95 protein-coding genes, 1 tRNA gene and 3 pseudogenes (1 of these 99 only partly in view) are annotated in these 108,323 nt (G+C 59.4%); 30 read left to right on the plus strand and 69 right to left on the minus strand.

All coding sequences use genetic code 11. The features are described from left to right. Positions 1-833 carry the 3' portion of a zinc-binding metallopeptidase family protein gene (locus tag F451_RS0112340; protein WP_020681681.1) on the plus strand. 268 nt of this gene lie to the left of the window's left edge, so the window shows 833 of its 1,101 coding nt (coding positions 269-1,101); its start codon lies off the left edge, out of view; its stop codon occupies positions 831-833. Between the two features lie 191 nt (positions 834-1,024). On the opposite strand, the gene F451_RS0112345 is transcribed toward F451_RS0112340, so the two are convergent. The 6 genes from F451_RS0112345 to rpe all read right to left on the minus strand — a co-directional run bounded on the left by F451_RS0112345 (position 1,025) and on the right by rpe (position 6,938). Beyond that, positions 1,025-1,429, minus strand: coding sequence for a DCC1-like thiol-disulfide oxidoreductase family protein (locus F451_RS0112345; RefSeq protein ID WP_020681682.1), 405 nt, complete (start codon positions 1,427-1,429; stop codon positions 1,025-1,027). Positions 1,430-1,550: 121 nt separating this feature from the next. Beyond that, complete coding sequence (locus F451_RS0112350) at positions 1,551-3,221, minus strand: electron transfer flavoprotein-ubiquinone oxidoreductase (protein WP_020681683.1); 1,671 nt, start codon at positions 3,219-3,221, stop codon at positions 1,551-1,553. 298 nt (positions 3,222-3,519) lie between these two features. Then, entirely contained in the window at positions 3,520-4,455 is a 936-nt protein-coding gene (locus tag F451_RS0112355; RefSeq protein ID WP_020681684.1) for an electron transfer flavoprotein subunit alpha/FixB family protein, read from the minus strand. Further along, entirely contained in the window at positions 4,455-5,204 is a 750-nt protein-coding gene (locus F451_RS0112360; RefSeq protein ID WP_020681685.1) for an electron transfer flavoprotein subunit beta/FixA family protein, read from the minus strand. Before F451_RS0112360 ends, F451_RS0112355 begins: the two co-directional genes overlap by 1 nt. Positions 5,205-5,586: 382 nt before the next feature. Next, a complete protein-coding gene (locus tag F451_RS0112365) occupies positions 5,587-6,267 on the minus strand; it encodes a phosphoglycolate phosphatase (RefSeq protein WP_020681686.1) in 681 nt (226 codons plus the stop codon). Then, positions 6,267-6,938 (minus strand): ribulose-phosphate 3-epimerase, encoded by a 672-nt coding sequence (gene rpe, locus F451_RS0112370; RefSeq protein ID WP_020681687.1) that lies wholly within the window; start codon positions 6,936-6,938, stop codon positions 6,267-6,269. The genes F451_RS0112365 and rpe overlap by 1 nt, the downstream gene beginning before the upstream one ends. A 92-nt stretch (positions 6,939-7,030) precedes the next feature. On the opposite strand from rpe, the gene F451_RS0112375 reads away from it, so the two are divergent. After that, on the plus strand, positions 7,031-8,044 hold the full coding sequence (locus F451_RS0112375) for a DUF3530 family protein (RefSeq protein ID WP_020681688.1): 1,014 nt from the start codon (positions 7,031-7,033) through the stop codon (positions 8,042-8,044). A 12-nt stretch (positions 8,045-8,056) separates the two neighbouring features. On the opposite strand, the gene djlA is transcribed toward F451_RS0112375, so the two are convergent. From djlA to F451_RS0112390, 3 genes are read right to left on the minus strand one after another with little or no spacing between them, the layout of a single operon-like run. Next, entirely contained in the window at positions 8,057-8,896 is an 840-nt protein-coding gene (djlA, locus tag F451_RS0112380; RefSeq protein WP_020681689.1) for a co-chaperone DjlA, read from the minus strand. After that, on the minus strand, positions 8,886-9,569 hold the full coding sequence (gene murU / locus F451_RS0112385; protein ID WP_026291730.1) for an N-acetylmuramate alpha-1-phosphate uridylyltransferase MurU: 684 nt from the start codon (positions 9,567-9,569) through the stop codon (positions 8,886-8,888). Before murU ends, djlA begins: the two co-directional genes overlap by 11 nt. Beyond that, positions 9,566-10,624, minus strand: coding sequence for an aminoglycoside phosphotransferase family protein (locus tag F451_RS0112390; protein ID WP_020681691.1), 1,059 nt, complete (start codon positions 10,622-10,624; stop codon positions 9,566-9,568). Before F451_RS0112390 ends, murU begins: the two co-directional genes overlap by 4 nt. A 160-nt stretch (positions 10,625-10,784) precedes the next feature. Here F451_RS0112390 and F451_RS25470 point away from each other — a divergent pair, with 160 nt between their 5' ends. Genes F451_RS25470 through F451_RS0112435 form a run of 8 tightly spaced genes read left to right on the plus strand, consistent with a single transcriptional unit; the run spans position 10,785 to position 19,257 of the window. After that, positions 10,785-13,430: an LPS-assembly protein LptD gene (locus tag F451_RS25470; RefSeq protein WP_083928420.1), complete on the plus strand. Its 2,646-nt coding sequence runs from the start codon at positions 10,785-10,787 to the stop codon at positions 13,428-13,430. After that, a complete protein-coding gene (locus F451_RS0112405) occupies positions 13,417-14,715 on the plus strand; it encodes a peptidylprolyl isomerase (protein ID WP_020681694.1) in 1,299 nt (432 codons plus the stop codon). The genes F451_RS25470 and F451_RS0112405 overlap by 14 nt, the downstream gene beginning before the upstream one ends. Before the next feature lie 10 nt (positions 14,716-14,725). Continuing rightward, positions 14,726-15,745, plus strand: coding sequence for a 4-hydroxythreonine-4-phosphate dehydrogenase PdxA (gene pdxA / locus F451_RS0112410; protein ID WP_020681695.1), 1,020 nt, complete (start codon positions 14,726-14,728; stop codon positions 15,743-15,745). Further along, positions 15,742-16,566: a 16S rRNA (adenine(1518)-N(6)/adenine(1519)-N(6))-dimethyltransferase RsmA gene (gene rsmA, locus F451_RS0112415; protein WP_020681696.1), complete on the plus strand. Its 825-nt coding sequence runs from the start codon at positions 15,742-15,744 to the stop codon at positions 16,564-16,566. Before pdxA ends, rsmA begins: the two co-directional genes overlap by 4 nt. Then, complete coding sequence (gene apaG, locus F451_RS0112420; RefSeq protein WP_026291731.1) at positions 16,553-16,939, plus strand: Co2+/Mg2+ efflux protein ApaG; 387 nt, start codon at positions 16,553-16,555, stop codon at positions 16,937-16,939. The genes rsmA and apaG overlap by 14 nt, the downstream gene beginning before the upstream one ends. A gap of 11 nt (positions 16,940-16,950) precedes the next feature. After that, on the plus strand, positions 16,951-17,808 hold the full coding sequence (locus F451_RS0112425; protein ID WP_020681698.1) for a symmetrical bis(5'-nucleosyl)-tetraphosphatase: 858 nt from the start codon (positions 16,951-16,953) through the stop codon (positions 17,806-17,808). Then, positions 17,801-18,118, plus strand: coding sequence for a thiosulfate sulfurtransferase GlpE (glpE, locus tag F451_RS0112430; protein WP_020681699.1), 318 nt, complete (start codon positions 17,801-17,803; stop codon positions 18,116-18,118). The genes F451_RS0112425 and glpE overlap by 8 nt, the downstream gene beginning before the upstream one ends. After that, positions 18,118-19,257: a tRNA nucleotidyltransferase/poly(A) polymerase-related protein gene (locus F451_RS0112435; protein ID WP_026291732.1), complete on the plus strand. Its 1,140-nt coding sequence runs from the start codon at positions 18,118-18,120 to the stop codon at positions 19,255-19,257. Before glpE ends, F451_RS0112435 begins: the two co-directional genes overlap by 1 nt. A gap of 51 nt (positions 19,258-19,308) precedes the next feature. On the opposite strand, the gene folK is transcribed toward F451_RS0112435, so the two are convergent. Next, positions 19,309-19,827 carry a 2-amino-4-hydroxy-6-hydroxymethyldihydropteridine diphosphokinase gene (folK, locus tag F451_RS0112440; protein WP_020681701.1) on the minus strand — a complete coding sequence of 173 codons (519 nt, stop codon included), beginning with the start codon at positions 19,825-19,827 and terminating at the stop codon, positions 19,309-19,311. Beyond that, positions 19,827-20,183: a dihydroneopterin aldolase gene (folB, locus tag F451_RS0112445; protein WP_020681702.1), complete on the minus strand. Its 357-nt coding sequence runs from the start codon at positions 20,181-20,183 to the stop codon at positions 19,827-19,829. Before folB ends, folK begins: the two co-directional genes overlap by 1 nt. Before the next feature lie 462 nt (positions 20,184-20,645). Between folB and plsY the strand changes: the two genes are divergently transcribed. After that, positions 20,646-21,236 (plus strand): glycerol-3-phosphate 1-O-acyltransferase PlsY, encoded by a 591-nt coding sequence (gene plsY, locus F451_RS0112450; protein WP_020681703.1) that lies wholly within the window; start codon positions 20,646-20,648, stop codon positions 21,234-21,236. A gap of 22 nt (positions 21,237-21,258) precedes the next feature. On the opposite strand, the gene tsaD is transcribed toward plsY, so the two are convergent. Further along, a complete protein-coding gene (gene tsaD, locus F451_RS0112455) occupies positions 21,259-22,287 on the minus strand; it encodes a tRNA (adenosine(37)-N6)-threonylcarbamoyltransferase complex transferase subunit TsaD (RefSeq protein ID WP_020681704.1) in 1,029 nt (342 codons plus the stop codon). Between the two features lie 252 nt (positions 22,288-22,539). Here tsaD and rpsU point away from each other — a divergent pair, with 252 nt between their 5' ends. From rpsU to F451_RS0112490, 7 genes are all read left to right on the plus strand, one after another. Then, positions 22,540-22,755, plus strand: a complete 216-nt coding sequence (rpsU, locus tag F451_RS27240) for a 30S ribosomal protein S21 (protein ID WP_083928421.1) — start codon at positions 22,540-22,542, stop codon at positions 22,753-22,755. A gap of 69 nt (positions 22,756-22,824) precedes the next feature. Beyond that, positions 22,825-23,274, plus strand: a complete 450-nt coding sequence (locus F451_RS0112465) for a GatB/YqeY domain-containing protein (protein ID WP_020681706.1) — start codon at positions 22,825-22,827, stop codon at positions 23,272-23,274. A 32-nt stretch (positions 23,275-23,306) separates the two neighbouring features. After that, positions 23,307-25,172 carry a DNA primase gene (gene dnaG / locus F451_RS0112470; RefSeq protein WP_020681707.1) on the plus strand — a complete coding sequence of 622 codons (1,866 nt, stop codon included), beginning with the start codon at positions 23,307-23,309 and terminating at the stop codon, positions 25,170-25,172. A 158-nt stretch (positions 25,173-25,330) separates the two neighbouring features. Further along, positions 25,331-27,172 (plus strand): RNA polymerase sigma factor RpoD, encoded by a 1,842-nt coding sequence (gene rpoD / locus F451_RS0112475; protein ID WP_020681708.1) that lies wholly within the window; start codon positions 25,331-25,333, stop codon positions 27,170-27,172. A gap of 202 nt (positions 27,173-27,374) precedes the next feature. Then, positions 27,375-27,451, plus strand: a tRNA-Ile gene (locus F451_RS0112480). Between the two features lie 527 nt (positions 27,452-27,978). Next, the gene (locus tag F451_RS0112485; protein WP_020681709.1) at positions 27,979-30,192 is read left to right on the plus strand and encodes an MFS transporter; all 2,214 of its coding nucleotides are present in this window, start codon (positions 27,979-27,981) and stop codon (positions 30,190-30,192) included. Between the two features lie 203 nt (positions 30,193-30,395). After that, positions 30,396-31,247, plus strand: coding sequence for a DNA ligase (locus F451_RS0112490; RefSeq protein ID WP_020681710.1), 852 nt, complete (start codon positions 30,396-30,398; stop codon positions 31,245-31,247). A 161-nt stretch (positions 31,248-31,408) separates the two neighbouring features. Here the strand turns inward: F451_RS0112490 and F451_RS0112495 are convergent, their stop codons facing one another. The 12 genes and pseudogenes from F451_RS0112495 to tviB all read right to left on the minus strand — a co-directional run bounded on the left by F451_RS0112495 (position 31,409) and on the right by tviB (position 45,753). Further along, the gene (locus F451_RS0112495; RefSeq protein WP_020681711.1) at positions 31,409-33,319 is read right to left on the minus strand and encodes a polysaccharide biosynthesis protein; all 1,911 of its coding nucleotides are present in this window, start codon (positions 33,317-33,319) and stop codon (positions 31,409-31,411) included. 37 nt (positions 33,320-33,356) lie between these two features. Then, on the minus strand, positions 33,357-35,258 hold the full coding sequence (locus F451_RS0112500) for an SEC-C domain-containing protein (RefSeq protein ID WP_020681712.1): 1,902 nt from the start codon (positions 35,256-35,258) through the stop codon (positions 33,357-33,359). A gap of 134 nt (positions 35,259-35,392) precedes the next feature. Next, positions 35,393-36,568, minus strand: coding sequence for a DegT/DnrJ/EryC1/StrS family aminotransferase (locus F451_RS0112505; protein ID WP_020681713.1), 1,176 nt, complete (start codon positions 36,566-36,568; stop codon positions 35,393-35,395). A 33-nt stretch (positions 36,569-36,601) separates the two neighbouring features. Beyond that, positions 36,602-37,219, minus strand: coding sequence for an acetyltransferase (locus F451_RS0112510; protein WP_020681714.1), 618 nt, complete (start codon positions 37,217-37,219; stop codon positions 36,602-36,604). Continuing rightward, positions 37,216-37,812 (minus strand): sugar transferase, encoded by a 597-nt coding sequence (locus F451_RS0112515; RefSeq protein ID WP_020681715.1) that lies wholly within the window; start codon positions 37,810-37,812, stop codon positions 37,216-37,218. Before F451_RS0112515 ends, F451_RS0112510 begins: the two co-directional genes overlap by 4 nt. Next, positions 37,805-38,992 (minus strand): glycosyltransferase family 4 protein, encoded by a 1,188-nt coding sequence (locus F451_RS0112520; protein ID WP_083928422.1) that lies wholly within the window; start codon positions 38,990-38,992, stop codon positions 37,805-37,807. Before F451_RS0112520 ends, F451_RS0112515 begins: the two co-directional genes overlap by 8 nt. Positions 38,993-39,085: 93 nt before the next feature. Further along, a complete protein-coding gene (locus F451_RS27245; protein WP_083928423.1) occupies positions 39,086-40,222 on the minus strand; it encodes a glycosyltransferase in 1,137 nt (378 codons plus the stop codon). A gap of 49 nt (positions 40,223-40,271) precedes the next feature. Continuing rightward, on the minus strand, positions 40,272-41,234 hold the full coding sequence (locus tag F451_RS27780) for a hypothetical protein (RefSeq protein WP_156826468.1): 963 nt from the start codon (positions 41,232-41,234) through the stop codon (positions 40,272-40,274). A 73-nt stretch (positions 41,235-41,307) separates the two neighbouring features. Continuing rightward, positions 41,308-43,107 carry an ABC transporter ATP-binding protein gene (locus tag F451_RS0112535; protein ID WP_020681719.1) on the minus strand — a complete coding sequence of 600 codons (1,800 nt, stop codon included), beginning with the start codon at positions 43,105-43,107 and terminating at the stop codon, positions 41,308-41,310. Positions 43,108-43,345: 238 nt separating this feature from the next. After that, positions 43,346-43,687: pseudogene (locus F451_RS27250) on the minus strand (dTDP-4-dehydrorhamnose 3,5-epimerase family protein). Positions 43,688-43,851: 164 nt separating this feature from the next. Then, positions 43,852-44,355, minus strand: coding sequence for a transcription/translation regulatory transformer protein RfaH (gene rfaH / locus F451_RS0112540; RefSeq protein ID WP_020681720.1), 504 nt, complete (start codon positions 44,353-44,355; stop codon positions 43,852-43,854). Between the two features lie 114 nt (positions 44,356-44,469). Further along, positions 44,470-45,753, minus strand: coding sequence for a Vi polysaccharide biosynthesis UDP-N-acetylglucosamine C-6 dehydrogenase TviB (gene tviB / locus F451_RS0112545; RefSeq protein ID WP_026291733.1), 1,284 nt, complete (start codon positions 45,751-45,753; stop codon positions 44,470-44,472). Between the two features lie 145 nt (positions 45,754-45,898). Here tviB and mnmC point away from each other — a divergent pair, with 145 nt between their 5' ends. Together mnmC and F451_RS0112555 are read left to right on the plus strand one after the other, a co-directional pair. Continuing rightward, a complete protein-coding gene (gene mnmC, locus F451_RS0112550; RefSeq protein ID WP_020681722.1) occupies positions 45,899-47,884 on the plus strand; it encodes a bifunctional tRNA (5-methylaminomethyl-2-thiouridine)(34)-methyltransferase MnmC2/FAD-dependent 5-carboxymethylaminomethyl-2-thiouridine(34) oxidoreductase MnmC1 in 1,986 nt (661 codons plus the stop codon). A gap of 618 nt (positions 47,885-48,502) precedes the next feature. Continuing rightward, positions 48,503-49,147: a CBS domain-containing protein gene (locus F451_RS0112555; RefSeq protein WP_020681723.1), complete on the plus strand. Its 645-nt coding sequence runs from the start codon at positions 48,503-48,505 to the stop codon at positions 49,145-49,147. A 333-nt stretch (positions 49,148-49,480) separates the two neighbouring features. On the opposite strand, the gene F451_RS0112560 is transcribed toward F451_RS0112555, so the two are convergent. From F451_RS0112560 to ccmA, 14 genes are all read right to left on the minus strand, one after another. Beyond that, complete coding sequence (locus tag F451_RS0112560) at positions 49,481-50,149, minus strand: DUF4126 domain-containing protein (RefSeq protein ID WP_020681724.1); 669 nt, start codon at positions 50,147-50,149, stop codon at positions 49,481-49,483. 90 nt (positions 50,150-50,239) lie between these two features. Further along, positions 50,240-50,482, minus strand: a complete 243-nt coding sequence (locus F451_RS0112565) for a YheU family protein (protein ID WP_020681725.1) — start codon at positions 50,480-50,482, stop codon at positions 50,240-50,242. After that, positions 50,455-51,084 (minus strand): transglycosylase SLT domain-containing protein, encoded by a 630-nt coding sequence (locus F451_RS0112570; RefSeq protein WP_156826469.1) that lies wholly within the window; start codon positions 51,082-51,084, stop codon positions 50,455-50,457. The genes F451_RS0112565 and F451_RS0112570 overlap by 28 nt, the downstream gene beginning before the upstream one ends. After that, positions 51,050-53,425 carry an NAD-dependent DNA ligase LigA gene (gene ligA, locus F451_RS0112575; protein ID WP_020681727.1) on the minus strand — a complete coding sequence of 792 codons (2,376 nt, stop codon included), beginning with the start codon at positions 53,423-53,425 and terminating at the stop codon, positions 51,050-51,052. The genes F451_RS0112570 and ligA overlap by 35 nt, the downstream gene beginning before the upstream one ends. A gap of 266 nt (positions 53,426-53,691) precedes the next feature. Continuing rightward, complete coding sequence (gene zipA / locus F451_RS0112580) at positions 53,692-55,317, minus strand: cell division protein ZipA (RefSeq protein WP_020681728.1); 1,626 nt, start codon at positions 55,315-55,317, stop codon at positions 53,692-53,694. A 124-nt stretch (positions 55,318-55,441) separates the two neighbouring features. Beyond that, positions 55,442-56,695: a c-type cytochrome biogenesis protein CcmI gene (gene ccmI, locus F451_RS0112585; RefSeq protein WP_020681729.1), complete on the minus strand. Its 1,254-nt coding sequence runs from the start codon at positions 56,693-56,695 to the stop codon at positions 55,442-55,444. Beyond that, on the minus strand, positions 56,695-57,195 hold the full coding sequence (locus F451_RS0112590) for a cytochrome c-type biogenesis protein (RefSeq protein WP_020681730.1): 501 nt from the start codon (positions 57,193-57,195) through the stop codon (positions 56,695-56,697). Before F451_RS0112590 ends, ccmI begins: the two co-directional genes overlap by 1 nt. Continuing rightward, positions 57,192-57,731, minus strand: coding sequence for a DsbE family thiol:disulfide interchange protein (locus F451_RS0112595; protein ID WP_020681731.1), 540 nt, complete (start codon positions 57,729-57,731; stop codon positions 57,192-57,194). The genes F451_RS0112590 and F451_RS0112595 overlap by 4 nt, the downstream gene beginning before the upstream one ends. Before the next feature lie 17 nt (positions 57,732-57,748). Continuing rightward, a complete protein-coding gene (locus F451_RS0112600; RefSeq protein ID WP_020681732.1) occupies positions 57,749-59,707 on the minus strand; it encodes a heme lyase CcmF/NrfE family subunit in 1,959 nt (652 codons plus the stop codon). After that, on the minus strand, positions 59,704-60,165 hold the full coding sequence (ccmE, locus tag F451_RS0112605; RefSeq protein WP_020681733.1) for a cytochrome c maturation protein CcmE: 462 nt from the start codon (positions 60,163-60,165) through the stop codon (positions 59,704-59,706). Before ccmE ends, F451_RS0112600 begins: the two co-directional genes overlap by 4 nt. Next, positions 60,162-60,326: a heme exporter protein CcmD gene (gene ccmD, locus F451_RS0112610; protein ID WP_205624011.1), complete on the minus strand. Its 165-nt coding sequence runs from the start codon at positions 60,324-60,326 to the stop codon at positions 60,162-60,164. The genes ccmE and ccmD overlap by 4 nt, the downstream gene beginning before the upstream one ends. A 92-nt stretch (positions 60,327-60,418) precedes the next feature. Further along, entirely contained in the window at positions 60,419-61,186 is a 768-nt protein-coding gene (locus F451_RS0112615) for a heme ABC transporter permease (protein ID WP_020681735.1), read from the minus strand. 10 nt (positions 61,187-61,196) lie between these two features. After that, positions 61,197-61,916, minus strand: a complete 720-nt coding sequence (gene ccmB, locus F451_RS0112620) for a heme exporter protein CcmB (protein ID WP_051103936.1) — start codon at positions 61,914-61,916, stop codon at positions 61,197-61,199. After that, positions 61,913-62,548 (minus strand): cytochrome c biogenesis heme-transporting ATPase CcmA, encoded by a 636-nt coding sequence (ccmA, locus tag F451_RS0112625; protein ID WP_020681737.1) that lies wholly within the window; start codon positions 62,546-62,548, stop codon positions 61,913-61,915. The genes ccmB and ccmA overlap by 4 nt, the downstream gene beginning before the upstream one ends. Positions 62,549-62,821: 273 nt before the next feature. Here ccmA and fliK point away from each other — a divergent pair, with 273 nt between their 5' ends. Both fliK and F451_RS0112635 read left to right on the plus strand, forming a co-directional pair. Next, positions 62,822-63,970, plus strand: a complete 1,149-nt coding sequence (fliK, locus tag F451_RS0112630; RefSeq protein ID WP_156826470.1) for a flagellar hook-length control protein FliK — start codon at positions 62,822-62,824, stop codon at positions 63,968-63,970. Positions 63,971-63,982: 12 nt separating this feature from the next. Next, positions 63,983-64,255 (plus strand): EscU/YscU/HrcU family type III secretion system export apparatus switch protein, encoded by a 273-nt coding sequence (locus F451_RS0112635; RefSeq protein ID WP_020681739.1) that lies wholly within the window; start codon positions 63,983-63,985, stop codon positions 64,253-64,255. 206 nt (positions 64,256-64,461) lie between these two features. Here F451_RS0112635 and F451_RS0112640 read toward each other — a convergent pair whose 3' ends face one another. From F451_RS0112640 to F451_RS0112765, 26 genes are all read right to left on the minus strand, one after another. Beyond that, positions 64,462-64,881 carry a DUF2802 domain-containing protein gene (locus tag F451_RS0112640; protein WP_020681740.1) on the minus strand — a complete coding sequence of 140 codons (420 nt, stop codon included), beginning with the start codon at positions 64,879-64,881 and terminating at the stop codon, positions 64,462-64,464. A 247-nt stretch (positions 64,882-65,128) separates the two neighbouring features. Next, positions 65,129-66,040 carry a flagellar motor protein MotB gene (locus F451_RS0112645; protein WP_020681741.1) on the minus strand — a complete coding sequence of 304 codons (912 nt, stop codon included), beginning with the start codon at positions 66,038-66,040 and terminating at the stop codon, positions 65,129-65,131. Between the two features lie 8 nt (positions 66,041-66,048). Further along, positions 66,049-66,789: a flagellar motor protein gene (locus tag F451_RS0112650; protein ID WP_020681742.1), complete on the minus strand. Its 741-nt coding sequence runs from the start codon at positions 66,787-66,789 to the stop codon at positions 66,049-66,051. A gap of 118 nt (positions 66,790-66,907) precedes the next feature. Continuing rightward, a complete protein-coding gene (locus tag F451_RS0112655; RefSeq protein WP_020681743.1) occupies positions 66,908-67,618 on the minus strand; it encodes an RNA polymerase sigma factor FliA in 711 nt (236 codons plus the stop codon). A 16-nt stretch (positions 67,619-67,634) separates the two neighbouring features. Then, the gene (locus F451_RS0112660; protein WP_020681744.1) at positions 67,635-68,441 is read right to left on the minus strand and encodes a MinD/ParA family protein; all 807 of its coding nucleotides are present in this window, start codon (positions 68,439-68,441) and stop codon (positions 67,635-67,637) included. 19 nt (positions 68,442-68,460) lie between these two features. Further along, a complete protein-coding gene (gene flhF / locus F451_RS0112665) occupies positions 68,461-70,074 on the minus strand; it encodes a flagellar biosynthesis GTPase FlhF (protein WP_020681745.1) in 1,614 nt (537 codons plus the stop codon). 100 nt (positions 70,075-70,174) lie between these two features. Beyond that, on the minus strand, positions 70,175-72,259 hold the full coding sequence (gene flhA, locus F451_RS0112670; RefSeq protein ID WP_020681746.1) for a flagellar biosynthesis protein FlhA: 2,085 nt from the start codon (positions 72,257-72,259) through the stop codon (positions 70,175-70,177). A gap of 273 nt (positions 72,260-72,532) precedes the next feature. After that, positions 72,533-73,672: a flagellar biosynthesis protein FlhB gene (flhB, locus tag F451_RS0112675; RefSeq protein ID WP_020681747.1), complete on the minus strand. Its 1,140-nt coding sequence runs from the start codon at positions 73,670-73,672 to the stop codon at positions 72,533-72,535. Between the two features lie 2 nt (positions 73,673-73,674). Beyond that, positions 73,675-74,457: a flagellar biosynthetic protein FliR gene (fliR, locus tag F451_RS0112680; RefSeq protein WP_020681748.1), complete on the minus strand. Its 783-nt coding sequence runs from the start codon at positions 74,455-74,457 to the stop codon at positions 73,675-73,677. Positions 74,458-74,479: 22 nt separating this feature from the next. Next, complete coding sequence (fliQ, locus tag F451_RS0112685) at positions 74,480-74,755, minus strand: flagellar biosynthesis protein FliQ (protein WP_020681749.1); 276 nt, start codon at positions 74,753-74,755, stop codon at positions 74,480-74,482. 53 nt (positions 74,756-74,808) lie between these two features. After that, complete coding sequence (gene fliP / locus F451_RS0112690) at positions 74,809-75,588, minus strand: flagellar type III secretion system pore protein FliP (RefSeq protein WP_020681750.1); 780 nt, start codon at positions 75,586-75,588, stop codon at positions 74,809-74,811. After that, a complete protein-coding gene (gene fliO / locus F451_RS25485) occupies positions 75,585-76,061 on the minus strand; it encodes a flagellar biosynthetic protein FliO (protein WP_020681751.1) in 477 nt (158 codons plus the stop codon). The genes fliP and fliO overlap by 4 nt, the downstream gene beginning before the upstream one ends. A 3-nt stretch (positions 76,062-76,064) precedes the next feature. Then, the gene (gene fliN / locus F451_RS0112700; protein WP_020681752.1) at positions 76,065-76,466 is read right to left on the minus strand and encodes a flagellar motor switch protein FliN; all 402 of its coding nucleotides are present in this window, start codon (positions 76,464-76,466) and stop codon (positions 76,065-76,067) included. 92 nt (positions 76,467-76,558) lie between these two features. Beyond that, a complete protein-coding gene (gene fliM / locus F451_RS0112705) occupies positions 76,559-77,539 on the minus strand; it encodes a flagellar motor switch protein FliM (RefSeq protein ID WP_020681753.1) in 981 nt (326 codons plus the stop codon). 17 nt (positions 77,540-77,556) lie between these two features. Further along, positions 77,557-78,090 carry a flagellar basal body-associated FliL family protein gene (locus F451_RS0112710; protein WP_020681754.1) on the minus strand — a complete coding sequence of 178 codons (534 nt, stop codon included), beginning with the start codon at positions 78,088-78,090 and terminating at the stop codon, positions 77,557-77,559. Positions 78,091-78,170: 80 nt separating this feature from the next. After that, positions 78,171-79,946 (minus strand): flagellar hook-length control protein FliK, encoded by a 1,776-nt coding sequence (locus tag F451_RS0112715; protein ID WP_156826471.1) that lies wholly within the window; start codon positions 79,944-79,946, stop codon positions 78,171-78,173. A gap of 145 nt (positions 79,947-80,091) precedes the next feature. Beyond that, positions 80,092-80,535, minus strand: coding sequence for a flagellar export protein FliJ (fliJ, locus tag F451_RS0112720; RefSeq protein ID WP_020681756.1), 444 nt, complete (start codon positions 80,533-80,535; stop codon positions 80,092-80,094). After that, on the minus strand, positions 80,532-81,917 hold the full coding sequence (gene fliI, locus F451_RS0112725) for a flagellar protein export ATPase FliI (protein ID WP_020681757.1): 1,386 nt from the start codon (positions 81,915-81,917) through the stop codon (positions 80,532-80,534). The genes fliJ and fliI overlap by 4 nt, the downstream gene beginning before the upstream one ends. Positions 81,918-81,932: 15 nt before the next feature. Continuing rightward, complete coding sequence (locus tag F451_RS0112730) at positions 81,933-82,685, minus strand: flagellar assembly protein FliH (RefSeq protein ID WP_020681758.1); 753 nt, start codon at positions 82,683-82,685, stop codon at positions 81,933-81,935. Positions 82,686-82,692: 7 nt separating this feature from the next. Further along, the gene (gene fliG, locus F451_RS0112735; RefSeq protein ID WP_020681759.1) at positions 82,693-83,712 is read right to left on the minus strand and encodes a flagellar motor switch protein FliG; all 1,020 of its coding nucleotides are present in this window, start codon (positions 83,710-83,712) and stop codon (positions 82,693-82,695) included. After that, positions 83,705-85,381 carry a flagellar basal-body MS-ring/collar protein FliF gene (gene fliF / locus F451_RS0112740; RefSeq protein WP_020681760.1) on the minus strand — a complete coding sequence of 559 codons (1,677 nt, stop codon included), beginning with the start codon at positions 85,379-85,381 and terminating at the stop codon, positions 83,705-83,707. The genes fliG and fliF overlap by 8 nt, the downstream gene beginning before the upstream one ends. 37 nt (positions 85,382-85,418) lie before the next feature. Next, positions 85,419-85,766: a flagellar hook-basal body complex protein FliE gene (gene fliE / locus F451_RS0112745; RefSeq protein WP_020681761.1), complete on the minus strand. Its 348-nt coding sequence runs from the start codon at positions 85,764-85,766 to the stop codon at positions 85,419-85,421. 232 nt (positions 85,767-85,998) lie between these two features. Next, positions 85,999-86,628, minus strand: coding sequence for a 3'-5' exonuclease (locus F451_RS0112750; protein ID WP_020681762.1), 630 nt, complete (start codon positions 86,626-86,628; stop codon positions 85,999-86,001). Next, a complete protein-coding gene (locus tag F451_RS0112755) occupies positions 86,628-88,460 on the minus strand; it encodes a DUF294 nucleotidyltransferase-like domain-containing protein (protein ID WP_020681763.1) in 1,833 nt (610 codons plus the stop codon). The genes F451_RS0112750 and F451_RS0112755 overlap by 1 nt, the downstream gene beginning before the upstream one ends. Positions 88,461-88,576: 116 nt before the next feature. Beyond that, positions 88,577-90,376, minus strand: coding sequence for a sodium:solute symporter family protein (locus tag F451_RS0112760; protein WP_026291737.1), 1,800 nt, complete (start codon positions 90,374-90,376; stop codon positions 88,577-88,579). Between the two features lie 36 nt (positions 90,377-90,412). Further along, the gene (locus tag F451_RS0112765; protein WP_020681765.1) at positions 90,413-90,673 is read right to left on the minus strand and encodes a DUF4212 domain-containing protein; all 261 of its coding nucleotides are present in this window, start codon (positions 90,671-90,673) and stop codon (positions 90,413-90,415) included. Between the two features lie 280 nt (positions 90,674-90,953). On the opposite strand from F451_RS0112765, the gene F451_RS0112770 reads away from it, so the two are divergent. Continuing rightward, positions 90,954-94,901, plus strand: coding sequence for a hybrid sensor histidine kinase/response regulator (locus F451_RS0112770; RefSeq protein WP_020681766.1), 3,948 nt, complete (start codon positions 90,954-90,956; stop codon positions 94,899-94,901). A 95-nt stretch (positions 94,902-94,996) separates the two neighbouring features. Here F451_RS0112770 and F451_RS0112775 read toward each other — a convergent pair whose 3' ends face one another. The 5 genes from F451_RS0112775 to F451_RS0112800 form a co-directional block, all read right to left on the minus strand. Then, a complete protein-coding gene (locus F451_RS0112775; RefSeq protein WP_020681767.1) occupies positions 94,997-95,662 on the minus strand; it encodes a response regulator transcription factor in 666 nt (221 codons plus the stop codon). 505 nt (positions 95,663-96,167) lie between these two features. Continuing rightward, entirely contained in the window at positions 96,168-98,123 is a 1,956-nt protein-coding gene (gene acs, locus F451_RS0112780) for an acetate--CoA ligase (protein WP_020681768.1), read from the minus strand. 466 nt (positions 98,124-98,589) lie between these two features. Continuing rightward, positions 98,590-99,978, minus strand: coding sequence for a sigma-54-dependent transcriptional regulator (locus F451_RS0112785; RefSeq protein WP_026291738.1), 1,389 nt, complete (start codon positions 99,976-99,978; stop codon positions 98,590-98,592). A 56-nt stretch (positions 99,979-100,034) separates the two neighbouring features. Continuing rightward, positions 100,035-101,126 carry a sensor histidine kinase gene (locus F451_RS0112790; protein WP_020681770.1) on the minus strand — a complete coding sequence of 364 codons (1,092 nt, stop codon included), beginning with the start codon at positions 101,124-101,126 and terminating at the stop codon, positions 100,035-100,037. A gap of 148 nt (positions 101,127-101,274) precedes the next feature. Next, entirely contained in the window at positions 101,275-102,729 is a 1,455-nt protein-coding gene (locus F451_RS0112800) for a sigma 54-interacting transcriptional regulator (RefSeq protein WP_020681772.1), read from the minus strand. 347 nt (positions 102,730-103,076) lie between these two features. On the opposite strand from F451_RS0112800, the pseudogene F451_RS28615 reads away from it, so the two are divergent. The 7 genes and pseudogenes from F451_RS28615 to F451_RS25495 form a co-directional block, all read left to right on the plus strand. Further along, a pseudogene (locus tag F451_RS28615) lies at positions 103,077-104,108 on the plus strand (flagellin N-terminal helical domain-containing protein); the annotation flags it as partial. A 180-nt stretch (positions 104,109-104,288) separates the two neighbouring features. Then, a pseudogene (locus tag F451_RS28835) lies at positions 104,289-104,543 on the plus strand (flagellin); the annotation flags it as partial. Positions 104,544-104,617: 74 nt separating this feature from the next. After that, the gene (locus tag F451_RS26740; protein ID WP_020681774.1) at positions 104,618-104,995 is read left to right on the plus strand and encodes a flagellar protein FlaG; all 378 of its coding nucleotides are present in this window, start codon (positions 104,618-104,620) and stop codon (positions 104,993-104,995) included. Positions 104,996-105,024: 29 nt separating this feature from the next. Beyond that, the gene (gene fliD / locus F451_RS0112815; protein WP_020681775.1) at positions 105,025-106,434 is read left to right on the plus strand and encodes a flagellar filament capping protein FliD; all 1,410 of its coding nucleotides are present in this window, start codon (positions 105,025-105,027) and stop codon (positions 106,432-106,434) included. Positions 106,435-106,460: 26 nt separating this feature from the next. Then, positions 106,461-106,868: a flagellar export chaperone FliS gene (gene fliS, locus F451_RS0112820; protein ID WP_020681776.1), complete on the plus strand. Its 408-nt coding sequence runs from the start codon at positions 106,461-106,463 to the stop codon at positions 106,866-106,868. Then, positions 106,868-107,194, plus strand: a complete 327-nt coding sequence (locus tag F451_RS0112825) for a hypothetical protein (RefSeq protein WP_020681777.1) — start codon at positions 106,868-106,870, stop codon at positions 107,192-107,194. Before fliS ends, F451_RS0112825 begins: the two co-directional genes overlap by 1 nt. Before the next feature lie 121 nt (positions 107,195-107,315). After that, positions 107,316-107,849: an REP-associated tyrosine transposase gene (locus F451_RS25495; RefSeq protein ID WP_020681778.1), complete on the plus strand. Its 534-nt coding sequence runs from the start codon at positions 107,316-107,318 to the stop codon at positions 107,847-107,849. The last annotated feature ends 474 nt before the right edge of the window (positions 107,850-108,323 follow it).

Consider the following 108,323-nt stretch of genomic DNA (forward strand, 5'->3'; position numbering starts at 1 on the left):
AGACCATTCCTGATCTGGGCGTCGAGGGCAACACGGCTCTCTGGCGCCGACTGGAAGCCGAAAAGCGCCGCCTGGTATTCAGTCTCATGCGCCTGGATCTGCCGCTGGAGCCAAAAACCAAAACCAATACAGAAGGCCTGGCGTTTGCGTTTCTGTCCGATGATCCCGGCAGTGCGTTTCGCGAAGATGCCGAACAGGTACTGACCGGCCATGCCGCCGGTCTGATCACCCTGAATATCGCCGAGGCGGACGATGCCACACGCGAGGACATGCGCCAGCAGATGGGTGAGCCCTACCGCACCCTGCTGGGACACTTTCGCCACGAATCAGGCCACTACTACTGGGACAGGCTCGTACAGGGCACCGACTGGCTCGAACCGTTTCGAGCCCTCTTCGGTGATGAAACCCAGGATTACCAGGCGTCCCTGCAAACACACTATGAGCAGGGCGCACCGGCCGACTGGCAAAACCACTTCGTCAGTACCTATGCCAGCAGTCACCCCTGGGAAGACTGGGCCGAAACCTGGGCCCACTACCTGCATATTGCAGACACCCTGGAAACCGCCCGCGCCTTTGGCCTGAGGGTTAAACCCCGGGTAGACGACGCCGACGACCTGAGCACCGGTGTACCCTTCGACCCCTATCGCAGCAGGAACTTCGAGCCGCTGATTGAACAATGGTTACCGGTAACCTATGCGCTCAACAGCCTGAACCAGAGCATGGGCCAGCCGGACCTCTACCCCTTCATACTGGCGCCTAAAGCCATAGAGAAGCTGTCCTTCGTGCACCGGATCATTCTCGATCACCGGGAACACCGAGCGCCACCGTTATAGCCTGGGCATTCGCTCCGGCAATGCCCGGCACCTTGACCGTACACACCCCTAGGAGGGGATTCTGCAGCTTGGTGCTCGATGTTCATGGTAAGCAACCCGACAGGCCTGACGGAGGTTTGACTCAGAGGCCGTTAGATTCACGGGCTGTTTGATAGGCGGGTGATGTGTCTCACTGCCTAACAAGAGGCGGCTTAAAGGAAACGGTCGTTGTCCGCCAGGTGCAGATTGTTGATCCGGGACTTGCCCATCAGCCTCAGCGTAAGATTGCGGCATGCCCGCAGCAGCGGATAGAGCAGACTCGACAGGACTTTGGAGCGAAAGATCCAGTAATTGAGGCGATTAAACGCGCCCGAGCGACTGCTGAGCAGCGCCAGCACCCGCATCGCCTCGGCGCCGTAATACAGCCGGCCGCCCATTTTCAGCACCATGCCCTGGTCAATATCCAGCCCCGCCGCAGTCACTTCAGCCATTAGCTCAGATGATTCGCGGGCATTGACCAGCCGCAACGTACCCACTGCGGCCCGAATCCGCACCAGGCGGCAGTACCGGTCGCAGAACGGGCACTCTTTATCATAGATAAGCAGGAGCTCAGGCATAACCTAATATGACGTACCAGCTCTTAAGGAGTTCCGCCATCAGGCCGCCACGCTCGTCTTTATCGGCCATCCGTAAAAAGCCCCGCATCAGCGGGGTAAAGGGCATTACCAGAGTGAAAACTTACATATTCGGATACGTCGGACCACCACCGCCTTCGGGGGTCACCCAGGTTATATTCTGGGACGGATCCTTGATGTCACAGGTTTTGCAGTGGACGCAGTTCTGGGCGTTGATCTGGAAGCGTTTGCCCTGCGCGTCCTCGACCACCTCGTAGACCCCGGCCGGGCAGTAACGCTGTGCCGGTTCCGCCCATTTCGGCAGGTTGATCGACAGAGGAATGCTCGCATCCTTGAGCTTCAGGTGGCAGGGCTGGTCTTCTTCATGGTTGGTGTTGGAGAGGAACACCGACGACAGCTTGTCGAAACTCAGCTTGCCATCCGGCTTCGGATACTCGATCTGCTTGCACTCGGAGGCCGGCTTGAGCTCGGCGTAATCCCTGCGCGTGTCGTGCAGCGTGAACGGAATCTTGCCACCGAAGATATTCTGGTCGACGAAGTTGAAGGCGCCACCCAGCAGGGTGCCGAACTTGTGCATCGCCGGGCCGAAGTTGCGGCTGCGGAACAAGTCGTCGTAGAGCCACGAAGACTTGAACTTGTCAGTGAATGCCGTCAGATCCTTGCTGCCCTCATCGCCTGCGGCGAGCGCCTCGAACACCGCCTCGGCCCCGAGCATGCCGGACTTCATCGCCGTGTGGGTGCCCTTGATCTTGGAGAAATTCAGGGTGCCGGCATCGCAGCCGAGCAGCAGCGCACCGGGCATGGTCATTTTTGGCAGCGAATTGAAGCCGCCCTTGGTGATGGCCCGGGCGCCATAGGACACCCGCTTGCCGCCCTCAAGGTACTGCCTGAACAGCGGATGGTGCTTCATGCGCTGGAATTCATCGAACGGGCTCAGCCAGGGGTTGCTGTAATTGAGGTCGATGATCAGCCCGACCACCACCTGGTTGTCCTCGGCGTGATAGAGAAAGAAGCCACCGTTGGTGTCACCTTCCAACGGCCAGCCGGCGCCGTGCAGCACCAGCCCCGGCTGATGCTTCGAAGGATCGATGTCCCACAGCTCCTTGATACCGATGCCGTAGTGCTGCGGGTCGGCATCCTGATCCAGTGCGAACTTTTCAATCAGCTGCTTGCCAAGGTGGCCGCGGCAGCCTTCGGTAAACAGGGTGTACTTTGCGTGCAGTTCCATGCCCGGCATGTAATTCGGGCCTTGCTCCCCGCTGGCGGTCACCCCCATGTCGCCGGTGGCAATCCCCTTGACACTTCCTTTGAGAGGGCCATCGTCGTGGTAGAGCACCTCCGCGGCAGCGAAGCCCGGGAAGATCTCTACGCCCAGCTCTTCGGCGCGCTCGCCCAGCCAGCGGCACAGGTTGCCCAGGCTGGCGACGTAGTTGCCGTCGTTGTGCATCGTTTTCGGTGCCAGCGCATTGGGAATGCGGCGGGCGCTGTCGGCGTCCTTGAGCAGGTAGATCTGATCTTCGGTGACCGCGGTTTTCAGCGGTGCCCCCAGATCGCGCCAGTCCGGGAAGAGCTCGTTCAGCGCCCGCGGCTCGATGACGGCGCCGGAGAGAATATGGGCGCCAACCTCGGAGCCTTTCTCGACGACGCAGACCGTCAGTTCCTGTTCTGCGGCCTGAGCCTGCTGCATCAGGCGAATGGCGGCGGACAGGCCCGCGGGACCCGCGCCAACAATCACCACATCGAATTCCATCGACTCGCGTTCGGCTTCGCTCATGGGGACTACACCTCGTTATTCTTCTGTTGCCGCCGGCAGCCCCCGAAGAGAGCTGCCGGCCGACCGGAATTCTGCTTGTGACACGCAGGATGGGGGGAGCCGCAATGGCATTGTGCTGTCGGTACGCCGCGGATTTGTCGCGGCGTAACCCATCGGTGGATCAGGGTTGCGCGATGTACCGCCCCCCACGATGGGTTATACGGCGCTCAGGCCGCGTCAGCACCGCACAGTCCACCCATCCTGCGAACGGTGGGCCTCCCGGCCGGTGTACCGGCCGGGAAGCAGGAGCGGTATGCTTTTACAGCGTGCCTTCCAGCTCCGGGACTGCATCAAAGAGGTCGGCGACAAGACCATAATCCGCCACCTGGAAGATCGGCGCCTCTTCGTCCTTGTTGATCGCCACGATCACCTTGGAGTCTTTCATGCCCGCCAGGTGCTGGATGGCACCGGAGATGCCGACAGCAATGTACAGGTCCGGCGCCACAATCTTGCCGGTCTGGCCAACCTGCATGTCGTTGGGCACAAAGCCCGCATCCACGGCCGCACGGGACGCACCCACCGCAGCACCCAGCTTGTCGGCCACCTTTTCCAGCAGGGCGAAGTTCTCGCCGTTGCCCATGCCACGACCACCGGAAATAATGACCCGGGCCGCCGTCAGTTCAGGGCGATCCGACTTGGCCACCTCTTCGCTGACGAAACGGGACAGCGCTGCATCGTGCACCGCCGTTACCGCTTCAACGCTGGCGGAACCACCTTCGGCGGCGACCGGATCAAAGGCCGTACCACGCACGGTGATCACCTTGATGGCATCCAGCGATTTCACGGTGGCAATGGCATTGCCGGCATAGATTGGGCGCTTGAAGGTGTCGGCCGATTCCACCGCCACGATATCGGACAGCTGACCCACGTCCAGCAGGGCCGCCACGCGGGGCAGCAAATTCTTGCCGGTGGTGGTAGCCGGCGCCAGCACATAGTCAAAGCCGGCGGTTTTGGCCAGCTCTGCAACCAGCGGCGCGATGTTCTCGGCCAGCTGATGCCCGTAGGCGGCGTTGTCGGCCAGCAGGACCTTGCTGACACCGGCCACCTGCGCCGCCTGATCCGCCACGGCCTGGCAGCTTTCACCCGCCACCAGCACGGCCACATCGCCACCAATGGCCGCCGCAGCAGCAACGGTGTTCAGGGTGGCCGGCTTCAGGGTGCTGTTATCGTGTTCCGCAATAATCAGGGTCGCCATCAGATCACCTTCGCTTCGTTTTTCAGTTTTTCCACCAGCTCGGCCACCGAGCCCACCTTGATACCGCCCTTGCGCTCGGCCGGCGGCTCAACACTCAGCAGTTCGGTATGGGCGCGCAGCTCCACACCCAGGTCCGCCGGCGTTTTCACATCCAGCGGCTTCTTCTTGGCTTTCATGATGTTGGGCAGGGATGCATAGCGCGGCTCGTTCAGGCGCAGATCGGTGGTCACGATGGCCGGCAGTTTCAGACCCACAGTCTGCAGGCCGCCGTCGACTTCACGGGTCACCAGCACCTCGTCACCCTCAACCTTCACTTCAGAAGCAAAGGTACCCTGGGCCAGGCCCGTCAGTGCCGCCAGCATCTGGCCGGTCTGGTTGTTGTCCGAATCAATCGCCTGCTTGCCCAGAATCACCAGACCCGGCTGCTCTTCTTCGACCACCTTGGCCAGCAGTTTGGCGACGGACAGGGACTCCGGCATCGTGTCGGTTTCGATCTGAATACCGCGATCGGCGCCCAGCGCCAGGGCGGTACGAATCTGCTCCTGCACGGCTTTGGGGCCGATAGAGACCACCACCACCTCGGTAGCCACGCCGGCTTCCTTCAGCCGAATAGCCTCTTCCACCGCAATCTCGCAGAAGGGGTTCAGAGCCATCTTCACGTTGGCCAGGTCCACATCGCTGCGGTCCGCCTTGACGCGCACCTTGACGTTGTAGTCGAGCACCCGCTTGACCGTTACCAGTACTTTCATGCTGTTCTACCTTTTCGCATTACTGTCCAGGCCCACACTCACCGGGGGCGAGCCACATAGATAACCAGAATAGGCGTTCGCCTTGACATAAAGAACGAACTAAAAAGGACACCGACTTACCCAAAGGGCACGACGGCCATCCAGAAGAACGCTATAAGCGCCGCCATCCGGCCTTTCAATGTCATGCAGTGTCTCGCACCGCCTCTCGCTGGACAATAACAAATGAAGCCTATTAATTGACATTTGAGGCCATGCACTTAAGAAACAGGGGACACAGGAGGCGACGGCAGACGAAGGATAGTCAAAAAAAACCGCAGCACAGGGCTCCGGTCTTCGGTTCGGGAGGGCTTTTAGACACTTAAGAAGTCAGGCGCAACCGGCCTCAGAGCAGCGCGTCAAGCCGTGCCACGATCAGGTCAGGTGCGCTGGCCTCGATGGGTTCGCCGTGATTGTAACCATAGGGCACTGCTGCCACCTTGCAGCCCGCCGCGCGACCGGCTTTGATATCGTTGCTCGAGTCCCCCACCATCAGCGTGGTGCCAGGCGAGGCGCCGCATTGCTCGATGGCATGAAACAGCATGGCCGGATCCGGCTTGCAGGTGGGCAGGCTGTCGCCACCGATCACCACCTGAAAATAGTCAGCGATACCCAGCCCCCGCAGCATCTCGTCGGTAAAACGCATGGGCTTGTTGGTGGCGACGCCCAGCTGGACACCGCGCGCCTGCAGCCCGTTCAGGCAGTCAATGACACCGGGATAGAGCGTACTCTGCGCTGTGGTGGATTCGCCATAGAACTGCAGAAACAGCGCATACGCCTGCTCAAAGCAATCCGCCGGGAAAACTGCCCCGGAGATATCCAGGTCACCATGCAGCGCACGCCGGACCAGTGTCGGCGCGCCGTTGCCCACCCAGTCCCGCACCCGCCCGACGTCGGCAGGCGCACGCCCCAGCGCCTCCAGCATCCGGTCAACGGCAACGGACAGGTCCGGCACGCTATCCACCAGGGTGCCATCCAGATCAAACAGCACCAGCGCGGGGTCCTGCCCTGCGAACAAGTGGCGCATCAGGACACTTTCGCCAGCTCGGCACGCATGGCCTGGATCGTGGCGCGGTAATCATCGGTGTTAAAGATGGCGGATCCCGCCACAAAAGTATCGGCGCCCGCCGCGGCGATCTCGGCGATATTGCCGATGCCGACACCACCGTCGACCTCCAGCCGTATATTCTTGCCGCTGGCATTGATGCGCTCGCGTACCAGTCGCAGCTTGTCGAGCGTGGAAGGAATAAACTTCTGGCCACCAAAGCCCGGGTTAACGGACATCAGCAGGATCATGTCCAGCCGGTCCATCACGTGATCAAGGTAATGCAGCGGCGTAGCCGGGTTCAGAACCAGACCGGCCTGGCAACCACCGTCGCGAATCATCTGCAGTGAGCGATCGATGTGATCCGAGGCTTCGGGATGGAAGGTGATATAGGTGGCACCCGCCTCGATGAACTCGCCAATCATGCGATCCACCGGGCTCACCATCAGGTGCACATCAATGGGGGCCTTGATACCGTGATTGCGCAGCGCCTTGCACACCATGGGGCCGATAGTCAGGTTCGGTACATAGTGATTGTCCATGACATCGAAATGTACGATATCGGCACCCGCCGCAAGTACATTTTCAACCTCTTCTCCCAGGCGGGCAAAATCGGCGGACAGAATGGACGGGGCTAGCTTGTAATCGGCCATGGTCAGACTCTTCGTGAAGGAAAATGTGAATCGGCGCTATTGTAACCAAGCAAGGCCTTGCCTGCGACCGGGCAGTTCTGAATAATCCGAGCATGAAGCCAACACTCTGCATCCTTACACTGAGCCTCCTGCTGCCCGCCTGCCTGAGCCAGGCGGCGGAGTCCGCCGCCCAGAGCAGCATCGACACCAGCTCCTCTGCCGCCCTGCGCCCACGGGTGGAACCGGCACCGCAGCAACAGGGCATGCTCGATCTGGCCCGCGCGCTGTCGCTCGCCCCGGAGACCGAAGCCAACTGGCTTGAAACCAACAGTGATCGTTCCCTCACGCTCTACCAGCCCGCCAATCAGGCGGAACCTGCCGGGGCCGTCGTTCTGCTGCCCGATGAACACAGTCATCCGGACTGGCCGCAGGATCTGCATCCACTGCGCACCGGTCTTGCACGTCATGGCTGGGATACGTTATCGATTGCGCTGCCACCGGCCACGCCGATGCCCGTGCCGCCACGCAGCCGGCCTGATGCTGCCGATCCCGGCGCTGTCGAAGCTGGCACGGCGGAGGCGGACGGGGCCGATGCCGCGTTACAGCAGACGGCAGAGACTCGAACGCAAGAGTCCGCCATACCGCCGATGGAGCTGTACGCACAGCGTGTGATTAAAATTTGCGAAGCCGCGATCCGGCACCTTGAGTCCCGCCAGCGCGACTACCTGATCTTTCTGGGCAGCGGCACCGGCGCTACCTGGGCTGCACTTTGCGCCCGGGAATTTCAGCCGAGCCACCCGCTGGGGCTGACCCTGCTTAATGCCCGCCACCCTGCCACTCCCGGCGCACCACAAATAACCCAGCTGCTGGCAGAACTGGACATTCCGGTGCTGGACATCTACCAGGCCAATGCCTCCGCAATCGAATCAGCGCGCCTGCGTACCAACAGCGCCCGCCGGGCGGCGCTGCAGAGCTACCACGCCAGCCAGTTGCCCGGTCAGTTGCCGGACGACGCTGGCGCCCTGCTTCTGCGTGAAGTGCGCGGACGCATCCAGCGCTACCTGATGCCCAGGCCACTCACCAGGCCGGCTGCGGCACAGGTTGACGAGCAGCAGCCCGGCCGCTGACAAGCGCCCAGATCAGGCCACTTTACGCGCGCTCTTGACACGGTCGTAGGCGGCCTGGATCTCCTGGGTTTTTTCCTTGGCCAGCTGCATCATTTCCTCCGGCAAGCCCTTGGCCACCAGCTTGTCAGGGTGATGCTGGCTCATCAGCCGACGGTAGGCCTTCTTCACTTCGGAGTCCGAGGCTGACTCACCCACACCCAGCACGCCATAAGCATCTTTCAGCAGCTGCGGCTCGGAAAAGCCCTGCCGGTGGCCGCTGAAGCTGTGCTCACCGTAGGCATATTGCGCCTGCATGCGAGCGATCAGCGCCGCGACTTCGCGCTCGGTCATCATCAGCAGCTGACACACTTCGCGCACCACTGCGAGCTCCGCCGGGCTGATGCTGCCATCGGACATGGCGGCCTGCAGCTGAATCTCGACGAACATCAGTTTCAGCGGCACGTTGTAGCGAATCAGCGCGGCCAGTGGCCGCAGCACCTCGCCAATGTCGAAGTTCTCGTGCTTGCCCTCGTTGAACAGGCCAATCGCCTCTTCCCGCCGCCTCTGGTCCAGATTCATGCGCGCCATGACATCCCGCGCATACTGGATTTCGTTTTCCGTCACGCGGCCGTCAGCCTTGGCAATCTTGCCCATCACCGCAAAGGTCGCACGAAAAAAGGTTTCGCGCGGATTGAAACGTCGCAGGCTGCCTTTCAGCCAGCGGTCGAGCATAAAGCCGATGCCGGCGCCAAATACCAGCCCGAACAGCCCACCGCTGAACAGACCAATCAGGCCACCAATGACCAGGCCTGTACGATGCTGCCGAATGCTGTCGCCAAGCCCTGCGCCGAATTGCTCCGGATTAATTGCCATCTAACTGCTTCTCCCTCAGATCCTTGTCTAGCTGTTGCAGTCGTTCAACGGTTCCCACATCCACCCAGCAACCGTCATGATATTCACCACTCACCCGCCCCTGTCCCATTGCCCGGCGCAACAGCGGCGCCAGCGCAAAGGCACCGGCCATGCAGCCGGCATAGAGTGCCGCCGACTGCACACTGACCCCGCAAAAGGTATAGCGTTCCGTACCCTCGGCTTCGATACGCCCGTGCGCCAGTGCAAAATCACCCTGCGGATGATGCTGCGGGTTAGCCACTAGAACCAGGTGTGCGTCGCCCTCAAGGGCGCGGGGCAACTGCGAAAACGGATAGTCCGTGAAAACATCGCCGTTTACCACCACAAAGGGCGCGCCTGCCGGAGAAAGCCACTCCAGCACGCGAAAGATGCCGCCGCCGGTTTCCAGTGGCTCGCCTTCTGCGGAATAACACAGGCGGGCACCGTAACGGGCACCATCCCCCAGGTAGGCCTCGATCTGTTCACCGAGCCAGGCATGATTGACGATGATTTCGTCAAAGCCCGCCGCCACCAGCCGTTCGATATGGTATTCAATCAGGGCCTTGCCGCCGACGCGCAACAGCGGCTTGGGCGTGATCAGGGTGAGCGGACGCATTCGCGTACCCAGTCCGGCCGCCAGAATCATGGCTCTCATCGTGTCAGCCACCGCTTGATAGCATCGGCATCGAACTGGCCTGAAGCGGCCATCGCCGGAATCACCCGCTGGCGCAGCCATTGCGCCTGGGCATCAAATTCGGGGTAGGCGTCGGCCACCTGCTGTATATAGCCCAGGGTACGCGGGATATCGACCAGGTAATTCGGCTTGCCGTCCCGCAGTTTCAGGCGTGCAAAAATACCCACGGCCTTGAGATGACGCTGCATGCCCATCAGGTCGAACCAGCTGCGAAACAGCTGATCGTCGTACGCATCCAGCAAACCGTCACGCACCAGTACCTGGCCAAAGTGCGCCATCCACTCATACACCTTGCCCTGGGGCCAGTCGATGTAACAGTCACGCAGCAGAGAAACCAGATCGTAGGTCACCGGGCCGATCACAGCCCCCTGAAAATCGATCACGCCAGGCGTCGCTTCCCGGCTCACCATGAGATTGCGCGAATGAAAATCCCGGTGCACGCAAACCTGGGGTTGCGCCAGGGCCGAGTCCACCAGGGACACAAACAGTTCGTCCAGCAAGCCCGCTTCGCGGGCGTCCAGCTCCAGTCCGAGCAGCTGCTCGACAAACCACTCCCGGAACAGCCCCATCTCGAAAGTCAGCATTTTGCCATCATAGTGCGGCAGTTCAACACCGCGCCCAAGCGTAACGCACTGCTGTATATGGGTCAGCGACACCAGTGCCTTTGAATAAAGTGCGTCGGCGTTGTGCGCATCAAGCACATCCAGATACAGCGTGTCGCCCAGGTCCGACTGCAGCATGAAGCCGTGGGTCAGATCACAGGCATGGATGCGTGGCACATGAATGTCCAGGGGCGCCCAAGCCCGCGCGATGGCTACAAACTGGTGCGAATCTTCGGTCTCTGGCGGTGCATCGACCGCGATCCAGGTCAGGTTATGGCTGTGCACTCGAAAATAGCGTCGAAAACTGGCGTCTCCACTTACGACAGTAAGGCGCCAGTCGGGTGCAAGGTCCACCCCCAGTTGCTCAAATGCCCGCTCCACCCACGCTGTCAAATCGACCTGACGCTGATCCATACTTGGAATCCTCTAGCACTGTCTCTTACGAATGATTTATCATTCCATGTTTGGATTTAGGCTGGCACTCATTTGAGGGTGCCAAAGAGCCTCCTATGGTACCGGTGTTTGGCAATAAACAGGAACCCGTGCTCACAGGCTTGCAACTGGATGTGACTGAATGCCTTTCTTAAGACGCTCTGCTTATAAACTCTCGCTGGCGATTTCATCCGCCTTGTTTGCACAGATTGCTGCTGCACAGACATCGGACACTCTGGGCTGGGATTGCACCCAGACCTCTCAGGGACAGTGGGAATGCGGTGCAGGTTCTGTCGACGCCGCCACCCCCGCGCCGACCGCAACGGCGCCCACCACAGCGCCGTCTGTGCAGGCCACAGGCAGCGCCCGGCCCGCCACAGCTGCCCCCCCTGCGGCAACGACGGGCGAAATGCCGCCCCAGCCGGTGGTTCCCAAGGCCCCAGCTTTCGAGCCCTCAGCCGACGAAAGTGCTGCGCCGGCGATCGCACCTGCTGCGACAGCCGCAACACAGACAGCCGCCCCACAAACAGCAGATGCGGCCATCATCACGACGGCACCGCTGCTAACCGACAATCCCTACGCGCACCTTGACTGGTATCCCTATGCTCCGGGCGAGCAAACCGGCCTGTGCCGGGGCCGCTACATAGAACCGGCCATGGAAGTGGCTGATGGCGACACGCCCTTCAACCTTCAACGCGTGCTCATTGCCGCAGCCAGCTCCCAGAGCGAGCTTGGCGGCCTGACCCAGCTCGAAGGCGGTGTCCAGGTAACCCAGGGCGGCCGGCAGCTGAGCAGCGCCTACGCCGAATATGACCAGCTTACCCAGCTGGTGCGCCTCGAAGGCGACGTCAGCTACCGAGAGCGCGGCCTGTTACTGGTCAGCGATGCGGCGCAGACCAACCTGAACAACCTGGAAACCATTTTCTCCCAGTCGGAATATGTTCTGCACCCGCAGCATGTGCGCGGCGACGCCGAACGAATCTTGCGCCTGGAAGACGGTCGTATACGCATAGAAGACGGCTCCTACACCCAGTGCGAACCGGGCAACACCAGTTGGCAACTGGCCGCCGACAGCATCGTGCTGAACCCGAACACCGGATTTGGCGAAGCCCGCGGCGCGGTGCTGGAAGTCCTCGACGTACCGGTGCTGTACATGCCGTACTTCTACTTCCCGATTGATGACCGCCGCGTCTCCGGCTTCCTCTACCCCTCGATCAACTATTCAAGCAGCGAAGGCATCGACATTGCCGCGCCCTACTATTTCAACCTGGCGCCCAACTACGATGACACCTTTACGCCACGCATTCTTAGCGAACGCGGCCTGATCCTGGAAAACGAATTCCGCTACATGAACCGCTGGTCCCAGACTGCGCTGAGCAACGGAATTCTAGTGGACGACGACAAGACCGGCGAAGACCGCTGGCTGCTCGGCGTTGATCACGAGGGCACGCCCTGGGCCGGCTGGCAGAGTTATATCGATTACACCGCGGTCAGCGATGTTGACTATTTCGATGACCTGGACCCGACCAATCTGGATGTCAGCTACGCCAGCCACCTCAACAAGCTGGGCGAATTGCGCTACAACACTCAGAACTGGAGCTTTATCGCCCGGACACACGGGTATCAGTCACTGACTACCAGCGAGAAGTCACCCTACCGTCGCTTGCCGCAGTTCCTGTTCGACGGCCGGGTACCGGATCTGGGAGGGGGCCTCGAAGCCGATTACCAGGCCGAATACGTGCGCTTTGACCGCGACAGCAGCGATCCGCTGCTGAGCCTGGAAGACAAGGTGCAAGGCGATCGCGTGCACCTGAGTCCGGGCGTCAGCCTGCCCATGGAGCACAGCTGGGGCTACCTGACGCCGGCATTGAAACTGTGGACCACCCAGTATCAGCTTGACGACCAAGTGGCGGGACGGGATGAGAACCCCAGCGTCAACACGCTGATCGCCAGCGTGGATTCGGGTCTGACCTTTGAGCGCCGGGCCAACTTCAAGGACCGCAGCTACACCCAGACACTGGAACCGCGCCTGTTTTACCTCTATGTACCCGAGGAAGACCAGGACGACATTCCGGCGTTTGATACCGCAGAGCTTGATTTCCGCTACGACAGCCTGTTTCGTACCAACCGCTTCAGCGGCCGTGACCGCATCGGCGACGCCAATCAGCTGAGCCTGGGGCTGGCGAGCAAGTTCTACGATGATACCGGGCGCGAGCGCTTCGGCGTCGCTCTGGGCCAGGCATACTACTTCGAAGACCGCACCGTACAGCTTGAAACCGGCAACCCGCCGGACACAGAAAGCACCTCCAACTTCGCCGCCAAGGTTGACTGGAGTCTCACGCCGGATCTGCGCATCAGCCACGACAGCGAACTCGACAAGAACGACTTAGGCGCCGTGGCCCAGAACTACCGCCTGACGTACTCGCCCAAAGGCGACCGCCTGGTATATGCCAGCTACCGCGACCACGAAGCCGAGCGTCAGCAAGCCGACATCGGTCTGCGCTGGCCCATTAACCCGCAGTGGAACATACTGGCACGCTGGCGCGAAGACCTGATGGCAAGTGAAACCCTTGATGCACTGCTGGGGGTGGAGTACAAGGACTGCTGCTGGAAAGTGCGCCTGGGTGTGCGTGAGTGGACCCGTGACGATGATGGTGTTCGCACCACCGATCAGGCCGTTATGCTGCAGTTTGTACTTCGTGGTCTGGGGTCCGTCGGCGACGACAATACCACCAAGTTTTTACGAGACATCACCGGATTTGACGAGGATAAGGATGAAGAGTTTTAAGCAATCCCTGCGCCGCTGCGTGCTGCCGCTGCTGACTGCGACGCTGCTCAGCGCCAGCGTCCAGGCTGAGGTGGTAACGCTCGACCGCATCGTTGCCATCGTCAATGACGACATCATCATGCAGAGCGAACTGGAAAGCCGCACCGAGGTTATTCGAGCCCAGCTGAGCGCGAATCAGACCCGCCTGCCTTCAGAGGAAATCCTCAACCGGCAGGTACTCGACCGTCTGATCATCGACAGCATTCAACTGCAGATCGCCGAGCAGCAAGGCCTGAAAATATCCGACACCCAGCTCAACGAAACCCTTGAACAGGTGGCCAGCCGTAACGGCATGACCCTGGCGCAGTTCCGTGAAGCCCTGATCGCCGAAGGCCAGGATTACAACTCGGCACGCGAGCAGATTCGTGACGAACTGCTGCTGACCCAGGTGCAACAGAGCAGCGTCAACCGCCGCATTCGCGTGTCCGAACAGGAAGTACAAAACTTCCTCGCCTCCGAACAGGGCAAGAACGCCATCAGCCCCGACTACCTGCTCAGCAACATCCTGATTGCCATTCCCGACCAGGCGACTCCCAAGATGCTGGCAAGCGCCGAACGCAAGGCCCTGGATATCTTCCAGCAGCTGCGCGACGGTGCCGACTTCGCCGAAACTGCCGTCGCCAATTCCAATGCCCAGAATGCCCTTAACGGGGGAGACCTCGGCTGGCGCAAGGCATCGGAACTGCCCGAAGTGATCGCCACGATCGCCAGCACTCTGGCGCCGGGCGAGTTCAGCAAGCCGGTCAAGACCTCATCGGGCTATATCATTGTCCAGCTGCGCGACAAGCGCGGTGGTCAGTCCGCCCTGGTTGAACAGACGCTGGTCAGCCATATCCTGCTCAAGCCCACCGAGATCCGCAACGAAGCGCAGACCCGCAGCCGCATTGAAGAACTGTCGACACGCCTGCGCAACGGTGAGTCCTTTGAACAACTGGCGCGCCAGTACAGCGATGATACCGTCAGCGGTTCACTCGGAGGCGACCTGAGCTGGACCCAGGAGGGCCAGATGGTGCCCGAATTTGAACAGGTGATGAAAAACACCCCCAACGGACAGGTCAGCGCGCCCTTCGAGTCCCGCTTTGGCTGGCACATCCTCTGGGTGCGGGACCGCCGCACCCAGGACATGGGGGATGAAATGCGCGAAAGCCGCGCCCGTTTCAGCATTCGCCAGCGCAAGTTCAACGAAGAGCTGACGACCTGGCTGCGGGAAATCCGCGCTCAGGCTTACGTTGAGCTAAAACTCTGAGGACACCGCAGTGAAACCTCTGACACAGCCCGTACGGCGCCTGGCGATTACGCCGGGCGAACCTGCCGGGATAGGACCAGATCTCTGCATCCAGATCGCACAGCAGGGCCATCCCCATGAGCTGGTTGCCGTGTGTGACCCGGACCTTCTGCGCCAGCGCGCCGAACAGCTGCACCTGCCGCTGAGTATCGAACTGTTCGACCCCACCGCCGCGCCCGGGCCAAGCCTGGCACGCACGCTTAAGGTACTGCCTGTTCCGCTGGCCGCGACGGCCAAACCCGGCCAGCTCGACACCCGCAATGCCGCTTACGTACTGCAGACGCTGGAGACCGCCACCCGCGGATGCCAGCAAGGCCTGTTTGATGCGCTTGTGACGGCACCGGTGCACAAGGGCGTGATCAACGATGCCGGCGTGCCCTTCAGCGGGCATACCGAACTCCTTGAGCAACTCACCGGCAGTGACAAGGTCGTCATGATGCTGGCCACCGAAGGGCTGCGTGTAGCCCTGGCCACGACCCACCTGCCACTGCGCGACGTCGCAGATGCCATTACAGGTCCGTTGCTGGAACAGGTCATTGGCGTGCTGCACAGTGAGCTGATCCACTCCTTCGGCATTGCTGATCCCCGCATCCTCGTTGCCGGCCTGAATCCCCACGCCGGTGAAGGCGGGCACCTGGGACACGAGGAACTCGACACCATCGAGCCCGCACTGGAGCGCTTGCGCGGCCGCGGCATGCGCCTGAGCGGCCCGCTGCCCGCCGATACACTTTTTAACGAGAAATACCTGAGCCAGGCCGATGCCGTGCTGGCGATGTATCACGACCAGGGGTTGCCCGTACTCAAATACAAGGGATTTGGCAACGCCGTCAACATCACGCTGGGGATGCCCATCATCCGTACCTCGGTTGATCACGGCACCGCCCTGGACCTGGCAGGCACCGGCAACGCCGACAGCGGCAGCCTGAAGGCCGCCATCGACTGCGCCGCACTCATGGCCAGCCACCGTCATCTTACACCCGAGGATTCATGAGCAAAAAACCCGCAGGCCACAAGGCCCGTAAACGATTTGGCCAGAACTTCCTGCACGATCAGGGCATCATCCGTCAGATTATCCGCTCGATCTCGCCACGCGAAGGCCAGCACCTAGTGGAAATAGGCCCGGGCCTCGGCGCACTGACCGAAGAGCTGCTGGCCGAAGCCAATGCGCTGGACGCCATCGAGCTGGACCGCGACCTGATCCCGATTTTGCGCACCAAGTTTTTCAACTATGAAGAGCGCTTTCGCATCTTTGAAACCGATGCGCTCAAATTCGACTTTGCCGAACTGCGCACCGACGGCCGCCCGTTGCGGATCGTGGGCAATCTGCCCTACAACATCTCCACGCCACTGATCTTTCACCTGCTCAGCCACGCCGGCCTGATCCAGGACATGCACTTCATGCTGCAAAAGGAAGTGGTTGATCGCCTGGCCTCAGGCCCCGGCACCAGCGACTACGGCCGTTTGGGCATCATGACCCAGTATTACTGCAAGGTTGAGCCGCTGTTCCTGGTGCCGCCTGGCGCCTTCAACCCGGCGCCCAAGGTGGACTCGGCCATCGTGCGTCTCACGCCTTATGCACAACTGCCCCACCCGGCCAAAAGTGAGCGCATGCTGCAGGATGTACTGCGTACCGCCTTCAGCCAGCGCCGCAAGACACTGCGCAACAACCTGCGCACCCTGCTGGATGCCGACGCCCTGACCGCCCTGGGAATAGACCCGGGCCTGCGACCCGAACGGCTTACACTGGAAGAATTTGTTAGAATCAGCGATTACCTCAGCAGTCAAGAATTGGAACACCATGGAGTCGAGTAAATTGGGCGAGAACGTTCAGATCGACGTCAAGACAAACTACCTCAGCGAGCAGTCGGATCCCGACAGCAAGCGTTTTGTCTTTTCCTATCACATCACCATCACCAACCACGGCGCACAAAGCGTTCAGCTGCTCAGCCGCCGCTGGCTGATTACCGATGGCAACGAACATGTACAAGAAGTGGCTGGTGAGGGCGTCGTCGGCGAGCAGCCGCTGATTGAGCCCGGTGCCAGCTACAGCTACACCAGCGGCACCGTCCTCGCGACCCATGTCGGCAGCATGCAGGGGCACTACCACATGCGTAGCGACGACGGACACGAATTCGACGCCCCCATCGTCCCCTTCACGCTCGCCCAGCCCAACGCACTGCACTGAGCCGCGCTGCCATGGCCACTTACGCAATCGGCGATATCCAGGGCTGCTTCGATCAGCTGATGCGCTTGCTGGAGCGCATCGGCTTTGGCGACAGCGACCAGCTCTGGCTGGCAGGAGACCTGGTCAACCGCGGCCCCCGCTCGCTGGAAACGCTGCGCTTCGTGCGCAGCCTGGGCAGCCGTGCCCGCGTGGTGCTGGGCAATCATGACCTGCACCTGCTGGCCATTCATTATGGCGTGACCCAGCCCCGGCGCAGCGACACCCTGGGGCCGATCCTCGAGGCCGACGATCGCGACGAACTCATGCACTGGCTGTTGCAGCAGCCCCTGCTGGTGCACGATGCCGAGCTGGACTACGTCATGGTGCACGCGGGCATTCCCCCCGACTGGTCGCTCAAGCAGGCCAGCCAGCGCGCCCGCGAAGTGGAAACCGTGCTACAGGGTCCCGAGGCAGAATCCTTTTTTCAGCACATGTACGGCAATAAGCCCGATTGCTGGAGCAAGGATTTGAAGGGCTGGGACCGCCTGCGCGTTATTACCAACTACCTGACACGCATGCGTTTTTGCGACAGCAAGGGCCGGCTCGACTTCGCCGCCAAGGGCGGTCTCGATACACAGCCCGCCGGTTTTATGCCCTGGTACAGCCACCCGCGCAAGGCCGCCGAACAGCGCATTATTTTTGGACACTGGGCGGCACTGGAAGGTGGCCTGCGAAACCCCCAGCTGTTTTCACTGGATACCGGCTGCGTGTGGGGCAACAGCCTCACCGCCATGCGCCTCGAAGACCAGCGCTATTATTCCTGCGATTGCAGCGCGCTGCGCAATGCCGCCTCCGACACCGCCAAGACAAAGGTACTCTCCGATGGATGAATTCAAGTGCATCTCCGGCCAGGAAGCCCTGGCCCTGATCGAACAAGGCGCAACCATCGCCGATATTCGCGACCCCGACAGCTTCGCCCAGAACCACATCACCAATGCCGTGCACCTGAACAACGAAACGCTGCAGGACTTTATCCGCGACAGCGACATGGATCAGCCGCTGATTGTCTGCTGCTACCATGGTTTCAGCAGCCAGAACGCGGCGGCCCAGCTGGCTCACATGGGTTTTGATGCGGTCTACAGCCTCAATGGCGGCTTCGAAGCCTGGCAGGCAGAACATCCGGACAAGTGCAGCCGCTGATGCAGACCTATCTGGTGGGCGGCGCGGTGCGGGACCGACTGCTCGGCTACCCCATCTACGACCGCGACTGGGTTGTCGTCGGCGCCAGCGCAGAAGAAATGATCGACCGGGGATACAAGCCCGTCGGCGCCGACTTTCCGGTGTTTATCCACCCCGACAGCGGCGAGGAATATGCCCTGGCCCGCACCGAGCGCAAAACCGGCCACGGTTATGGCGGCTTCGTCTATTACGCCAGCCCGGATGTCACGCTGGAACAGGACCTGCTGCGCCGCGATCTCACCATCAATGCCATGGCAGAAGCGCCCGACGGCAGCCTGACCGATCCCTACGGCGGCCAGCAAGACCTGCAAAAGCGCATTCTGCGCCACGTATCGCCCGCCTTTGCCGAGGACCCGCTACGGGTGCTGCGGGTGGCACGCTTTGCGGCCCGTTACGCGGCGCTGGGCTTTCGCGTCGCCGATGAAACCCTGGCCCTGATGCGAAAGTTATCCACAGCCGGCGAACTGAGCTACCTGAGTGCCGAGCGGGTCTGGCAGGAGTTTGAACGAGCCTTGGGCGAGCCGTCCCCCGGCGTGTTTATCGACGTATTGCAACGCTGTGGCGCGCTGGAGATTCTTTTTAGCGAATTCGCAGCGCTGCAACGCAACCCGGCCTGGCCCGCCCTGGCAACCGGACTTGCGGAACTGCCAAAAACACAGGAGCGCTTTGCGGTACTGACCTGTGCTGCCCTGCTGATCGAAAACATCGCGGCGGATGACATACGCCCGCGCATCGAGGCACTCTGCCTGCGCCTCAAAGCGCCCCGCAGCTACCGCGATCAGGCTTTGCTGGTGAGCAGTCAGCAGGCGGGCATGCTGCAGTTGCCCCAGGCCGATGGAGAGGCACGCCTGGCCGTCGCCAATGGGCTGGACCTGTTACGCCGCCCCGAACGCATGCCCAGCCTCGCCCGCTGCTTCGACAACCTGGCCGCCTGGCTCAATGTCGATGGCCCGCCCGCGCTTGAGCGCCTGCAGGCACTGCACCGTGCCCTGACTGAAACAACACCTGCGCAACTGATGCAGCAGGGCTTCAAGGGCAAGGCACTGGGGGATGAACTCAAGCGACGCCAGCAGGCAGCCTGCGCCCGGCTCACGTTTTAGCCGGCGCCGCCTGGATGCTCTGCGAATAGTTGGCGCGGCTTAGCCAGACTGTCAGGCGTGCGCCTGCGAAAACAGGCGCCCGCGCCAGGTGAAATCCACCACCCAGAGTCGCTGTTTCTGCTTGTCATACTGCTGCCAGAGTGATGCGTAGGATTCACCTGTCACCGGATGCAGGCCCTGGGGGGCGATTTCGGCCAGGGGTTGCAGCACGAAAGCGTTGAACAGAATTTCCGCGCGCGGCAGCTCGACACCGTCGATCAGTCCACAGACGTCGTCATAGGTCAGGATGTCGATATCCAGTGTACGGCCGCTGAACTTGGGCCCCTGCCGGCAACGCCCATTGCGATCTTCAATGCCCTTGAGTTGCCGCGACAGGTCGCCCACCGCCAGCGTTGTTTCGAACCCTGCAACCAGGTTATAGAAATGATCACCGGCAAAGCCGACCGCCTCGCTCTCGAACACCGAGGACAGCGTCAGCTCGCCAAACGCCTGGGCAAGGCCGTCCAGCCCGGCCGCAATATTACGTTCGCGCTCAATATTGCTGCCGATACTGACATAGACCCTAGTCATTAGAACCTTTCCCCCCGCTCTATCTGCACGCCGACATCCCGTGCCCCGCGAATAGCACCGGGCTTGCCCAGACGCAAACGCAACCAGCGTACACCAAATTCCTGCATCACCAGCTGTGCAATCTCTTCGGCCATGGTTTCCACCAGCAGAAACTCGCTACCCTCGATGAAGGTAATCAGCCGCTTGGAAACCGACTTGTAGTTCAGGGTGTTCTCGATATCCTCGGTGGCGGCAGCCTCGCGAATATCAGTGCCCATCTCCAGGTCCAGACTGACCGCCTGGCGCACTTCGCGCTCCCAGTCGTAAATGCCGATGACGGTCTGCACCTGCAGCTCGCGTATATAGACTATATCCACGTTCAACCCAATAAATTACTGATTTAAATATGTTTTTTAGAACCCGTCACAGAGGGTCTCTAAGACTTTTTTCACCCAGGCCCAGTAGCTGTCGGTGACAGTCGCCGGCCCTTAAACCACAAGGCACTGGTGCGGACTCTCGCGACAACAGTAAGGCAGTACATACTGACACCAACCAGGCCGCCTTTTCAGCCGACTATGTTACCACCGACCGACATCAATTGGCGTGTGGCCGAGCGACATTCGATACGCAGAGCAGGCCACCAGCGGATCACTGGATGCAAGAAACATTAATGTGATAGATGCCTGCTACAGGGTGGATTAACGCACGCGGGGCCTGTTCTGCAGCCCCGACAGAGCCCAACAAACCCTTGATTTAAAAGGTTAACCGGGTCGTTTGTATCTTGATCAAATTGAGATTAGGGTATAGGTCTCGCCGTCGAACAACCCGCGGACAGACGCATGCCGGGATCGGACACTCTCTTGCCCACGCTGATTGCAGCGTTTGCCTATCTGCTTGGCTCTGTGCCAACGGCGGTACTGGTGTGTCATGCCATGGGGCTCGAGGACCCGCGCCAGCTGGGCTCAGGCAATCCTGGCACGACCAACGTACTGCGCCAGGGCAATCGCACGGCCGCCATCCTGACACTGCTGGGCGATGTCGCCAAGGGCGTGATTGCGGTCAGCCTGGCGCGGCACGCCGAACTCGGCACCGCCCAAACCGGCCTTTGCGCACTGGCCGTGTTGCTGGGGCACATATTCCCGCTGTTCGGCTATATGCGTGGCGGCAAGGGCGTCGCCACCACCTTTGGCCTGTGCCTTGCCCTCAGCCCGCCACTGGGGCTGCTGGCCCTGGGCATCTGGCTGGTGCTGGCGGCCATTGGCAAAACCGCGTCGCTGGCCTCCGTGGGCACTGCGCTAGTAACGCCATTGGCGACCTACATACTGCTGCCGGAGCACCTCGGCGCCATCGCCCTGATTTGCCTGCTGCTGATCGTGCGCCACCGCGACAATATCAGGCGCCTGCTCAAGGGTACTGAACACCGCTTGTAACGCTTGCCAATACAATGGCGGCTCAAATTGCCGGCAGCGTATCCATGGACCAGCGCGGAAAAACACTGATACTCAGATCATTCGACTGGCCGGCCAGCAGCCGCTGGCAGCCTGCATAGGCAATCATGGCGCCATTATCGGTGCAAAAACGGGGGCGGGCATAAAACAGCGACGCGTGCTGCCGGCGCACCACCTCATCAAGCTTTTCGCGCAGACGGGCATTGGCGCTCACTCCGCCAGCAATCACCAGCTGGCGCAGGCCGGTCTGCTGCAGGGCGCGCTTGCACTTGATCGCCAGGGTATCCACCACCGCCTCTTCAAAGGCGACAGCAATATCGGCCTTGCTCTGTGCATCCAGCTGGCCGTCGGCATCGCGCAACTGGTTGGCGGTGTTCAGCGTGAATGTCTTGAGACCCGAGAAACTGAAATCAAGCCCCGGCCTGTCGGTCATCGGCCGGGGGAAGCGGAACCGGCTGGCATCGCCATGACGGGCCAGTTTGGCGATTTCCGGCCCGCCCGGATAGTCCAGCCCCAGCATCTTGCCGGCCTTGTCAAAGGCTTCGCCGGCCGCATCGTCCAGGGACTCGCCCAGCAGTTCGTAGCGACCAATACCGTCGACGCGCACCAGCTGGGTATGCCCGCCGGATACGAGCAGCGCGACAAAGGGAAATTCAGGCGGCGAATCCTCCAGCATCGGTGCCAGCAGGTGCCCCTCCATGTGATGCACACCCACCGCAGGAATACCGAGCCCAAGGGCCATGGCCCGGGCAGTCGAGGCCCCCACGATCAACGCACCGATCAGGCCGGGACCTGCAGTGTAGGCAATGGCATCCAGCTCGGACTTGTCCAGCCGCGCCTGGGCCAGGGTTTCGCGCACCAGCGGCAGCAACTTGCGCACATGATCGCGGGACGCCAGCTCCGGCACCACGCCACCGTATTCGGCATGCATGGCAATCTGGCTGTAGAGAGCATCGCCCAGCAAGCCGTGCTCGCTGTCGTAAATCGCGACGCCGGTTTCGTCGCAGGATGTTTCGATTCCCAGTACTCGCATCAGTATCGTCGCCAACCGCTGTAAATGATTCGCCAGGCAGACCTGTCACCCAGGCCACAAAGGGCGCATTATCGCGCAAAAATGGTTCAATATCACCGCCTGCACTTTACAGCCAGACCCCTGCGATATAAAATTTTGCGCCTTCATCGAAGTAGTAAGAGCTGCGACCTCCTCTTGAGGGAGGTTTACGGTCTGGATGAAGACATTGATAAAGCCTCATGTAATTGACACTAACAGCAAGGTCCAAGATAGATGCCTAGCGTAAAAGTTAAAGAAAACGAGCCGTTTGACGTAGCCCTGCGTCGTTTCAAGCGTTCCTGCGAAAAAGCCGGTGTTCTGGCTGAAGTACGTCGTCGCGAGTTCTACGAAAAGCCAACATCTGTTCGCAAGCGCAAAGCTGCTGCAGCCGTTAAACGTCACATGAAAAAGGTTTCCCGCGAGCAGTCTCGCCGCGTACGCCTTTACTGATCGACTCGAGTTGAACGTATGTTCAGTCGATTCCATCAACTAGCAACCACTTTCTAAAAGGGTGTTTTGATGTCTGAACTCAAGCAGCAAATCAGTACCGAGATGAAAGCAGCCATGCGCGCCAAAGACAAGGCACGTTTGGGGGCTATCCGTCTGATCATGTCTGAGATCAAGCGCATCGAAGTTGATGAACGCATCGAACTGGATGATACCCGCGTGCTGGCCGTGCTCGACAAGATGCAAAAGCAGCGCCGCGATTCAATCTCGCAGTTTGACACAGCGGGTCGCCAGGATTTGGCTGACCTAGAGCGCCAGGAGCTGGAGGTGATTAAAACTTTCCTGCCGCAACCGCTGACAGAACAGGAGCTGGCCGACCTGATTGCCCAGGCCATTAGTACTACCGCGGCCCAGTCCATGCAGGACATGGGCAAGGTCATGGCGATTATCAAGCCACAAATTCAGGGACGCGCCGATGCAGGTGCAGTATCCAAGCTCGTAAAAGACCAGCTGGCCGGTTAAACTCCCGCTGAATCTTTCTCAGCAGGTCCGCAATGGCAGGTCGTATCCCGCAATATTTTATCGACGACCTTCTGGCCCGCGTCAATATCATTGACGTCGTCGACGGCCGCGTCGAGCGACTCAAGCGCACCGGCAAGAACTACTCCGGGCTCTGCCCGTTCCACAAGGAAAAATCCCCGTCCTTCAGCGTCAGCCCCGAAAAGCAGTTCTACTACTGTTTTGGCTGTGGCGCCGGCGGCAATGCCATCGGCTTCCTGATGGAATACGATCGCCTCGATTTTCCCGTCGCAGTGGAAGAACTCGCCCGCCTCGTCGGCATGGAAGTGCCACGCGAAAACAACAGCCCGCAGCAGGCCCAGCGCGAAAAGCAGCTCAAGGATCTGTATGGCATTCTGGATGAAGCCGCGCGCTTCTATCAGCAGCAACTGACACAGCACCCCCAGCGCGACACCGCCATAAACTACCTCAAGGGGCGCGGTCTCAGCGGCCAGGCTGCGAAGGCCTTTGGCATCGGCTATGCGCCGCCCGGCTGGGACAACCTGCTGCAGGCACTGGGTGCAGACAAGCAGCGCACCGACGCGCTGGAACAGGCGGGCATGCTGATCCACAACGAAGAGCGCAACAGCCATTACGACCGATTTCGCGAGCGCATCATGTTCCCGATCCGGGACATGCGCGGGCGTGTCATCGCCTTCGGCGGCCGGGTACTGGGGGATGAAAAGCCCAAATACCTTAACTCCCCCGAGACTGAGACCTTCCACAAGGGCCGCGAACTCTATGGCCTGTACGAAGCACGCCAGACCAACGCCCAGCTGAAGCGCCTGCTGATTGTGGAAGGCTATATGGATGTCGTTGGCCTGGCCCAGCACGGCATTCATTATGCTGTTGCAACGCTCGGCACCGCCACCAGCGCCCAGCACCTGGAGCGTCTGTTCAAGGTGGTACCGGAAGTCGTGTTCTGTTTCGATGGCGACGAGGCGGGCCGCAAGGCCGCCGGCCGGGCACTGGAAACCACCCTGCCGGTCATTCGTGACGGCCAGGAAGCCCGCTTCCTGTTCCTGCCCGAAGGCGAAGACCCCGACAGCCTGGTACGCACCGAAGGACGCGATGCCTTCCAGATCCGCATCGACCAGTCCCTGCCGCTGTCGGAGTACTTTTTCCGCTCCCAGACCGAACAGGCCGACCTCGAGAGCATGGACGGCCGCGCCCGCTTCAGCACCCGCGCCCTGCCGCTGATCCGCGCCATGCAGCCGAGCCTGTTGCAGCAAATGATGCTCGAGCGCATCTGCGAGATCACCGGCCTGTCACTGGAGCAGATAAACAGTGTGATCAACCTGCACCAGGCCACCACGGATGCCGCAGTACCGGAACAGCCACTGCCGCCGGTACAGCAGGCTCCCCAGGGCACCCGCTCGGCCGGGCCGCACTCGGGCCGAGATGCCGAGCTACCGGCCCGCAGACCGCGACCGCGCAGCCAGACGGGCAACCTCGACCTGTGCGACAAGGCCATTTCATGCCTGCTGCACTTCCCCCAGCTGGCCGCCAGCATTGCACCCGCCAGCGAGCTGCAGGGCATGGCCGAACGCAACGCCGACATGCTGATTGCCCTGGTGGATTACCTGCAAACCACACCCAATGCATCCCTCGGCACCCTGGTGATCGACTGGCAGGAAGATCCGCAGCGCTCAGCCTGGCTGATGATGCTGAACGAAATCGCCCACAACACCCCACTGACGGACGGTGCCGAACGCGAACTGCAGGATGCTATTAAACGCCTGCTGCGCGAACGCCGCCCGGAAATGGAACTGGATGCACTGCTGAAAAAGAACCGCCAATCCCCCCTGACGCAGGACGAAAAACAGCGCCTCACACAGCTCCTGGCCAGCCGGCAAAATTAATCTTCGCCGCCATGCAACTACTCCGGCGGGAATCTGGTCTATTTTTAATGGGTGCGGGGCCGGGAAAACCGGCGCCAACTGGATTTAAGCCATCTTCGAATGTATAATATCGCGCTCACTTTTACGTCACCTATCTTTCATCTTCTCGTAGGGCCTCTATGACAGATACCTCTCAGCAGCAATCTCGTCTCAAGGAACTGATCGCCCGAGGCAAGGAACAGGGTTACCTGACCTATTCCGAGGTAAACGATCATCTGCCAGAAGATATCGCGGATCCGGATCAGGTCGAAGATATCATCCGCATGATCAACGAACTGGGCATCTCGGTCACCGAGGAAGCGCCGGATGCGGAAACCCTTCTCATGACCGAAGGCGACTCGGCCGAAGAAGCTGACGAGGATGCGGTTGCCGCACTTGCAGCGGTCGACTCCGACGCCGGACGCACCACCGACCCGGTGCGCATGTACATGCGCGAAATGGGTACAGTCGAACTGCTGACCCGCGAAGGCGAGATTCTCATCGCCAAGCGCATCGAAGAAGGCATTCGTGAAGTCATGTCGGCACTGGCCTGCTTCCCGGGTTCTGTCGAAACTCTGCTGGGTGCCTATGAGGTTACCCTGCAGGAAGAAGGTCGCCTGAGCGATATCTTCAGCGGCTACATCGATCCGGACGAAAGCAACTTCGTACTCGAAGTGCCGGAGACCGAAGAGATCGACGAAGACGACGACACCGACGATGACGACGATGACGATGACGACAGCGATGACGACACCGAGGAAAAGGACCGCGGTCCCGATCCCGAAGAGGCCCGTCAGCGCTTCGCCAACCTGCTGGACAAGCTTGAAGCCGTAAACCTCGCCCTGGTCGACGGCGACCGCAACGCGCCCGCCGCACAGGAAGCTCTGGCAACCCTGGGTGAAGCCTTCTCGCCGATCAAGCTGTCACCGCGCTATTACGAGCTGCTGGTCACCCGTGTACGTGCCTGTGTTGCCCGTATTCGCGAGCAGGAAAGATCCATCATGCGCATCTGCACCCAGCGTGCACAGATGCCGCGCCGCGACTTTATCAAGGCATTCCCGGGCAACGAATCCAACACCCAGTGGTTTGAAGAAATCATTGCCAAGGGCCCGGCCTACGCCGGCGCCATGCAGCGCAACCTGGTGGATTTGAAACGGGCCCAGAAAAAGCTGATCCAGATCCAGGAAGAGGCCCGGATTGACCTCGCCGAAATCAAGGAAATCAATCGTCGCATGTCGATTGGTGAAGCCCGCGCTCGCCGTGCCAAGAAGGAAATGGTCGAGGCCAACCTGCGTCTGGTTATTTCCATCGCCAAGAAATACACCAACCGGGGTCTGCAGTTCCTGGATCTTATCCAGGAAGGCAATATCGGCCTGATGAAGGCGGTGGACAAGTTCGAATACCGTCGGGGTTACAAGTTCTCGACATACGCGACCTGGTGGATTCGCCAGGCGATTACGCGCTCCATTGCCGACCAGGCTCGCACCATCCGTATTCCGGTGCACATGATTGAGACCATTAACAAGCTCAATCGCATTTCCCGCCAGATGCTGCAGGAAATGGGCCGTGAAGCAACGCCGGAAGAACTGGCCGAGCGCATGGACATGCCGGAAGACAAGATCCGCAAGGTGCTGAAGATCGCCAAAGAGCCGATCTCCATGGAAACGCCGATCGGCGACGATGAAGACTCCAGCCTTGGCGACTTTATCGAAGACATCACACTGTCTTCCCCGGTGGATTCCGCTACCGGCGAAGGTCTGCGTGAAGCGACCCGCGAAGTTCTGGCCGGCCTGACCGCCCGCGAAGCCAAGGTGCTGCGCATGCGTTTCGGTATCGACATGAACACCGACCACACGCTGGAAGAAGTCGGCAAGCAGTTCGATGTCACCCGCGAGCGTATTCGCCAGATCGAAGCCAAGGCGTTGCGCAAACTGCGCCACCCGAGCCGCTCCGATCACCTGCGCAGCTTCCTCGACGAGTAACGCTGTGCCGGCGTTACCGCTCTGCAGAAACCGCAGCCCACGGGCTGCGGTTTTTTATTGCCGGCCAGTACTTATCTTCGCGCCCAGTGCCTAAACGCGCAAAAACTGCTTTCTTAGGCTCCCTCAACCCATAAAAACCAGAGGAATTTCAAACGGCTATTGGCTCCGTCTACAGCAGCCGTTATAATTCGCCCTCGTTGACGGGCCCATAGCTCAGTTGGTTAGAGCAATCGACTCATAATCGATTGGTCGCAGGTTCAAGTCCTGCTGGGCCCACCACTCCTTCCAGTCGCGCCAGTCCTCATTGGACTATTCAATCCTCAAATCATAGATTTGAGTCGCACAAAACGACCAAAGCAATGCTTTGGATACTGCTCGTCTTGTTGCTCTGCTGGGCCCACCACTCCTTTCAGTCGCGCCAGTCCTCATTGGACTATTCAATCCTCAAATCACAGATTTGAGTCGCACAAAACGACCAAAGCAATGCTTTGGATGCTGCTCGTCTTGTTGCTCTGCTGGGCCCACCACGTCATTGCATATTTCCGTCGGAACGACGCATGGCCGCGAACAGCTGCAAAGCTTCGTCGCGGGGCGCGCCTCCTACGGGGTCTCAGTTCGACTGTTCGCCGAGTCCCGCTCATCGCATCGCTTCATCCTGCTTCAACAGTTCGGCCCGCAGGCTATTATCCCGCCCGGCGTATGCTTTACAGATTTATTTGCTGATTGACCTTTCCCTGTTTGACATCGCCTGCCTGCAAAACTAGATTGCGGCTTTCCGTGTTCTCCTATTCGTTTGGAATCCTTTCGTGATCGTCACCCTGCTCCCCCTGTTTTCGCTGTTGCTGAGCTGCTTCATCATGATGCTCGGCTTCGGATTGATCGGCCTGCTATTGCCCGTGCGCATGGGTATCGAGGGCATGAGTACGGATACCATCGGTATGGTGCTGTCGATGTATGCCGTCGGCATGCTGTTCGGCGGGCTCTACAGCCGAGTGCTGATTATTCGCGCCGGCCATATCCGCATGTTCGCGGCGGTCGCCGCCCTCGCCGCCATCAGTATCCTGGCCTGTGGCCTCTCGACCAACCCCTGGCTGTGGGGCGCCATGCGCATGCTCATGGGGTTTTGTATCGCCTGCGCTTTTGCCGCCATCGACAGCTGGCTGAGCGAAAGCGCTACGGCTAAAACTCGAGGCCGCATTCTGGCTGCCAACCAGATTGTTATCATGGGCGCCTTTTTCATCGGCCAGTTTCTGCTGAACCTGGACAGCCCCAGCGCTCAAACCCTGTTCATCGTGGCCGGCATGCTACTGTCGCTTGCGCTGATTCCCATTGTAATGAGCCGCAAGTCAGGCCCCGCGGTAGCTGACATACGCTCCATGTCGATGCTCGCCCTGTTCCGGCTATCACCGCTGGGTGTTGTCGCCTGCTTTTTCTGCGGCCTTCTGTATAGCGGCCTGCTCAACATGCTGCCGCTGTTCGCCAACAGCCACGGCCTGAGCGGCTTTGACCTGTCTCTGTTCATGGCCTCGGCCATTTTCGGCGCCTTTATACTGCAGATTCCGGTGGGCTTTCTGTCGGATCATTTCGACCGTCGAACCGTGCTCTTCGGGCTGCTTCTAATTACCATCACCGCCTGCCTGTTGGTGCCAGTGCTGTCGGGGCTGGACAGCCTTTACCCGCTGATGCTGGCGATCGCCATCACCACCGGTATCATCGCCTGCATCTACCCCATGAGCATCTCCGAGACTTTTGACAAGGTCCTGCAAAATGATATGGTCGCCGCCATGGGGGGACTGATAGCGGTCTACTCGCTGGGCAGCATTATCGGCCCCTACGCGGCCTCGCTGGCAATGAAAAAATTCGGCAACGACGCCCTGTTCCAGTTCCTTGCTGTACTGGAAGTCCTGCTGGTTATTTTCGTTGTCTACCGCATGAAAGTTCGCCACGCCCTGCCCGTCGAGGCGCAGGAGAAATTTGTCATGCAGGGCATGACCGGTACCAGCTCCACCGAGATCGACCCGCGCTTCGAATACCACGCGCCCGAACAGCCGCTGAGCCATGAAGCCTCAATCGCCGTGAAAGTCGCCCAGAACAATCCGGCCGCCGCGGTACGCATGGCCATGGCGCTGGCAGAAAGCGCGCCCGAAGAAGCCGCCCAGCTGGCCGTGGCCCTGACCAAGGTTGAAAAAGTGGATATTGCCCGGCTCTATGCAGCCATTACCAGTGCAGCGCCCGAACTCAGCCTGGATATCGCCGAAGCACTCGCTGCCGTCTCCCCCGAGCACACCGATGAGCTGGTGACCTGGCTGGCCCGCGAGCGCCCGGAGCAGCTATCGGAAATACTGGTGGCCATTGCCGAAGCCGTACCGGAGCATAGCCTCGACATTTTTGGCAGCGCCGCCGAGTCCTTCGCCGAGAGCTATGCAGATGAAGCACCTGAACTGCTGCTGGATATGGCAGAAACCTACGCCAGCCACCTGTCCGAAGGGCTTGAAGACATGCGTCCGGTCGACCGGGCCGCGACCCACCCCGAGCACCTGGCCGCCGACCTTTACAATCGCCTGGTTGAAATCATGCCCGAACATGCCGCGGACCTGGCCTACAAGGTAGCGCAAGCCATGCCTGAAGCCGCCACCGAGGTCGCCGCAGCTTATGTGCACAGCCTAATTGAAGAGCGGGAACAGAACGCTGCTGTCGTGGAGGATGATGGCATGATTGGCACCCAGGCGCCCCAGCTCGAGACCGACACGCATAATGAGGCCCATCAGGAAGCCGACGAGCGCGTCGCCGATGCCTTCAGCGATTACATCAGTCACAGCAGCGAGAGCATGCCGGACCAGACCATCGATGTCGCCGCCATGATGGTGGAGTCGCGCCCGGATCTGGCCTCGGATGTAATCGAGCAGCTGCAGGCGGTAGAAGGCTTTGAAGAACGCCTGACCTCCGACATTGATGACCGCCCTCAGGCGAGCATCTTCCCGGACTATGTGCCGGATTCCGAAAAAACCGGCCACAGTTAAATTGACAAGCACCAGGGCCTGAAGCTTCAGGCGCTGGTGCTTGTTCCCCCGAGCTGGCAACGCGTCTTCGCACCGCCAAACTGCATACCCCTCTTCAAAACAGGGCTGGTAGTGATCGCAACGACCAGCTAGTCTGTCTGCAGATGCTACGGATCCGGCATCACCATCTATTTTACTGACTCGGTTTCAGGGAGGAAGCCATCATGAACCACGATACCTGTCTGTTACTGGGCGCAACCCTGGCGCTTGCACCCGCCATTATCAGCGCCGCACCCGCACCTCTGATGCTGGCTAACGACGCCCAGACCGACGCAGACCTGTCGAGCCTCGACCTAACCCAGTACAGCGTGAGCGAGAAGCTCGACGGCGTTCGCGCCTACTGGAATGGCCAGCATCTGCTCAGCCGCGGTGGATATCCCATCAGCGCGCCGACCTGGTTCACCCGCAACTGGCCCGATACCCCAATGGATGGCGAGCTTTGGATAGGCCGTGGCCGATTCGCCGAAGTATCCGCGATTAGCCGCAGCTATACCCCGGATGATGTACTCTGGCGCCAGGTCCGTTACCGGGTATTCGACCTCCCGTCCCACCCCGCCACCTTCGATCAGCGCCAGCGCGCACTGGGGCAACACCTGGAGCAGCTGAACCTGCCCTGGGTAAAGATCGTCGAGCAACGGATGATGAACAGCAGAGCCCAGCTCGAAGCCTACCTGGCACAAGTCAGCACTCAGGGAGGTGAAGGCCTGATGCTACAACGGCGCAATGCGTTCTATCACATCGGGCGCAGCAACAACCAGCTCAAGTACAAGCAATACCAGGATAAAGAGGCGACAGTGACGGGATACCTGCCGGGCAGCGGCAAGTACGAGGGGATGGTGGGCGCCTTGAGAGTGGAAAACGATGCGGGGCAACAATTCAGCCTGGGCGCCGGCCTCAGCGATGCGCAACGACGTGACCCGCCACCACTGGGCAGCCGGGTCACGTATCGCTACAACGGACTGACGGCCAACAAGCTGCCGCGCTTCGCCCGCTTCCTGCGCATTAGGCCCGATTAGCCCGCTGTTCGCAGCGGGACGCTACGTCTACGGGAACATGCAGCCGTCGCTACGGAAACATGCAATGACGTGGCCGGCCCAAACGCCCGTAGGAGTCGCGCCCCGCGACGAAGCCCGGCGAATGTTAGCGAGAAGCCGATTCGGCAATATCTGCGCGGCCGTTAATGCACTCGCCGGGGTCGGCTGAAGGGGTCGGGAATTTCATGCGGGGGCTTGTAGCCGCTGACATGACGCAGCAGCAGGTCACGAATACCCTCACAATCAAAGGCATCGCAGCAAGCTTCGATCTGTTGCAGTACGGGCTGCAACTGCGCCAGCGGCAGCATTTCTTCACTGGCCTTCATGATCATGGGGTGCGAGGTGCCGGTCACGTCCTCGCCGATCAGCAGCTCTTCATACAGTTTTTCGCCATCGCGCAGCCCGGTGAATTCGATGCCGATATCGCCGTTGGGCGCCATGTTGTTGCGCACTGAAAAGCCGGCCAGGCGAATCATCTGCTCCGCCATTTCGAGAATTCGTACCGGCTGGCCCATATCCAGCACGAACACATCGCCGGATTCCGCCATGGCGCCGGCCTGGATGACCAGCGCGGCGGCTTCGGGAATGGTCATGAAATAGCGGGTCATTTCCGGATGGGTGACGGTCACCGGACCGCCGGCCACGATCTGCTGGCGGAACAGTGGAATCACCGACCCCGACGAGCCCAGCACATTGCCAAAACGCACGATGGCAAAGCGGGTGCCATGGCCGGGCTCCGCCGCCAGCGCCTGTAGCATCAGCTCGGCGCAGCGCTTGGTCGCCCCCATCACATTGGTGGGGCGCACCGCCTTGTCAGAGGAGATCAGGACAAAGTTCTGCACGCCCGTTGCTACCGCGGCCAGAGCCACAGCCCGCGTACCCAGCAGGTTATTGCGTACCCCCACCACCATATTCCGCTCCATCATCGGCACATGCTTGTAGGCGGCCGCATGGTACAGCGTCGCCACCCGGTAATGGTTCATGGTCAGCTCCAGCAGGGGCTGCTCGGTCACCGAACCAAGCACTGTCGCAAGCTCGATGCCCTGATCGGCGCAGAGCGGTGTCAGCTCCTGCTCGATCTGGTAGAGGGCATACTCGGAGCTGTCGAACAACACCAGGCGCTGAGGTTGCTGGCCAATGATCTGGCGACACAGCTCCGAACCGATAGAGCCGCCGGCGCCGGTCACCATCACCGCCTGAGTACGGATATTGGCCGCCATCAGGGCCTCATGGGGCGCCACCTCTTCGCGACCCAGCACATCGGCAATCTCTATTTCACGAATATCGCTGAGGGCCACCTTGCCACTGGCGATGTCAGACAACCCCGGCAGGGTCAGCACCTTGACGGGCAGAGTCTCCAGCAGTGCCAGCAGTTCGCGCCGTCGCTCCCGCCCGGCCGACGGCAGGGCCAGCAACACCTCCGATGCCTCATAACGGTCAATCAGGCGCTCCAGCTGTTCCGGCGGATGGATGACCAGCCCGTGCACCTCGAGCCCGGCCAGTGCCGGATTGTCATCCACAAAGGCCACGGCACTGAGCTCGCTGGAGCTTTCCAGCGCTGTGGCCAGCTGCCGCCCGGCGGAACCGGCACCGTAAATGATGACGCGGTCGGTATTCGCAATACGATGCAGGCCGCCCGGAAACTGCTGCAGCAGCAGCCAGCGTGCCAGCAGGCGGCTGCCGCCGATAACCACCAGGGCGATAAACCAGTAGATGAGCAGCACCGAGCGCGGTACCCGCATCTCGAAGCCGATCATGTAGGTGATGGCCGCCCAGATGAGCACAAACAGCGATACCGCCTTGACCACCGTCCAGAGCGCCCGCGGCCCGATATAGCGCGTTATCGCACGGTACAGCCCCAGCCGCACGAACACCGGCACCGCAACCACCGGCGCCAGGATATAGGCCGGCCAGTGCGCGAAGCCCATGGCATCCCACTCGCCGTAGCGCAGTGCAAAACTGAGCCAGCAGGTGACTGTGAGCGCGAGTACGTCGAACAGCAGAAACACCATCCGTTTCTGATTACGCGACATCGACAGCACTTGATTCAGCATTGGAGTATCCGTTACGGGTTTGCAGGTGCTCGCGGTATCAGGGCAGGCTTCTGGCCAACTTCTTAAGCCACTGCAGCGCGCCGTCGGTTTCTTCCCAGGTGCTGCGCATGGCATCACGGTACAGCCAGGCCTGATCCTCCCCGCCCAGGCTGATGCCGTGCTCGCTCAACTCGGGCTGGCGAATGCGCTTGAGGTATAGATAGCGCGCAGCATAGGGCAAATCCCCATGGGCCTCGCGCAACGCCAACTCGGCTCCAGCCATGTCGCCGAGACGATACAGCGCCAGCACCTGACCATAACGCGTCTGTGGCGCCACCTCACCGGCGTAGCATTGCGCCAGGGCCAGCGCATCACGATCACGCCCGGCCATCAGGTAGGCGTTCATCAGCTCCCAGCGCAAGCCGTGATTGTCCCCGGGGTTGAGCCGAAGTATCCACTCACTCAGCGCCAAAGCTTCTTTACTGCGCCCGCTTTCATTCAACAGTGAGACCAGCCGCACCAGCGCCCGCAGGGCCGGACGGTTCTCCTGCACCAGCCAGGGCAAGTGTGTGTCCGCAGCCACGGCGGCGGTCACAATAGCGCGGCTGCGGCGTAGCACCCTTTCGAGCAACTGCTGGGCCGCTGAATCGCCCCAGAACTGCTCGTCGAGCAACAACGCGGCGAGATCATCCAGTACCGCGATATCATCCCAGGCGGCCGGATAACGGCTGAGCACACCCATCCAGCGGTCAAACAGCTCGGGCTCCCAGGGGTCCAGTTCATCCTGGGTATGCGAGCCCACTCCGAAAGGCGCCTCCAGCGGATACACCTTTGCCCAGCGCGCGCGCACGGACGTCAATTCGGCGGGGGCAACCAGCACGGCACCCGCGACCGAAACACCCTTGTGATCTTCAAACTCCAGCGGTTCGAGCTGATACGCAGCAACGGGTCTATCCTGCTGCAGCGTGATCCAGCGGTGCAGCTCCAGCAGCTCCTCGGCACCGGAGACCTCCAGCATCATGCCCACCGGATCTTGCGTGAAGCCCTTCAGCAATTCCACCTGGGGGTCATCTTTTTGCAGCCCCGAGCGCAGCAGCTGCCGGCGCCAGAACTCGGCCCGCGGCGGTATTTCACTCAGGCGCCCGCCGGCCATCAGCAGCTGGATTTCCAGCACGCCCAGGCTATCGCTGTGGGGCGTATCGCGCTGCGCCTTCTGGAACGCCTGCCAGGCGGCCTTGCCATCCCCCTCATCCATCAGAATGCAGGCCAGGCGCTGCCACGCACTGCCACGCAGCACCGACTTTGGTGCCTGCTCAACCAGGGTATCCAGCAGCAGCCGCTTCTTGCGATGAAATCCCAGCGCATCGTAGCAATTGCACAGCAGGTTCAGCGCGTAGTCGTGCAGGCCGGAAGAGTTGGTCGCATTGCCCAGTGCCACCATGGGCTTCAGCAACGCCGCCGATTTGCGGTACTGGTCTTTGTCGAACAGCTCAATGGCGGCCTCAAGCAGGCCTTCCTGCGGAATCTGATGGCTGGCGATGGCCTGTTCCAGCAGGCCAAACTCCTGCAATGCGGGAATCGCAAACACCCACACCTGCTCACTTTCAAGCGAGAGCGAAAAGCTGCCACTTAAGGGCTGGCAACATTGCTTGAACATGACACCGGAGCCACAGGCACAGGGGTCGTTGGGTTTCAGCTTGGGCAAGGGGCGCGGCTTGAAATTATTACCAGGCAGCGGCATGTACTTCCAGATTTCCCGCGCCAAGTGTCCGGTCAGCGCCTGGACAGTACCGGGCGCCAGACCCTCATCAAACATGCCCGGCGCGCAGTAATTATCAAAATTATGCCGCAGCCAGCGATTGAACGACCCAAAGCGCTGGTCACGGAAAATCTCGCGGGCAGCATCCTGCAGCAGCGCTTCAAGTTGTAGCGGCTCATCAACGGGCTCAAATGGATGCACAGTTAACCTTTGGTAATATCAACATATAGGCGGACGCCAGCATAACGACTGCAGCAATGCCGCGTAAAGTTATTCGCAGGTAGTATTCAGAAATACGGTTCATACCAGTAGCATATGCAAAACATCTGCAAATGTTATCGAGCCGCCAAGTTCATGACTTCCTCAAGCACCGTACGGGTCTTGTCAATTTCATACGGTTTTAAGGTCGGGTGCACAAGGAACATTAGAGAGGTTTCGCCGATCTCCTTGGCAATGGGCAGCGGATTTACAGGCCGCCAACCGGTGTCATCGAAAGCCTTTTCACGATAAACCTCCGAGCAGGAACCCGTGTAACAAGGAACACCTCGTGCGACTATCTCAGCCATTATTCGGTCCCGGCTCCAGCCCGGCTGCAAGGCAGAGGGCTCGACGAACATGTAACACTTGTACCAGGCATGGCAGATATGGGCTGGTACAGCAGGCACCCGCAATCCGGGTAGCTGACGGGCAGTATCCAGGATGCTGTGCGCATTGTGCTGGCGAACTTCGTGCCACCCCTGAAGCTTCTTCAACTGCAGCCTGCCAATCGCCGCCTGCATTTCCGTCATTCTCGCATTTGTGCCGAAACTCTCATGGAGCCACCGAAACCCTGGCGGATGATCCAGACTCAATACCGCGTTTCTGCTTTTGCCATGATCCTTTAACGACCAGAGACGGTCCAGGAGAGCCGGATCATTGGTTGTGACCATGCCGCCCTCTCCGCCCGTCGTGACGATCTTGTCCTGGCAAAAAGACCAGGCGCCAATATTCCCCAGCGTGCCAACACTCTTCCCATTGTAGGAAGCCCCATGTGCCTGGGCGCAGTCTTCAATCACCTTAAGATTTCTTGACTTGGCAAGCTGTAGGATCGAATCCATATCGCAGGGCCAGCCTGCAAGGTGCACACAGACCACGGCTCTGGTCCTCGCTGTCAGAACGGATGTGATGGTATCTACGGTAATATTTTGGGAGTCGCGATCTACGTCGGCAAAAACCGGCACAGCCCCGACCGAAACAATTGCCGAAACCGAAGCAATGAACGTACGACTCGTCACGATGACTTCGTCACCGGGACCGATATCCAGCGCTTTGAGACCGAGTTCCAACGCGACGGTGCCATTAGAGACCACTACGGCAAACTGGCAGCCCACTAGGTCCGCAAACTCGACCTCGAAAGCCTGGCCCTCGTTACCCGTCCAGTAATTGACCCTGTTGGACAGCAGCACTCGCCTGACCGCCTCAGCTTCTTCGTCGGTGAAACTTGGCCAGGGTGAAAACGGGGTATTGAGCAATTACTGTCTCCTTAAAGCTTTGAATAAGATCGATCAGACAATCCGGGCCGGAACACCTAGCGCAGTACAACGATCAGGTAAGTTCTGGACAACTGCAGCGCCTGCGCCTACAACCACCCCGTCGCCAATACTTACAAGTTGCTTCACAGAGGCCCCAATACCGACCCAACTTTCTCGACCCACTTTAACTCCTCCCGCCAAGTGCACCCCCGGACTCAAGTGCACGCCATCACCCAACTCACAATCGTGATCGACCGTAGCTCCTGTGTTGATAATGCACCCCTTGCCCACATGGGCATCAACATTGATCACAGCGCCGGCCATGACCACAGAGCCGGCTCCGATCGATGCATAGCGGCTGACGGAGGCCTGCGGATGTACTAGAGAGATCAACGCACCGCCGCTTTCGGCAAGAAGACGTTGTTTATCCAGGCGGACAAGATTGTCTCCAATCGCGACAATTGCCCCGTTATAGGCTTGGATTGTCGCGATCAACTCACTTGTACCACCCTCTACTCGCCACCGACCCGCTTTCTCAATCCAGGGCTTGGCATCGTCGAAGAAGATTACATCCTGCCAACCGAGCAACTCGGCCATATCAGCCAAAACCTTACCGTGCCCGCTGGCGCCAAGTATTGCCAGCCGCTTCACGAATCACTTCCTCTGAACTTCTCGCAGGTCGCCTGACCTTGCGCATTGATTCCTTCTCGCAAAATGACCTTCATGACTGTTCGCCAAAGGATCTTCAGGTCCAGCCAGAAGGTTCGGTTGTCCACATACCAGACATCGAGCTTGAATTTTTCTTCCCAGGACAGGTTGTTGCGCCCATTCACCTGGGCCCAGCCGGTAATGCCTGGCCGTACTTCGTGGCGCCGTCTCTGCTTGTCATTGTATAAAGGCAGATACTCCATCAGCAGGGGTCTGGGCCCCACAAGGCTCATATTACCTAAGAGCACATTCCACAATTCCGGCAACTCATCCAGGCTGCTCGAACGTAGTAAACGCCCAAATGCGGTCAAGCGATGCTCATCGGGTAACAGTTGGCCGTCCGCGCCTGTTTCGTCGCTCATCGTGCGAAATTTGAAGAGCTTGAACGCTCGCCCATATTGGCCCGGCCGTATCTGACTGAATAATACCGGCGTGCCGATAAAAAGCCCCACAAACCCAGCGACTAGTAGATAGATTGGCAGCAACAGCATCAACAGAGAAGCCGATACCAGAATGTCAAAAATCCGTTTACTCATGCTTACAATATTTCTCTGTTGCTACTTTCAGCACCTGTTCGAGTTCGGCCGCCAAGCGATCGCGATCAAATCGCTCCCGCGCAAGTCGCAGGGCCTGCTGGCCAGCAATCCGAAGTCGCGGTTCATCTTTCAGAAACGTCACCAGGGAAGCCGCCGCGGCCCGAGGGTCATGGGTACTGAGCACAAGACCTGCACCGGATTCCTCGATCAAAGTAGCCTGCCAGCCCCCATAGTTGAGAGCAACAGCAGTGCCCGACGCCAGCGCATCGAAAAACTTGTTCGCAGAATTCGCCCACATTGGCTTCAAGTCAATAAACAGGGAAACCGCAATATCACTGGCCCCCAAAACCTGCGGCATCTCATTTTTCGAGACGGGCTCATATAAATATAGATTTCTCCCCAACACACCAAGCTGGGATGCTTTATCAAGAACCGCGTCCCGTTCCTGCCCTTGGCCAAAGATTGCGAAGCGACATTCCGGCATCAGAATGAGACACTCGGCAGCGATATCCACCAGATAACCGACACCATTGACCCTGCCCAAAGTGCCGGCATAGACAACCAGCTTGCATCCGGCCAGCTCGGGATAACGCTGCTCAAAAGCAGCAGGACGATAGCCTTCTGGATTGAATAAAGCCAGATCTGCGCTGTTCGGAATAATGGAAACCGATCTCGTCGGATAACCAGCCCGGACGACGCCCTCCTTCATCCCTGGAGACAAGGCCACAATACGTTCAGCATTGCGATACGCAAACCGCTCAAGCCAGCGCGCCGCAACGCATAATAACGGATTACGCAGGGCTCCAATAGCGATCGGCAACTCAGGCCAGAGATCACGCACCTCGAACACCATTGGTATCCCCAGCCGACGGGATGCATAAACTCCAGGAAGTGCAATTGTCAACGGTGTACTCGTTGCAAAAATAACGTCAGCGTCCCTAAAAGATGCTGATTTAAAGGCGGCGGCGAGTGCAAATCTGAAAAACGCCCGGACTCTAGAGAAAAAACCCATGCTATTCGCGTAAAATACCGGCAGCCAGTGCACATGGATGCCATCAACCATCTGTGTAAACCATTCTTCCGAATGGTGTGACTCCCTCCAACTGGTAATCATATGTACTTCATGGCCACTTTCTACCAGCCTTCGAGCCATTTCATAAGAGCGGGTACTCCCTGACATACAAGGAAAATTAAAATATTGATGCAGATATACTATTTTCAAAACATAATCTTAAAATAAATTACCAAAAATATTGGCGCTTCAATTAAAAACTCAAGCACACGCAATTTCATTACCCGCAATATTAACATAGAACCTTATCAATTTAATTTCTTCTATACTCCAATTATATTCTCTTTCGACAGCCTCTCGCCCTCTAGCCCCCATATTAAAAGCTTCATCTGGATTCTCTATCAACCATTTCACAGCGTCAACAATATCTATAGTATTTTTTGGATCCACTACTATCCCACACCCGACACGTTCAACCAACTCTTTATATAATGGAAAGTTCGAGACAACAACAGGAATGCCCATTGTCATATATTCGAAGAGCTTTGTAGGCCAAGACTCTATATAGTTTGGAGTTTCTTCCAGTACTGCAAAGCCTACTTTACAATTTGATATTAATTTCCAGCCTTCCGGGCCTTCAAGCCTACCGAGAGATTTAACCCATCCATCTGATAAACTTTTCTGAAAACTATAACTTTTATTTATTGACTCACATACAGGACCAATACATAAAAAACTAATATTATAACCTCGCTCTCTTAACATATTTATTGATTCTACGATTCTCAATATTCCTCTTTCCTTTGTCACCCCTCCAATATAACCAACTATAATAGACGAAGAATTATTTGACCTTGGAATTAATTCCAATATAGGCATATTCTGAACGACTACTGAACGAGCATTTATAGTCAACCAAGAATAATCAGCCTCATAAGAACTCTCTGCAAAAACAATAGAAAATCTCTTTAAAAAAACCCTTTCAAAAACACGATAAAAAAAAGATACAACCTTTCTAAAAAATGCATAAATCCATGTTTTTTGATAGATTTGTTTAGGAACATTCTCATGCATATCAAAAATAATATTTTCATGGAAAAATGAATATATATAGAAAAAAAATATCAACTCCGGATCATGAAAATGCAATACATTGCATTTTCTTTTTTTTAAAAAAGACCATAACCGAATGTACCCTAAAAAAAATCTACCTAGACGGCCACACTTGGGCTTACCGAGATCATAAATATTAACACCACTCTTTAACTCATTCCCTTTTCCATCCGCTACGATAAGATCAACATTGCAGCCACTAAACTTAGACAGAGAAATACATTGTTTAAAAAATATTCTACTATCGTAGCGAGGGTGCACCGTTGTTACATGCGTGATATTCATATATGGTTATCTTTTGTATTTTAAATAAAGGCTAACCTTATAAATAAAGTTACTTACCCATAATTTTGGAAATTAAATTTAATGTTAATGTTCTAGCATCCCATTCATGTAACGCAAAATCCTTAGCACCCTTATTATGAAGAAACCCAACATCTTTAGAATTATTAAATATCTCATTCAATGCGGATGCGGCTCCTTCAAAATCACCATAATTTACGTAATATGTATGTGGTAATCGATACGTATAAACCACATGACATCCAGCACATAAGGCTTCTCTAACAGTACCACCGATTGCATCATGCTTAACCAGTCTAAGCAGAATCGGCCTATAGACAAGAAACTGACTTATATCCTCCACCCACCCATGAAACTTCATGTTAATAGGCTTATCCCTTAGCCAAGAACCTTCCCCCCCAATAACATCGAATCTAACTGATGAAAATTCAACCGCCAAATCTCTTATTAAATCACCACTATAAAATTTATATCTATCATCTGGTATGTACGTTAAGACTCTTAAAGTTTTAGAACTTTTATAACTTTTAATTACCGGCAACTCCAATGGAAACGTAGCCACGAGAGGTTCTATGCCAACTTCTCTCAACTCACCAACAAACCACCCCGCTCCGGAAAGGTGCTTCTTATTTAACGCCCTATAAAAATTCCTAGTAATATTACCTTTCAATACATCCCTTTTCTGATAATAGACATCACTACCAATCCAATAATAAACAAATCTAGCCCCGGGCTTAAATCTTTCAAACAGTTCAAAGAAGCAATCGAATAACCGACCTCCCCAATGAATCATTCCAGGCCTAAAACCAACTCTCACAACAGCATCAGAAGTAGCACACTCATTAAGGGCACAAAAAACACTTTTCAAAGACTTACGTAGATTAACACCAACTGCATAGGAATTATTATCGGAGTGTGTATTAACCAGATCAGCTAACCGCTTCGGCCAAATCCCGGTCCCTAAAAAAGTTATCTTATATCTTTTTTCAATCAAAAAAAATGACACCCATCAAATATAAACATAAATACAAAAACCTTGAACAGATAAAAATTAAAGTTTGATTAAATCACATCATCCCTTGAAAAACCTTATGTTTACCAGCCAACTCATTATAACAACCTTTACCTATAACCTTCCCATAGGAAAAAATATAAATGTCATCACATATTCTTAATGTAGAAAGCCGATGCGCCACAATTATAATTGTTTTTTTACCCGAAAAATCATTAATCGCCTCCATGATCATTTTTTCGGTAATGCCGTCCAGCGCACTGGTCGCCTCGTCCATTATTAATACGTCGGCATCATGATAGAGGGCGCGGGCGATGCCGATGCGCTGCCTTTGCCCTCCCGAAAGTTGCACGCCCCTTTCACCTACGCAAGTATTCATTCCATCCGGCAACGCTGAGAGCAGTTCGTCCAGATGCGCCATGCTGGCCGCACGATGGACGCGCTCCTCGTCGATCAGCTCCGACGGCAAACCGAAAGCGATATTCTCCCTAATGCTACTTTCTGCAAGGAAAATCGACTGGGGCACGAAACCTAGGGCGTTTTGCCAGCTGCGCAGGTTAGAGGCAGTAACCGGCTTTCCATCGATCAAAAGGTTACCTCTTTGCGGTTCGACCAATCCCAGCAGCAGGTCTATCGCTGTCGACTTGCCCGAGCCGGACGCCCCGACGAGGCCTATCACCTGGTTGACGGGAATCTCAATGCTCAGCCCGTTCAACGCGGGTTCCTGCTTTCCGGGGTAGGTAAAGGTTACATCCTTCAACTGAAGGGAGTGTTTTGGGACCCAAGAATCCGTATCCGCCGGTCGATCGGCTGTTGCCAATCTCCTGTTCGAAAAGGCGCTGCTCCGCAGGTCGTCCCGCAGTACCTCGAAGGCTGCCAGGTTGCCACGGATCTGGGATACGCTGCTGTATACCTGCTGTAGCGCAGGCAGGATCTTGAACCCCGCCAGCGCATAAACGGACAGCAACGGCAGGATGGTGCCAAGATCGCCCTGATAGGCGGACAGCAGATAAAGCACCAGCAGGATCACGCTGGCGAAGGCGACAAGTTCCATGGCGTAACGCGGCACCAACCCCATGGCCTGGGTGGTCCCCTGGGCGCGTGCGAAGCGAATACTGGCCTCGTCGAACCCCTCAGTAAAGATATCCTGCCGCCCCAGCAACAGCACATCCTTGATACCGCCAAAGCCTTCGCTCATGAACTTGAAGCGTTCGCGCTGTGACTGCGTCACGGAATTGCCGTTCGCCATCAGGCGCCGGCGCACCGTGCGGTAGAGCAGCAGGTAGGCGGAACAGAAAATCAGCAGGCCGGCGATCGCCACCAGAGGGTTGTAGATGAACAAGGCCATTGCCATCAAGAGCGCCATCGCCAGCTTGGCGTTCATCTGCATCAGCGGGCTAATGATGGTATTGGTGACGCGCAGACACTCCTGCGCGATCTGGTTGGTAAGCTGGCTGCTGTTATTCGTTGTATGGAACAGCCAGGGCTGGTGCATATAATGGCGGTACAGCCGGTTGCTCAGCTCGGCACCGACCCTTGCGCCATAAAGCAACAGGCGCCAGATCGTGAACATCGAGATAAGGCCGGCAACGCTGAGCACGGCCAGTACGCCGATACCGAGCCAAAACAGAAAATCTCTTGGATCGCTGAGGCCCGTGGCACGGAACAGCTCCGCCACCAGCCCTTCGCCCTGCAGCTGGTCAATATCCCCTACCAGCGCCATAAAGGGCCCGATCGAGACCACGCCGGCAATCTCGGCGAAGGACATCAGGATCACCAGCAGCTGAAGGCGCAACAGCTTCTTGCGCTGTTCGCGGGTAAGCAGGGAATAGAGTTCTTTAAGGCTCGATAACATTAAGTCTAAGCTCTGAAAATCTGTCGAAAAGCGAATTGGCACTTATGATCGTAGGTGCGAAGCGCACTCGCGGCATTATGTGATTCGCGGCGAGGCGCCTCTCCTACGTTATTGGCGTTCATTTGTTTCAGTCTTTTGTCGATTCGATCCTGGATCTAAGAAGCTGGCGTTTTAAGCCGATATCACCAAGCTTACTTCAACTCTCTACAACATAGGGGCTTCGCTGCTCTTTTCAAAATCAGCATGTCGCTGCGTTTGGTGAGCCAATCGATCCAAATTTCGGGTCATCACATCTCAGCATCCGCTCGAACTGCGGCGCATAATAATCCGTAAACCCGTACTGAAACTTTGCAATATCGGACGTCGCATAAAACCCGTGCGAAAAGCCTGGCGGCACCCATAGCATTTGCTTTTTGGCTTAACTGGGATACACGCCGATACTTGCGAGGATCGGCGAGTCAGGACGTTCCAACGCAACATCACCCTCGGTGACACCTACCAGCTTGCACTGCGGTCGCTCAATCTGGGAATGCAGCCCGCACAGCACGCCCTTATGGGAGCGACTGTGGTTTTCCTGCACGAAGATCCAGATACCGTAGTGTGCGTGTATCGAGCCCTGAGTTGATCAAGCGTTCCACAACCGCAGGATAGTCACTATTGTTAGCTCCAAGCACGCTACCGCCCCGAGATTGACCGTCAATTTCCCGAGAACGCGGCCTGGCCAAGTGCTGCCCGCGGGCAGTCTCAGGCCTGGCGAATGTTGGCCAGCGGCATGACCAGTCGCTGGGTCCTTTGCATCAGGTTTAGCAGTATCACCACCCGCTCGGTGCCGTCGTAGCATTCGAACAGGGCATCGAGTTCGGCAAAGGCACCGTCGGAAATGCGCACCGGGTCACCGGGCTTCAGTGCGGTTTCAGCGGGCTGCTCTTTCTCTCCGGCCACGCGTTTGCGCAACTGGTCGACAATGTCGTGGGCGATGGGCAGCGGGGTATCGTTGAATGTCACCAGGCGACTGACACCACGGGTGGAGCGAATCGGGCGCCAGTTGTCGGCTACCTTGTCCAGGTAGATAAACAGATAACCGGGGAAAAGGGGTTCAGATACCTCGCACCGTTTGCCGGCACGAATACGCTCAACGGTTATGAAAGGCGCAAAGCAGTCGAAGCCCTGGAACTCCAGATTTTCCAGCGCCCGGGCGTCCTGCCGGGGCTTGGTTTGCAACAGATACCAGGCGCGCTTTACAGCCATTGCGCTCTCCGCATTCAGATTCCGTTTCGGCCGCGCCGAACAGCCGGAATCAATTGTCGAGTTTGTTTCCAGCTTGAGTATGAGCGGATCGCCAAAAGCTATCCACCCGCATAACTACAGGCGTTTATCCACCTGATCCAGCGCCAGCATGCCTTTCACGTCAAACAATACACTGTGCTCCCGGTCCTTGCACAGGTCACGGATGCGCTCGGCGCCCATTTCCTGGAACTGCCGGTGCGCCACGGCCAGCACCACGGCATCGAACTGGCCCGGTTCCAGGGTCTCAAGCAGATCGAGGCCGTATTCATCATGCGCCTCGCGGGCGGAGACCCAGGGATCATGTACCTCGACACGGGCGCCATAGGTTTCCAGTTCACGCACCACGTCAATGACCTTGGTATTGCGGATATCGGGGCAGTTCTCCTTGAACGACAGCCCCAGAATCAGGATCCGCGCATCCGCCACATGCACCCGGCGCCGGATCATCAGCTTCACCACTTCTTCGGCCACGTGCAGGCCCATGCCATCATTGATGCGCCGGCCCGCCAGGATAACATCGGGAAAGTAGCCGGCCGCCTGGGCCTTGTGGGCCAGGTAGTAGGGGTCCACGCCAATGCAGTGCCCCCCCACCAGCCCCGGCCGGAACGGCAGAAAGTTCCATTTGGTGCCGGCGGCTTCCAGCACCTGGGTCGTGTCAATGCCCAGCTTGCCGAAGATAATGGCCAGCTCGTTGACCAGGGCAATGTTCAGGTCGCGCTGGGTATTTTCGATCACCTTGGAGGCCTCGGCCACCTTGATACTGCTTGCCTTGTGAGTACCGGCGGTGATCACGCTGCGATACAGGCTATCGACAAACTCGGCGACCGCAGGCGTAGAGCCGGCGGTGACTTTCACGATGCTCGGCAGGCGGTGCAGCTTGTCCCCCGGGTTGATGCGCTCGGGGCTGTAGCCGACAAAGAAGTCCTTGTTGAAGGTCATGCCGGAGGCCGATTCCAGCTCAGGCACACAGACCTCTTCGGTCGCACCCGGGTAGACAGTGGACTCGTAAATGACGATAGAGCCAGGCTTGAGGACAGAGCCGATGGCCTGGCTCGACTTGCGCAAAGGCGACAGGTCCGGCTGCTTGTTCTCATCCACGGGTGTCGGCACGGTGACAATAAAGACATTGCACTGCGCCACATCCGCAAGGTCAGCGCTGAAGCCAAGCCTGTTCGACGAGCGCAGTTCCTCGGGCTCAACTTCCAGGGTGCTGTCCTGCCCGCCCTTGAGCTCCTCGACTCGCCCCCGGTTGATATCAAAACCGATGGTGTCAAACTGCTTGCCGAACTCGACCGCCAGCGGCAACCCTACGTACCCCAGACCCAACACGCAGATCCTGACGTTATTCAGGTCCAACATTCTTCACGCCCTTGTGCTCGGAATCTCGCAAAGCAGGTATCATAACAGCCACATGCGGATTGCGGGTAGCCGTGGGTTAATGCTAAACCTGCGCCCGCTAATCCCCGCAAACGTTAGCGAAAAAACCAACGGATTCAATGCGCCTGTGAGCAAGATTCAACACGCTGTCATCGACTGGAAACACAACACTGCGCTATCCGCCCGCTTTGATGATGTGTATTTCAACACCGACGGCGGGCCTGCCGAAGCCAGACACGTATTCCTCGAGGGCAATCGGCTGGCCACACGTTTCGCGGCGCTCGATCAGCCCCACTTCAGCATTGCCGAAACCGGCTTTGGCACCGGGCTCAATTTTCTTGTCACGCGCGAACTCTGGTTACAGCGTGCACCCGACAATGCCCGGCTGAATTACATCTCGGTGGAGAAATACCCGCTCAACGCGCAGGACCTGGCCCGCAGCCTGGCGCACTGGCCCGAGTTTTCGGCGGGGGCCCGTCAGCTGCAGGCGCAGTACCCGCCCCTGCTGGAGGGGTTTCACCGGCTGGAGTTCGACAACGGCCGCATCAGCCTTACGCTGATATTCGCAGATGCCGCCCAGGGCTACGCCGAGCTCGAAGGCACGGTGGATGCCTGGTATCTCGATGGATTCTCGCCGGCAAAGAACCCGGCGCTGTGGTCTGCCGAACTTTTTGCACAGGTGGCACGCCTGAGCCACTCCTCGACACCCCACGCCACGACGCTCGCCACCTTCAGCGCGGCGCGCACCGTACGTGACGGCCTTGCCAACGCGGGCTTTGAACTGACCCGGGCCAGCGGCTTTGGCGCCAAGCGCGAAATGCTCACCGGCACCTATCTCGGGCCCCGGGCAGGTATCTCAAGCCACCCCTGGTTTGATGCACCCAGCCCCCGCCCGCGGCCCGACTCGGTGCTCATCCTGGGTGCTGGGCTTGCCGGCTGCTGCGCCGCCTATGCGCTGGCCCGCCGGGGCATTGCGGTCACGGTGCTGGAGCGTAGCGGGCAACCGGCCGGCGCCGGTTCGGGCAATCGCCAGGGGGCGCTCTACGCCAAACTGCCGATTCACCCTACCAAACAGGGGCTGCTGCACAGTACCGGGCTTGAATACAGCCGCCACCTGCTGCGACACCTCAGCGCACAGGGGCTGCTGTCGCAACAGGCCTGGCAGGCCTGCGGGCTGCTGCAACTGGCTCAGAGCGACAAGGAGGCCGCCCGGCAACAGCAGCTGCTCGATGCCGGCGCCTATCCTGAAGCCCTGGTACAGGCGGTGGATGCTATCCAGGCGAGCCGCCTGGCGGGATGCGACACCCCTCACACCGGGCTGTTCTTTCCCCAGGCCGGCTGGGTATCACCGGTGGACCTGTGCCAGGCGCTGTTACAACATCCTCTGATCAGCCTGCGAACGAACACAAGCGTAGAGGCACTGGACTTTCAAACGGATACGCAATGCTGGCAGGCCCGCTGCGATAGCGGCGAACGGCACCAGGCCGCCGTCGTGATCGTCGCGACTGCCGGTGCCGCCCAAACCCTGGAGCCGCTGACGCACCTGCCGCTCAAGGCTATTCGCGGCCAGGTCAGCGAAGCCCCGGTGCCAGCGGCACAAGCGCCGTTGCGCACAGTCGTCTGCGGTGATGGCTACATCCCGCCGCCCATGGGGGGAACCTACTGTTTCGGCGCAACTTTTGATCTGCACGACGCAGACACCGAAATTCGCGCACAGGATCACCAGAACAACCTCGACACCCTGAGCAGAACCCTGCCATCGCTCGGTGCCGCACTGGCTCAACAGCCGCTGCAAGGCCGTGTCGCATTTCGCTGCTCGACACCGGACTATCTGCCCATCATTGGCCCGGCGCCAAATGCAGAACGCTTTGCCACTGACTACGCCCGCCTGCGTCAGGATCGGAACTGGTCTTTCAATACGGAACCCTCACATTACCCCGGACTCTATGTCAGTGTCGGCCATGGCTCCAAGGGACTGCTCACCTGCCCGCTGGGCGCGGAACTCCTGGCCGGCCTGATCTGCAATGAGCCGCTGCCACTGGGGCGCACGCTTACCGAAGCGCTGAGTCCGGCCCGCTTTATCATCAAGAATCTGATCCGCGGGTCGATATAGTGGGAAAGTGGTGAGTGATGTGGCGGGAGCCCACTCTGTGGGCGAATCGTTAACCCCGCACATCCTTCGCCCGGAGACCGGGCTCCCACCCACTCCGCGAGTCCAGCCCGCTTTATCATCAAGAATCTGGTCCGCGGGTCGGTATAGTGGAAAAGTGGTGACTGGTGCGTGATGTGGTGGGAGCCCACTCCGCGAGTCCGGCCCGCTTTATCGTCAAGAATCTGATCCGCGGGTCGGTATAGTGGGAAAGTAGTGACTGGTGCGTGGTGTGGTGGAAGCCTACTCTGTGGGCGAATCGGTAACCCCGCACCTCATTCGCCCGGAGACCGGGCTCCCACCCACTCCGCGAGTCCGGCCCGCTTTATCATCAAGAACCTGATCCGCGGGTCGGTATAGTGGGAAAGTGGTGACTGGTGCGTGATGTGGTGGGAGCCCACTCCGCGAGTCCGGCCCGCTTTATCATCAAGAATCTGATCCGCGGGTCGATATAGTGGGAAAGTGGTGAGTGGTGTGAGTGATGTGGCGGGAGCCCACTCTGTGGGCGAATCGGTAATCCCGCACATCCTTCGCCCGGGGACCGGGCTCCCACCCACACTGCGGCTACCTCGAGGAGGCACTATGGCACTTGTCATCTACGATCAGGGTTACAGGATACAGACCCCTGTTCGGGCCCTGTTCAAGCCCGGCGGCGTTGACATTCTTCAGCCGGTCAAGGCACTGCACCCCGCCGCCAGCGAAGAGCAGCGCATTGAAACCGAAGCGGAGCGATTTTCGCTGCCACACGAACCCCAGCATAAAAAGACAGCTCGGCAACAACCGGCCCAGCGCGCCTACGAAGCCAGCGAAGAGGTTCTGGAAAAGCGCGGCGCCCCCCAGCTGCTCGCAGCACAGATCATGACCAGCCCGGTCGAGTCCATCAGCCCTGAGACAACCATCAGGGATGCCCGCGAACGCATGCGGCATCTGCACATCGAACACCTGGTGATTGTCTCGCCACAGGCCCGCCCGCTCGCCATGCTCAGTGCCCGGGATCTGCACCAGAGCGCACTGCCTGCGCAAAGCCCTGTTGCCGCCATTCACAGCCGCCACCTGCTTGCAGCATCACCGCAAACCGATGCCTCTCACCTGGCAGCCAGCTTTGTCGAGTTTGATCTGGGTGCAATGCCCATTGTTGATGAAGAGGATGCGCTGGTCGGAATAGTCACGCGCACCGACCTGCTGCGCTTGCTGATCAGTGGCGCCCATATCGAACGATGGGCCTGATTATTAAGTGCAAGAAGGGGCGAGGTGAATGGTGAATGGTGAATGGTGAATGGTGAAAAGATGATCGCCTGCTCAAACGCCGCAGGTTTCCCCCTGTTCCCCGATATTTGCACGCATATCCTCGAAACTCGCTTGGGGCTCATTTCCCGGAATTCGCAGGCTCATTCCAGGCTACGGGCTGCACGCCGTAGGTTGGTAATGAGCGTAGCGAATTCCAACATCCGCAGCATAGCTGTGGAGAACAGTTCAACGGGGCAGGTCTGATGCTCGCTACGAATGACGAATCACGGCTCTTTAACCTCCTGCTCGGCGGCCTTGCCCCTTTCCCCGGATTCAGTGGCGGGTGCGCTCGTGCGGCAAGGCCCGGTTCGAGGGCAGTGGCGGCGCTTCATCGTCCCCGCCACCAAACAGCCGGGCCAGAAAACGAAACACGCGCTTCACGCCGCGCCATACCTTGGGCAGCAGCCACACCAGCAGCAGCACGAATACCATGAGACCGGCCAGGAACAGCCAGGGATTGTACAGCGCGGCCCAGACACCACCAATGACCATCACATCTTCGGTAATGGAGGCCGTCCAGTTACTGAAGGGTTCGGGCGAGGTATTGATCAGAACCCGGCTACCCGCCTTGGCGGCATGGGTCGCCGTGGCCAGCGTGCCACCGACAATGGCCGCGGCCAGCTCCACCGGCAGGCCTATTTCACCCACGGCCCCGGCGGCCAGCGCAGCACCCGCCGGTATACGGATAAAGGTATGCAGGGTATCCCAGCCGGTATCAACGCCGGGTATCTTGTCGGCAAAGAACTCGACACAGTACATGAGGCCCGCCGCCATCAGCACCAGGGGATCCCCCACCACTTCAAGCCCCGGGGGCAGCACGATATTGCCCGTATTGGACAACAGACCCAGCATCAGGAGGGTCGCGTACAGATTGATGCCACTGGCCCAGGCCAGGCCCATGGACAGGGCAATCATTTGGGTGATTTGCTCGAGCTGATCCATAGCGCCTCCGGTTGCGGGTTACAAGGGACTAACAGGGCCACCAGGCCTGATGATCATGGCCTGGTGTATGGTTTTGACCACAGCGCAGGATTATTTTTCCAGCTGGTCTTTTGCCACTATATTGCACTGCCCTGTACTTTCACTGAACAGTATAACCACCTGGCCGCATTGCAGCAGGTGGCGTACCTGCCTGATCCGGCTCTCCAGCGGCGTTTCGTGCTCGCCGTAATCGGTGCCGTCACGGGTGACAAATTCGCTGATCAGGTTATCCAGCGTATCGGGCGAGAGCTCGCCATGGGGAATAATCACCACCAGCTCCAGAGTCGCTGCCATTCAAAGCGGCTGGGCTCCACCAGCTCGGGGCATTGCTGCAGTTCGTTGCTATAGCGTGCAGCCCGCTCAGCCACGCGCTCGGCTTCCTTCTCGATCCAGATACCGCGATGCACGCCCTGGCTGTAGGCGCCGGGCCCGAGCCGGTAGGCCAGATAGAGCGCATCCACCTGGGCTATGTCCAGCTGCAGCATCTGGCGGTTGCGCTCCCCCCCCCAGCCGAGGAAATCCACCGCATCGTCGATGTTATCGGTTGTCGCCGACCAGTTGCTCTGCGCGATGCGGTACTCGTCCCAGGCATTGCCATAGGGCAGCACATGACGCTTGTGCTCTCCCCCCAGCGGCGGCTCCAGCAATGCCATCGCCACCGCGGGCTCCAGCCCCCATTTTCCCCGGGCGTCCTGCAAGGCCACTCGCAGGCGGCCCTGGCGTTCAAGCAGCCTACAGGTTGCAGGCGCCGGCGATTCGACAGCGGCAGCCGTCGTGCTGTCCTGCGAACCGCCAAGCCAGGTTGGCGTAATGGATGAGCAACCGGCCAGCCAGACGACGGGCAAGAGTCTGGCCAGACGCTTAACGGGTAATGCCATAGTGTTGGAGCTGTTCAACGAATTCTCCTTCATCAATCACCTTGACCGCCAGTGACTGCGCCTTAGCCAGCTTGGAGCCAGCCCCAGGACCTGCAACCACACAGTCGGTTTTTCCGGATACGCTGCCCGACACCTTGGCGCCGAGCGATTGCAAATGTGCCTTGGCCTCATCCCGGGTCATGAGTTCCAGTGTGCCTGTCAGCACCCAGGTTTGACCGGCAAGCGGTTCAGCCTGGCGTGCATCGTCACCGCTCGTCTCGGACTCGCAGGTCCAGTGCATGCCGAATTCCAGCAGCTGCGCCTCCAGTGCCCGGGCCTGTTCGCACCAGGCCTCGTCCTGCAGCTTGTGGCGCAGGTTGAGGCGCGCCGCTTTCGATAGCTTGGGCACTGCCTCAAGCTGGGCATCGTCCGCATCCAGCAGCGCCTGCAGAGAGTCAAAATGGCGGGCCAAATGCTCGGCCCCGGTTTTGGCCACCGCCGGAATATTCAGTTTGACCAGCACGTCAGCCAGGGTCACGCTGCCACGCAATGCCGCGAAGACCTCGCCATTGGACTGCGGCACAACGCCGAGCTCGTTCAGCTCGCTGATCACCTGGCGATTGTGCTCATCGAGGAAGAAGCTGGAAATCTCGTGTGCCACTTCAAGCCCGATTTCAGGCAGCCAGGTCAGCAACAGCGGCAACGCCGCGCTTATGCGCTCCAGGCTGCCCAGGTTCTGCGCCAGTACACGGGCGGTACCCTCGCCCACCTCGGGAATCCCCAGCGCATAAATGAAGCGCGGCAGTGGCACCACCTTGCTGGCCTGGATCGAATGGTACAGGTTCGCCGAGGAGACTTCAGCAAAGCCCTCCAGCGTCATGAAGTCACTGATGCGCAGCCGGTATAGATCGGCCGGCGAGCGCACCAGTTCGCGCTCCACCAGCTGCTCAACGCTCTTTTCGCCCAGGCCATCTATATCCATGGCGCGGCGCGAGACAAAATGAATAATTGCCTGGGTCAGCTGGGCCCGGCAGGCCAGGCGCCCGACGCAGCGATACGCAGCGCCCTCGCTGATTTCCTCCCGTCCCTTGACCCGTCGTACCAGCTGGCTGCGCTCGATATCGGAACCACACACCGGACAGGCCTGCGGAACCTCTACCGGCGTCTCCGAGCCCGTTCTGCGCTCGGTGACGACCTTGACCACCTGGGGAATGACATCCCCTGCACGGCGCACCACCACCGTATCGCCGACACAAAGATCCAGCCGGGCGATTTCGTCCATGTTGTGCAAAGTGGCATTGCTGACAGTCACACCGCCGACAAACACCGGTTCGAGGCGCGCCACCGGCGTAACTGCACCGGTGCGCCCCACCTGAAACTCCACCGCCAGTACTCGGGTCATTTCTTCCTGGGCCGGAAACTTGTGGGCGATGGCCCAGCGTGGCGCCCGCGACACAAAGCCCAGTTCCGCCTGCTGCGCCCGGTCATTCACCTTGAAGACAATACCGTCGATGTCATAACTCAGGCTGTCGCGTCGCGCAGCGAGATCCTCGTAATATTCCAGGCACCCCTGGGCACCATACACCAGCCGCATTTCCGGATTGATTCGAAAGCCCCAGCGATTCAACAGCTGCAGGGTTTCAACGTGGCCGGCGGGAAGCTCAACGTCGTCGGATACGATGCCGGTGCTGTAGCAGCACATTTCCAGTGGCCGGTCGGCCGTAATGCGGGCATCCAGCTGGCGCAGGCTGCCGGCGGCGGCATTACGGGGATTAACGAATGTTTTCTCGTCACGCTCGCGCTGGCGCGCATTCAGCGCATCAAACCCGGCCCGCGGCATATAGATCTCGCCGCGCACTTCGAGCCGGGCCGGCCAATCGGTATCGTTCAGCTGCAGCGGCACGCTGCGCAGGGTACGTACGTTCTGGGTAATGTCCTCACCCGTGGTACCGTCACCGCGCGTCGCGGCCCGCACCAGCAGGCCATTTTCATACAAGACGCTGACAGCAATGCCATCAAGCTTGGGTTCACAGGCAAAGGCAATCTCATCACTGCTCGCAAGTTTCAGCCGCTCCTGCACTCGGCGCACAAAGTCACGCAATTCCTGGGCATTAAAGGCGTTGTCCAGCGACAGCATCGGCATTTCGTGCTGCACCTGGCTAAACGCAGACAGGGGCCTGGCACCGACACGCTGCGTGGGCGAACTGGGGCTAATCAGCTCAGGATGTTCGGCTTCAAGGGCCTTGAGGCGCTGAAACAGGCGATCGTATTCGGCATCCGGCACTTCCGGCTCATCGAGCACATAGTAGCGATAGTTATGATGGTTGAGGGCGTCACGCAGTTGCCGCAGTTCCTGTTCAATCGTTACAGCCGAACACATGGAATCAGAGTCATCCTGGAAAGAAGTTTGGGAATGGAAAGGCCGCCAATGGCGGCGAATGGAATGCGGCGGGACCCAGTCCCGCCCTGCAGATGCAAGCTAGTGTACTGTTGCACCCTATATGAACCTTATTAAGGGCCCCTTTTTCCGCCATCCTGCGTTGTTCGTTGTCGCCATAGCCCCACTATGACTCAGCCTCACGCCTTGACTGGCGAAAAAATTGAGCGCGTTCTAAAGCACCACCAAGAGTGAAACAGTGCACCGGCTCAGGCGCGCGAGCCGCCCCGGCGGGAACGGTTGTGCATTTCAAAGTCGCGAATGCGCTGGCGATAATGCTCCTTGGTCTGCGGGCGCAGCACCGAGCGGTTTTCATCCAGCAGGTCGCCATCAAGATGCTCTGCCAGGGTCTCGGCCGTCGCCAGCATGCACTCGAAAGCATGCATCACATCCCGCGGCTCCTCCATGGACATGAAGAAGGTCACGGCAGGTGTACGTATTTGATCGATGGTTACCAAATCAAAAGTACCGGGATTGACGGCATTGGCCATGCTGAACTGCACCGGCCCGGAATCGCTGCCATCTTCGTGACGGTGGAATATCGCCATGTCGCCAAAGTGCAGATCACAGGCAGACACGAGCCGGTACAGCAAGCCACCCGCAAAGCCCTCTGCAGCGGTGGAAACCGCCGTAATGACAAGCACATTGTCCGGGTTCGGCGGGTTGTCGCCAGGCCGGGCCTGTGCCGGACTCGAGGCTTCCTGGGCCGTACCGAACAGCTGATCCTGCTGTGGCTGTGGCGCCGCTTTCTCCTTCGCCTTCGCGCCAGCGGCCACAGGTGCCGCGTCTGCGCGTTTTTTGTCAGCGGCGGGTGCTGTTGCGGCGGCGGCGCTGGCGCGCTTGGGCTGACGATTACGCTCCATCAGCAGCGGAATGGGTTTCTCAAGATCGAGCGCAGGTTGTGTTGGAAGGTCGTCGAATAGCGGGTCAGTTTCCCCGAATCCCGGCGTCTCTTGCAAGGTGTTAGCTTGCAAGGTGCTAGCTTGCCAATTGTCTTGAGTGCTCTGCGCCGAGCCATCCTGTGCGCGGCCCGGTTCAGGTTCGGATCGCTTCGCGGCAGGCTCTTTAGCAGACTCGGCAGGCGGCTCCTGTGCAGGCGCAGCTTCAGCCGGCTTGGCGCCAGCGTCTGCAACAGATGCTCCACGGGGTGACGGGTAGTCGTCTTCGATAGGATCATCAAACAGTGGGTCAGCTTCTGCAACCGGTGTCAGAGGCTGCTTCGATACAGGACGCTGAACCGCTCGGGCCGGTGCTTCAGCCACGGGGGCAGCGGCGGTGCGAGGTTCAGCCTCAGGCGTTTTAGCCCGCTGGCCATCGACTGCGACATCAGGCTGCACAGCGGCGTCGCGAGGCGCCGCCGGGCGCGCCTGGGGCGCAGTAGCCGGGCGCGGTGAACTCACCTCCTCAACGTCGTCAGAGAAGCCGAACGTCGGTTCTATTCGTTCAGGGGCGCGTCGCTCAGATGCATGTCGTTCAGGGGCGCGTCGTTCGGTCGAACGCTCGGTGGTACGCAGCGTCGGCTGTTCAGCAGGCTCTGAAGTCGGCGCATCCGCCGCTTTGGGCATGCTTACCATCTTCGCCGCATAGGCTGGGCCCGGTTTGCGCTTGGGCACAAACTCCGGTGCCGCGCCGCTGATGGGCCGGGCACCCCCGTTAGGCAACTCGGGATTGCTCGCCGGTTCCGCCACTTCCTCCGGCAGATCACGAGCCTTGCGGTCAATATCCATGCGCAAGCTGTTACGTCCGCCACGCACACGGCGCCAGCCATCGAAAATGATCAGCACGATGACAACCACACCGCCGATGACGAGCCACTCTCTGAGACTGATTTCCATAAATCCGCTGCTATCTCAAAGTTTTTTGACTGGCGCCCATCCGAATTCTGACCGCCGACTACTTTTACCACCGGGGCAGCGTCGCGCCCCGGCATAACAGATGCAACTATAGACCGAGCGGCGACTACTCCACAACCTGATCAATAACCAGATCAAGCGCTTGCGTCTGTCCACGTACTGAAACAGGGCTCAGAATTGCAAACAGGTCACCCGGCTTGGGCTCCGGTGTTCCAGTCAGGGAAATGCGCGCGCCAACCTCGACCTCGTCAACGCCGGACAGCCGCGCCTGGGGCGTCATCGCCAGAGTATCATCCAGCACCACTTCCAGCGGCAAATCCGAGACTTTAAGCCTGACCGCCGCCAGTGGCATACGCCCCCCAACTGGGCGGGCAAATACAAAAACGGCCTGATCCGGTGACAGCGTACTGCCGAGCCCCTGCGCCAGGCTCACAGCCAGGCGGATTTGTACCGGTTCCAAGCCCGCAATGTCCGGTACCGGTTCGCCCAGCGCCTGCAACTCCTGCTGCGCACGTCGAATACCAGACCTCAGCGACTCGGCTGCGCCAGGCTCGGCCTTAACCAGCGCCCTTGACCAGTATTCAATCGCCTGGGCATAACGCTGCTGTTCAAACGCATCAATGCCCAACAACCCCAGTGCGGTCATCTCGTTCGGGTCGCGCTCAAGCGTTGCAGTCACCTGCGTACGCACCGCATCATCCATCTTGCCGCCATTGGCAAAATACAGCGCCTGGGCATACTGTCCCATCACGCCGGTGTACTGGGGTGCATCCTTGGGCAGTCGCTGCAGCACCTGCTTGAACGCCACAATACCTTCATCGAAACGCCCCGCCCCGACATAGGTGGTCGCCAGCAAATACCAGCCTTCGACATTCTCCGGCGTCACTTCCAGCTCGTGCTCCAGGCGCGCCAGCGCCTCTTCCAGCGTCGGCGTGCGGCCCTCAAAGGGGTCTGGTTGTGCCTGGCGCTCCAGCGCCAGCTCCAGACGCGGTGCACTGCCAAGTTTTGCGTACAGCCCCAGTGCACTGACCACCAGCAACAGTGCCATCACCGTGACTGTCAGTACCTGGGGAGCGCCGATTTTCGACATTTTCAGCGTGGCATCGCGCTCGCCCACGTCCTGCAGCAGGCTGCGCTCGAGCTCGAGCTTCAGCTCCTCGAACTCGGCCGCGGCCAGGTTGCCCTGGGCCTCTTCCTGCTCCAGTTCAGACAGGCGCTCACGATAGATGTCGATATTCTGTCGATCCCGATCCTCGGCGACTTCCTGCTGCTGCAATCTGCGCGCGCGCAGCAACGGCAACAACACAATGCCCAGTGCACAGAGTGTCAACAGAGCTATTCCGGTCCACAGACCCGCCATTATTTCTTGTCCTGTTTCAGCAATTCATCCAGCCGGTGCCGCTCGGCCGCCGACAAACCTTGCGACGGATCGAGCACGTCCGCGGGGCCGTTCCCGGCACCATCGCTGGAACCGGCCCGCTTGCGCCTGCGCGTCATCACCAGCACCACGACAGCACCGATCGCCAGCAGCACAAAGGGGCCATACCAGAGCGCCAGTGTCTGCGCAGTGACGCGCGGGCGATAGAGTACAAACTCGCCGTAGCGTGCCACCATGAAGTCGATAATGTCCTGATCCGAGTCCCCCTGCTGCACCATGCGGTGAATTTCGGTGCGCAGGTCCTGGGCGATGGGCGAATTGGAATCTGCGATATTCTGGTTCTGGCACTTGGGACAGCGCAGTTCTGCGGTGAGATGCTGAAAGCGCTCACGGGCCTCGTCATCCCGGAACTCGAAACTGTCGATGGCCGCCTGTGCACTGAGCGGCAGCCAGAGCAGTAGCATGATCAGAAGCTGCCTCATGAGCCGCTCCCGTCAAGGTCCTGCATCAGCGTGCGCAACTTGCCCCAAACCTTCTCGTTGACCTCACCCACATGGCGGTAACGCACAATGCCATCCTTGTCGAGAATGTAGGTTTCAGGCGCGCCATAGACGCCGAGATCCAGTCCGAGCGAGCCCTTGTCATCGTAGATATTCAGGGCATAGGGGTCCTCGTAGCGGGTCAGCCAGTCCTGCGCCTTGGCGCGATCATCCTTGTAGTTGATACCGTAGATGGTCACGCCCTCTTCCTGCGCAATGCGGTTGAGCTGCTCGTGTTCCTGCTTGCAGGTCGGGCACCAGGTGGCCCAGACATTGAGCAAAGCCGGCTTGCCCTTGAGCTCCTGCTCGCTCAGCAATCTGTTCTCGTCATACACAGAAGAGAGACTGAAACTCGGCACCGGCTTGCCGATCAGTGCCGAGGGCAGCTCGGCCGGGTCCAATTGCAGTCCGCGCCACAGAAAAATGCCCATCACAAAGAAAATGAGCAGCGGAATAAAAACCAGCAGTCGTCTTAGCATGTTCAGAGTCCTTCAAATCAGGCCGCAGCCGGCGCCTTGCGGCGCGCCTGCTTGCGATAGCGCGGGTCGGTCGCGGCCAGCAGGCCGCCGAACGTCATCATCAAGCCGCCGAGCCAGAGCCAGCGCACATAGGGCTTGTGCTGCACGCGTATGGCCCAGGCGCCATCCCCCAGGGATTCACCCATGGCCACATAGAGGTCACGGAACAGGCCCGCATCAATGGCCGCCTCGGTCATGACATTGCCCCGCGCCTTGTAGAAACGTTTTTCCGGGAACATCTCGGTGTATGCCTGGCCATCCTTTAATACTCGAATGCGCGCCATGTCAGAGACATAGTTGGGGCCCTGGTGCTCGCGCACACCATCGAATACAAAGGCGTATCGACCAAACTCGACCTTGTCACCGGGCGCCATGCGCAGATCCCGCGCTTCGCTGTAAAGCGATACCATGGTGACCCCGACCACCACGGCAGCAATACCCGCATGGGCCAGCACCATGCCGCAATAGCTGCGCGACAGGCCCCGCAGGCCATCCAGCAGATTGCGCTTGCTGCGCACCTTGGCATAGAGGTCACGCAGCTGAGTGAAGGCCACCCAGTAGGCCAGCGCCATCGCGCTGGCAGCCACTGCATTGAACTTGCCATCCATCAACAAGGGCGTTGCGATACCACACAGAATCGCCAGCAGCGCCGGTAACCAGAGCACCAGCGACAGCTGCCCCACCCGGCTCTGCTTCCAGCGCGATACGGTGCCGACACTCATAAACAGCACCAGCAGTGACATCAGCGGGATGAAAAGACTGTTGAAATACGGAGGCCCGACTGAAATCTTGCCCATGCCCAGCGCATCGATCAGCAGCGGGTACAGAGTCCCCAACAGTACCATCAGGCACACGACCACCAGCACGATGTTGTTGACCAGCAGCATGGTTTCGCGCGACAGCAGCGCAAAGCTCGATTCACTTTTCACATGGGCTGCCCGCAGAGCGTACAGCAGCAGTGAGCCGCCAATGGAGATACCCAGCAGCGCCAATACGAAAAAGCCGCGCTCGGGATCCGTGGCAAAGGCATGCACCGAGGTCAGCACGCCGGAGCGCACCAGGAAGGTACCCAGCAGACTCAGCGAGAAGGCAAAGATCGCCAGCAGCACCGTCCAGCTTTTGAAAACGCCGCGCTTTTCGGTCACCGCCAGGCTATGTACCAGGGCCGTGCCGACAAGCCAGGGCATGAACGAGGCGTTTTCCACCGGATCCCAGAACCACCAGCCGCCCCAGCCAAGCTCGTAATAGGCCCACCAGCTGCCCAGCGCGATACCCAGCGACAGGAATGCCCAGGCCAGAATGGTCCAGGGCCGCGACCAGCGTGCCCAGGCCGCATCCAGCCGGCCACTCAGCAGCGCCGCGATGGCAAATGCAAAGGCCACCGAGAAACCCACATAGCCCATATAGAGCATCGGCGGATGGATAATCAGGCCGATATCCTGCAACAGCGGGTTAAGGTCGCCCCCTTCCGCCGGGAAACCGGGCAACAGGCGCTCGAACGGGCTCGATGTCAGCAGCGTAAACAGAATAAAGCCCACCGCGATCATGCCCATCACGCCCAGTACCCGCGCGAGAATATCCAGCGGCAGATCGCGACTCTTGGCGGCCACAGCCCAGGTCCAGCCACCGAGGATCAGCACCCACAGCAACAGAGAGCCTTCGTGCCCTCCCCAGACGGCACTGAACTTGTAGTGATCAGGCAAGGCGGTATTGGAGTTGGCCGCCACATAGGCCACCGAGAAATCGTCGGTCAGGAACGCATACACCAGACAGAGCATGCTGATCAGCAAAAACAGGAACAGACCACGCGCCAGCGGCCTGGCATAGCCCATCCACAGCAGATTGCCTGTACTGGCCCCGACCATCGGAACCACCGCCAGCAGCGCAGACATGCACAACGCCAGGATCAGCGCGTATTCACCGAGTTCAGGAATCATTTGTTAAACACCTCGGGTTCGGGCGTAGGCAATGTACCTGCAGCCTTGAGCGCCTCGGCCACTTCGGGCGGCATGTAGTTTTCATCATGCTTGGCCAGCACTTCGACTGCGGTAAAGACACCGCGTTCATCCACCGCGCCCTGGGCCACAATGCCCTGACCTTCACGGAACAGGTCCGGCAGGATTCCGGTGTATTCGACCGGAACGGTTTGCGCGAAGTCCGTCAGCTCAAAGCGCACCAGCAGCGATTCCGTATCACGGATCACCGAGCCCTCGACCACCATGCCGCCGGCACGTATGCGCGCCCCCTCGGGAGCTTCACCGGCAACAATCTGGGTCGGCGAGTAAAACAGGTTGATGTTCTGCTTAAGGGCGAACAGCGCCAGCCCAACGGCCACCGACACACTGACCAGAATGGCCAGCACGATGGTCAGGCGGCGTTTGCGTTTGGGGTTCATGACAGCTCCTTTTCTCGGCGCAGGCGGCGCGCCTGCTGGTTAAGGAACTGGCGCGTCTGGCGCAGCGGCTGCACCACATTGAGCAACACGATTGCCAGCGCTATGCCATAGGCCAGCCAGACATAGAGTCCGTGTCCGCCCATCCCAATGAAATCTGCCATACTCTCGAACTTCACGTTCACCTCAGCAACTTCAATCAAATTCGGTCTGCCCGCCCTCACAAGCCACGTTGCCTGTGCGGGGCGGGCTCAGTTCAGCGCGACTCAGCCAGCGCCTGCACCCAGGAGCTGCGCCGTTCGCGGCGAAGAATTTCGTTACGCAGTCGCAACATCAGCGACACCGCAAAGAAACAGTAAAATCCCACCACCATAACCAGCAGCGGCAACCACATTTCAGGTGGCATGGCCGGCTTTTCGGTCAGTTTGAAGGTGGCGGGCTGGTGCAGTGTGTTCCACCACTCCACCGAATACTTGATGATGGGAATGTTCACCAGCCCCACCAGTGACAGCACCGCGGTTGATTGCGCCGCCGTGGTGTCATTTTCGATTGCCGAGTGCAGCGCCATCACACCGAGGTACAGAAACAGCAGAATCAGCATCGAGGTCAGGCGCGCATCCCAGACCCACCAGGACCCCCAGGTCGGCTTGCCCCAGATCGCTCCGGTGGCCAGGGCCAGCAGGGCCAGGGACGCTCCCAGCGGGGCGCAGGACTTGGCCACCATGTCGGCGACCTTCATCTTCCAGATCAGCCCGATGGCACCGGCGATCGCCATCATGATGTAACACGACTGCGCCAGTATTGCCGATGGCACATGGATATAGATGATTCTGAAACTGTTGCCCTGCTGGTAGTCCGCCGGTGCAAACAGCAAAGCCCAGACCGTTCCGCCCAGCAACAACACCAGCGCCAGTACGCCAAAGGCGGGCAGCAGCTTGCCGGTGATGTCATAGCACCAGCGTGGTGATGCCAGTTGATAGAACCAGCGCGGCATCCAGTTTTTATCGGTTTTGTTTTTGGCCATATAAAATCAACTATCCGCTCACAGAAATTCGTAAAGCCGCCCCGATCGCCAGCGGCGCCAGCACCACACCCAGCGCCAGCATGGCGCCCAGCAGCGCCAGATATCCAGCCAGCGGCAATCCCGTCACTGCCGCCTGCACTGCCCCCGAGCCAAAGATCAGCACCGGGATATAGAGCGGCAGCACCAGCAACGAAATCAGTACCCCGCCCTTGCGCAGCCCAACCGTCAGCGCTGCGCCAATGGCGCCGATCAGGCTCAGCGTCGGCGTGCCAAGCAGCAAACTCAGCATCAACCCGCCCATGCCTTCGGCCGGCAAGAACAACATCACGCCCAGCAGCGGCGCCATCAGCGTCAGCGGCAGGCCCGTCATTATCCAGTGTGCCAGCACGCGCGCCAGCACAATCAGAATTAACGGCTGCGGACTCAGCAGCGCCTGCTCCAGGGTGCCGTCTTCATAGTCGGCCCGGAACAGGCTGTCCATCGACAGCAATGTCGCCAGCAGGGCTGCCACCCAGACCAGCCCCGGAGCCAACTGCGCCAGAAAACCCGGCTCCGGGCTCACCCCCAGCGGAAAGAGGGTCGCCACCATCAAAAAAAAGATCAGCGGGTTGACCAGATCGCTTCGGCTGCGAAACGCCAGCAGCAAATCACGCTTCAACGCCGCGCGAAAGACTCCTGCGGCACCGGGCCCCCGCCGCCTGGCCGGCTCATTAGTCGCTATCTCGCTCATGAAGTTCCAGCCAGTTGATCCAGATTCAGTCGACGCAGCCCGCCAAGGCGCAACTCATGGTGCGTGGTAAGGATTACCGTACCGCCCGCCGCGGCATGGCGCAGTATCAGCTGCTCCTTTTGCGCCACCCCCTTTTTGTCGATGGCGGTAAAGGGCTCGTCCAGTATCCACAACGGCGCCTGACTGAGATACAACCGGGCCAGACTCACTCGGCGGTGCTGCCCGGCGGATAACATGTGACAGGGCACGTCCTCATAACCGGCCAGGCCCACCTGGCGCAGCGCCATATCAATCGACGCCGTATCGGTACCGGGCTGCAGCGCAGCATACCAGCCGAGGTTTTCCTGCGGCGTCAGCGTCGCCTTTACGCCCGGCAGGTGGCCGAAATACAGCAGCGCCTGGCGGTACTCATCGACCACCTCGGCCATGGGTTCGCCACGCCAGTACAGGTCACCTTCGTAATTACGTGACAGGCCGCTGAGGATACGCAGCAAGGTGGTCTTGCCACTGCCGTTCTGCCCTTCAATCTGCAAAACTTCACCGGCACCCACCTCGAACGACAGGCCCTCGAACAGAACCCGCTCATCACGCTCACAGTACAGATTTTCAACTTTCAGCAACGGCTCAGCCAAACCAGGACCCTCAAAACGGCGACAGCACTCTATTCCCCTGCCTGCCCCCCATGCATATACAGCACTTCACGAGCACCCGCCTCGAACGACAGCCCCTTGAACAGAACCCGCTCTGTCACGCCCAGAGTACAGGTTCTCAACTTTCAGCAAAGGCTCAGCCAAACCAGGCCCCAAAAAGGGTAAAGGGCTATACTCCCCAAGCATAAAGCCCGCCATTATATACAAATTCTGTGGTGCAAGCGCCGCGCATTCAACCCCTGCTTTGGAGCCATTTTGATACCTACTTTGGGCCCCAGCCTGCTGCTCATACAACCGTCGACCAGCGCACCGGCGTTGGCACGCCTGCTCCCCGCAGGCAGCCAACTGACGGCAACTGTTATGCAGGTGCACAGCAATGCAAGCGGCATCCAGCTGCAACTGCAGCTGCACCCCAGCGGACAACGGATCGAACTTGGCGTAAAACAGGCACTACCGACCGGCGCGGGTGTCGTTTTGTCCCGCGACGCCAGCGGGCAGCTCCAGCTCAACCCGTTTCCCAATACGCTTTTACCTCAACCACCGACGCCCACCGCACCGGCGCCCACACAAATCCGCTCGGCGGCATCACTGGATGGCGTACTGCGCTCCAGCCTGCCCCGCCAGCAGAGTCTGGGGGACGTGCTAAATCAGCTACTGCAGCAGACACAGCCAAATCCAGGCCCGGCCAACCAGGCAACACGCCAGCTCGGCCCTATCATGCAGTCACTGTTGCACATGTTTGGCATTACCCCAGGTCAGCGCAACGCCAGCCAACCCCTGCGCCGCAATGTTGAAAAAGGCGGATTCTTTACCGAAGCCCAGCTGAGCCGTGGCGCCATCCCGTCTGCCAGCGCGCACTCTGCCCCTGATCTCAAGGCCAGCATGGGGCAACTACAACAACTGGCCGACGCCTTGCCCCCCCAGGCCCGGGAGCAGATGCACAAGCTGCTGGGGGATTTAATGGCCCGTGTCACTACAGCCCAGCTGCATAGCGCCAGCCAGAGCCAGGACCTGCCTGACGGGACGAGCGAACGTCACCTGGTGCTGGATTTGCCAATACGTCTGGGTGAATGCCTGGAAAACGTGGAGCTGAGGCTCAAGCGCCACCGTGCGCGCCAGGGCGATAACCCGGCCAGCAGCCACTGGCTGGTGAGGCTGAGTTTTGATTTGCAGGCGCTGGGACCACTGGAAGCAGAGTTGCGCCTGGCGGATGATACCCGCCTGAGTGCGCGGTTCTGGGCAACGGAGCCGGACACCGCCCAGCTGATCGAACAGCGCCTGCCGGCATTTGCCAGCAACCTCAACCAACAGGGTATCCTTGTTGACGAGCTGGACTGCCACCAGGGCACCGCGCCCCGGCGCGATAACGGCATCCGCCGCCAGTTGATCAACCTTAAAACCTGACAAGATGACGACATGAAACCGATCAAGCCTGAAGAGGGTGCCGTTGCGCTGGGTTATGCCGCGGGGCAGCGTGCGCCGCAAGTGCTTGCCAGGGGGCGCGGTCTTATCGCCGAACAGATCATCGCCCTGGCCGAAGAACACCAGGTGCACATCCACAAAAATCCGGAGTTACTGGAAGTGCTGGTGCGACTGGAGCTGGGTGATGAAATACCCGAGGGACTTTACCAGGCGATAGCCGAGGTGATTGCCTTTGCCTACCAGCTCAAGGCCGAACCCCTCGAGTGAGGTGAGGTATCCATCACCGATCACTCACGACTCACGACTGACCAATTACGATTCACCAGTGGTCATTTCCCCTATCGTAGGAGCTGCGTCCCGCAGCGAAGCTTTCAGGGGTTGTAGATGGCAGGTTCCACGGGGTGCCAACCCTTCGTCACGGGGTGTTCGTCGCGGGGCGCGACTCCTACGGTGCGGGCCTGCGCCTACGCATATTAACGTGACTGCTGCGGCAGGGATTCAGTGGACTGCAGCTCGCGGTGCAGCAGCGCCATCAGCTCGGCCTCCGGTCGGCCGATACCACAGCTTTTCACCAGATCATCGACGTTACCGCCCATCTCCATCAGCCGGGCGGCCTGGTTGTAGGCCAGCACACCAGGGTCGCGGTTTTCCAGTTCCTGCTGCTTTTCGACCGTGATGTTGAGCCTGCGCTCAGCATCCATCAGGCGGCGCCCCATACCGATGGAGCCACTGGTCATGGAACGAATTTCGCCGCGCAGCACATTAACCAGCGCCTTTTGCTGGCGCTCGTAATAGCGCATGCGCCGGTACAGCAGAGTTCCTGCGCCCGCCCCTGCCAGGAACAAGAGTGCAAAACCCAGCCAGAGTATTGTTATTTGAGTCACCCGAACCATCCAGTATTCCTGCCAGCGTTCAAGGATACTCGATCCTCTCGTGCGCGGACAACGACGTTACACCACTCCTGTTCTAGTAGCCTGTCGGGCTTGGCCGGTCGTAGCGAGGGAAAGTCCGTTTTGAGGCAGTTTTGGAGCTCTTTTGAGGCGAATAGTGGTTCTATTTAACACAAAAGAGTACCTAAAATGGCCAAAATCGGATTTTCCACAGTAGATCAGTGTTAAGTCCGACAGACTGCTAGAGCCCTCAGGGCTGCTCACCCGGCTGTTGCCGGGCACGACGGAACAGAACACCGCCGTTATCGGTTTCCAGCTGTTCGATGGCCGGTAGCGGCGGCGCCTCTTCGGGCTCCAACAGCTCGCTGACCGTATCGTTGCTAATCTGCTGACTGCCGAAGGATGACACCACCCGACGCACCCGCTTGTCACGGGAGACCACAATCAACACACGCCGATTCATGCTGCGCCCTTCCTGCGTGCGATTGCTGTAAGCCGGCTGGTACTCGCCATAGCCGACCGCCGCCATCCGTTGCGGGCTGACACCGTTGAGCGCAAGAATTCGCACAACCGCCGCGGCCCGGGCCGCAGACAGCTCCCAGTTGGACGGGTACAGGTCGGTCTCGATTGGCCGGTCGTCCGTAAAGCCTTCGACATGTATCGGGTTTTCGAGTCCGCGCAGCAGTTCGGCAACCTGCCCCAGCAACGCATCGGCTTCTATTTCGGGCAAGGCATCGGCGCTGCCAAACAGGTTCGATGCGCGCAGTTCGATCGATAGCCAGAGGTCATTGCCATCGATCGTCATGCTACCGGCCTCGATCTGGGGCGAAAAGCGGCGCTTTAACTGCGCCTGCAGACTGCGCATCTGTTCGGTGATCTTTTCATCGGCCGGATCAATTTCGATGGCGGGCGCATCCGGACGTGGCGAACGGCCAATGGCCAAATCTGTGCCCGCCGCCTGGGCGGCAGAACCTGCCGGCTTGCCGGTACCCTCGAACACGCCGGACAGGGCCTCGGAAATGGAGCGGTATTTTTCCTCGTTCACCGAGGATATGGCGTACATGACGATAAAGAACGCCAGCAGCAGCGTGATGAAGTCGGCATAGGACAGCACCCAGCGATCCTGGCGCGTATCATCAAGCGGTGGGTGCCGACGCGCCATAGTGCCTCCTACCCCAGGTAACCTTGCATGCGCTGGCGGATGAGCTGCGGACTCTGCCCTTCGGAAATCGACAGCAGACCTTCCAGCATCATTTCCTGATACCGATAGCGCGCCAGCACCAGGCTCTTGATCTTGTTGGCCAGGGGAATCAGCAACAGGTTGGCCAGGGCCACGCCATAGATGGTGGCGACAAAGGCGGTGGCAATACCCGCGCCCAGGCCATGCGGGTCTGCCAGATTGCTCATGACCTGGATCAGGCCTATAACCGCCCCCAGAATCCCGAGTGTCGGTGCATAGCCGCCCATGCTCTCGATCACGCGGGCGCCCTGCAAGTCCCTCTGCTCCTGTGACACCAGCTGTATTTCCAGCATGCCGCGAATGACGCTGGTATCCTTGCCATCCACCAGCAGCTGCAGGGCGCCACGCACAACCGGATCCTGCTCGAGCTCGATCTCGGCCTCCAGCCCCAGCAGGCCGAGCTTGCGGGTACGCTGGCACCACTGGACGACGCGTTCGATGCCGGCCTCAAAGTCAAATGTGGGCCCGCGCACCAGCCAGCGCATCAGCCAGAGCGCGCGGCGAAATTCATTACTGGGGGTCTGGATGGCTGCCGCCGCCAGCGTCCCGCCCACAACGATGACCAGCGCCGGTCCGTTCAGCAGCTGCCGAATCTGCCCACCGTCCAGATAATGGCCGCCCGCAATGGCGGCCACCGCGAGCAATAATCCTGCAACACTAAGGCGATCCATGCGACTGGACTCCATCTTGGACAATTGGGTCGCTGCTGCACCCTGTTATCATTATGTGCCTGCCGCTATGGCGTCAGGCGCGCTCAACATCATCTGCTTCAGGCCTTAGGCCCAGGTTCTAGCGCCAGTCCCGCAACCGGCCACGCAGGCGATGAGCCGCCTGACTGTGGATCTGGCTGACCCGGGACTCGCTGACGCCCAGCACCTCGCCAATTTCCTTAAGGTTGAGCTGCTCGTCATAGTACAGCGCCAGCACCAGCCGTTCACGCTCTGGCAGCCCTTCGATGGCCTTGGCCAGCGCCTGGTTAAAGACATTTTTTTCAACCAGCTGCCCCGGCTGCGGATCATCGGCCTCGAACTGCTCACCGGCACTGTCGTCGTCAGGTTTTTGCAGCTCTTCGAAACTGAACAGGCGGCTTTCCATCGAGTCCTGCAGCAGTGCGTGATACTCGCCAAGACTCAGCTCCATCTCGGCGGCCACTTCTGCATCGCTGACATCGCGCCCCAGGCGCGCCTCGAGCTGATGGATCGCATCGGAAACACGCCGGCTGTTGCGGTGCACCGAGCGGGGTGTCCAGTCACCACGGCGGACTTCATCGATAATGGCGCCGCGAATACGAATACCGGCGTAGGTTTCGAAACTCGCGCCCTTGGAAGGATTGTATTTACGGGAGGCTTCAAGCAGGCCGATCATGCCGGATTGTATTAAATCGTCCAGCACGACACTCGCCGGAAGGCGAGCGAGCAAATGGTAGGCAATACGCTTAACCAGCGGCGCGTATTGCGTGATCAGATCCTGACTAGAGGTAAATTCCAGCTGGTTATACATGGAGCCTCTTTATTAACTAGCGTCCCTGCACCAGGCGCTCGACAAAGAATTCCAGGTGCCCACGTGGCGTTGTCATCACCGGCCAGCCATCGACCCGGTTTGCCAGCTGGCGATAGGCAAGCGCCGCATTGCTGCTGGAAAATGCTTGTAAAACAGCTGTTTGTCGCTTAACCGCCTTGCGCACCGCCTCATCATAAGGGATTGATCCGACGTATTGAAGCGTTACATCCAGGAATCGATCGGTCACCGTCAGCAGCTTGTTATACATGTTGCGCCCTTCGGACTCATTACGCACCATGTTGGCCAGCACTCGAAAGCGGGTAACCTTGTGGTCACGATTGAGCAGCTTGATCAGCGCATAGGCATCGGTGATCGAGGTGGGCTCGTCGCACACCACCATCAGGACCTCCTGGGCTGCACGCAGGAAACTGACCACGGATTCGGAGATCCCCGCCGCGGTATCGATTACCAGTACGTCGATTTCGTCGGCAATATCGGTAAAGGCATGAATCAGCTCGGCGTGCTCGTGAACGCCCAGCGCGGTCATGGACTGGGTGCCCGAGGACGCCGGCACGATACGGACATTTTCACCGGCCTGCAGCATCACATCGGACAGCGCACAGTCGCCGGCCAGCACATCGGAAATGTTGTACTTGGGCCTGAGCCCCAACAACACGTCAACGTTGGCCAGCCCAAGATCCGCATCCAGCAGCACCACGCGCCGGCCCATCTGCCCCAGCGCCAGCGACAGGTTCACCGAAACGTTGGTCTTGCCGACACCGCCCTTGCCGCCGGTGACAGCAACTACTTTTACTGGGTGCATAGTCTGCTTCTTCCCTGGGTCATCCTGCCCGACCTATAAAAGCCAGATCCGGACCTTCGCCCGACTGCTGTTCACGTTCCTGCGCTTTCTGCGCCGTCACAACCGCCCGGCTCACCAGGTCATGGCGCCGCGCCACACCGATATCATCGGGAATTTTCTGTCCATCGGTCACATAGGCGATGGGGAGCTGCTTCTCGATGGACAGCGTCAGGGCCTCGCCCAGGCTGCCGGACTCATCGAGTTTGCTCAGTACACAGCCATTAAGGCCTAGCGGCTGATAGGTATTGTAGGCGCTCTCGATCACCCGCCGCTGACTGGAGCAGGACAGCACCAACAGCTTTTTAAGACGCAGTGAAACGCCCTGCAACAGCTCGATCTGGGCCGCCGTATGGGGCTCGTCCGCACTCATCCCCGCGGTATCGATCAGCACCAGGCGCTTGCCCTTGAGCGATTGCAGTACTTCATCCAGCGAATGGTTTTCGTCCACCACCCGTACCGGCACATCCAGAATGCGGCCAAAAGTGCGCAGCTGTTCATGGGCGGCAATGCGATAGGTATCGGTCGTCACCAGCGCAAGGCTCGCGCTGCCGTACTTGAGCACATAACGGGCCGCAAGCTTGCCAATGGTGGTGGTCTTGCCCACACCGGTGGGGCCCACAAAAGCCACCATGCCACCGCGCTCGATAAATTCCTCGCCCACCACCGGAATTGCATCGGACAGGCGCGCCAGGCTGCTGCGCCAGGCCTTGTCGAGCTCGATGTCCTGTTCGATGCTCGAGACCAGGTGACGTACCACCCGGGCACCGATGCCGAGGCTGTCCAGCCTGCGACTGAGACGGGCCTGGGCAGGCACAGGCCGGGCCGCTGCCGGCTGTGGCTGTGGCTGTGGCTGTGGCTGTGGCTGTGGCTGTGTTTGGGCCTGGGCCTGCAACTGTTGCTGCAACAGTACTTTAAGCTGCTGGATTTCCGCCTCCATGCCGAGGATGCGCTGATGATCCTGCGAATTCTCGCCACCGGCGCGGGGCGCCTGCGCAACGTCAGGCCTGTGCTGTTCAGGTTGAGACTGCGGTTCGAGCGGCGCCGCAGCAGACTGGGGCCGCAGCTGGGATTCTGGCTGCACGGGCGCGGCCGATCTAAACGCAGGCTCAGGCCGGGACTGGACTGCAAAGGGATCTGCATCGAAGGAGGTGGCCTCAAAGGGCGGTGCAACGACCGCCGCCCGCGCCTTTTGCCGCTGCTTCAGCGACTCGAGAATGTTACGCAGATCCTCGTCATCATCCTGGCCGATCTGGCGATTGCGCATAACGCCCATATCCGGCTCACCTGCGACACCGCTCTGCTGCTGTGCCGAGGCAATACGCGCCTTGACCTTGCGCATTTCATCTTCAAGCGCACCGCCCTGACGACCTGCGCTCGTCAGCGTCTGCACCTGATCGTCGCGGCGGCGGCGCTCCTGGCTCTGGCGCTTGAACTCGGCCTGAGCGGCTTCATATTCCTGTTCGTGGGCAGCAACCACTTCAACACCGCCCGCCACTCGGTGATTGGAGACAATGACCGCATCAGGCCCGATTTCTTCCCGGACCCGTCGCATCGCCTGTCGCATGTCAGGGGCAAAAATGCGTTTTACTTTCATAGTCGTCCTCTGAAGTTAAGCGCTACAGGACCCGCCTTGCATTGCACTCTACTGCCATATCGGCCGCTACCCGCAAAGGCTGACCGCCCATTTACCACCATTAGGCGCCCTGCCCGCCCACGGTCGCCACGATGGTGACTTTCTTGTTTTCCGGTATCTCCTGGTAGGAGAGCACGTGAATCCGGTGGTTGCCATAGCGTACGAACTTCGCCATCAGTGGCCGTACCGGCGCCGCCACCAGCAATACCGAGGGTTTGCCCGCCATTTCCTGGTTCTGGGCCGTCGAGGCCAGGGACTGCTGCAAACGCTCGGCCATGCCGGGTTCCAGCACCAGACCCTCACCCCCGTTCTGATTCTGCACCGAGTTCAGCAACATCTGCTCAAGCTTGGGATCGAGCGTAATCACCGGCAGCTCATCGGCATAACCGTTGATTTCCTGCACAATCAGGCGCGACAGCGATACCCGTACCGCGGCGGTCAGCGCCATCGGATCCTGGCTGCGCCCAATCGCCTCGGCCAGGGCCTCGGCGATACTGCGAAAGTCCTTCAGCGGAACCTGTTCCATCAGCAGGTTCTGCAACACCTTCAGCAGCCCACTGATCGACAGCTTGGCCGGAACCAGTTCATCCACCAGCTTGGGCGAGTGCTTGCCCAGCATGTCCAGCAACTGCTGCACCTCTTCATGCCCCAGCAACTCATGCGCATGATTTTGCAGCAGCTGGTTCAGGTGCGTGGCCACGACCGTACTGGCATCGACCACCGTATACCCCAGCGACTGGGCCTGCTCCTTTTGTCCGGTTTCAATCCAGACAGCTTCCAGCCCAAATGCAGGATCCGTCACCGCAATCCCCTTAAGGGTGCCGAACACCTGACCGGGATTAATCGCCAGCTCACGGTCCGGGTACACCTCGGCCTCGCCGACGATGACTCCCATCAGCAGAATCCGGTAACCGCCCGGCACCAGATCGAGGTTATCGCGGATATGCACCGAGGGCACCAGGAAACCCAGCTCCTGCGACAGCTTGCGCCGAATCCCCTTGATACGCCCAAGCAGTTGCCCACCCTGCAGCTTGTCGACCATGGGTATCAGGCGGTATCCGACCTCCAGGCCGATCATGTCCACCGGCATGACATCATCCCAGTCCAGCTCCTTCTGATCGTCCACCGTGACTGCCGCCTGGCTACGCGCCAGTTCCTGCTTGTCGGATTGTGCCTGCTGCGCCACCCTGGCCTGGTTACGCAGAATAAGCCAGGCAATACCCCCCGCCGCGGCAGCAAGTGTCAAAAAAGCGACATGTGGCATACCCGGTACAATGCCAATCACGCCCAGCAGACAGGCCGCGACAATCAGCGCCCTGGGTGCAGAGAACATCTGCTGCAGAATCTGGTTGCCCATATCCTGGGACGAATTCTGTCGCGTCACCGTGATCGCCGCGGCGGTGGACAACAGCAAGGACGGAATCTGCGCGACCAGACCGTCACCAATGGTCAGCATCGAGTAGTACTGAATGGCCAGGTCAAAGCTCAGGCCATGCTGCAGCATACCGATGGACAGGCCACCCACCAGGTTAATCACCAGGATCAGAATGCCGGCGACGGCATCGCCACGAACAAATTTGGAGGCACCATCCATGGAACCGTAGAAGTCGGCTTCCTGGGTCACTTCCAGCCGGCGCTGTTTGGCCTCTTCCTGCGTAATCAGGCCTGAGTTCAGGTCCGCATCCACCGCCATTTGCTTGCCTGGCATGGCGTCAAGCGTAAAGCGAGCACTCACTTCGGAGATGCGCCCGGCCCCCTTGGTCACCACCACAAAGTTGATGATGACCAGAATCAGAAACACCACGATGCCGACCACATAGTTGCCGCCAATCACCACCTGGCCAAAGGCCTCGATGACCTTGCCGGCCGCGTCTCCGCCCTCGTGACCATACAGCAGCACCACACGGGTAGAGGCCACGTTCAGTGCCAGTCGCAACAGTGTCGCCACCAGCAAGATGGTTGGAAATACGGTAAATTCCAGCGGCCGCAGCGCGTAGACACACACCAGCAGCACAACCAGCGACAGTGCGATATTGAACGTGAAGAATACGTCCAGCAGGAACGGCGGGACCGGCAGCGTAACCATGCCGATAACCACCAGCAGCAGCAGCGGTACGCCGAGGTTTCCCTGACCGAGACTGCGCATGCCGTTGCTAAAAAACGTTCGTTCCAATCGACTACCTGTCAATATTCAGTCACACACCGCCGCTACCCGGCCTAATGTCGCTGCATTCAGACTAAATGGAAATAAAACTCAAAATATTGACGCCTGTATTTCCAACCGCAATGGGTAATGCAATAAGCTAGCCAATTAACTGACTCAGCGCGGATCAGGCTCGTAGCACAGGAAGATTTGCACGTGCTCGTGCAGGAGCGGAGTACTCAGGCAGGCTTTGCACTGCAACGGATTAGCCTGGGGCTAACCGTCAAAACGCAGATCATCCGGAATATCGAGATCGTCATCCCGCACCTGGATGGGTGCCGCAGATTCATGCTTGCGATAGCTGCGCAGCTGATACACGTAGGCGAGTACCTGGGCTACTGCCTTGAACAGGCCGGCGGGAATTTCCTGGTCCAGCTCCGCATGCTGGTACAGCGCCCGCGCCAGCGGCGGCGCCGCCAGCATGGGCACTTCATGCTCCACCGCCAGCTCGCGGATCTTGAGCGCGACAAAATCAACCCCCTTGGCCAGCACCACAGGCGCACGGCCGGACTCGGGGGCGTACTTCAGCGCCACCGCATAATGGGTCGGGTTGGTAATGACAACATCGGCGTCAGGTATCTTGCTCATCATCTGGCGTTGCGCAATCTCGCGCTGCAGCTGACGAATCCTGCCTTTCACCTCGGGCTTGCCCTCGGTGTTTTTCATCTCGTCCTTGACTTCCTGCAGCGTCATTTTCATTTTCTTGCTGTAGTCATACAGCTGAAAAGGCACGTCCAGCAGGGAGATCAGAATAAGGCTGGCACTGATCAGCAGGAAGGTCCAGATCACGATACTCACCGCCTCACTGATGGCCGGAACAATATCCTGCGCCCCCAGCCCCAGCAGCTGCGGCTGCATGAATTTGAGCACCAGAATCGCGATGGAGGCCACCAGCAGGAATTTGGCCAGCGCCTTGACCAGCTCCACCAGCGACTTGAGGGAAAACATGCGCTTGAGGCCAGAGAGCGGATTGATCCGGCTCCCCTTGGGCTGCACCGACTGGCCACTAAAATTCCAGCCCCCCAGGGCGATGGGACCAAGGATGGCCGCCAGCAGCACCAGGGCAAAAAAGCCTGACAACGCCAGCAGTGCATCGAACATCGAGCGCGCCAGGTAGGCCACCATCATCGCCGAGTCAAACAGCGTCTCGCGCTGCAGTGAGAGATTGCCCCCCATCATGTCCCGCATGCGGCTGGCGACAAGATCGCCAAATATCAGCGCACTGGCCGCCGCTGCCAGCAGCAGCACGGTTGCGCCCAGTTCCTTGGAACGGGGCACATCCCCTTTCTCCCGCGCCTCACGGATGCGTTTGGGGGTGGGGTCTTCTGTTTTTTCCTGGCCGGTTTCTTCAGCCATGCTCAACCGCCCCCCAGAAAGGTCGTGCTGATGAGATCCAGCGCATACTCGGCGATACGCTGATACTGCCCGAGAAAACCTCCCAGGCTGACCCAGGCGATAAGCAGTCCCATGAGCATGGTAAACGGAAAGCCGACGGCGAATATATTCAGCTGTGGCGCAGCCTTGGTGATGATGCCAAAGGAGAAGTTGATGATCAGCAAGGCAGTAACCGGCGGCAACGCCATCAACAGCGCGGCCGCGAACATCCAGCCACCGGTACGCACGATTTCAGAAAAGACAGCGGGACTCAGGCCCGCAAGCCCCACGGGAATACGCTCAAAACTCTGCGCCAGTGCATCGATCATCACCAGATGACCGTTCATCGCCAGAAACAGCAACATCACCAGCTGCAGATAAAACTGGCTCAGCACCACCACCGACACACCGTTGACCGGGTCAGACACCGAGGCAAAACCCAGTCCCATCTGGGTCGATATCAGCTGGCCACCCACCACAAAGACCTGCAGCATCAACTGCACCATGAACCCCATGGCGGCACCGATCAGGATTTGCTGCGCAATCACCAGGTAACTTTCGACCGAAAAGGCTTCAAAGGACGGCATGGGGGGCAGCACCGGCAACAGCAGTACCGTCACGCCGAGGGCGAGCCCCAGGCGAATTCGCGGCGGTACCAGCCCGCTGCCGATCATCGGTATGGCCATAAAGAACGCGGCAATGCGAAACAGGGGCCAGAGGAAATCCGCCACCCATTGCTCGATCTGCAACAGCCCGATCTCGAACATCAGCGGCGCCCCGGGCCCGGCATTATCCGACCTGAATCATCTGGGGGATGGCGTCAAAGATCAGGCGAAAATGATCCAGCAGCCGGGTTACGATCCAGGGGCCGGCCCACATCACCATGCCGAGCGTGATGATCAGACGCGGCAGAAAGCTGAGCGTCTGCTCGTTTATCTGGGTGGCGGCCTGGAACATGGACACCACCAAGCCCACCATCAGGCTGGGCAGAATAATGACAGTCACCAGCAAAACCACCAGCCAAAGCGCCTCGCCGAAGAGGTCGAGCATCAGTTGCGGTGCCATTGTATCCTCCTGCCTCTATCCTCGGCCCCGCTCATCGCGGGTGCCACCGACTGTCAGAGTCCGAAACTGGTGGCGAGTGTCCCTACCACCATCACCCAGCCATCGACCAGCACAAACAGCATGATCTTGAAGGGCAGCGAAATAATCACCGGCGACAGCATCATCATACCCATGGCCATGAGCACGCTGGCCACCACCAGATCGATCACCAGAAAGGGAATGAACAGCATGAAGCCGATCTGGAAAGCGGTTTTCAGCTCACTGGTCACAAAGGCCGGCACAAGCACGGTAAAGGGTATTTCCTCCACCGAGTTGACCCGCGGCGTCTTGGACAGCCGCATGAACAGCTCCAGATCGCTTTCACGCGTTTGCATGGTCATGAAATCGCGAAATGGCGCCGCCGCGGCCTGTACCGCCTCCAGGGGTGCCAGCTGCTCGTTCAGGTAGGGCTGCACGGCCGCCGTATTTACCCGCTCGATTACCGGCGTCATGATGAACAGGGTCAAAAACAGTGCCAGCCCCATCAGCACCTGGTTTGACGGTGTCTGCTGCAACCCCAGCGCCTGACGCAGAATGGCGAAGACCACAATGATGCGGGTGAAGGCAGTCATCATCATCACCAGTGCCGGCAGGAACGTCAGCATGGTCATGAGCGCGAGTATCTGAATCGTCACGCTGTAGCTGCTGCTGCCATCATCCGCCGTGGTGATATTCACCGCCGGTATGCCAACATCGGCCGCGCCTGCGGGCAACGCCAGCAGCAACAACAGTGGCCAGAGCCACGCCAGGCGGTTGCGTCGCCACATTGCCGGCAACGATATCACCCTGGTCATTGACTCTCCTTGCGTTCCAGTGCTTCGCGCAGTTTTACGCCAAAACCAGCACTCGAGTCGTTGACCACCACCGGCTCATCAAAGCGCTGCAGCAGGCTAACCCGGCCGGGTGCGACGCCCAGCAGCAACTGCTTGCCACCGACCTCGATCAGCACGGCCTTTTCCCGCGTACCCAGTGGCAAGGCCGCGACGACTTTCAGGTGCCGGCCCTGCACCCCCAGGCCTGTAAATCGCTTGACCAGCCAGAGCACCAGCAGGATCGCCACTATGACAATCACCAGCCCCATCAGCAGCTGACCGAGCATGGCAAAGGACACCGGATCCTGCAGCGCAGGACGCCCCACGGACTGCAGGGGCGACTGAGCCCCGGAGGCAACGTCCGGGACAGCACCGGCGATCGCGTCGGAGGCGGCCTGCCCCCGTGCTACGGGCACCGACAGCCAGGCGCACAGGAGTGTAAGGATGCGCAGCATGGTCTAGCGCAGCTTCTTGATGCGTTCTTGCGGGCTGATCACGTCCGTCAGGCGAATGCCATAACGCTCGTTCACAACCACCACCTCGCCATGGGCGATCAGGGTGCCGTTTACCTTCACATCCAGCGGCTCACCGGCCATGCGACCCAGCTCGATCACCGAGCCCTGACTGAGCTGCAGCAGATTGCGAATGGCAATTTCGGTGTTGCCCACTTCCATGGACAGCGTCACCGGTATATCCAGGATCACATCCAGCTTCGGATCATTGATGGGCGTAGAGTCGTCTTTGAGCTCATCAAGTTCAACCGCCCGCGCCCCGGCTCCACCCGCCTGTTCGTCCATGGCGGCCGACCACTCGTCACCCTTGCCCTGCGGGTCGTTGCCCGATTCCTTTACATCGCTCATCTGTAGCTGTACTCCAAGGTCCGTCGGCGGGGCCTTTTTGCTTGTGGATGGAGTTTGCGGATCAGACCCGGATTCCGGGCGCCCTTATGGGCTTAATCCGTCGTTTTGACTTGATCAATTATCTTTACCGCCAGGTTGGATCTGGACACCCCCAGGCGGCAACTGAAGGTCGGTACTCCGGCGGCGCGCAGAATCAGCTCCTCTGGAATATCCACCGGGATTACATCGCCGACTTCCAGCGCCATCACATCGCGCAGGGTCATTTCCCGCTCGGCCAGCTGCAGGTTGAGATCCACATCGGCCGACATGATGTCACGGCGCAATGCCTGCATCCAGCGCTCGTCCCCTTCGCGCTCGGCGGGCTGATAGCTCGAAACCAGCAGGTCACGAATCGGCTCCAGCATGGCGTAGGGCATGGTGACCTGCAGCTCGCCGCTGCCGCCCTCGAGATCCACCTGGAAGGTACTGACCACCACCACCTCGGTCGGACTGACCACATTCGCCATGGCCGGATTCATTTCGTGCCCGACGTGCTCGAAGTGGAGGTTCATCAGCGGACGCCAGGCCTCTGCAAGGTCTGCGAATAGCTGGTCCAGTACCTTGCGTACCAGCCGGGTTTCGGTCGGGGTAAAATCACGACCTTCAATCTTGGCCTGACGGCCATCACCGCCAAAGAAGTTATCGACCAGTTTAAAGACCAGCTTGGCATCCAGGATAAAGAGCGCGGTACCCTTGAGCGGCATGGCTTTCACCAGGTTCATGCTGGTCGGCAGATAGAGCGTATGCACGTAGTCGCCGTACTTCATGACCTGCACGGTACCGACCGTCACATCCACAGTACGGCGCAGCAGGTTGAACAGCGTCAGGCGGGTATGGCGGGCAAAACGCTCGTTGATCAGCTCCAGCGCCGGCATGCGCCCACGCACGATCCGTTCCTGGTTCGCCAGGTCGTAGGACTTTACACCACCGGACTCGAGCTCCTCTGCTTCGTCGCCGGTACCGATGTCACCATCGTCCACGCCGTGAAGCAGGGCATCAATTTCATCCTGTGACAGCAGATCTTTAACCGACATGCGTGCCGCCTATTCCATTACTGCATGACAAAGCTGGTAAACAGGAGGGCTTCCACACCGGGGCGCCCTATTTTTTCCTGCATGAATTCCTGTATCACCTGAAGCCCTTGCGCCTTGAGCTGCAATTTCCCGCCCACTGTCAGCAACGATTCAAAAGGCTGTGCGCGGAAAAGCTCGTTCAGTTTGGCGACAACCCGGGGCATGTGCAGAGTCAGCACCTCTACCACTTCCGGGTCGCGGCTTTTAGCCTCGATATGGACTTGCAGCATGTGTCGTTTGCCGTCTTGCGAGGCCAGGGTCACGACAAACATCGGCTGCCCTTCCAGTGTGCGGACCTTGGTATAGAGCGCCTTGGCCTTGACCGCGGGCGCTGTCTCGACAGGGGTTTGGGCATCATCGCCACCGGTAAACATGAAGAATGCCGCCATGCCGCCGCCACCGACCAGTAATGCAACCAGCACGACCGCGGCCATCACCAGGTGTCTGGAGATTCCCGCCTTGCCAGCGGCCTTGTCCGTCGCCCCGTCTACCCTGTCTGTATCCTGTGCCATCTGTCTCTCCACCTACCCGGAGGCCTAATATAACACACTGATTTTTAGGCTCTATCAAAGACTCAGCCCGCTGCGCAGGTTCAGGCGTAGTCATCCACCAGGGAGCGACCGGCGGACCTCACAGACGGTGCCGCCGGCGTCGGATCATCATCCGATTCCGCCATCAGCCCGGCGGCGCTGCCGGATTCAGGCGCAGAACGATCACGACGCTGCGAATCATCGGCTACCGAGCTGTTTTCAAGGTTAAGCCCCTGCTCCGCCAGCATCTCGCGCAGGCGCGGCATCTGCTGCTCCAGGGCATCCCTCACATGGGCATGGGGGGAACTGAAGCTCAGGCTGGCCTGGTCCTGATGCAGCTGCAGGCGCACGTGCAGCGTGCCGAGTTCGGGTGGATCCAGTCGAATCTCGGCCACCTGCATATTGCCCGCCGTCATCAAAAGCACCCGCTCCGAAATAGCCTGCCCCCAGGCCGCATTGCCCTGAGAAAGCCCCTGGGGAAGACCGGGAGAAAGCCCGGGCGGCATCGCCGGCAACTGCGCCGGACCCGGCGCAGGCATCAGCCCCGCTGCGGTGCGAAGCCCCTCGAGCGCGCCTCGCCCCACCGCTGCCTGCAGCACACCGTCATCCGCCGGCAACGCCTGCGCGCTATCGCTACCGCCCGCCGGACGCGTCAGTGCATCCACCCCGTTCAGCCGCATTCGGGTCTGCTCGAGTGCCACGTCGGTCGACATTCCCGTGGAAAGCCCGGGCGCGGGCGCGGACGGCAACTCAGCCCCCACCCCCGGCAGCGTCACGGGCCGCGGTTCAGCCGCATTATTGGCAGGCGTCATATCAAGCCGACGTTGCTGCGCTTCCAGTGCCTGCTGTACGGCCGGCGGCAACGCCTGTCCGGCTTCGCGCTGAATCGCGTTCATCAGCGATTGAACATTCGACGGTAGCGGTGCCGGCTCGGCTGCAGCCACCTGGGTGACTGCGGCGCCGTCATCCATCCCAGCGGCATCCTGGCGCTTCGCAGCCAAACCCGGCACTGTGCCTGTGGGGGTCTCAACCAAGGCCTCAGCGGTGCTATCAAAACCTGCACCCGCCGGCAGTACCACGCCAGGTCCAACTGTGCCAGACCCAGCGGCTACCACCGCTGCCGGCAATGGCGCAATAGCCGGCGCAGCCGCCCCATCAGCGGGCTCGGCGGCCGGCGATGCCATGTTCATCTGCACAGGTGCTGCCCCCCCTGCCGACGCCGAATCGAAGGAGGCGCTTACCGACCGGTCGCTCTGCGCAAGCGGCTGAAGAAACGCAGGGCCTTCTGGCGACAACGTGCCGGCAGGCTCGAGCGCCGGTTCTGCCTCAGATAAAGACCACTTCCCATCAAGGGACTGTGTGCGGGAAGTCTGTGCTGCCACGGCACCTTCGCGCACGTCGCCAACCGCGGCGCTTATATTAGCGGCACTGGCATTAGCGACACTGGCATCAGCGGCACGCGACTGGGCGCGCATCGATGCAAAAGGTACGCCCTGCTCTTGCCCGGCCTCTGCATGGAGCTCTGCACGGACTTCGACATGAGCCTCTATTGAGGCCGCTACCTGAGCGGTGACATCCGCCCGGGTCTCCTGCCCCTCTGGCGCCAGAGTGTCAGGATCCGCGCCGAGTGCTCGCGCTGAGTCAGGCAGGCTCTTGCCGGTTCCTGGCTCAGGCGGCAGCACTGCAGCGACCTGCGGCAATCTTTCGCCGCCGACGCGTTCGCCCGCCAGCACATCAGAAAAACGTTGCGCGCCCGCAGCAGGCACCATCCCCGCGGGCCGCGCAGCGGATTGGGGTACACGACTGGCAGAGGTAACCGACAACAGAGGGGCAACCATGGCAGCTCCAAATTGATAACAACTGCCAGGACCTATGCAGTTTGCAGGCCAATCAGCCTGCCGATTTGCCACAAGGTCAGCCAGAGCCACGCATTCGAACGATTACAGTGGCGGCAGCAGCATGATGCCCAGACCAGCGCACGCGTCAGATAAAGGGCGGGCGTGTGCGCTGCGAGCGCTCGTCGAGCTCCTTCTGCAGCTGTTTTTCAGCGTCTGCCCGCTCCTGCGTCAATGCCCGCTCGGTCAGGTTTTGCATGGCACACTGGTGACCATACATCTGGCGCCAGTACTGCTCGACCTGCTCCAGCTGCTCGGCGTTGGTTTTCATCGTGTCACGGTGCTGGCGAATACTGGCTTCGATTTTCTCGACGAAGGCCCGAGCCATCAACATCTGGCCCACCGCGACGCCCGCCTGGCCCTGTTGCTGGAATTGCTGCTGGTATTCGGTGAGGAATTGCTCCAGCTGCACCAGCGTCGCCTCGCCCTGCGCCACACGTTGCTGGCTGTCGGCCAGAAACTGGTCCGCCTGGCGCTTCTTGCGCTGCGCCAGATCCTGCAGCAGCGCCATGCGCTGGGAACGCTTCTTCATCGCCGTACTCCGGCAACGGGCGCAACCGCCGCCTTATTGCCCATGGTCGGCTTGGGCGGCGGCGACAGTACCATCGACAGTTCCTGGATACACTGCGCCATCGGCTTGGCCTCGCTCAGGCTCTGCTGCAAAAAGCTGCGCAGCACCGGCATGCGCTCGATGGCAAAGTCCGTATCGGCATCGCTGCCCTTGCTGTAGGCACCCACGGTAATCAGGTCTTCATTTTGCTGGTAACGCGACATCAATTGCTTGAACCGCATGGCCAGCGCCAGGTGGGACTCCCCCACGATGGCGGGCATCGCCCGGCTGATCGAGGCCTCGACATCAATGGCCGGATAATGCCCCTGCTCAGCCAGCCGGCGTGACAGCACCACGTGTCCATCCAGAATCGCCCGGGCGGCATCGGCCACCGGATCCTGCTGATCGTCACCTTCGGTCAGTACGGTATAAAAGGCGGTAATGGAGCCACCGCCACTGGCGCCATTGCCGGCCCGCTCTACCAGGCGTGGCAGCTTGGCAAAGACCGAGGGCGGATAGCCCTTGGTCGCCGGCGGCTCCCCCACGGCCAGGGCGATTTCGCGCTGAGCCTGGGCGTAGCGGGTGAGGGAATCCATCAGCAACAGCACATTGCGCCCCTGGGCGCGGAAATACTCGGCAATGCGGGTCGCCAGCTGCGCGGCGCGCAGGCGCATCAGGGGAGAATCGTCAGCGGGGGACGCCACCACCACCGATCGCGCCAGTCCCGCCGCACCCAGGTTGTGCTCGATGAATTCCTTTACTTCGCGGCCGCGTTCGCCGATCAGGCCCACGACGATAATGTCTGCTTCGGTATAGCGGGTCATCATGCCCAGCAGAACCGACTTGCCCACGCCGCTGCCGGCAAACAGGCCCAGTCGCTGGCCGCGCCCCACCGTAAGCAAGGCGTTGATGGCACGAATACCCACATCCAGCGTCTGCTCGATCGGGTGTCGCTCCAGCGGGTTGATCAGCTCCCCGGCCAGGGAAACCCGCGCGGTGGCCTCAACCGGCCCCTTGCCGTCCAGTGGCTTGCCGACGCCGTTGAGCACCCGGCCCAGCAGACCCTCGCCGACATCCACCTGCCCCGCCCCGCCCAGGGGTGTGATACGCGCCCCCGGCTGCAGGCCGTCGATGCTGTCCAGCGGCATCAGGTAGATGCGGTCCCCCGAGAACCCCACCACTTCGGCCTCGACGCGCACACCGGGGCGCACCTGGATCTCGCAGTTATCACCAATGGCGACCTGCAGACCCACGGCTTCGAGCGTCAAACCGATCAGGCGGGTAATGCGGCCTTCCACCAGCGGGCGTACCGCAGCGTATCGAAGGTCCAGATGGCGTTGCATGCGCTGCAGCAGTCGGGACATGGCGTCAAAAATCCGTCAGTTCGTGCTGTCATCGCGCCCGGCCTCGGCCAGACGCGACAGCAGTTGATCGGCGGCCTGACGAAAGCGGCTCTCGACGCGACTGTCGACCTGGCAATTGGCGGTTTTAATCAGGCAGCCACCGGCACTGATGCTTCCGTCGGGTACCAGCTCGCGATCATCCTGCGCCTCCACCAGCGGCTGCAGCAGCACTTCATCTTCAGGGTTGACATGGATGCGGACGGCACCCCTTTCGCTGGGCAGCTGTGCCAGTGCGTCCTGTACGGCCTGCAGGATCAATTGCGGCTGACTGGTGAGCTCATGCCCGGTGACGGCCCTGGCAAGATTACTCACAAGACCCAGCAGGCACTGTTCCAGCTGCGCACTTTGCTGCGCCAGCGGCGCCTCCAGTTCGTCCAGCATCTGCGCCAGGCGCCCGAGGGAACGGTCGATCTCGGCCTTGCCCTGCTGCAGCCCTTCGGCATGCCCCTTGCGCCGCCCCTCTTCCAGCCCCTTGTCGAGCCCCTCACGATAACCTTCATCCAGCCCTTCCTGGCGCGCCTCATCGGTAATGCGCTCCAGTTCGGCCAGCGTCATCTTGGCGCCGCCAAACAGCTGCTCCTCAGGCTCCAGCTGCTCCTCTACCGCCGAATCCTGCCGCTGCACCAGGGCGACCAGGTGCGAGCCCTGCACCCGGGGCAACTGCCAGGGCAGCACCAGGCCCACATCGGCGGCGGGGATACGTGTCGGCTTTTTGTCGGATGAGTTCATAAGGGCCTCAGATCAGTTCCTCGCCACTGCCGGCGAGCATGATCTCGCCATCATCGGCCAGGCGACGTGCCACTGTGAGGATTTCTTTCTGCGCGGCTTCCACTTCACTGACACGGACCGGACCCTTGGACTCAAGGTCATCGCGCAGCAGTTCGGCAGCCCGTTTGGACATGTTCTTGAATATTTTTTCCTGCAGCGCGGTATCGGCGCCTTTTAGCGCAACAACCAGCAGATCCGTGGACACTTCGCGCAGCAGTACCTGCACGCCCTTGTCGTCCAGGTCCTGCAGGTTGTCGAACACGAACATCAGATCGGCAATCTGCGATGCCAGTCCCTCATCGGCCTCGCGGATGCCATCCATGACCTCGGCCTCCACGCTGCTGTCGATAAAGTTCATGATGCTCGCCGTCGCCTTGACCCCACCCAGGGTCGAGGTCTGGCTGCTCGAGCCACCCCGGCCGGTAAACTGGGCTTCGAACATGTCGTTCAGTTCCTGCAGTGCCTGGGGCTGTATCTGGTCCAGCGCCGAGACGCGCATCAGAATATCGAGCCGTGCCCGATCATCGAAATAGGTCAGCACATGGGCCGCCTGATCCGGGTCGAGGTAAGCGACCACTACGGCCTGAATCTGCGGGTGCTCGAAGCGAATGGTTTCGGCAATCTGGCGCGACTCCATCCAGCGCAACGTATCGAGCCCCGAGGTATTGGTGCTCATCAGGATGCGATCGATCAGGGTCTTGGCCTTTTCCTCGCCCAGCGCCTGGTTCAGCATGGCGCGGATATAGCGATCGTTGTTGATACCGATGCCCGTCTGATCACTGACCACGTGCATAAAATCGGACACCACCGCTTCAACCTGCGACTGGGGCACGTTGTTCAGGCGCGTCATGGCATAGCCGATGCGCTGCACTTCCTTGGGACCCAGGTGTTTCAGCACCTCGGCTGCATCCGCCTCACCCAGGCTGATCAGCAGAATCGCAGCCTTTTCAATGTCATCCAGGGCGCCGCCCCCGGCTTCATCACTCATGTTCCGCTACCCATTGCCGTACCGCCTGCGCCACCCGCGCAGGATCCTCGGCCACCATACTACGAATGGTATTGATCTGATATTCGAAGCTTTCATTGGGCGTCGGCAGAAAGGTTTCTTCCGAGCTGCCAAAGGTCACGCGATCATCCGCCACATCGGAACTTTCGAGCCCCTCGAGCTCGGCGGCCACATTGCCACTGCTGCCAAGCCGCGGCTTGTCGTCACCGCTGGCGGGCACCGCCAGGTTTTTCAGGATCGGGCGCAGCACGCCAAACACCAGCAGCAACACAAAGAGCGCGGCCATCACCTGCTTGACGATATCCCACAGCCAATCCTGCTGCCACAGCGGCGTGTCGGCCACCTCAACGAAAGGTTCGGTAGCGGCAAAGGGAGAGTTGATCACGTTTACACTGTCGCCACGCTGGGGCGAAAAGCCAACCGCATCCTGCACCAGGATACGCAACCGTTCGAGTTCATTCTGGGACCAGGGCTCGCGCTGGCCCTCGCCATTGCGGGCCGCGGGAATATCATCAACCACCACCGCGACCGTCAAACGCCTGATACGCCCCATCTGCTGGCGCGTATAACTGATCGACCGGTCCAGCTCGTAATTACGCACCGCCTGTTGACGACTGCTGCCCGAAAGTCCTACGCCGGCTGCATTATCGGCGGCTCCGTTGGCCACCTCCGGCACGGTGCTGGGACCCGGCGGCTGGTTCGACAGCGCACCCGGCACGCCACCGGCCGCCTGGGATCCGGTGCGGTTTTCCTCAACGGTCTGCTCACTGCGCAGCGACGGGAGATCCGGGTTGAACAACTCGCTGGTCTGCTCAACGGCATTGAAATCGACATCCGCCGAAACCTCGGCACGATAATTCCCCAGCCCCACCACCGGCTGCAGAATGCTGTTGACCCGGTTCAGCAGGGTCTCCTCAATCTTCTGGGTGTATTCCAGCTGCTTGCCCGCCAGCACAACATCTTCATCCACATCACGGGTATTCAGCAGGCGCCCCTTCTGATCCACCACCGTCACGTCGCGCACATCGAGTTCCGGCACGGACGACGCCACCAGGCTGGCGATGGCGCTCACCTGGGCGGGCTCAATACGCCGGCCGGCAAAGAGCTCGACAAAAACCGAGGCGCTGGGCTTGCGTTCGTCACGGATAAAAACGGTACTTTTGGGAATCGCCAGATGGACGCGGGCACTGCGAATGGCCACCAGGCTGGCAATGGTACGCGACAGCTCGCCTTCAAGGCCGCGGCGGTAACGGGCATTTTCCATGAACTGACTGGTACCCAGGGTCTGCTCCTGATCCAGGAGCTCAAAGCCCACGCTCTTGTCCGCGGTAAAGCCTTCGGCTGCCAGCTTCAGGCGCGCCTGGTGCACATGCTCCTGCGGCACCAGGATGGCACGGTCGTCGGCATCAAACTTGTAGGGTGTGTTGTACAGGCGCAGCTGCTCAATCACCTGATTGGCGTCGGCAAAGGAAAGATTGGAGAAAAGGACACGGTAATCCGGTTGCTGTGACCAGAGCACCACGGCAAATCCGATCGCAACACTGGCCGCGAGACCCACCATCAGGCCAATCTGGCGAAGTATGCTGAGGCTGCTGAAGCCGGCGATCAGACCACGCTTGCCGCCTTCGAGTTGCGCCGGGGTATTATCCATTCAAATGAAGCCGCCCTGATTCCCGTTGGATCCCGTATTACATCGGCATCTTCATAATATCTTCATAGGCAGAAACCAGGCGGTTACGTACCTGGGTCATGGCCTCGAACGAAACCGATGCCTTTTCCATGCTGATCATGACCTGGGGAAGATCGACACTCGGGTCACCCTGCTCATAGGAGACTGCCAATTTTTTGGCATCACCCTGCAAGTCGCTCACCTTGTCCACCGCATTTTTGAGCAACTCACCAAAGCCGGTGCGATCCACGCCTTCGGGGCCCTGCTGGACACCCGGCGCCTGAATAGGCGTTACGCCCTGCTGGGCCTGGGCCTGGAGTGCGCGCATCTGCATCAGTACGCTGTTAATATCGGCTCGTTCAACCATCGGTGCTTCCCCCTGCCAACCTGGCAGCATTTTGACATTAAATGTCGCGTCTGAGCGTCAGCCGGCCAGCCAACAGTGTAATACGACAGAAAAATGCCACCAGAACGTCAATAAGTTAGTCATCAACTGTTAGTTAAGCAAATATCAAGCCAAGCGCATGATTTAAAATTGACAGCACGACACAAACCCGTCGTTCAGAGCAGGATCAGGGGAACCGTTCAGCACTCAAGCCTCAGTGCCCGGGGCTGGGCGCTTCGCCGTGCTTGAGGCGCACGTACATCAGCGCCACCGTGATGGCATCACCGAGCGCGGTATGCCGCTCCAGGATAGGCACGTCCAGCTTGGACGCAATGGTGTCAAAGCGCAGGTCGACCGTGCCGCCGATGGATTTCCATTTGATGATGTCGTGGTACACATGGGACAGCTCAATGGTCTTGTTGGGCAGGCCAAAGCCGTAGCGCGGGCGCAGGTACTTGTCGAGCATGCGCACATCAAAGCTGACGTAGTAACCGAGAATCGGCCTGTTGCCGACAAAATCGAGCACGAGCCGCAACGCCTCGTCGATATCCAGGCCATCCGCCAGATCCGCGGCCCGCAGCTTGTGTATCTTGATCGAGTCGGCCCCAAGGCTTGCCGGCGGCTTGAGGCGGATATCCAGCCGCTCACTGGTCAGCACGCGGGTGCCGCGTACCTTCACCGCGGCAATAGAGAGAATTTCCGCCTCGTCCACATTGAGACTGGTGGTTTCGCAATCCAGCGATACCACCTCATCCCCCCGGTAAGGCTCGAACAGGGCGGCATAGTCGCCATGGCGGTGGTCGAGCCGCTCCTTGAGGCGACGCAGGGTTCTGGGAATGTACATCAGTTCTCCAGTCGGTAACGCATTGCCAGGTGCTTTTTGAAGCTTTTGACGATGTGCAGGGCATCCCGCAACAGGTCCCGCTCCATCTTGTTCAGGAGCGGCAGCTCAATCAGGTTGGGCGTCGGGTCCTGTCCGTCTGCATTGGCCTCGAGCCTGCGCATCTGCTGTCGCAGGCGCAACTGCACAAAGAGCGCCAGCGCCTCACCCAGCTCGGCGCCCTGCTCGGCCTGCAACTGCCCCAGTTCCACCAGCGCCTCGATACGACTGAAAGTATTCGTTGCCAGCACTCGATGCTCCAGCGCCATCGCGCGAATCCCGTGCACAACGGGAAATATACCCCCTTTTTTGATATCCAGCTGCGCCTTGTCGCGCAAGCTGCCAAAAAACGTCAGCGGCGTATCAAATTCCAGTGCCGCACGGGTGAAGTGGGAAAAGAACACATCGTTATTACGCAGATGACGCAGGAACCAGTTGCGCCCTGCCTTGAACAGTGCGGGGTTTCCTGCCACCGGTTTTGCATCCACCGCAATAGCCAGATTCATCAGCGCCTCGCCATCGCAGGTATCGGCCCAGTCGCTTAGCTGCTGCGTCCAGTCCCCCAGCGAATTCACCCACGCAGGATTGGACACCATGATATTGCCAGGGCACGGCGGAAAACCGAATTCAATCAGCCGCGCACTGAAGCGCTGCAGCGTTTGCTGCATGCCAGGCCAGCTCAGGCCATCACGGTAGATGACGGCATTATCCTGGTCGGTCTTGAGTATCTGCTCACCCCGCCCTTCTGAGCCCATGACCACCAGACACACATGGGGCTGCATGTCCGCCGGTATCATCAGATCAAACAGTTTGGCCATGATGCGCCCGTTCATGGCCGCCAGCAGATCCATCGTAAAGCGCACTTTCACGCCGTGCGACACCAGCGACTTGATCAGGCTGTTGAGGCGCTGCGCGGCCTCCTGCAGCTCCTCTTCGGTCTGGGCACGCTCGATGCGCAGACCAATCACATGCGAATGACTGGAAAAGAAACTCAGAATATCGGTGAGCGCCACGATGCCAACCAGGCTTTCATGCTGCATCACGACCACCCGCTCGATATGCTGCTGTGTCATGATCACCAGCGCATTGAACAGATAGTCGTCGGGGCTCACCGAGATCAGACGATAATGGGCTATCTGCGCGATATCGGTGCTCTGTGGCAGGTTATCGAGTACCAGCGCCTCCAGCAGATCCGTCTTGGTGATCATGCCGTAGCGGTTGCCCTTGCGCACCAGGACGCAATCGGCCTTGTGGGTACGCATCAGTGCCGTGGCATCGCGAATGCTGGTGCCTTCATCGACAATCAGCGGATCCTGCACCAGCCCGCTGCTGACCTTGGCCAGCATGAACTCCGCCATGTCCTGATCCTGGTCATGTTGCGCCACAATCTCGGACTTGACCGCCAGATTCTGCTGAAAGTAATCCGCAAACAGCGAGTTGCTCGACACCAGTTCCAGCAGTACCCGGGTCGGCAATATATGGCAGATGGTCTCCTCCACCGCGACGAAATTGTGAATCGCCCGCCCACGCAGGGCTGACCAGCCGCCAAAGTAGTCATCTGCCTCATACTGCACAAACACCTGTTCGGCCGCGGCAGCACCATCAGCGCTGCGCTCCTCGTTCTCGCTGACCAGCCCCTTGAGGATGATATAAACCCCCTCGGGCTCGTCGCCGGCCGCCACGATGGTTTCGCCCTGCTGGTAGTAGGCAATATCCAGGCTTTGCTGCAGCAACGCCTGCTCATCGGGGCTGAGCAGGCTGAAGGGCAGGTTACTTATATTGAATGTTGCGGACATAGAGACTCCTGTGCAAAAGCCCGCCATACGAAGATGCCGGGCCCTGAAACTGAAAAGGCACACCGGCCAGGCCGGTGTGCCTTTATCCCTAGTAACTCACAGTAAAGCTCAGAAGATTAGTGCGCGTGGGCGCTACCGGCGCCGCGGGGGATACGGATATCCTCGACGATGCGCTGAATCTCATCAGACGGTGCCGGTGTCATCGATGCCACGATGTAGGCACTCGCGAAGTTGAGGATCATGCCCACGGTGCCAAAGCCTTCTGGCGAGATACCGAACAGGTACTGATCTGCACTGCCACCCATGAACTTGAAGTAGATGATGTAGGCCATGGTGGTGACAAGACCCACCAACATGCCTGTCACCGCGCCTTCGGTGTTCATGCGCTTGCTGAAGATACCCATCACGATGACCGGGAACACCGAGGCACAGGCGAGACCGAAGGCCAGCGCCACCACCTGGGCCACAAAGCCCGGCGGATTGATGCCGAAGTAGCCCGCGATACAGATCGCCACGATGGCCGCGATTCGCGCATACATCAGCTCCTGTTTATCGGTGATGTTCGGATTGATGGTCTTCTTCATCATGTCATGTGCGATTGCTGTCGAAATAACCAGCAGCAGGCCCGCTGCCGTCGACAGTGCCGCTGCGACTGCACCTGCGGCTACCAGGGCGATAACCCAGGCCGGCAGATTGGCAATCTCGGGGTTTGCCAGCACCATGATGTCACGATCGACGTAGACCTCGTTGGCAAACGGTGCAGCGTTCACAGGCGCAGGCGCCAGTGCCGGGTTGCTGACCATACGCTGACCCTGCTCGCCGGTGCCTTCAGTAAAGGCCGGCTTGCCGCCTTCGAACGCATTACCCGCCGCGTACTGCACCTTGCCATCGCCGTTGTGATCGTACCAGCCGATCAGGCCCGAGTTTTCCCAGTTCTTGAACCAGCTCGGCATTTCGGCGTAGGCGGTACCGGTGTTGTCGGCGCCATTGATGGTATTGATCAGGTTAACGCGGCCAAAGCCGGCAACACCCGGAATGGAGGTGTACAGAATGGCGATGAAGATCAGCGCCCAGCCCGCAGAGGTACGCGCATCCTTTACGCGCGGCACAGTGAAGAAGCGCACGATAACGTGGGGCAGACCCGCCGTACCGGCCATCAGGGCGATGGTAAAGAACACCATGTCGATGGTCGACTTGCTGCCGTCCGTGTACGCCTTAAAGCCCAGATCGACCGAGAGCTGATCCAGTGTAGCCAGTACCGACTGACCATTGGAAAGAGTGGCACCCAGACCGGTCTGGGGCAGGAAGTGGCCAGTAATCTGTGCTGACAGGAAGAAGGCCGGAACGGTAAAGGCCAGGATCAATACGCAATACTGGGCCACCTGGGTATAGGTAATGCCTTTCATGCCGCCGAGAACAGCGTAGAAGAACACGATGGCCATACCGATCAGAACCCCGGTATTCACATCGACATGCAGGTAGCGGGAGAACACGATACCCACACCACGCATCTGACCTGCCACATAGGTAAAGGAGATCACGATGGTGCAAAGTACGGCAATCATGCGCGCGGTGCTGCTGTAGTAACGATCACCGACAAAATCCGGCACTGTGAACTTGCCGAACTTGCGCAGGTAAGGTGCCAGCAGCATGGCCAGCAGCACATAGCCACCTGTCCAGCCCATCAGGTAGGCAGAACCGTCACGCCCGACAAATGAGATAATCCCTGCCAGGGAAATAAAGGATGCGGCAGACATCCAGTCCGCTGCAGTCGCCATGCCGTTGGCGATTGGGTGAACACCACCGCCTGCAACATAGAATTCTTTAGTCGATCCTGCGCGAGCCCATATCGCGATACCGATATAGAGCGCAAAGGACCCCCCAATAAAGAGGTAAGTGAGTAAGTCGAGACTCATAATAATGCCGCCCTTTCTAATGTCTTTTTGTCGTTGTTATTCGTGAACGTCATATTTTTCGTCAAGCTTGTTCATGCTGTACACGTAGGCCCAGATGAGAATGACGAATATGAAAATGGATCCCTGTTGCGCAAACCAGAAGCCCAGCGGAAAGCCGAAGAAGTGGATGGAATCAAGTTGTTCAACAAACAGTATGCCGAAGCCATAGGACGCAACGAACCAGATCACCATATAAACGCTGATAATGCCCAGGTTTTCGCGCCAATAGGCCTTGGCCTTTTCAGGAGTTAGAGACATAGCACCATTCCTTTATTGTTGTTCTCGGGATTAATTAAAATCAGGACAGATTTAATCTAGCAGAGCAGTATCGATTAAAAATCCCCGACTTTAGTCCAACCCCGAGCAGACCAGAAAGATTCAAGACAGGAAAAATGCCTGCAGGGCCTGCCATACGGGCGTTTCTCTGACATCCAGATTAGAAAACCCACAGCCCGACAACAAGCTATACAATAGTCGTACGGAAAAGCTCTGCGAAAAGGCAGAGACTGTAACAATCAACGCGGAGTCAGCGACGCCTATGTTTTCCGGCTGGACAATAATACTGATTTCACTGGCTTATGTGGGACTGCTGTTTGCCATCGCCTATTACGGTGACAGCACTCGCAAGGGCCGTTCCTACGCCGCCAACCCGGTCATCTATTCCCTCTCGCTGGCCGTGTATTGTTCATCCTGGACGTTTTACGGTGCCGTGGGACGCGCGGCCACCAGCGGCTGGGAGTTTCTGGCCACCTACCTGGGCCCGGTACTGGTTTTCATCTTTGGCTGGCGTGTGCTCGAAAAGATGATCCTGGTCAGTAAAGAGCAAAATATTACCTCCATCGCCGACTTTGTTTCGTCCCGTTACGGCAAGAGCCAGAGCCTCGCCGTGATGGTCACCTTAATCGCCGTGCTCGGCACCATTCCTTATATAGCACTGCAGTTAAAGGCTGTGGCCATCAGTTACGATGCGCTGGCACCGGCGGCCAGCGACGCACTCAGCAAGGGCAACGATACGGCCCTGTTCGTGGCCCTGCTGATGGCGGTATTTGCCATTTTGTTCGGTACCCGCCATATCGATGCCACCGAACACCACGAGGGCATGGTGCTGGCGGTGGCATTCGAGTCCATCGTCAAGCTCACCGCCTTTATCTCCGTCGGGCTCTTTGTCACCTTCAATGTCTTCGAAGGCCTGGACGACATGTTGTTTAACCTGGCTAACCAGCTGAGTTACAACGAAAATTTTGGCAGTCTGCTAACAGGCAGTTTCCTCACAGAGACCCTCCTGGCCTGCGGTGCCGTGCTCTGCCTGCCGCGCCAGTTCCACGTCAGCATCGTCGAAAATACCGATGTCGCCAATCTGCGTACCGCGCGCTGGCTGTTCCCGCTCTACCTGGTGGCGCTCGCGGCCTTCGTGTTGCCGATCTCGGTCGCAGGCTTCATGGTCCTGGGCACCCAGGACGTCGACACCGATACCTTTGTGCTGATGCTGCCACTGACCGCGGATTACAAGGCACTGGCAACCCTGGCCTTTATCGGTGGCCTCTCGGCCTCCACCAGCATGGTGATTGTGGCCAGCGTGACCCTGGCGACCATGGTGTGCAACGACATCGTCATGCCCCTGCTGCTGCGCACGCCGCGCCTGAAACTGGCCGAGAACAAGGACCTGGGCGGCCTGTTGCTGCGCGTACGGCGCATCACCATTGTGTGCCTGCTGCTGCTGGCCTATTTCTACTATCGCATCCTGGGGGATCGTGGCTCCCTGGCCTCCTTCGGTCTGCTGGCATTTGTCGCCGCCATCCAGTTTCTCCCGGCCATCCTTGGCGGTATCTACTGGAAACGCGGCGCCCGTTACGGCGCCCTGGCAGGCCTGGGTGGCGGTTTCTGTCTCTGGGTCTACACCCTGGTGATCCCCACCCTGATCGATGCCCGGCTGATGTCCGACACCCTGCTGCCCGCCGGGGCCGCAGAAGGTGGCTGGCTGTCCCCCACCGACCTGCTGGGTCTGCGCAGCTGGGTAGGGCTCGATCCGCTCAGCCATGGCGTGATCTGGAGCCTGGCGGTCAACCTGGGTCTCTATATACTGGTGTCACACTACAGCGGCTCGCGCCTGGTCGACCGTATCCAGGCCAGCGCCTTTGTCGACGTTTATAGCAAGGAGCTGCAGGACCCCTCGCGGCATTACAGCCAGGTCACCGTCGGCGACCTTCAGAGCCTGGCCGAACGTTTTCTCGGCCCCCTTCGCATACAGCAAGCCTTTGCCGGCTTCTCGACCCAGCATGGCGAAAAGCCACCCCTAACGGGCGACAAGGCCACTCCGGAACTGATCCAGTTCACCGAACGACTGCTGGCCGGCGTGATCGGCGCCTCATCTGCGCGTATCGTGCTGGCCTCGGTACTGCGCGGCAAGGAAATGCAGATTGGCGATGTCGTCACCATCGTCGATGAAGCCTCCAAGGCCTTGCGCTTCAACCGATCCCTGCTGCAGTCCACCATCGAAAACGTTACCCAGGGCATCAGCGTGGTCGATCAGCAGCTGCGCCTGGTGGCCTGGAACCGTCGCTACCTGGAAATGTTCAAGTATCCTGACGGGCTGATCTGCGTCGGCAGACCCATCGAGGAAATCATCCGCTATAACGCGCTGCAGGGAGAATACGGCCCGGGTGATATCGAGCAGCTGGTCGAGGCGCGCATGAGTAGCCAGGCCAGCCATGAGCCCCATCTGTATGAGCGTCACCGCCCCGATGGCACGGTACTCGAAGTCCTTGGCAACCCGATGCCCAACGGCGGCTTCGTCACCACCTACGCCGACATAACCAACCACAAGCGCACGGAGGCGGCGCTGCGTGAAAGCGAACAGAACGTGCGCACCTATACGGACAACGTGCCCATTCTGATCGCCTACCTGGATACGCAGCGGCGCTTTCAGTTCGTCAACAAGGCCTACGCCGACGCCTTTGGCATCGACCGCCACCACGTACAGGGGCTGGCCTACGAAACCGTGCTCAGCAAGACGGAAGCGAGCAGCCGTAACCACCATGTTGAACAGGTGTTACGCGGCCAGCGGGTCCGCTTCGAATCCGTCATGCCGTGCCGGATTCCCACCGATGCGCCCCGGTACGCCGAGGTCACCTATATTCCCCACTTTGATGAACAGCACCAGGTAGTGGGCTATTTCACCCTGTACCAGGACATCACCGAGCGGCGCATTGCCGAGCTCGCGCTCAAGGAAACCAATGAAACCCTGGAAGAGCGCGTGCGCGACCGCACCCAGGCACTGTCGACGGTAAACCGGGAACTGCGCAAGGAGAACACCATCCGCGCCCTGATCGAGGACGAACTGCGCCAGGCCAAGGCGGAGGCGGAAGCCGCCAACCTTGGCAAGACACGCTTTCTGGCCGCCGCCAGTCACGACCTGCTGCAGCCGCTCAATGCTGCGCGCCTGTTCACCTCGGCCCTGGCTCAGCAAAGTCATGACCAGAGCACCCATCAGCTGGTCGAAAACCTGGACTCATCCCTCAAGGCCGCGGAAGAACTGATCACAACGCTGCTGGATATCTCCAAGCTGGATGCCGGCGCCCTGGTCGCCAATGTCACTGATTTTCCCATTAGCAGCATACTCACCAACCTCAGTACCGAATTCAGTTTGCTGGCAGTGGAGAAACAGCTGCAGCTGCGCTGGTGCGACTCGCAGCAGGTGGTCGCTTCCGATCAGGCACTGCTGCGCCGCATCCTGCAGAATTTTCTATCCAACGCTATTCGCTACACCCAGAAGGGCAAGGTTCTGCTGGGCTGCCGGCGTCGGGGAGACAGGCTGCGCATAGAGGTATGGGATACCGGTGTCGGCATCGCGCCGGACAAGCTGGACGAGGTTTTCGAAGAATTCAAACGCATCGACAACCCGCGCCACAGCCAGGTCAAGGGGCTCGGTCTGGGCCTTGCCATTACCGAGCGTATTGCCCGCATTCTGGGGCACCGCATCGAGGTACGCTCCTGGCCCGGCAGGGGTACGGCCTTCAGCATCGAAGTCCCCCTGGGTGACCCGACCAAGGCGGTTCGGCAGAAAACCGAACAGCGTGGCTGGATTCGCAGCAAGGGACTCAATGGGGTGCGGGTGCTGGTTATCGACAACGAACCCAAGATCCTCGAAGGCATGCGGGCATTGCTGCAGGGCTGGTCCTGCGAGGCGATGACGGCACTGTCGGTGGAAGAAGTGCAGGCCCAGATCAACGGCACGGCATTTGAACCGGATATCATCCTGGCCGACTTTCACCTGGGGGAAACCTATACCGGCCTGATGGCATTGCAGGACATGCAGCCCCTGTGGTCAAAGCCCATACCCGCCGTCGTTATCACCGCCGATCGGACCGACCGGGTGAGTGAAGAAATTGCCAGTCAGGGTGTTCATCTTCTCACCAAGCCCGTCAAGCCTGCAGCGCTGCGGGCCATGATCAACAAGCTGATTGCCGCAGATAAAGGTGAAAGGTAGCAGGTGAAATATTGCCCGGGTAGCCCCGGCATTCCTCCGCGAGGATTGCCGGCCCGGATCAGGTTATCAGCCAGAAAGGTACAAAAGGTAACGGGTTACTTTAACTCGGTTTTGGGAGGCTCCACGCCGAGTCTTTGCGCTGCAATCACCGCCTGAGTGCGGCTGTGTACGCCGAGCTTGCGCAATATGGCGGTCACATGGGCCTTGATCGTGGCCTCCGATACCGTCAGCTCATACGCGATCTGCTTGTTCAACAGGCCTTCGGTCAGCATGGTGAGCACTCGGAACTGCTGCGGCGTAAGGGACACCAGAGCCTGGGCAAACTGCTGATCTTCCGGCGCAATCTGGTCGAAACTGTCCGCAATCTCCCGGGGCAACCATTCCTCACCCTGCAATACCGCCGTAATGGCTTCGGAAATGACTTCCAGCGGGGCCGACTTGGGAATGAATCCGGAGGCACCGTACTCAATGGCACGCTGCATCACATGCACTTCTTCGCTGCCGGACACAACGACCACCGGTATACCGGGGTTCTGCCCGCGCAGAAAAACCAGACCCGAAAATCCGTTAGCACCTGGCATGTGGATATCCAGCAATACCAGATCAGCATCGCTATGGGTATCTACTGCATCCTGTACCGCCGCCAGCGTATCGGCCTCGACAATGTCCACCCCCGGCACAGCCTGAGATACTGCCTGTTTCAGTGCGGCCCGAAACAGCGGATGGTCATCGGCGATAATGATTTTTTGCGCTAACTGCATGCGGTATCTCCCAACTGCGTGCCCAGTCCCGGGCTGTTATTATATGTCACACTAACGGAATCCCGCTTTTTAACAAACCTGGCTGGACAAAAACAGCAGACCCGTAGAAATGAATTATGTTCGTGCCGAGAAGACTTTTTCAACTGCGGTACGCAGCCTGACTTTAAAGACAAAATGCCGCCACGACCAGAGGCCGGGAGGCATTTATGCAACGGATATGCTGCTAATCAACAAACCGTCAGTTTAATCCAGCGGGTTTATGCATGAATCACGGCATGCTGAATCATTGGCCGCGGGCCATAGCGAGCGCCACCCCTGATTCCCGAAAGAGCCCACCAGGCCTGCGCATGTGCGCCCGCTTTTTTAGGTTAAGAAGCCTGGCACGTAGTGGACAAACAGGCAGGGAGCCTGTTTATCCACCCGGCTGATAGGAACCGGCGGCCTGCAGGCCGCCACTGGAAATGCCGCAAAAAAGCCGCTGACAGAACAGTCAGCGGCGGTCAGCTCAACCCTTGCGGTTAAGGCGGTGCTCGATGAGATCATCCACCACGGTCGGATCGGCCAGGGTCGACGTATCGCCCAGGCTGCCGAAATCGTCTTCGGCGATCTTGCGCAGTATACGGCGCATTATCTTGCCGGAGCGGGTCTTGGGCATACCCGGCGCGAACTGAATCAGGTCCGGCGACGCAATGGGCCCAATTTCCGAACGTACCCAGGTACGCAGCTCCTTGAGCAGTTCGTCAGAAGCTTCGAAGCCCGACTGCAGGGTTACATAGACATAGATGCCCTGGCCCTTCAGGCTGTGGGGATAGCCCACAACCGCCGCTTCCGCGACGGCAGGATGCGCGACGAGTGCAGATTCCACCTCGGCGGTGCCCATGCGATGACCCGAAACGTTGATAACATCATCGACACGCCCGGTGATCCAGTAGTAGCCGTCTTCGTCGCGACGGGCACCGTCACCCGTCGTGTAGTACCCCTTGAAGGTACTGAAGTAGGTCTGCGCGAAACGCTCGTGATCGCCCCAGATCGAACGGCTCTGGCCCGGCCAGGAATCCTTGATCACCAGGTTGCCGTCAACGGCACCCTCCAGTTCATTGCCTTCGTTGTCCACCAGAGCAGGAATAACACCGAAGAACGGACGCGTGGCGGATCCCGGCTTGGTGTCGGTAGCGCCCGGCAGCGGTACGATCATGATGCCGCCGGTTTCGGTCTGCCACCAGGTGTCAACGATCGGGCAGCGCCCCTGACCAACGACGCGGTTGTACCACTCCCAGGCTTCGGGGTTGATCGGCTCACCGACGGAACCCAGCAACTTGAGGCTGGACAGGTCAGAGTCGCCCAGAACGTCCTCGCCCTGCTGCATCAGCGCACGGATCGCGGTCGGCGCGGTGTAGAACTGGTTGACCTTGTGCTTCTCGATCACGCGGCCAAAACGGCTGTTGTCCGGGTAGCTTGGCACGCCCTCGAACATCAGGGTGGTAGCACCGTTGGCCAGCGGCCCATAGATGATATAGCTGTGCCCGGTGACCCAGCCAACATCGGCGGTACACCAGTAGATATCGCCTTCCTTATAGTCGAAGACATATTCATGGGTCATGGCGGCATAAACCAAGTAGCCGCCGGTCGTGTGCTTGAGGCCTTTGGGCTGCCCGGTGGAGCCGGAGGTGTAGAGGATAAACAGCGGGTCCTCGGCGTTCATCTCTTCGGCCGGGCACTCGACCGATGCCTTGGCCGTGATGTCGTGATACCAGAGATCACGGTGATCGTGCCAGGCCAGCTCGTCACCGGTACGCTTGACGACAACCACTTTCTCGACGAATTTGGCTGCCGCCGGATCGGTCAGCGCCTTGTCGACGTTTGCCTTCAGCGGCACAACCTTGCCACCGCGCAGCGAGTAATCGGAGGTGATAACGACCTTGGACGAAGCCCCTACGATGCGACTGGCCAGGGCCTCCGGCGAAAAGCCGCCGAACACGATGGAGTGCACCGCCCCGAGGCGCGCACAGGCCAGCATTGCCACGGCGGCTTCGGGGATCATCGGCAGGTACAGGGTCACGACATCGCCCTTCTCGACGCCCTGCGCCTTCAGCGCGCTGGTCAGGCGGCAGACCCGCTCGTAGAGATCGCGATAGGTAATTTTCTCGCACTCGCTGGGGTCATCGCCTTCCCAGATAATGGCAACCTGATCGCCACGGGTTTCAAGGTGGCGGTCCAGGCAGTTGTAGGATGCGTTCAGGGTACCGTCTTCGAACCAGCGAATATCCACGTTATGCAGATCGAAGGAGGTATTCTTCACCTTGGTGAAGGGCTTGAACCAGTCCAGCCGCTTGCCGTGCTCACCCCAGAACGCATCGGGATCGTTGACAGACTGCTCATACATGGTCTGGTATTTGGCGTTATCGATGTGCGCCTTGGCTGCGAATTCCGGATTAACCGGATGTACCTTGATGTCACTCATTGAAATGCCCTTAAGATTGCTTGTTTTAATTAGGAGATCCTGGACGCACTGGGAGACTGCCCGACAATACTCAACCTACGGCGAACCATCTGATTTTGGCTGTTTTGCGTACTGTTTCTCGTTAAATAGAGCTACTGTTCGTCTTAAAACATCGCAAAAACCAACTCAAATCAGCCGGCTCTCGCTACGGCCAGCATTATCGAACACCCGCCTGAGCGCTGAAAGCGGATCTATGGCGTAATGTTATACAGACTTCGCTGCGACACGCTGAATTAGACATTGGTATATCGCGCTCCGTAACCGAAGCCATTATGTTAAACACCAAAATCCCGGCGGGGTGTCTCGGCGCCCCGCCGTAGCGGCCTGCAGCCTGTTCAGCCCCTTTACCGAACCCACTGCCAACCATAGTACTAAAAGACTACCGGGGCATGGCACCGCCGGATTATCTGCCCACGGATTACAGGCGCTAATCGTTCAACGTAAAGCCGCTTTCACGCATGCGGGCCAGCTTGTAGCGCAGGGTACGCGGGCTGATGCCCAGGCGCTCGGCAGCATCCTTGCGGCTGCCGCCGGTCTGCTGCAGCGCATCCACGATCAGCTGAAATTCATGCTGGCGCAGATCGGAACCCAGCTGACCGGCATCTTCAGCATCAGCTGCTGTGTCGCGATCACCGCCAGCCTCGCAGCTCAGCTCTCGCTGGGCGGCGGCAAACTGGCTGATACTGATTGCCCCTGGCGACAGGTGCAGGTCCGAGGCCAGAATTCGGGTTCCGGTCTGCAGGATCAATGCGCGCTGCATGACATTGTCCAGCTCGCGCACGTTGCCCGGCCAGCCATGGGTCAGCAGCATCTGACGCGCATCCGGGGACAGACTGGCAGGCGGGCGATGCATCTTGCTGCAATGCTTGGCCAGCAGGCGCTCGGCCAGGGGCAGCACATCACCCGGCCGCTCGCGCAGCGGCAGCCACTGCAGCGGGAACACATTCAGGCGATAATACAGATCTTCACGAAACCGCCCCTCGCCGACATAGCTGTCCAGCGCCCGGTTACTGGTCGCCAGCACCCGCACATCCAGCGGGATAACCTTGCGCCCGCCGATACGTTCCACTTCCTGCTCCTGCAGCACGCGCAGCAGCTTGGCCTGCAGTCCCAGATCCATTTCGCTGATTTCATCAAGCAGCAGGGTGCCACCATTAGCCTGCTCAAACTTGCCGGCATGACTGCTGTAGGCGCCGGTAAAGGCGCCCTTTTCATGGCCGAACAGCGTAGCTTCAAGCATGTTTTCCGGAATGGCGGCACAGTTGATGGCCACAAAGGGCTGATCGCTGCGGGCCGAATGCTGATGGATATACTGGGCCAGCACCTCCTTGCCGGTGCCGGACTCGCCGGTAATCAGCACCGTGGAGTCTGTTTCGGCCACCCGTCGCGCCAGTTGCAGCAACTGCCGGCTGCTGGCGTCTTCGGCGATGGGGGGCTCGAACGGCGACACGCCCGCGGAGCCCGCGTGCAGCCTGAGTGTCTCAATCAGCTGGTCGGGCTCGAACGGTTTCATCAGGTAGTCAACGGCGCCGGCACGAATGGCCTCCACCGCTTTTTGTACCTGGCCAAAAGCGGTAATCAGCACCACCGGCAGACAGGGGTGGGACTGCTGCAGGCGTGCCAGCAGGCCATGTCCATCCAGCCCTGGCATGTTGACATCGCTGAGGACAATGTCCACCGCCGACTGCTTAAGCCGTTCAAGCGCCTGCAGGCCATCCGCGGCCTCCAGGTACTCGAATCCCGCCAGTTCCAGGGTATCGGCGAGCGCTTCGCGCAGCGCCTGATCATCTTCGACTATCAGTACCTTGATTCCCATTGATTCCCTGGTGTCCTTGTGTCGATTGCGAAACGGTGGTTCCTTGTCGGTGCACTTCATGTCAAAAACGGTAACAACAGTGCCGCACAGGTGCCTTTCCCCGGCGCCGAATCAAGCTCGAAACTGCCATGATGGGCGCGCGCCACCACCTGGGCCACCGCCAGCCCCAGGCCGGTGCCGTGAGACTTGGTGGTATAAAACGGCTGCATGGCCTGGGCTCTGGTCTGTGAATCCATGCCAGGCCCCTGATCAATCACTTCCAGACGCAGATAGGACGCCTGTGTACGGGCCCGGATCGACAGCTGGGCGCCCGTACCGCAGGCCTGCAGGGCGTTATCCACCAGGTTCTGCAAGGCACCCAGCAGGGTTTCGCGATTGCACTGCAACCAGACACCCGGCGCATCGTTATGACAATCGCAGTCAGCGTCATGACTCGACAGCGGCGCATCCAGCATGTCCTCAATAGCCCGGAACAGCTCCTGCGTGCTGATACGATCGTCAAGGCGCGTTTCACCGCGGGCAAACACCAGCATGTCCCGCACCTGCTGTTCCAGGTTCACCAGGCGGGCCTTCACCTTGCCGGCAAAGCGCACCCGCTGGCTGTCATCCAGCAACGGGCGGTTCAGATGCGAGGTATAGAGCAGTGCCGCCGACAGTGGCGTACGGATCTGATGGGCCAGGGACGCCATCATGCGCCCCATCTCGGACAGGCGCTGATAATGGGACAGCCGCGTTTGCAGCAAGCGCGTCTCGGTTTGATTGGTCAGCAATACCAGCTGCCCCGGCTCGTTGTCCATGGCACGGGTCGCCAGGTGTACTCGGCGCCCATCGCGCAAAGAAACTTCGTGACCGTCGTCGCTACGTGGCGCAAAACTGCGCCTGATCACCTCGATCCAGAGTTCACCCTGCAACGGCTCGCCCAGCAAATCCAGCGCCGCCGGATTGACCTGGGCCACTCGACCATGGCTGTCGATCAGAATCACCCCGGCGGGCAGCAGGTCGAGCAGTTTGCGCATGCGCTCAGCCAGCCCTGCGGTATGCTCCAGCTCACCCACGCGGGCCACCTGCTCACGGGCCAGCGCATCCCGGGCAGCGGCGAGCTCGGCCTCCAGTTCACTGATACGTGCAGCGGCGTCAGCAGGGCTCATTTGCGCGAGATTCCGTATTTGCGCGTTTTTTCCACCAGTGCCAAGGTACTGTCTTGAATCTGCAGCAAATCAGCGCAGAGATCCTTTTCATACCGGTGCGTGGTGCTCCAAGTCCTTAGCTCCGTTTTTTCCCGGCTGAGTGGATGTCTCATTTGCGCGAGATTCCGTATTTGCGCATTTTCTCCACCAGGGTGGTTCTTCGAATCTGCAGCAAATCAGCAGAACGGGCCACGACGCTATCGCAGCGCTCCAGTGCCTGTTCGATCAGCCGCTGTTCGATGGTCTCCAGGTGGCCTTTCAGGTCGACGCCGTCGGCCGACAACTGCGAGAGATCCTTCACAGGCCCGCCTGCCTGCGTGGCAACAGCGCTGTCGGCGCCATTATGGTTCAGCGTAACAGTGCTCGATGCGCCACGATAACGCTCGGGGTTGGGCTCATCGATCAGGCGAAACTTTTCCGGAAGCTCGGAGACACCGACAACGGTATCAGGGTGCATGATGGCCAGGCGTTCCACCAGGTTGGCCAGCTCACGTATATTGCCCGGCCAGGGGTAGCGCTTGAGCGACTCGATGGCCGCGGGATGAAACATCAGCTGACCAAATCCCTGGTGCCTTAAACGCTTGGCCAGCGCATTGATCAGCTGCGGGATATCGTCACTGCGCTCGCGCAGGGCCGGCAATTCGATGGGAAAGACATTAAGACGGTAATAGAGGTCTTCACGGAACAGGCCCTCGGCGATCATCTGCTCGAGATTCTTGTGGGTCGCCGCCAGGATCCGCACATCCACATCCAGGGTTTTGCTGCCACCCACCCGTTCGAACTTGCGTTCCTGTAACACGCGCAGCAGCTTTACCTGCATGGGCAGCGGCATGTCGCCAATCTCATCCAGAAACAGGGTTCCGCCCTGAGCCAGCTCGAAACGGCCGGCCCGGTTCGAAATGGCACCGGTAAAGGCGCCCTTCTCGTGACCAAACAGTTCGCTTTCCAGCAGTTCCGCCGGAATGGCACCGCAGTTGACCGGTACAAAGGGGCCCTTGCTGCGCCCCGAATGCTCGTGCAGGCTGCGCGCCACCACTTCCTTGCCCGTACCGGACTCACCGGTGATCAGCACGCTGACATCCCGCTCGGCCACCTGGGCCATGATGCGCCGTACCGCCAACAGCGACTCGCTGGCGCCCACCAGATCTGGAAAGCGACCCGCCGGCCCGCTCTGCCCTGCCCCGCATTGCTGGCGATAAATCAGTGCCGCATGCAGCATGTCCGCCAGGGCACTGTAATTGGCGGTCGGTGCCAGAGCTCCGACGAGCATCACCTGCAACTCAGCCCCCAGCGAGGCTTGCTCACTCCATTCGGACAGCAGAATGACCGGCATGGCGTGATCCAGAAGGCGCAGCTCGGTGAGCAGTTTGGCCAGGGACAGCGGCAAACGGCATTCGCCAAGCAGGATCACCGAACACTGCAGTGGTGCATCGCCACGTTGCAGCCAGGAGACAAAATCCGTCGCCCGGCATTGCAAACCCACAAACTCCAGCGCCTGTACAAAGCGCTCGCGCCGCTGCGCATCATCTTCGATCAGCTGTATCTGAATACCTGGCAGCATCATCCTTCGCCGACACCTGAATTTTTAATTGTCAAATTTATGACATTCAGCAGGGGCGTACAACCGCACCTGTCACATATTTTTGACACTTTATCGAAATCAGAGCTGCCGATCCCGGCTGCAGCTTCTTCTGCGCGACATCAGCCCGGCACAGTAAAAAATTTCTAAAGTTCCCCTGTAAAGCGCCGTTAACACATTCACACCGCATTTACATCGAATCGGGATCCATGATCCCTACGTATGACTTAGAACACCTCCTGCCAGCGATGAACGGCCATGGAGGATAAAGGAGAACGACCATGGCTGTTATCAATACCAACATCCCGTCCCTGACCGCCCAGCGCAACCTGATGAGATCTGAAGGCGATCTGCAGACCTCCCTGCAGCGCCTGTCCTCGGGTCTGCGTATCAACAGCGCCAAGGACGATGCGGCGGGTCTTGCCATCTCCGAACGCATGGGTTCCCAGATTCGCGGCCTGAACCAGGCGGCCCGTAACGCCAACGACGGTATCTCGCTGGCACAGACCGCTGAAGGCGCCATGGGCGAAATCAGCAACAACCTGCAGCGTATCCGCGAACTGGCGGTACAGTCGCGCAACGCCACCAACTCGGCTGAAGACCGCGCCGCACTGCAGAAAGAAGTCGCCCAGCTGAAACAGGAAATCGACCGCGTCGCCGACCAGACCTCCTTCAACGGTACCAAACTGCTGGACGGCAGCTTCACACTGCAGGCCTTCCAGGTCGGCGCCAACCAGGGCGAGACCATCAACATCAGCGGTATTGCCGATTCTAACATCGCCGCTCTGGGCAGCTGGACCAGCGTTGCGACGCCGGCAAGCCCGATTACCGGGGTAGCTCCGGTCGGTGGTGGCGCGTCTGCTGCGACGTCAGGATCCTTCGTTGCCGCTTCTGCTTTTGCATCCGCAAACTTTGCAACAGACCAGGTTTCATTTGATGTCGATGGTGCAACCGTAACCCTGAACGCCGACTACACCGACCAGGATGGCGTGGCGGCAGCGATTGAAGGCCAACTCACCGGCTATACCGTAACGGCAGATGTAGGCACTGGTGTACTTACCATCCAGAAAGATGCGACTGGCGTCGCTAGCACAGCTCCCGCAATCACAGCCTATAATGGAGACGTAGACGGTGGTGCCGCAACAATTACAGACCCGTTCACTGGCGGCACTTCTACTGATGGCGCAGACGCGGTAGCAGACTCGTTCTCTGCCCTGTCCGGCACCGCCTTCACGCTGAACGGCACCAACATTGCAGTCGGCGCCGCCGCCGATGCCGCGACCCGTCTGACAGACCTGGTCTCTGCCATCAACGCAGAAACCGAAACGACCGGCATCAGCGCAAGCAGCGATGGTAGTGCACTGACGCTGACCTCGCTGGGTGGTTCGGGCGATATCAATATCGGTGGTGATGACGCTGCGGTGGTCCTGGCGCAGACAGGTCTTACCACGGGCGATAACCTAGCCACACCGGGCAGCGCGCAAACCGGTTTTGCCGGTCTGGACATCTCCACCGTGACCGGTGCAGACGACGCCATGCTGGCCATGGACGCAGCGCTGAATGCCATCAACTCGGCACGGGCGGACCTGGGCGCGGTGCAGAACCGGTTCTCGTCCACCATTGCCAACCTGCAGACCACCTCTGAGAACCTGTCGGCTTCGCGCAGCCGGATCGCCGACGCCGATTTCGCGGCCGAAACCGCGAACCTGACCCGCGCGCAGATCCTGCAGCAGGCCGGCACTTCCATCCTGGCACAGGCAAACACCCTGCCGCAGTCTGTTCTGGCACTGCTGCAGTAACGGGCATTCCCCCGTTAACAGGTATACTTGACGGGGACCTTAGGGTCCCCGGTTGGTTTTAAGGAGACTCCAACATGAATTTCATCTCCCCTGCGGCGTCCCAGTCGACCAGCGCTTCATCCAACTATGCAGCAGATCGCAGTGCAACCGTGCGCGATACCGGCACCATCACCCCCCAAAGCGGCAATAGCAACAGTACCGCCGTTGCGACCGAAAACGCCCAGCTCACGGTGCAGGAAGCAGCCGAAACACTGGAAGCACTCAACAACGTGATGCAGCAGATGCAACGCGGTATCAGCTTCCAGATGGATGAGAATAGCGGTCGCTCCGTTATCCAGGTGATCGACCGCGACTCCGGTGATGTGATAAAACAGATGCCCTCGCAAGACCTGCTGAAACTGATCAATCACATGCAGGAAATGCAAAGCCTTCTGTTCGACGAGACGGTCTGATGCGACAACAGGCACAGGGAGCGTAAAGCATGGCGATTACCACCACGGGCTACGGCTCCGGCCTGCCGATTAGCGATCTGGTTTCACAGCTGGTCTCGGCAGAAGGCAGCCCGACCCTGTCGCGCCTGGATCAAAAGGAAGCCTCGCTGCAGGCGGAACTCTCCGCCATCAGCATTCTGAAAGGTGCCCTGTCCAGTTTTCAGGCCAGTTTCGCCAAACTGCAGGACGCCGGTAATTTTACCAGTCGCGCCCCCAGCAGCTCAGACAGCGCTATCGCCACGATGACCGCCGAGGAATCCGCCAGCCTTGGCAGCTACAGCCTCGAAGTATCCCAGCTCGCCACCGCCCATAAGCTTGTTGCTCAGCAAGGCTACACCGCCGGCGATACCGGCAACCTGAGTTTCACCAATGCGGCGGGCGACAGCTTCAGCATTGATATAGACACCGACAATGCCACGCTTGAGGGCGTGCGCGACGCCATCAACGAAGCTGCGGATAACGTTGGCGTGACCGCCACCATCCTGAATCTGGCCAGTGGCCCGCGCCTCGTGCTCACGGCCAACGACACCGGCGAAGAAAACCGCATCACATCCATCAGCAGTACCAGCACCAGCGGGGACCTGTCGGGCTTTGACTACAGCTATGTCAGCAACGCCGATCCGCTGCAGGATGGCGACACGGCCAACTACGATCAGGTGCGGGCCGCAGCCGATGCCGCCTTTACGCTCGAGGGCCAGGCCCTGACGTCGGCCAGCAATGTCGTTGACTCGGTCATTCCCGGCGTCACCCTGACACTGAAAGACACAACAGAAACGGACAAGCCGGTTGCCTTGACCGTGGGCACCAATACCGCCAGCATCAAGTCGGTTATCGAAGGCTTCGTAAAGTCCTACAACAGCCTGCAGAGCCTGATCAGCGAACAAACCCGCTACAACGCCGAAACCGGCCAGGCTGGCACCCTGCAGGGCGACGCCCTGACCCGCACGGTACAAAGCCAGTTGCGCGGCATGATCTCGGGCAGCTACAGCGCGGGGGGCTCGATCACCAGCCTGCTGGATCTTGGCATGACCACCAATTCCGATGGCACCCTGAAACTGGACAGCGACAAGCTGAAAACCGCACTGGCCGACAATTTCACCGACGTCACGGCATTTTTCTCAAGTGAAAACGGCCTGGCAAACCGCCTGAATACCAATCTTCAGGGCTACCTGCAAAGCGATGGCACCTTTGACAGCCGCACCGAGTCGATCAATACCCGCATGGCGAAGATCGACGACGACCGCGAATCCCTCGACATTCGTCTCAGCGCACTTGAAGCCCGCCTGTTAAGCCAGTTTAATGCCATGGACGCCATGGTGGCGCAGCTCAGCAGCACCGGTGATTTCCTGACCCAGCAGCTGGAAAACATCAGTCAGATCAGTAATTACAGCAAAAAATAACGCTCAACCGACCGGAACGGATTCGAATGAACAGACTTCAGGCAACCAAAGCCTACCAGCAGATCAATATCAGTTCCGAAGCCCAGGGCGCAACGCCACACCGGCTCATCGGCATGCTGCTTGAGGGCGTGCTCAAGCGCCTGGCCGAGGCCAAAGGCGCCATCGAGCGCCAGGACACCGCCACCAAGGGCGTCTGCATCGGTAAAGCCATCAGCATTATTGGCGAGCTACAGGGCTCATTACGCGATACCGGCACTAACGAAGTCGCCGGTAATCTGGAGCGGCTATACGACTATATGACCAGCACGCTGATGCAGGCTAACCTCGAGTCGTCCAGCGACAAGCTCAACGAAGTGGCCCAGTTGATCATCGAGATCAAGGCCGGCTGGGATGCCATTGGCGACACCCCGGCCGGTAACGCGAAGCCCGCCTGATGGCCCTTCTCAGCGAGCAGCAGTGGCGCGCAGAACATGCCGCCGCTGTGGCGTGTTTCACCGAGCTCCGCCAGCTCGCACTGCGCCCCATTTCCGAAGTGGTAGAGCCGCAAGCCCTGCTGGCGCGCTGGAGCAGCACCATCCGGTCACTGGATATCAGCCAGCTGGCCGACGCCCCCGATTTCGCCCCGCCCCTGCTGGCACAGCTGGTTGACATGAACAATGAGCTGCAGGTGCTGTTCAGTGCCCGCCGTGACGCTATCAGCGACGCCCACAACAAGCAGAAAAAAGCCCACGCTGGCATTAACGCCTATCGCGGGCTTTAAAGTCCTTTGGGGGTCATTAAACGTTGCATTGGCGTATCCGTAGGGTGGAATGAGCTCGCGAATTCCACCGCACAGGCCACTCCCGACCACAACGAAGAACACCAAAAACAGGGGGACAAGGATGTCCAATTACCGACGTGTGTGGAACCCCGGTGGCTGCTATTTTTTCACAGTAAATCTGATGCATCGCCGTAACAACGACCTGTTGATCCGTCACATCGATACCCTGCGCGAAGCCGTGCGACATGTGCGAAGCCGGCACCCGTTTATTATTCAGGGGTGGGTGGTACTGCCGGATCATCTGCACTGCCTGATCGAATTACCAGCCGGGGATTGCGACTATGCAACCCGCTGGTTTCTGATCAAAAGCCGTTTCAGCCGCAATATCCCACCATACGAGCAGCGATCGGACAGCCAATCCAGGCGTGGCGAACGTGGAGTCTGGCAACGCCGTTACTGGGAACATGCCATCCGCAATGCGCAGGATTATCGGGCCCATCTGGATTACATTCACATCAACCCGCTCAAACACGGTCTGGTTGAGCGCGTATCGGACTGGCCGTATTCGACCTTCCACCGCAGTGTCTCCGAGGGACTGTACTCTAAAGACTGGGCAGATGATGGCCAGGCTCGACAGCTCGCCTATGACGACTAAGAGAGTCGTGTTGAGTGGTCAACATGAGTTCACAAACGACACGGTTATAAGAGGTGCGATTCGCTGCGCTCATCAGCACCCTACGGTGTATTACCGTACCCATGCGGTGGAATGAGCCTGCAAATTCCCAAGAGAGTGAATTGAGTCGTTATTGCGAATCCGAGAACGATTCGGTTGCATGTAGGGTACGGTGCTCTGCCGTACCCGTAGGGTGGAATGAGCCTGCGAATTCCTAAGAGAGTAAATTGAGTCGTTATTGCGAATCCGAGAACGATTCGGTTGCATATAGGGTACGGTGCTCTGCCGTACCCGTAGGGTGGAATGAGCCTGCGAATTCCACCGCATGGGCAAGATCCCAGAACAATAAACTACCGAATGTAATCAAACAGGTTCAGACCACTCACCTTGCTGCAGCTGGCCGCATTCGATCTTCCACCGCAGTGTCTCCGAGGGAGTGTATCTAAAGACTGGGCA

It is taken from the genome of Marinobacterium rhizophilum DSM 18822, from assembly GCF_000378045.1.
Lineage (GTDB): Bacteria > Pseudomonadota > Gammaproteobacteria > Pseudomonadales > Balneatricaceae > Marinobacterium_A > Marinobacterium_A rhizophilum.

Excerpts from the sequence above, each read along its gene's own strand:
- F451_RS0112345 (WP_020681682.1), bottom strand. The coding sequence starts at position 1,429 with ATGCCTGAGCTCCTGCTTATCTATGATAAAGAGTGCCCGTTCTGCGAC.
- F451_RS0112350 (WP_020681683.1), bottom strand. The coding sequence starts at position 3,221 with ATGAGCGAAGCCGAACGCGAGTCGATGGAATTCGATGTGGTGATTGTT.
- F451_RS0112355 (WP_020681684.1), bottom strand. The coding sequence starts at position 4,455 with ATGGCGACCCTGATTATTGCGGAACACGATAACAGCACCCTGAAGCCG.
- F451_RS0112360 (WP_020681685.1), bottom strand. The coding sequence starts at position 5,204 with ATGAAAGTACTGGTAACGGTCAAGCGGGTGCTCGACTACAACGTCAAG.
- F451_RS0112365 (WP_020681686.1), bottom strand. The coding sequence starts at position 6,267 with ATGCGCCACTTGTTCGCAGGGCAGGACCCCGCGCTGGTGCTGTTTGAT.
- rpe (WP_020681687.1), bottom strand. The coding sequence starts at position 6,938 with ATGGCCGATTACAAGCTAGCCCCGTCCATTCTGTCCGCCGATTTTGCC.
- F451_RS0112375 (WP_020681688.1), top strand. The coding sequence starts at position 7,031 with ATGAAGCCAACACTCTGCATCCTTACACTGAGCCTCCTGCTGCCCGCC.
- djlA (WP_020681689.1), bottom strand. The coding sequence starts at position 8,896 with ATGGCAATTAATCCGGAGCAATTCGGCGCAGGGCTTGGCGACAGCATT.
- murU (WP_026291730.1), bottom strand. The coding sequence starts at position 9,569 with ATGAGAGCCATGATTCTGGCGGCCGGACTGGGTACGCGAATGCGTCCG.
- F451_RS0112390 (WP_020681691.1), bottom strand. The coding sequence starts at position 10,624 with ATGGATCAGCGTCAGGTCGATTTGACAGCGTGGGTGGAGCGGGCATTT.
- F451_RS25470 (WP_083928420.1), top strand. The coding sequence starts at position 10,785 with ATGCCTTTCTTAAGACGCTCTGCTTATAAACTCTCGCTGGCGATTTCA.
- F451_RS0112405 (WP_020681694.1), top strand. The coding sequence starts at position 13,417 with ATGAAGAGTTTTAAGCAATCCCTGCGCCGCTGCGTGCTGCCGCTGCTG.
- rsmA (WP_020681696.1), top strand. The coding sequence starts at position 15,742 with ATGAGCAAAAAACCCGCAGGCCACAAGGCCCGTAAACGATTTGGCCAG.
- apaG (WP_026291731.1), top strand. The coding sequence starts at position 16,553 with ATGGAGTCGAGTAAATTGGGCGAGAACGTTCAGATCGACGTCAAGACA.
- F451_RS0112425 (WP_020681698.1), top strand. The coding sequence starts at position 16,951 with ATGGCCACTTACGCAATCGGCGATATCCAGGGCTGCTTCGATCAGCTG.
- glpE (WP_020681699.1), top strand. The coding sequence starts at position 17,801 with ATGGATGAATTCAAGTGCATCTCCGGCCAGGAAGCCCTGGCCCTGATC.
- F451_RS0112435 (WP_026291732.1), top strand. The coding sequence starts at position 18,118 with ATGCAGACCTATCTGGTGGGCGGCGCGGTGCGGGACCGACTGCTCGGC.
- folK (WP_020681701.1), bottom strand. The coding sequence starts at position 19,827 with ATGACTAGGGTCTATGTCAGTATCGGCAGCAATATTGAGCGCGAACGT.
- plsY (WP_020681703.1), top strand. The coding sequence starts at position 20,646 with ATGCCGGGATCGGACACTCTCTTGCCCACGCTGATTGCAGCGTTTGCC.
- tsaD (WP_020681704.1), bottom strand. The coding sequence starts at position 22,287 with ATGCGAGTACTGGGAATCGAAACATCCTGCGACGAAACCGGCGTCGCG.
- rpsU (WP_083928421.1), top strand. The coding sequence starts at position 22,540 with ATGCCTAGCGTAAAAGTTAAAGAAAACGAGCCGTTTGACGTAGCCCTG.
- F451_RS0112465 (WP_020681706.1), top strand. The coding sequence starts at position 22,825 with ATGTCTGAACTCAAGCAGCAAATCAGTACCGAGATGAAAGCAGCCATG.
- dnaG (WP_020681707.1), top strand. The coding sequence starts at position 23,307 with ATGGCAGGTCGTATCCCGCAATATTTTATCGACGACCTTCTGGCCCGC.
- rpoD (WP_020681708.1), top strand. The coding sequence starts at position 25,331 with ATGACAGATACCTCTCAGCAGCAATCTCGTCTCAAGGAACTGATCGCC.
- F451_RS0112490 (WP_020681710.1), top strand. The coding sequence starts at position 30,396 with ATGAACCACGATACCTGTCTGTTACTGGGCGCAACCCTGGCGCTTGCA.
- F451_RS0112495 (WP_020681711.1), bottom strand. The coding sequence starts at position 33,319 with ATGCTGAATCAAGTGCTGTCGATGTCGCGTAATCAGAAACGGATGGTG.
- F451_RS0112515 (WP_020681715.1), bottom strand. The coding sequence starts at position 37,812 with ATGAGTAAACGGATTTTTGACATTCTGGTATCGGCTTCTCTGTTGATG.
- F451_RS0112520 (WP_083928422.1), bottom strand. The coding sequence starts at position 38,992 with ATGTCAGGGAGTACCCGCTCTTATGAAATGGCTCGAAGGCTGGTAGAA.
- F451_RS27245 (WP_083928423.1), bottom strand. The coding sequence starts at position 40,222 with ATGAATATCACGCATGTAACAACGGTGCACCCTCGCTACGATAGTAGA.
- F451_RS0112535 (WP_020681719.1), bottom strand. The coding sequence starts at position 43,107 with ATGTTATCGAGCCTTAAAGAACTCTATTCCCTGCTTACCCGCGAACAG.
- rfaH (WP_020681720.1), bottom strand. The coding sequence starts at position 44,355 with ATGGCTGTAAAGCGCGCCTGGTATCTGTTGCAAACCAAGCCCCGGCAG.
- tviB (WP_026291733.1), bottom strand. The coding sequence starts at position 45,753 with ATGTTGGACCTGAATAACGTCAGGATCTGCGTGTTGGGTCTGGGGTAC.
- F451_RS0112555 (WP_020681723.1), top strand. The coding sequence starts at position 48,503 with ATGGCACTTGTCATCTACGATCAGGGTTACAGGATACAGACCCCTGTT.
- F451_RS0112560 (WP_020681724.1), bottom strand. The coding sequence starts at position 50,149 with ATGGATCAGCTCGAGCAAATCACCCAAATGATTGCCCTGTCCATGGGC.
- F451_RS0112565 (WP_020681725.1), bottom strand. The coding sequence starts at position 50,482 with ATGGCAGCGACTCTGGAGCTGGTGGTGATTATTCCCCATGGCGAGCTC.
- ligA (WP_020681727.1), bottom strand. The coding sequence starts at position 53,425 with ATGTGTTCGGCTGTAACGATTGAACAGGAACTGCGGCAACTGCGTGAC.
- zipA (WP_020681728.1), bottom strand. The coding sequence starts at position 55,317 with ATGGAAATCAGTCTCAGAGAGTGGCTCGTCATCGGCGGTGTGGTTGTC.
- ccmI (WP_020681729.1), bottom strand. The coding sequence starts at position 56,695 with ATGGCGGGTCTGTGGACCGGAATAGCTCTGTTGACACTCTGTGCACTG.
- F451_RS0112590 (WP_020681730.1), bottom strand. The coding sequence starts at position 57,195 with ATGAGGCAGCTTCTGATCATGCTACTGCTCTGGCTGCCGCTCAGTGCA.
- F451_RS0112595 (WP_020681731.1), bottom strand. The coding sequence starts at position 57,731 with ATGCTAAGACGACTGCTGGTTTTTATTCCGCTGCTCATTTTCTTTGTG.
- F451_RS0112600 (WP_020681732.1), bottom strand. The coding sequence starts at position 59,707 with ATGATTCCTGAACTCGGTGAATACGCGCTGATCCTGGCGTTGTGCATG.
- ccmE (WP_020681733.1), bottom strand. The coding sequence starts at position 60,165 with ATGAACCCCAAACGCAAACGCCGCCTGACCATCGTGCTGGCCATTCTG.
- ccmD (WP_205624011.1), bottom strand. The coding sequence starts at position 60,326 with ATGGCAGATTTCATTGGGATGGGCGGACACGGACTCTATGTCTGGCTG.
- F451_RS0112615 (WP_020681735.1), bottom strand. The coding sequence starts at position 61,186 with ATGGCCAAAAACAAAACCGATAAAAACTGGATGCCGCGCTGGTTCTAT.
- ccmB (WP_051103936.1), bottom strand. The coding sequence starts at position 61,916 with ATGAGCGAGATAGCGACTAATGAGCCGGCCAGGCGGCGGGGGCCCGGT.
- F451_RS0112635 (WP_020681739.1), top strand. The coding sequence starts at position 63,983 with ATGAAACCGATCAAGCCTGAAGAGGGTGCCGTTGCGCTGGGTTATGCC.
- F451_RS0112640 (WP_020681740.1), bottom strand. The coding sequence starts at position 64,881 with ATGGTTCGGGTGACTCAAATAACAATACTCTGGCTGGGTTTTGCACTC.
- F451_RS0112645 (WP_020681741.1), bottom strand. The coding sequence starts at position 66,040 with ATGGCGCGTCGGCACCCACCGCTTGATGATACGCGCCAGGATCGCTGG.
- F451_RS0112650 (WP_020681742.1), bottom strand. The coding sequence starts at position 66,789 with ATGGATCGCCTTAGTGTTGCAGGATTATTGCTCGCGGTGGCCGCCATT.
- F451_RS0112655 (WP_020681743.1), bottom strand. The coding sequence starts at position 67,618 with ATGTATAACCAGCTGGAATTTACCTCTAGTCAGGATCTGATCACGCAA.
- F451_RS0112660 (WP_020681744.1), bottom strand. The coding sequence starts at position 68,441 with ATGCACCCAGTAAAAGTAGTTGCTGTCACCGGCGGCAAGGGCGGTGTC.
- flhF (WP_020681745.1), bottom strand. The coding sequence starts at position 70,074 with ATGAAAGTAAAACGCATTTTTGCCCCTGACATGCGACAGGCGATGCGA.
- flhA (WP_020681746.1), bottom strand. The coding sequence starts at position 72,259 with ATGCGCAGTCTCGGTCAGGGAAACCTCGGCGTACCGCTGCTGCTGCTG.
- flhB (WP_020681747.1), bottom strand. The coding sequence starts at position 73,672 with ATGGCTGAAGAAACCGGCCAGGAAAAAACAGAAGACCCCACCCCCAAA.
- fliR (WP_020681748.1), bottom strand. The coding sequence starts at position 74,457 with ATGTTCGAGATCGGGCTGTTGCAGATCGAGCAATGGGTGGCGGATTTC.
- fliQ (WP_020681749.1), bottom strand. The coding sequence starts at position 74,755 with ATGGCACCGCAACTGATGCTCGACCTCTTCGGCGAGGCGCTTTGGCTG.
- fliP (WP_020681750.1), bottom strand. The coding sequence starts at position 75,588 with ATGACCAGGGTGATATCGTTGCCGGCAATGTGGCGACGCAACCGCCTG.
- fliO (WP_020681751.1), bottom strand. The coding sequence starts at position 76,061 with ATGCTGCGCATCCTTACACTCCTGTGCGCCTGGCTGTCGGTGCCCGTA.
- fliN (WP_020681752.1), bottom strand. The coding sequence starts at position 76,466 with ATGAGCGATGTAAAGGAATCGGGCAACGACCCGCAGGGCAAGGGTGAC.
- fliM (WP_020681753.1), bottom strand. The coding sequence starts at position 77,539 with ATGTCGGTTAAAGATCTGCTGTCACAGGATGAAATTGATGCCCTGCTT.
- F451_RS0112710 (WP_020681754.1), bottom strand. The coding sequence starts at position 78,090 with ATGGCACAGGATACAGACAGGGTAGACGGGGCGACGGACAAGGCCGCT.
- F451_RS0112715 (WP_156826471.1), bottom strand. The coding sequence starts at position 79,946 with ATGGTTGCCCCTCTGTTGTCGGTTACCTCTGCCAGTCGTGTACCCCAA.
- fliJ (WP_020681756.1), bottom strand. The coding sequence starts at position 80,535 with ATGAAGAAGCGTTCCCAGCGCATGGCGCTGCTGCAGGATCTGGCGCAG.
- fliI (WP_020681757.1), bottom strand. The coding sequence starts at position 81,917 with ATGTCCCGACTGCTGCAGCGCATGCAACGCCATCTGGACCTTCGATAC.
- F451_RS0112730 (WP_020681758.1), bottom strand. The coding sequence starts at position 82,685 with ATGAACTCATCCGACAAAAAGCCGACACGTATCCCCGCCGCCGATGTG.
- fliG (WP_020681759.1), bottom strand. The coding sequence starts at position 83,712 with ATGAGTGATGAAGCCGGGGGCGGCGCCCTGGATGACATTGAAAAGGCT.
- fliF (WP_020681760.1), bottom strand. The coding sequence starts at position 85,381 with ATGGATAATACCCCGGCGCAACTCGAAGGCGGCAAGCGTGGTCTGATC.
- fliE (WP_020681761.1), bottom strand. The coding sequence starts at position 85,766 with ATGGTTGAACGAGCCGATATTAACAGCGTACTGATGCAGATGCGCGCA.
- F451_RS0112750 (WP_020681762.1), bottom strand. The coding sequence starts at position 86,628 with ATGTACATTCCCAGAACCCTGCGTCGCCTCAAGGAGCGGCTCGACCAC.
- F451_RS0112755 (WP_020681763.1), bottom strand. The coding sequence starts at position 88,460 with ATGTCCGCAACATTCAATATAAGTAACCTGCCCTTCAGCCTGCTCAGC.
- F451_RS0112760 (WP_026291737.1), bottom strand. The coding sequence starts at position 90,376 with ATGAGTCTCGACTTACTCACTTACCTCTTTATTGGGGGGTCCTTTGCG.
- F451_RS0112765 (WP_020681765.1), bottom strand. The coding sequence starts at position 90,673 with ATGTCTCTAACTCCTGAAAAGGCCAAGGCCTATTGGCGCGAAAACCTG.
- F451_RS0112770 (WP_020681766.1), top strand. The coding sequence starts at position 90,954 with ATGTTTTCCGGCTGGACAATAATACTGATTTCACTGGCTTATGTGGGA.
- F451_RS0112775 (WP_020681767.1), bottom strand. The coding sequence starts at position 95,662 with ATGCAGTTAGCGCAAAAAATCATTATCGCCGATGACCATCCGCTGTTT.
- acs (WP_020681768.1), bottom strand. The coding sequence starts at position 98,123 with ATGAGTGACATCAAGGTACATCCGGTTAATCCGGAATTCGCAGCCAAG.
- F451_RS0112785 (WP_026291738.1), bottom strand. The coding sequence starts at position 99,978 with ATGGGAATCAAGGTACTGATAGTCGAAGATGATCAGGCGCTGCGCGAA.
- F451_RS0112790 (WP_020681770.1), bottom strand. The coding sequence starts at position 101,126 with ATGAGCCCTGCTGACGCCGCTGCACGTATCAGTGAACTGGAGGCCGAG.
- F451_RS0112800 (WP_020681772.1), bottom strand. The coding sequence starts at position 102,729 with ATGATGCTGCCAGGTATTCAGATACAGCTGATCGAAGATGATGCGCAG.
- F451_RS26740 (WP_020681774.1), top strand. The coding sequence starts at position 104,618 with ATGAATTTCATCTCCCCTGCGGCGTCCCAGTCGACCAGCGCTTCATCC.
- fliD (WP_020681775.1), top strand. The coding sequence starts at position 105,025 with ATGGCGATTACCACCACGGGCTACGGCTCCGGCCTGCCGATTAGCGAT.
- fliS (WP_020681776.1), top strand. The coding sequence starts at position 106,461 with ATGAACAGACTTCAGGCAACCAAAGCCTACCAGCAGATCAATATCAGT.
- F451_RS0112825 (WP_020681777.1), top strand. The coding sequence starts at position 106,868 with ATGGCCCTTCTCAGCGAGCAGCAGTGGCGCGCAGAACATGCCGCCGCT.
- F451_RS25495 (WP_020681778.1), top strand. The coding sequence starts at position 107,316 with ATGTCCAATTACCGACGTGTGTGGAACCCCGGTGGCTGCTATTTTTTC.